Origin of the sequence: Streptomyces sp. NPDC017943 (assembly GCF_044328425.1) — a bacterium.
GTDB classification, from domain to species: Bacteria; Actinomycetota; Actinomycetes; order Streptomycetales; family Streptomycetaceae; genus Streptomyces; species Streptomyces djakartensis_A.
In genome coordinates, this window is the sequence record NZ_JBIRHH010000002.1 from 1 (window position 1) to 115,343 (window position 115,343).

Sequence of the window (115,343 nt, forward strand, 5' to 3'; positions counted from 1 at the left end):
ACCAGCCCGTAGGACAGGGCCAGGTTCCCGGAGATGTTGCGGTACACACCCGGCGGGAACGCCGTCGCCGCCGGAGCCACCTCGTAGGAGACCGCGAAGTCCTCCGTCGTCTCCCCGAAGTTCCAGCCCGCCCGGAACGCCGCGATGTTCGCCGCCGCGATAGCGGGCTTCTTCGCGAACTTCGACCGCAAGAACCGCTCCGTGCCCTCCGTGGGCCGGTGATACATCCAGCTCAGCAGCCCCAGCGCGAACATGTTCTTGCTGCGCTCGGCCTCCTTGCGGCTCAGATCGAACTCCCGCAAAGCCTCCACCGTCAACGTCGTCAACGGCACCGGATGCACGCTGTAGCCGTCCAGCGACCCGTCCTCCAGCGGCGAGGACGCGTAGCCGACCTTCTGCATCGCCCGCTTGGTGAACTCGTCGGTGTTCACGATGATCTCCGCGCCCCGCGGCAGATCCCCCAGGTTCGCCTTCAACGCGGCCGGGTTCATCGCCACCAGCACGTTCGGCGCATCACCGGGCGTGAGAATGTCGTGATCGGCGAAATGCAACTGGAACGACGACACACCCGGCAGCGTCCCGGCAGGCGCCCGGATCTCCGCCGGGAAGTTCGGCAACGTCGACAGATCATTGCCGAACGACGCCGTCTCCGACGTGAAACGGTCACCGGTGAGCTGCATGCCGTCACCCGAGTCACCCGCGAACCTGATGACCACCCGATCCAGACGACGGACGTGCTTGCCGCCCGTCCCTGCCGTCCCGGGGGAGTTGGCTACCACGGACATTCTGTGTCGCTCCTGTCGGGGCTGGGGGCTGGTCCGCCGGCGCGGGCGGACGCTGCGGCGGATGCGCGTCGCGGTGCGGGTCGTGCACCTCGCCGGAAGCTACGCGGCACGGGTGGAGGACGGCTCGCGCGCCGGTCCGACGGGATGCCCCGGCCGCCCCTGCGGCACTCCACCGTCCCGCGAACCCCCGTCGAGGCTTGACCGGGACGCTTTGGGTATCAGCTCCGGTGACGGAAGGGCATGGGCCCTCGCGGGGCGACGGACCGCCCGCCGGTGCCCGCATCCCCCGAGGGCACCGGCGGGCCCCTTGCCGTGGGCCGGCCGGCACAGACGAAGGGATACACACTGTGAACAGCACGTGGTTCCGGCGCTTCACCACTGCGGGGAACGGGCCGCGGCTCGTGTGCTTTCCCCACGCGGGGGGTTCGGCGACGGCGTTCAGGACCCTGGCCCAGGCGCTGCCCGCGGAACTCGACGTGATGTGCGTGCAGTATCCGGGCCGTCAGGACCGGCACCGCGAGGTGCCCTTCACCGATCTGACCGTGCTCGCAGAAGCGGTGGCCGAGGAGCTCGCCCGAGTGCTGACCGCGGACCCGGGGCGGCCCTACGCGCTGTTCGGCCACAGCATGGGCTCGCTGGTGGCGTTCGAGACGGCCCGGCTGCTCGCCCGGGGCCCGCTGCCGGGGCCGCAGCGGCTGTTCCTGTCCGGTCGGGGCGCACCGGACGCGCACAGCACGGCCCACTTCGGGCACTACGACGACGAGGACGTGCTCGCCGAGGTGCGCAGGCTGGGCGGCACCGACCAGTCGATGCTGGACGACCCGGACATGATGGAGATGGTGCTGCCGGCGCTGCGCGCCGACTACCGGTCGCTCGGCGCGTACACCTGGCGCGCGGCCGAGCCGCTGACCGCCCCGCTGACCGTGCTGGTCGGGGACAGCGATCCGGTGGTGACGGTGGAGCAGGCGGAGACCTGGCGGGCGCACAGCCGCGGGGACGTGGCGGTGAAGGTCTTCCCCGGCGGTCACTTCTACCTCTACGACCGGCCCGGCGACGTGGCGGCGGTCGTCACCGAGGAACTCCTCACCGGGGCGCCCGCCTCCTGACCGGCCGTCGGGGCCGGACGACCGCCCGGGGCGGCACGGACCTGGTCCGTGCCGCCCCGGGCGGCGTCGCGCGTCAGAGAACCGCGCCCTCCTTCGTGCGTCGGCGCAGCGCCGGGCGGCTGGAGCGGCCGAGGTCCTTGCACACGTCCGACAGTGCGAGGACGGTGCGGGCCGTGAACAGCTTGCGGATGGACACCTCCTGGTTCAGCTCCGCCCGGATCAGCCCGACCAGCCGGATCGCCCGCAGCGAATTGCCACCGAGGTCGAAGAAGTCCTCGTCGATGCCGACCCGGTCCACGTCCAGCACCTCGGCGAAGGCCCGGGCGAGGATCCGTTCGGTCTCGTTGCGCGGGGCGCGGCGGGTGTCGTCGTCGGAGGCGGGCCGGGGCAGCGCGGCCCGGTCCACCCGCCCGCCCGCGGTGAGCGGCAGGCGGTCCAGGACGGTGAACGCCGACGGCACCAGGGATTCCGGCAGCCGTGCGGCGGCGAACCGGCGCAGGTCGTCGGCGGACACGGCCGTGCCGGGCAGGGGCACCACACAGGCCGCCAGGCGCTGCAGCCCGCTGCCGTCGTCCGTGACGGCCACGACGGCCTGCGCCACATCGGCGTGTTCGGACAGCGCCTGCTCGACCTCGGCCGGTTCGACGCGCACCCCGCGCACGTCCGCGGCGGTGCCGGCGTGACCGACGTGGACGAGCCGGCCGTCGGCCGTCGGCCGCACCCGCTCCCCGGTGCGGTACATGCGCGTCCCGGGCGGGCCGTAGGGGCAGGGCACGAAGCGTTCCGCGGTCGCCGCCGGCCGCCCGGGGTAGCCGCGGGCCACACCGGGACCGGCCACGTACAGGTCACCGGCCACGTCGACGGGGACCGGGGTCAGGCCGGGGCCGAGCACGTACAGGGCCGTGTGGTCCCCGGCACGGCCGATCGTGTCCGACGCGGGGACGGCTTCGCCGGGGGGCAGGTGCCGGACGGCGGCGGGGCCCGTCGTCTCCGCCCCGCCGTGCCCGGTGACGACCGTCAGCCCGGGGCAGGCCTCGCGGATCCGGCGCAGCGCGGCCGCGGGGACGCGGTCGCCGCCCGTCCACACCTCCCGCAGTCCGGTCAGACGCTCGGGGTGTGCGGCCGCGAGCTCGGTGAGGCGGGCGGCGGGCAGCCACAGTGTGGTGATGCCGTGGGCCGCCTGCAGTCCGGTCAACGCGTCGCTGTCCAGGTCCCCTTCGGGGGCCACGACGACCCGGCCGCCGTTCAGCAGGGGCGTCCACAGCTCCAGGGCGAGCGCGTCGCAGGCGTGCGGCGCGTGCCACAGGACGGTGCCGCGGCCGGCGTCCCGGCAGCGGTGGTCCGTGACGAACCGCTCGACGGCGCGGTGGGTCACCGCGACGGGCCTCGCGGCACCGTCCGGGCCGGTGCCGTGCAGCACGGCCACCACGCTGTCGGGGTGGAGCCGGGCGGCGTCGGGGACGGTGGAGCCGGCCTCGCCGGCGCCGTCGGTGGTCAGGTCCTCCAGGACCAGCACCGGCAGGTCCGGGCGGGCCGGGAGCGTGCCGGCCGTGGCGGTGCCGGTGAGCAGCAGGTGTGCCGGTGTGGCGTCGGCCGCGGCCGCCGGGTCGAGAGCCAGCGCGGCTGCGCCTGCCTTCGCCACCGCCAGCAGGGCGACGGCCAGGTCCACCGACCGGGGCAGCGCCACCGCGACGATCGTCTCGGGGCCGACGTCCCGGTGGCGCAGCGCCGTGGCCAGCCGGCCGGACCGCTCGTCCAGCCGACGGTAGGAGACCTGGGTGTCGCCACAGACCAGCGCGACGGCTTCGGGGGTGCGTTCGGCCTGCCGGGCGAACAGGTGCGGGACGGTCAGGCCCGGCAGCGGCGCCCCGGACGAGTCGGGTGCCGCGAGCGCCCGGTCCGGTTCCTCGCCGCCGGTCACGTCCAGCGTGCCGACCGGCCGGGCGCCGGCGTCCAGCGCGGCCCGGACGAAGGAGATCAGTTCCTCGCCGATGAAGCGCAGTTCGGCGCGGTCGTACAGGCCGGTGGGGGCGTCGAGCCGGAGGAACAGGTCGCTGCCGGGGCTGCCGTCGGTGTAGACGCCGATGGACAGCTCCTCGAAGGTGCCGGTCGTCGCGCCCGAGTAGCGGGCCGGGCTGTCGCCGAAGTGCAGTTGTTCCGCGAACTCGACGACGTTCACGACGGCGCCGAAGCTGCCCCGGCCGCTGAGGGCGGTGCCGCTCGCGCGCTGGATGTCGGAGTAGTGGCAGGCGGTGTGGTCGAAGACCTCGTACGTCTCGTCGACGAGGGACTCGGCGATCTCGGTGAACGTCGCACCGAGCGGGACCTTCACCCGTACCGGCACCACGTTCACGGCCAGGCCGGGCGTCCGGCTCGCCACGCCGACGCGGTTGCCGACGGCGAGGGACAGCAGGAACTGCGGGCGCTCGCAGCGGTGGCGCAGGTACACGGCCGCGGCGGCGGTCAGCATCTGCGACAGCCACACGCCCATGGACTGCGCCGCCTCGGTCCACCGGTCGGCCTCGGCACGCGGGACGGTCAGGGTACGGCTCACCATGCCGATGGCGTCGGCCACCTCCGCCCAGCGGTCGGCGCTGCCCAGCGGCTGGGACAGGGCGGTGCGGCGCTCCTCGGACAGCGCCAGGCGGGGCACCTGGGCGGGCGGGGGCGCGTCCTTGAGGTAGTCGCCCCAGAAGGTCATGTCCTCGGTGAACTTCGGCGAGGCGAGGTAGTGCACCGCCTCGTCGGCGAAGGAGGCGGTGTCCCACGGGTGCGGCAGCTCGGGCACCCGCTCGCCGCGTGCCAGGGCCGTGTAGACCTCGGCGAGGCGCCGGGAGAGCAGTCCGCCGGCGCCGAACCCGTCGGACACGAGGTGGTGGTAGGCGATCACCAGCAGGGAACGGTCGCCGGCGAGCCGGACCACGCCCAGCCGGAACAGCAGGTCGCGTCCGAGGTCGAACGGCCGGCGCACCAGGTCGGCCAGGGCCGCGCGGGCGGCCTGCTCGGGGTCCGCCTCGGCGGTCAGGTCCCAGAAGAACGGCCGCCAGTCGCCGAGTTCGCGGGGGACCAGGCGCAGTCCGCTCCCGTCGTCGACGAAGGTGACGCGCAGAACCTCCGCCTCCCCCATCACGTGCAGGAAGGCGGCCTCCATGACGGCCGCGTCCAGCGCGCCGTGCACGTCCCACATGGTCAGCGCGTGGTTCGGCGTGTCGGGAGCCATCTCCTGCGCTCGCCACATGCCTCTGTGCGCGGACGACGCACCGAACGAAGGCACACGAATCAACCCCTCAGCAAAATGGCCCGGTATTTCGGCACTGGTCGGATCACCTCCACCCTCCGGGAGGCGGATCGGCCGTTCAAGACACGTCGGTGCCCGGCGAGACGGTGGGACCGCGGCTCTTGCCGTGTCCCGCCGGCGGGACGCGCTACGCCGCGAGCGAGGACAGGATGTGTCCGGCGATGCGCCGCGGCGAGGGATGCCGCAGCACCAGGTTCGCCCTCAGCTTCAGTCCGGTCGAGGCGGTGAGGCGCTTGCTCAGCTCGGCCGACAGCAGCGAGTCGAAGCCCAGCTCCTTGAACTCCTGGTCGGGGCCGACGAGGTCGGCCGAGGTGTGCCCGAGGACGACGGCGACCTTCTCCCGCACGTGCTCCAGCACCAGGGCGTGTGCGTCGGCTCCGGTCAGGGCCGCGATCCGCTCCGGCAGGGGAACGGCCTGCTCCTCGGGGGGCGGTGGCGGTGCGGCGGGCAGCTCGGCCTCGGGCGCCGCGGCGGGCGAGGAGCTGAGCCAGTAGCGCCGCCGCTGGAAGGCGTACGTCGGGAGGTCGACGCGGCGGCGCGTGGCGAACAGGGCGTCCCAGTCCACCCGTCCGCCGCGGACGTGGAGTCGGGCCAGCGACCCCAGCAGGGCCCGGACCTCGTCGCTCTCGCGCCGTGAGGACGACAGCACCAGTGCGTCGTCCAGGTCCTCCAGGGTCTCCTGCACGGGGACGGTGAGGACCGGGTGCGGGCCCATCTCGATGAACACCCGGAAGCCGTCGTCGGCCAGCCGCCGCACGGACGTCTCGAACAGGACCTTCTCACGCAGGTTGTCGTACCAGTACCGGGCGTTCAGCTTCGCCGTGTCGACGACCTCGCCGTACAGCGTCGAGCAGAAGGGCAGGTCCGAGGTTCTCGGCCGCACTCCGGCCAGTGCGCCGGTCACCTGGTCGCGGACCCGGGCCACGTGCGGGGAGTGCGAGGCGTAGTCGACGGGGATCCTGCGGGCCTGGGCGCCGTCGGCCTTCGTCTTCTCGACGAACTCGTCCAGCGCGTCCGGTTCGCCGGCCACGACGACGGAGCTCGGCCCGTTGACGACGGCGATGTTCACCCGATCGCCCCACGGGACCAGCCGCCGCTCCACGACATCGGCGGACTCGGCGACCGAGGCCATGCCGCCGTGGCCCTGCAAATCCACCAGGGCCTTGCTGCGCAACGCCACCACCCGGGCGGCGTCGCGCAGGGACAGCGCGCCGCTGACACAGGCGGCGGCGATCTCGCCCTGGCTGTGGCCGACCACCGCGGCCGGTTCGACGCCCCAGGACCGCCACAGGGCGGCCGTGGACACCATGACCGCGAACAGCGCCGGCTGCACCACGTCCACCCGGTCCAGGCCGGGCGCCCCGGCCTCGCCCCGTATGACGTCCCGCAGCGACCAGTCGACCCACTCGGCCAGGGCGTCCCCGCAGGCGTCGAGGGTCCGCGCGAAGACCGGGAAGGTCTCGTACAGCTGCCGGCCCATGCCGGCCCACTGCGAGCCCTGGCCGGGGAAGACGAACGCGACGCCGCCGAGTGCGGCGGTGCTGCCGGTCATCACCGCGGGCGACTCGGCGCCCCGGCTCAACGCGTCCAGCCCGCCGAGCAGTTCGTCCCGGCCGCGTCCGAGCACCACCGCGCGGTGCTCGAAGCGCGAGCGGCCCGACGCCAGCGACCAGCCGACGGCGGCGTCGGACTCGGCTCCCGCTTCGGCCCCGGCCCCGGCTCCGGTCCCGGCGTCAGCTACCGCGGCATCAACGGCGGCGACGCCATCGGCGGTGTCGGCCCCGGCGGTGAGGAAGTCGCGCAGTCTGGCCGCCTGGCCGCGCAGGGCCTCGGCGGTCTTGGCGGACAGCACCCAGGGCACCAGGCCGCCGGTGACGCCCGCGCCGGGCCGCTGCTCGGCGGACGGCTGCGCGGGCGGCGCCTCCTCCAGGACGACGTGGACGTTGGTGCCGCTGACGCCGAAGGAGGACACCCCGGCCCGCCGGGGGCCGTCCCGCCGGACCCACGGGCGGCCCTCCCCGAGCAGTTCGACCGCCCCGGAGGACCAGTCGACGTGGCGTGAGGGGGCGTCGACGTGGAGGGTCTTGGGCATGTACCCGTGCCGCATCGCCAGGACGGCCTTGATGACCCCGCCGACCCCGGCGGCGGCCTGGGCGTGGCCCATGTTCGATTTCAGCGAGCCCAGCCACAGCGGCCGGTCCGCCGGCCGGTCCCGGCCGTAGGCCGCCAGCAGCGCGGCCGCCTCGATCGGGTCGCCCAGGGTGGTGCCGGTGCCGTGCGCCTCGACGAGGTCCACCTCGCCGGGGGCGACGCCCGCGTTGGCCAGGGCCTGACGGATCACCTTCTCCTGCGCCCGGCCGTTGGGCGCGGTCAGCCCGTTGCTGGCACCGTCCTGGTTGACGGCGCTGCCGCGGACGACGGCCAGCACGGGGTGGCCGTTGCGGCGGGCGTCGGACAGCCGCTCCAGCAGCAGCACGCCCACGCCCTCGGCCCACCCGGTCCCGTCGGCCCCGTCCGCGAACGCCTTGCAGCGGCCCTCGGCGGACAGGGCGCCCTGGCGGGAGAACTCGACGAACATCGACGGTGTCGCCATCACCAGCGCGCCGCCGGCCAGCGCCAGGGAGCACTCCCCCGAGCGCAGCGACTGCACGGCCATGTGCAGGGCCACCAGCGACGAGGAGCAGGCGGTGTCCACCGACACGGCCGGACCCGTCAGCCCCAGTTCGTAGGCCACCCGGCCGGAGGCCACGCTGAGTGCGCTGCCGTACAGCAGGTAGCCCTCCAGTTCCTTGTGCCGGCCCTCCAGGAAGCGCCAGCCGTACTCGGAGGAGCTGACCCCGGAGAAGACGCCGACGTCGGTGCCGCGCACGTCGGCGGGGACGATCCCGGCCCGTTCGAACACCTCCCAGGAGGTCTCCAGCAGCAGCCGGTGGTGCGGGTCGACGGCCAGGGCCTCGCGCGGGCTGATGTTGAAGAAGTCGGCGTCGAAGTCCGCCACGTCCTTCAGGAAGCCGCCCTGCCGGGTGCGGGAGCTTCCGGTGGCGTCCGGGTCGGGGTCGTAGACGTCCCGCCAGCCGCGGTCGGCGGGGAAGTCGCCCACGACGTCCCGGCCGTCGCGCAGCACCTTCCACAGGTCCTCGGGCGAGGAGACGCCACCCGGGTAGCGGCAGGCCATGGCGACGACGGCGACGGGTTCGTCCCGGGCGGCCTTGAGGGCGTCGTTCTCGCGCCGGAGGCGGTCGCGTTCCTCCAGCAGGGTGCGCAGCGCCCGCTGGACCCGGTCCGCGCCGTCCGCCGTGCGTTCCGCGGAGTCGGTCATCTCACTTACCTCTTCTCGTCGAGAGCCAGGTCGACCAGTGCTTCCAGGTCCAGGTCGGACAGCCCCTCCAGCTCGGCGGACTCGTCCGTGCCGAGGTCCGTGCCGGAGGCCGTGCCGGAGCTCCTGCCGGAATCCGTGCCGGGCTCCGGTTCCGGGCGCAGCAGGCCGACGAGGTGCTCGCTCATCTCGCGCGGGGTCGGGTAGCTGAAGACCAGCGTGGTCGGCAGGCGCAGTCCGGTCCGCGACGCCAGGCGGTTGCACAGTTCGACCGAGGTCAGGGAGTCGAAGCCGAGCTGTGTGAAGGCCTGTTCGGCGTCGACGGACGCCCCGGAGGAGTGGCCGAGGACGAGGGCGACCTGTTCGCGCAGCCAGTCCAGGGCGGTGGTGTGCGCCTCGTCGGCCGGGAGGCCGGCCAGGAGGGCGGGCAGGCCGCGGGCGGTGTCGTCCCGGGCGCTCTCCGGCCGGCGGGGGCGGCGGGCGGAGGCGAGGTCGCGCAGCAGCGGCGGCAGGTCCGTGCCGGTCCTGCCGCGCAGGGCGGTGAGATCCAGCCGGGCCGGGACGAGGACCGTCCTGCCGCCCGCGAGGGCCGCGTCGAACAGGGCCAGTGCCTCGGACGTCGGCATGGCGGCGACGCCCATCCGCCGCAAGCGGGCCAGGTCCGCCTCCGCCAGCTCCCCGGTCATGCCGCTGCTCTGCTCCCACCAGCCCCACGCCAGGGAGGTGCCGGGCAGGCCGCCGTCCCTGCGCTGGGCCGCCAGGCCGTCGAGGAAGGCGTTGGCGGCGGCGTAGTTGGCCTGTCCGGCGGTGCCGAGGGTGCCGGCGAGCGCGGAGAACTGCACGAACGCCGACAGCGGGCGGTTCCTGGTCAGGTCGTGCAGGACCAGCGCGCCGCCGGCCTTGGCGTGCAGCACCCGCTGGAGGCTGCCGGGGGTGAGCGACTCCAGTGTGCCGTCGTCGAGGACCCCTGCCGCGTGCACGACCGCCGTCAGCGGCCGGTGCGGCGGCATGTCGGCGAGCAGGTCCGCGACGGCGCTCCGGTCGGCGACGTCGCAGGCGGCGACGCGGACCTCGGCGCCCAGTTCCTCCAGCTCCGCGACCAGTTCGGCGGCGCCGTCGGCGGCGGCACCGCGCCGGCCGGCCAGCACCAGGGAGCGCACGCCGTGCCCGGTGACGAGGTGCCGCGCAACGAGGAAGCCCACTCCCCCGGTGCCGCCGGTGACCAGAACGGTGCCGCCGCCGAAGCCACCGCCGACGTCGAGGACGAGTTTGCCGACGTGGCGGCCCTGGCTCATCTCGCGGAAGGTGCGGCGCGCGTCGCGGATGTCGCGGACGGACACCGGTGGCAGGTGCACGCGGCCGTCGGCGAACAGGTCCATGACGTCGCGGAACATCGCCTGGAGGGCGTCCGGTCCGGCCTCGTACAGGTCGAAGGCGTCGTAGGTGACGCCGGGGTGGTCGGCGGCCACCTGCCGCGGGTCGCGGATGTCGGTCTTGCCCATCTCGACGAAGTGGCCGCCCCGGGGCAGCAGCGTCAGCGAGGCGTCGACGAAGCTGTGCGCCAGGGAGTTCAGGACGACGTCCATGCCGCGGCCGTCCGTGGTGGCCAGGAACTTCGCGGCGAAGTCCAGGTCGCGGGAGGACGCCAGGTGCGCGTCGTCCAGGCCCGCCTCGCGCAGGGCGGGCCACTTGGCGGGACTGGCCGTCGCGTAGATCTCGGCGCCGGCGTGCCGGGCGAGCTGGACTGCGGCCATGCCGACGCCGCCGGCCGCCGCGTGGATCAGCACGCGCTGGCCCCTCTCGAGCCGGGCGATGTGGAAGAGGGCGTGGTAGGCGGTGAGGAAGGTGCTCGGCATGGACGCCGCCTCGGCGTGGCTCCAGCCGTCGGGGACGGCGGTGAGCAGGCGGTGGTCGGCGACGGCCACGCGGCCGAAGGCACCGCCGAAGATGCCGGTGACCCGGTCGCCCGGCGCGAAGGCGGTGACGTCGTCGGCGACCTCCAGCACGACACCGGAGCCCTCGCTGCCGATGCCGGCGTCCAGGGCGGTGCGCTCCACGAGGCCCAGGGCGATGGTGACGTCGCGGAAGTTGAGCCCGGCGGCCTGGACGGCGATGCGGACCTGCCCGTTCCGCAGGGGCGCCTCGGCCTCCGGGCACGGTACCCAGGTGAGGTTCTCCAGCGTGCCCTTGTCCGGGATGCCCAGCCGGTGGGGGCCGTCGCCGGGGGCGTCGAGGCGCTGTTCGGCGGGTGTGGCCGGGGCGAGGCGGGGGGTGAGGAACTCACCGCCGCGCAGCGCCAGTTGTTCCTCGCCGAGGGCGAGCGCGTCGGGCAGCGCCGCCCAGGAGGTCTCCTCGTCGTCGAGGTCCACCAGCCGGAGCCTGCCGGGGTGCTCGGTCTGGGCGGAGCGGAGCAGGCCCCACACGGACGCGCCGGCGAGGCTTTCCAGGCGCTGTCCCGTGCCGGTGTCCACGGCCAGGCGGGTGAGCACCACCAGCGTGGACGCGGCGAGCGCCTCCTCGGCGAGGAACCGCTGGACCTGCCGCAGGACGTGCGCGGTGCAGGCGCCGACCGCGGCGAGCGGATCGGCGGGACCGGTGGTGTCGTCCGGGCACAGCAGGAGGTGCGTGGGGGCGTCGCGCGCGGGGACCTCGTCCAGACCGGCGTAGGCCACGGCCCGGTCGCCGCCCGCGCGCAGGAGCCGGGTGGCCGGGCCGGGGTGCGTGCCGATCACGCCCCACCGCGCGGGACGGGCGGCGGGATCGCCCGGCGGGACCGGCCGCCAGCGCACCTCGTACAGCGGCGGTTCCTGCCCGCCGAGCGCCGAGCGCACCTGTTCGGCGCCGGCCGGGCGGAACGTCAGGGAGGCGACGGAGGCGATCGTGCGGCCGTCCTCGTCGGCGACCGTCAGCGCCACCGTGTCCTCGCCGACGGGGGTGAGCCGGACCCGTACGGTCGGCCCGCACGTGCCGGTGAGGCGAGCGCCGGCCCAGGCGAAGGGCATCCGGCCCTGGTCGCCCGTCACCTCGATGACACCGCCGGCCACCGACGCGTGCAGCACGGTGTCCAGCAGCGCCGGGTGCAGGGCGTGGGCGCCCGCCGGGGCGCTGTCCGGCAGGGTCGCCAGGGCGTGGAGGTCGTCGCCGTGCCGCCACACCTCCCGCAGGCCGCGGAAGGCGGGCCCGTAGTCGAACCCGGCGTCGGCGAAGGTGTCGTAGAGGCCGTCCACGGTGACGGGGGTGGCACCGGGCGGGGGCCCGGCGGTGAGCGGCCGGGCGGTGCCGGCGGCCGCCGGGGTGCTCGGGCTGTCCGGGGCGAGGCCGCCTTGGGCGTGGCGGGTCCAGCCGCCGGTGGTGGCGGCGTGCTCGCCGGGGCGTGCGTACACCTCGAGCGTGCGGCGGCCCGAGGCGTCCGGCGCGCCGACCACGACGCGTACCTGCACGCCGCCCGTCTCGGGCAGGATCAGCGGCACCGCCAGGGTGAGGTCCTCCAGTACGGCGCACCCGACGTGCCGGCCCGCCGTCAGGGCCAGGTCGAGGTAGGCCGTGGCGGGGACGACGACCGCGCCGAACACGGTGTGCCCGGACAGCCAGTCGTGGGTCTTCAGCGACCACAGGGCCGTGAAGTGGACCTCGTCGCTGCCGGGGTGGTCCAGTACGGCGCCCAGCAGCGGGTGGCCGGGGGCCGCCAGTCCGGCCGAGGTGAGGTCCGCGGGTCCCGTTCCGGCCGTGAGGTCCAGCCAGTACCGCTGCCGCTGGAAGGCGTAGGTGGGCAGGTCCACCCGGCGACGCGGCCCGAAGAGGGCGGCCCAGTCCACGGGCACGCCGTGCACGTGCAGTTCGGCCAGTGCGCCGGTCAGCGCCCGGGCCGGCTCGCGGTCCCGGCGGGACGCCGGGACGACCAGCGCGTCGACGCCGGTGCTCGCGAAGGCGTCCTTCGTGAGGCCCGTGAGGGTGGCGCCGGGGCCGACCTCGACGAAGACGTCCGCGCCGGCGGCGCGCGCGTGCTCCACCGCCTCGTGGAAGCGCACGGGTGCGCGGACGTGGCGTACCCAGTGCGCGGCGGACGTCAGTTCCCCGGCGGTGGCCTCGCGGCCCAGCAGGGTCGACACGACGGGGATCGCCGGCTCGGCGGAGGGCAGTGCGCCGATCGCAGCCGCGAAGTCGTCCAGGACCGGGTCCATGAGCGGGGAGTGGAAGGCGTGGGCGACCGGGAGGAGCTTGGCCGATCCGCCGTCGGCCAGGATCCGGTCGCGCAGGGCGAGGACCTGCTCGCGCAGGCCCGAGAAGACGACCGACTCGGGGCCGTTGACGGCGGCGAGGCCCACCCGGTCGTACGCGGCGAGCAGAGCGGCCGCCCGGGCCTCGTCGAGGCGTGCGGCGAGCATGGCGCCCGGTGCGGTGACCGTCTGCATGGCGCGTCCGCGGGCGGCGACCAGGCGGGTGGCGTCGTCCAGGCCGAGCGCTCCGGCGACGTGGGCGGCGGCGATCTCGCCGACGGAGTGGCCGATCAGATGGTCAGGCGCCGGACCGTAGTGGGTGAGCAGCCGGTGGAGGGCGACCTGGAGGGCGAACAGCGCGGGCTGCGCGACGTCCGTCCGCTCGCGCAGCCCGGGGTCGGGGTCGGCGGCGAGGAGCACGGGTCGGAGGGCGAAGGGGAGGTGGGCGTCGAAGCGCGCGCACACCTCGTCGAGCGCCTCGGCGAAGACGGGGAACGCCTCCTTCAGCGGACCCGCCACGCCGGCCCACTGCGCGCCCTGCCCGGGGAACAGGTGTACGCGGGCGCCGGGTTCACCGGCGACGCCGCGCACCACCGCGGCCGACTCCCCGCCCTCGGCCAGGGCCGTCAGGCCGGCGAGCAGGTCCTGCCGGTCGTGGCCGAGTACCACGGCCCGGTGTTCGAGGCCGGCCCGGCCGGACACCAGCGACCAGCCGGTGTCGGCGGGGTCCGGATCGGCGCCGGCGGTGAAGTCGCGCAGTCTGCGCGCCTGGGCCCGCAGTGCCTGCTCCGAGCGGGCGGACAGGACCCACGGCACGACGGCGCCGGGCAGCCCCCCGGTGGCGGGGGACGCCGTCTCCTCCTGCGGGGCCTCCTCGAGGATCACGTGGGCGTTGGTGCCGCTCACACCGAAGGCGGACACGCCCGCGCGGCGGGGCCGGCCCGGTGCGCCGGGCCAGTCGCGGGCCTCGGTGAGCAGGCGCACCGCTCCGGCCGACCAGTCCACGTGCGTGGAGGGACGGTCGATGTGCAGGGTGGGGGGCATGACGCCGTGCCGCAGCGCCATGATCATCTTGATGAGGCCGCCGACGCCTGCGGCCGCCTGGGCGTGGCCGATGTTGGACTTCAGCGACCCCAGCCACAGCGGTTCGTCCGGGTTCCGTTCCCGGCCGTAGGTGGCCAGCAGTGCCTGGGCCTCGATGGGGTCGCCCAGGGTGGTGCCGGTGCCGTGCGCCTCGACGACGTCGACGTCGGCCGCCTGGATCCGGGCGTTGGCGAGCGCCGCCCTGATCACGCGCTGCTGCGCGGGGCCGTTGGGGGCGGTCAGGCCGTTGGAGGCGCCGTCCTGGTTGACCGCCGAGCCGCGGACGACCGCCCAGATGCGGCGGCCGTTGCGCCGTGCGTCGGAGAGCCGTTCCAGGACGAGCACGCCGACGCCCTCGGAGAAGCCCGCGCCGTCGGCGGCGTCCGCGAAGGCCTTGCAGCGGCCGTCGGCCGCCAGGCCGCGCTGCCGGGTCATCTCCCGCATCACCTGCGTGGTCGCCATGACGGTGACGCCGCCGGCCAGGGCCAGGCCGCACTCGCCCTGCCGCAGCGACTGCACCGCCTGGTGCACCGCCACCAGGGACGAGGAGCAGGCCGTCTCGGTCGACACCGCCGGCCCCTCCAGGCCGAGGGCGTACGACACGCGCCCGGACGCCACGGACAGCAGCGAGCCGATCTGCGCGTAGCCGGCGATGGCGTCGGGGGTGTTCAGGTGGTTGCCGTAGCCGAAGTAGGCCAGGCCCGCGAAGACGCCGGTGTCGCTGCCGCGCAGGGAGTGCGGGTCGATGCCGGCGCGTTCCAGGGACTCCCAGGAGGTCTCCAGCAGCAGTCGCTGCTGGGGGTCGGCGGCCAGCGCCTCGCGGGGGCTGATGCCGAAGAAGTCGGCGTCGAAGTCGCCCGCGTCGTACAGGAAGCCGCCCTGGCGGGTGGAGCTGCTGTTGGGCCGGCCGGGGTCGGGGTCGTACAGGTTCTCCACGTCCCAATTGCGGTCCTGCGGGAAGTCGGAGACGGCGTCGGTGCCGGTGCGCACCAGGTCCCACAGGTCCTCGGGGGTGCTCGCGCCGCCCGGGAAGCGGCAGGCGACGCCGACCACGGCGATGGGTTCGGCCGCGGCGTCGGTCAGCTCCCGCAGGCGCTTGCGGGTCTCGATCAGTTCGATCGACGTCCGCTTGAGGTAGTCGAGAACGTCGGCGTTGTCGTCGGTCGTCATGGCTCTCCCTAGCCGAGTTCCTGGTCCAGCAGCGCGAGCAGTTCGCCCGCCGAGGCCGAACTGATCCGGTCGGTGATGCCGGCCGGTGCCGCGGCGCCCGCCAGTGAGCGGACGCGGCCCTGCAGTTCGCCCAGGAGCGTGGAGATGGTGCTCCGCTCCTCGGCGTCGAGTTCGAGGAAGGCGTCCTGGAGCCGGGCCCCGAGGCCCTCGATCTCCTGGGCCAGGTGGGCGGCCGGGGTCTGTGCCGCCGCGGGGTCGACGGGTGAGATCTGCTCGGTCAGGAACCGGGCGAGGGCGCCGGGGTTGGGGTGGTCGAACACGAGCGTGGCGGGCAGTTTCAGGCCGGTCGCCGCGGCCAGCTTGTTGCGCAGCTCCAGCGCGGTGAGCGAGTCGATGCCCAGTTCCCTGAAGGCCACCGCGGGGCCGATCCGCGTCGGGTCGGCGTGTCCGAGGACGGCGGCGGTCCGGGTGCGGACGGCGTCCAGCAGTGCTGCTTCGGCGTCGGCGGGCGGCAGCGACGCCAGGGCCGGGGCGAGTGGTCCGTCGGCGCCCGCCGCTTCGTCCCGCGGGGCGGCGGGCGTGCCGGTGAGGCCGCGCAGCAGCGGCGAGCCGAGGTGGCCGGTCCGGGCCGCCAGGTCCAGCCGTGCGGGTACGAGGACCGGCTCGCCGTGGGCCCGTAGGGCCGCGTCGAACAGGGCGAGGCCCTCCTGCGAGGACATCGGCAGCACGCCCTGGCGGTGCAGGCGCCCCAGGTCGGTGTCGTCGAGGTCGGCGCTCATCTCGCTGCGCTGCGCCCAGAAGCCCCAGCACAGCGCCGTCGCGGGCAGGTCGTCGGCGCGGCGGGCCTGGGCGAGGCCGTTGAGGAAGGCGTTGGCGGCGGCGTAGTTGGCCTGTCCGGCGGTGCCGAGGACGCTCGCGACCGAGGAGAACAGCACGAACGCGGACAGCGGCAGCTCCCGCGTCAGTTCGTGCAGGTTCCAGGCGCCGCGCACCTTCGGGGCGAGGACGGCGTCCAGCCGTGCGCCGGTCAGCGTCTCGACGACTCCGTCGTCCAGCACGCCGGCGCAGTGGACGACGGCGGTCAGCGGGTGCTCGGCGGGCACGGCGGCCAGCAGCGCGGCGACGGAGTCGCGGCTGGTGACGTCGCACGCGGCGATGTCGACCTGTGCGCCCGCGCCGGTCAGTTCGGCCGCGAGTGCGGCCGCCTGCGGTGCGGCCGGTCCCCGTCTGCTGGTCAGCAGCAGGCGGCGCACGCCGTGCCGCTCCACGAGGTGGCGGGCGAGCAGGGCGCCCAGGCCGCTGGTGCCGCCCGTGATCAGCACGGTCCCGGTGCCGAGGGCGGGCGCCTCGCCCGGGCGGTGGCCGTTGTCGGCGCGGGCCAGCCGGGGGGCGGCCGGGGCGCCTGCACGGAGGGTGAGTTGCTCCTCCCCGGTCGCCGTCAGCGCGGGCAGCAGGGCCCGGGACGCGGCGTGGTCGTCGCTGTCCACGAGCGTGAACCGGCCCGGGTTCTCGGTCTGCGCGCTGCGTACGAGTCCCCAGACGGCGGCCGCCGCCGGGTCGGGGCGCGGCGTGGCCGCGTCGGCGAACGCCCCCCGGGTGACGAGGACCAGCCGCGAGGCGGCGAAGCGGTCGTCGGTCAGCCACTGCCGGATCCAGTCGAGCACCTGGTGCAGGACGCGTTCGACGGCGGCGGGGGTGTCGGCGGTGCCGGGTGCCGTGCGGTCCACGGCGGCGATCACGACCGGGGGCACGGGACCGGCGGCGGCGAGGTCGCCGGGGCCGCCGAAGACGGCCGCGTCCGGCGCCGGGAGGGCGGGGCCGCCCAGTACGGCGTACGGGGTGCCGGCCGGTCCGGGCGGGGCGGGCACGGGCGCGAAGTCCGTGCGGAAGAGGGCGTCGTGGTGGTCGAAGCCCAGTGCCGTGAGCCGCCCGGCGTCGGCCGGACGCAGGGTCAGTGCGGTGATGCCGCCGACCGGGGCGCCGCGGTCGTCGGCGAGGGTCACGGACACCGTGTCGTCCCCCGCCGGTGCGAGCCGCACGCGCAGCGCGCCCGGCCGGGCGGAGCCGAGCCGGATGCCGGTGGCGCGGTGGGGCAGCCGGCCCTCGGACAGGCGGGTGCCGGCGCGCAGGTCCAGGCCGGCCGGGAGGAGCGCGGCGTGCAGCAGCGCCGGGTGGATGCGGAAGAGGTCCTGCCCGGTGGCGACGGCGGGCAGCTCGGCCCGTGCGAAAAGGGTGTCGCCCTGGCGCCACAGCTCCGTCAGGCCGCCGAACACGGGGCCGTGGCCGAAGCCGAGGGCGGTCAGGCGGGCGTGGACCTCGTCCGCGGGTACCGGGGAGGCGCCCGGCGGGGGCCAGGCGGTGAGGGGGTTGTCGCCGGGGGCCGAGGAGCCGCCGGCGGGATCCTCCGGGCCCGCCGTACCGACGGCGTTGCGTGTCCATGCGCTCTCGCCCCGGCCGCGTGAGTGCACGCTGACGCTGCCGGAGTCGTCGAGCACGACGCGGAGCTCCCGCTCGGCCGTGCGGGACAGCACCAGCGGTGTCTCCAGGGTGAGTTCGCCGACGGTGTCGTAGCCGGCCCGGTGCGCGGCCCAGGCCGCGAGCTCCACCACGACGGAGGCGGGCACCAGGTGGGTGCCGTGGACGAGGTGCTCCGCGAGCCAGGGCCGGCGCTCGAGCGACAGGCGCCCGGCGCCGGCCACTCCCCCGCGCCCGGCGCCGGCCACTCCGGCGTGCCCGGTGCCGGCGGGCAGGTCGACGACGGCGTCGAGCAGCGGGTGGTCCGAGGTGGCGTCGTGGGTGGCGTCCCGAGGGGTGTCCAGCCAGTAGCGCTGCCGCTGGAAGGCGTACGTGGGCAGCTCGGCCCAGCGGCCGTCCCGGTCGGGGAACGCCGCCTGCCACGCCACGTCGGCGCCCGCGACGAACGCCTCCGCGGCCGACCGGTGGAGCCGGGCGAGGCCGCCCTCGTCCCGGCGCAGGGAGCCGACCACGCATCCGGTGGCGCCGGGGGTGGTGTCGAACAGTTCCTGGATGGTCAGCACGAGCAGCGGGTGGGGGCTGAGTTCGACGACCGCGCTGTCCGGTTCCCGCTCGACCAGGCGCGCCATGGCGGCCGCGAACTGCACCGGCTCGCGCAGGTTGCGGTACCAGTAGGCCTCGTCCAGCGCCGTGGGGTCGATCAGGTCGCCGGTGACCGTGGAGTAGATCCGGACCGGTGTGGGCGCGGGGGTGATCCGGCCCAGCTGGTCGGGGAGCTGCTCGGCGAAGCGGTCCATCAGCGGGGAGTGGCCGGGCACGCTGGATTTGATCAGCCGTGCGCGGGCGCCCTCCGCCCGGCAGGCCTCGACCAGTTCCTCGACGGCCCCGTTCTCGCCGGAGACGGTCGTGGAGCGGGGCCCGTTCACCGCGGCGATGCCGATGCGGGAGGACTTCAGGCCGGCCAGGAGTTCCCGCACGCGCTGTTCGGGCAGCAGGATGCCGGCCATGCCGCCCTGGCCGGCGACGGTGGCCAGCAGCCGCGAGCGCAGGGCGACGATCCTCGCCGCGTCGTCGAGGGTGAGGGCCCCGGCGATGTGGGCGGCGGCGATCTCGCCCTGGGAGTGGCCGATCACCACGTCGGGGGTGACCCCCAGCGACTGCCACACGCGGGCCAGCGACACCATCACGGCGAACAGCACGGGCTGGACGACGTCGATGTCCTCCAGGTCGGCGGAGTCGGGTCCGCCGCACACGGTGTCGACGAGGGACCAGGACACGTACGGCGCGAGCGCCTCGGCGCAGACGCGCAGTTGCTCGGCGAAGACGGGGGAGGTCCGCCACAGCTCCCGGCCCATCGCGGTCCACTGCGCGCCCTGGCCGGGGAAGACGAACACCGTCGCGCCGACGGGCCGGGCGAGGCCGGACACCGCGGCGGCGGAGTCGGGTTCCTCGCCGTCGGCCACGGCGGCCAGCGCGGCGAGCAGTGCGTCACGGTCGGCGCCCACGATCACCTGCCGGTGCTCGAACAGCGAACGTGTCGTCACCAGCGCGTGACCCACGTCGAGCGGGTGCAGGGCGGGGTCGGCGGTGACGTGGTCGTGCAGTCGCCGCGCCTGCTCGCGCAGCGCCTGGGCGGATCGCGCCGACAGCACCCAGGGCACGGCCGGCGGCTCGGCGGCGGATCCGGGGGGCGCAGGGGTGCCGGCCGCACGGACGGGCTCGGGTGCCTGCTCCAGGATCAGATGCGCGTTGGTGCCGCTGATGCCGAAGGACGACACGCCCGCGCGCCGGGGCCGGTCCGCCGGCGTGGTCCACGGGCGGGCCTCGGTGAGCAGTTCCACCGCCCCGGCCGACCAGTCCACGTGCGTGGAGGGCCGGTCGACGTGCAGGGTGCGGGGCAGGACCCCGTGGCGCATCGCCATGGTCATCTTGATGATGCCGCCGACGCCGGCCGCCGCCTGTGTGTGGCCGATGTTGGACTTCAGCGAACCCAGCCACAGCGGGTGGTGCGGGTCGCGTTCCCGGCCGTAGGTGGCCAGCAGCGCCTCCGCCTCCAGCGGGTCGCCCAGCCGGGTGCCGGTGCCGTGCGCCTCGACCGCGTCCACGTCGGGGGCGGTCAGGCCGGCGTCGGCGAGGGCCGCCCGGACGACGCGCTGCTGCGCCAGGCCGTTGGGGGCGGTCAGGCCGTTGGAGGCGCCGTCCTGGTTGACCGCGGAGCCCCGGACGACCGCCCAGACGCGGCGGCCGTTGCGCAGCGCGTCGGAGAGCCGCTCCAGGACCAGCACGCCCGCGCCCTCGGAGAAGCCGGTGCCGTCGGCCGCGTCGGCGAACGCCTTGCACCGCCCGTCGGCCGACACGCCGCGCTGCCGGGACAGTTCGACGAACATCCCCGGGGTCGGCAGCGTCGACACACCCCCGGCGAGCGCCAGCGTGCACTCCCCCGACCGCAGCGAGCGCACGGCCTGGTGGACGGCGACGAGCGACGAGGAGCAGGCGGTGTCGACCGACACCGCCGGGCCCTCCAGCCCCAGGACGTAGGCCACCCGGCCCGAGACCACGCTGAGGTGCGTCCCGGTGAGGGTGAAGCCCTCCACCTCGCCGGCCGCGCCACCGCCCATGCGGGGGCCGTAGTCGACGCCGTAGACGCCGGTGAAGACCCCGGTCGAGGAACCGCGCAGGGCCGCCGGGTCGATGCCGGCCCGCTCCAGTGCCTCCCAGGAGGTCTCCAGCATCAGGCGCTGCTGGGGGTCCATCGCCAGCGCCTCGCGGGGGCTGATGCCGAAGAACTCCGCGTCGAAGTCGGGGAGTTCGTGCAGGAACCCGCCCGAGCGCGTGGAGGTCTTCCCGCGGGCCCCGGGGTCCGGGTCGTACAGCGCCTCGGTGTCCCAGCCGCGGTCGGAGGGGAAGTCGCCCATCGCGTCCACACCGCCGGACACCAGGTCCCACAGGTCCTCCGCGGAGGTCACCCCTCCGGGGAAGCGACACCCCACCCCCACGACCGCGACGGGCTCGTGCGCGGACTCCTCCAGCTCGCGCACGCGTTCGCGCAGTCGCTGCGCGTCGCCGACGGCGCGACGCAGATAGGACCGGAGCTTGTCGACATCCTCCACCAGGGCCTCCCCCTTGTCGGTTGCTGGGACGATCGGTGCTGCTACACGTATCCGCGGTCGATCAATGCGTAGAGATCGTCATCACTGCGGCCCTCCGGGTGTTCCTCGTGCGCCGGGCGCTGTGCCGGGGCGGCCGGCTGCGCGGGCCCGGGCTGTTGCGCGGGCCGTGGCTGCGGCGGTTCGGGCCGTGCCGGTGTCCGGAGGGAGAACAGGTGGCGGGCCAGCTCGCGCGGTGTGGGGTGGGTGAACGCGACGGTGGCCGGCAGCCGTACCCCGCAGGCCGCGGTGAGCCGGTTGCGCAGCGCCACGGCCATCGAGGAGTCGAAGCCCAGGGCCTTGAAGGTCTCGCTCCCCCGCGCCGCGAGATCGGCCTGCGTCAGCGGCGTCTCCGGGTCCTTGGCGGTCAGCAGTGCGGCCGTCTCGGCGCACACCAGCGCACGGACGGAGGTCTCCGAGGTCAGGTCCGGCCCTCCGGCGGGCGCGCCGGGCGCACCGGGGGTGGCGGTGGCGTCCGGCGCGGTCAGCCAGTACCGCTGCCGCTGGAAGGGGTAGGTGGGCAGGGCGACCCGGCGCGGGCGGGCCGCGTCGAACACCGTCCGCCAGCTCACCGGCACACCGCGCACGTGCAGTTCGGCCGCCGACGTGAGGACCTTGGCGGTGCCGCCGTCGTGCTTGCTCAGGGTGTGCACCACCAGGGGCGGGCGTTCCAGCGTGTCGGCGGTCTCCTCCATCGCCACCTGGAGCACGGGGTGCGGACTGACCTCCACGTACACCCCGCCGCGTTCGCGCATCAGGGCGGAGACGACCTCGCCGAACCGTACGGTCGAGCGCAGGTTGTCGTACCAGTACGCCTTGTCCAGCCGGCGGGTGTCGACGCGCCCCGCGGTGACCGTGGAGTGGAACTCCACCGGCGTCGGCCGCGGCGTGACGTGCGCGGCGGCGGCCAGCACCTCGTCGCGGATGCGCTCGACCTGGTGGGAGTGGGAGGCGTACCCGACCTTCATGCGGCGCACCCGCACGCCGTCGGCGGCGGCCTCGGCGGCGAACTCCTCCAGAGCCGGGAGGTCCCCGGAGACGACCACGGAGGCCGGCCCGTTGACGGTGGCCACGGACAGCCGCCCGGGCCACCGACTCAGCCGCCGGCCGACCTCGGCCAGGGGCGCGGCGACCGCGCTCATGCCGCCCAGGCCCGCCAGCGCGCCCAGGGTGCGGCTGCGCAGGGCGACCAGCCGGGCGGCGTCCTCCAGGTCGAGCGCGCCGGACGCGCAGGCGGCGGCGATCTCGCCCTGCGAGTGGCCCACCACCGTGTCGGGGACCACGTCCAGGGACCGCCACACCCGGGTCAGGGACACCATCATCGCGAACAGCGCCGGCTGCACCACGGTGTCCCGGCCCTCCAGCGGGGGCGCCGTCGGCGCGCCGGTGACCAGGTCCAGCAGCGACCAGTCGAGCCACGGCTCCAGCGCCCGGGCGCACTCGTCGATCGAGCGGGCGAAGACCGGCGATTCGGCGTACAGCTGCCGTCCCATGCCCAGCCATTGCGAGCCCTGGCCGGGGAAGACGAAGACGACCGGCCCGGTCGGGCCGTCGGCCACGCCGCGTACGGTGCGGGCGGCGGGTGCCGGTGCCGGGTCTCTGCCGTCGGCCAGCCGGGCGAGGCCGGACAGGGCCTCGTCGCGGCCGGATACGAGCAGCACGGCCCGATGGGCGAATGGCGTGCGTGTGATCAGCAGGGAGTGCCCGACGTCGGCCGCCGTCAGGGACGGGTCGCCCGCCACACGGTCGCGCAGCCGGGCCGCCTGCCGGCGCAGGGCCGCCTCGGAGCGGGCCGACAGCACCCAGGGCACCACGAGGGGGACGGCGCCCTCCGCACCGGGCGTCTCAACCGGACCGGTGGCCTCGGCCGGCGTGGCGGAGAACTCGGCCGGCGTGGCGGGGGGCTCGGCCGGCGCGGCGGGGGCCTGTTCGAGCAGGACGTGGGCGGTGGTGCCGCCCATGCCGACCGAGGTGACGCCCGCGCGCCGCGGCCGCTCGGGGGTGCCCGGCCAGGGGCGCGCGGTGCGCAGGACCTCGAAGTCGTCGTGGAAGTCGGGGACTTCGGGGTTCGGCGTGTCGAATCCCGGGTGCGGGACCAGGTGGGCGCGGTCCAGGCAGAGCGCGGCCTTCACGAAGCCGACGAGACCGGCGGCGGGCTCCAGGTGACCGACGTTCGCCTTCACCGAGCCGATCACCAGGGGGCGGTCGCGACCGGTGCGCCGCACGACCTGACGCAGACCGGCCAGCTCGGCCGGGTCGCCGCGCCGGGTGCCGGTGCCGTGCGCCTCGACGTAGTCGACGTCGTCGAAGTCGACGTTCGCACTGCGCAGGGCGGACAGCACGGCCGCCGCCTGCCCGGCGGGGCTGGGGTCGGGCATCCGGGAGGAGGCGCCGCCGCTGCCGACGCCCCAGCCGCGCACCACGGCGTAGACGTGGTCGCCGTCGGCGAGGGCCCGGTCCAGGCGCTTGAGCACGACGAACGCGCCGCCCTCGCCGCGCACGAAGCCGTTGGCCCGCGCGTCGAAGGGGTGGCAGCGCCCGTCGGGCGACAGTGCGCCCAGGTTGGCCAGGCCCAGCCCCGCCTCCGGGTCGGCGATGAGGTGCACGCCGCCGGCGAGCGCCGTGTCGACCGCGCCGCTGCGGATCCGTTCGCAGGTCAGTGCCAGGGACACGAGCGAGGAGGACTGGCCGGAGTCCGCGCACAGGCTCATGCCGCGCAGGTCGAACAGGTGGGAAATGCGGTTGGCGATCAGCGCGCCGCCGGAGCCGAGGACGGCGTAGTGGTCGTCCCGGTCGCTGCCGGTCAGCTTGCGCAGCAGGTCGTAGCCGGACGGGCCGGAGCCGATCACGACGTCGATCTCACGGCCCGCGAGCGCCGACGCGGGGACGCCCGCGTTCTCCACGGCCTCCCAGGCCAGTTCCAGGCCGAGGCGCTGCACGGGGTCCATGGCGGCCGCCTCCGCCGCGGACGTGCCGAAGAACTCGGCGTCGAAGCCGTCGACGGCGTCCAGGAACGACCCGGCCTCGACGAGGGCGGCGTCCGGGTGGGGTGTACGGCCGGGGAGGACCTCCCGGTGGCCGGGGAAGGTCCCGATGGTCGACCCGCCGTCGAGCAGCAGGTGCCAGAAGTCCTCGATGTCGCGCACTCCCGGGAAGCGGCACGACATCCCGATGACGGCGATGTCGGTGGCTGCGCCACTCATACGATGTCCTTCCGTTCCCTCGGTGTGGGGTGCTGCGGGGCGCTCATCGCCGGCGGGTCAGCACGTCGCGCAACTGGTCCGGCGCGTCCATGAAGTCGTAGTGGCCGCCGTCGACGGAGACGAACTCGACGCTGTCGGCGTAGTGGCGCCAGCCCTGGAGCCGGTCGAGGCCGACGTCGGGGTCGTCGCGCCAGTGCAGGACGACGACGGGGCAGGGCACGGGAACCGGCTCGGTGCGCCGGTAGGCGGCCGCGGCAGCGTGGTCGCGCAGCAGCACCATCAGGCCCAGGTCGATCATGTCCGGCCGCGGCTCGATGCCCCGGCCGCGCAGGAACGTCTCCACCTCGGCGCGCAGTCCGGCCTCGGTCAGCGACAGCATCCGGTCGCCGGCGGCGTCGTGCGGCGCGGGCTGGCCGGAGACGAACAGGCAGGCGGGCGCGGGCAGTCCGGCGGCGGCGAGCTTCAGGACGGTCTCGTAGGCGGGCAGCGCGCCCGCGCAGTGCCCGAAGAGCGCGTACGGCTGGTGCAGATACGGTCGCAGCGCCTCGGCGAGGCCGGCGGCGAGGTTGTCGTAGGTGCCGTAGTGCGGGTGGGCCAGCCGGTTCTCGCGGCCGGGGAACTGCACCGGGCAGAACTCGGCGTCCCCGAGCGTGGCCGGCCAGGCGCTGAAGGCGGAGGCCCCGGACCCGGCGAAGGGCAGGCCGAAGATCCGGGCGGGGTGGCCGGGGGCCGGCGGCCGGACGAACCACGGCGAGGCGACGGTGGTGGGGCCGGGGGTCATGGCGTGTGCCGTTTCTGGGCGGTGATGGGCAGGTGGGTCATTCCGGCGATGAAGTACGACCGCAGGTGCTGCGGTTCGCCGGCGAGCTCGATCGAGCCGAAGAGCCGGAGCAGTTCCTCGAAGAAGACGCGCAGGGTGAGCCGGGCGAGCGGCGCCCCGATGCAGAAGTGCGGCCCGAAGCCGAAGGCGGCCTGGCGCTTGGCGTTGGCGCGGGTGATGTCGAAGGTGTGCGGATCGGGGAACTGGGCGGGGTCCCGGTTGGCGGAGCCGATCCAGGCGACGACCGCCCCGCGGGCCGGGATCGTGCCCCCGGCGATCTCGACGTCGTCGACCGCGTACCGCATGAAGTTGCACGCGGCAGAGGTCCAGCGCAGCCCCTCCTCGACGAGGTTGGGGATCAGCGTCGGGTCGGCCTGGGCCTTGTCGAACTGCTCGGGCCGTTCGATGAGGGCGTGCACCGTCCCGGAGACGGTGTGCGGGGTGGTGACGTTGGCGCCCAGCAGGATGCTGTAGCCGTCGAGGGCGATCTCCTCGTCGGACAGGGGCGCGCCGCCGGGGCGGACGTTCATCAGGTGGTGCAGGAGGCTGTCGTCCTCGAAGCCGGACGCGCGCCGCGTGCGGACCCACTCGCGGACGTAGGTGACGAGTTCGTGGTGGGCGATGGCGAGGGTTGCGGCCTCGCCGCCGGTCAGGAAGTGCGGGTCGGAGGGGGCCGTCACCATCGCGGTGAGCTGGACGAGTTCGGCCCAGTCCCGCTCGGGGATGCCGAGCAGCGGACCGGTGACCATGGCGGGCAGGAGCAGGGCCTGCTCGGCCAGGTCGAAGGGCTCGCCGTCCAGGGCCGGTTCCAGGAAGCGGACGATCGTGCCCCGGATGGAGTCCTCCCAGGACCGCACCGCCCGCGCGGTGAGCTTGGAACCGAGCGGGCGGCGGACCTCGGTGTGCCGCGGCGGGTCGGTGGAGGTCAGCAGCACACCGGCCGCGACGTCGTCCGTGCCCAGGTGGGTGGGGACCGTACCGCGCTCGGAGGTGAAGGCACGGTGGTCGCCGAGGACGCGGCAGACGTCCTCGAAGCGGGTCACCGACCAGAACTCCCGTCCGTCGGGCAGGACTTGGTGGTGCAGCGGGGCTCTGTCGCGCAGGACGTCCCAGACGGGGTGCGGGTCGCCCTCGGTGTACAGGTCCAGGTCGAACAGGTCGACGTGGTCGAGGTCGATCTCGCGTGCGGGGCCCGGCGTCAGTCTCACGTCCCCGCCCTCCCCTGCTCGATCAGCTCGGCGACCCGGGTGGGGGTGCCCGCGAGGTAGAAGTCGCGTACGGAGAGCCGGACGCCGTGGTCCTGCGTCACCCGCTCGATGATCTTGATGCCGGTGAGCGAGTTCCCGCCCAGGGCGAAGAAGTCGTCCTGGGCCCCCACCTCGCGGCCACCCAGGCATTCCCCCCACAGTGCTGCGATTTCCTGCACCAGGGAAACCGGGGCATTCGAAGACGCGGCTTGCTGCTCCATTGCCATTTCCTTCCTCCGCCGAACTCTTTTCCGCTGTCCCGCCGGCGAGACGAAATCCGGGACGGGCCGGGTGAATGGCCGGATCGAGTGTCGCCCAGCCGCGGGGCCGTTCCCACCGGGCCGGTGCCCCGCCGGTTCGCTGCGGCCGGTGGGGTTGAGGACGCCGCGGCGCACCCGCAGGCTGACACCCCCGGACCGGTCGCACCCAGAGAAATGTCCCGCCGGCGGGACCGGACGGACGGAAAGTGCCGAGGCACCTCGCGGCGTACCGGAAACCCGCTGGACACGCGGTGGAAAAGCAGCGGGACAGCAGCGGGAAAGAAGCGGGACAGCAAGGGACACGCAGGGAAAAGCGACGGACCGGCGACGGAAACCGCGGGCGGAAGCCTGCCCGCGGACAACGCGAAAAGGGGGCGGACGACGTGGAGAACACCGGCATGGACGCGGACGTGGTCATCGCGGGCGCGGGGCCGACCGGCCTGATGCTCGCCTGTGAACTGCGCCTGGCAGGGGCTGACGTGGTGGTGGCCGAGCAGCTCGCGCAGCGCACGGGTGAGTCGCGTGCCGGCGGCATCCACTCGCGCACCTTGGAGGTGCTCGACCAACGCGGCGTGCTGGACCGCTTCCTGGCCGAGGGCGCACTGCAGCCGGTGGGCCACTTCTCGGGGCTCTACGTGGACTTCGACGAGTCCGAGTCCCGCCACCCGTATCCACTGATGATCCTCCAGTCCGCCGTCGAACGGCTGCTGGAGGAGTGGGCGGGCGAGCTGGGTGTGCGCATGCGCTGGTCCTCCCCGGTCTCCGGCGTGCGCCAGGACGACGGCGGTGTGACGGTCCGCCTGGGCGGCCAGGACGCGCCCGGCACCACCGTGCGCGCCCGCTACCTGGTGGGGTGCGACGGCGGGCGCAGCACCGTACGCAAGCTGGCCGGTATCGACTTCCCCGGCACCGAGCCGACGATGACCGCGCTGATCGGCGACGTCGAACTCCCCGAGCTGCCCGAGGACTACGTGTGGGTGCGGCGCCGGCCGGCCGGCGACTACTCGGCGATCGCCTTCGAGCCCGGCTGGTACCGGGTGATCACCTCCGAGTACGACCGCGGGCCCGGCCGCGACGAGCCGGTGACGTTCGAGCAGTTGCGGCAGTCGCTGATCAGGGTGGCGGGCACCGACTTCGGTATGCGCAACCCCCGTTGGGTCTCCCGTTTCACCGACGCCGCCCGGCAGGCGGCCCGCTACCGCTCGGGCCGGGTGCTGCTCGCGGGCGACGCGGCGCACATCCACTTCCCCGCCGGCGGCCAGGGGCTGAACACGGGCGTGCAGGACGCGGTGAACCTCGGCTGGAAACTGGGGGCGGTGTTGCGCGGCCAGGCGCCGGAGAGCCTGCTGGACAGCTACCACGCCGAGCGCCACCCGGTCGGCGAACGCGTGCTGCACAACACCCGTGCCCAGTCGGCGCTGGTGCGTCCCGGCGCCCAGACGGACGCGCTGCGGGAGGTGTTCGGCGCGCTCATGGTCTTCGACGACGTCAACCGGCATCTGCGTCACCTGCTCAACGCGCTCGACATCCGCTACCCGGCCGGCGGTGACCACCCGCTGGAGGGCCGCCGGGTCCCGGACGCCGACCTCGCCGCCGGCGACGGGCCGTCCCGCGTCCACGGGCTGCTGCACGCCGCCCGGCCCGTCCTGCTCGACCTGCGCGGCAGCACCGAGGTGGCGGCGGTCGTCAAGGGGTGGGCCGACCGCGTGGACCTGGTGGAGGCGCGCAGCGAGGAGACGCACTGGACCGTCCCGGGCATCGGGGAGATCGACGCGCCGGACGCCCTCCTGATACGCCCCGACGGCCACGTCGCCTGGGCAGCGGGTCCCGATCGCGAACCGGACCCGTCCGCGCTGCGTACGGCTCTGGCCACCTGGTTCGGCCCGTCCCTGCGCGGCTGAACAGCGTACGCATGGCGTACCTGCGGAGTACTTCCGGCGTACGTCACCCACATGACTCGGAAGGCGCCCTGTGGGGCCTCGTCGCAGCTCACGCGCTTGCACCTGGCACCACGGCGGTGCCACCATGACGTCATGGACCTCTCGCCGTACGTCGACACCCTCCGCCGTGAGCTCGCGGTGGCCGCCGAGGCCGGCGGGGAGGAGGCCCGGGAGCTGGCCATGCGGCTCGCCGCGCCCCTGGAGTCGGCAGCCCGGCTGGCCATGCTCGGCGTGCTGTCCGCCGCGATGGACGAGGTGACCCGCGAACTCGCCCCCGGCTCCGTGGACGTGCGGCTGCGCGGACTCGATCCGGACTTCGTGGTGACTCCGCCGCCCGCGGACGTGCCCGCGGATCCGGCCGCGTCGCCGGCCGTTCCGCCTGTGGGCGACGAGGGAGGCACCGCCCGTATCAACCTCCGCCTGCCCGCCCACCTCAAGGCCCGCGCCGAGGAGGCGGCGTCCCGCGAGGGCCTGTCGGTCAACGCCTGGCTTGTGCGTGCCGTGTCGGCCGCGGTGGACGGTGGCGTGCGGCCGCGCACGGCGGACCGGTCACGCACCGTCGGGCAGAGCTTCACGGGCTGGGTGCGCTGAGCGCGTCCGCAGCCCGCCACGTCACCCACCCCCACCAGACGGGACGGCCATGCCCACCTTCGACACCCTCGAGGCGATCTCCGTCACCGCGCGCGTGGAGGCCGGGTCGATCCAGTTCGCCGCGGGGCTGCGCGCCGACACGGTCGTCGAGGTGCGGCCCCGTGATCCGGAGAAGGACCTGGACGTCCGCACGGCCGCCCAGACGGAAGTCGTCCTGGTGGACGGCCTGCTGACGGTCCGCACTCCCAAGTCCGGCCTGTTCGGCCGTACCGGCACCGTGGACGTGACCGTCGCACTGCCGGTGGGTTCGCACATCGACCTGACCGGCGCCTGGACCCAGGTGTTCGGCGAGGGCCGGCTCGGCGAGGTGAAGGTGAGGACCTCCTCCGGCGACGTCCGTCTGGACGCCACCGGCGCGCTGACCGTCACGGCCTCCCACGGCTCGGTCACCGTCGAACGTGTCGAAGGGGCGGCCGGGATCAGCACCAGCTCGGGCAGTGTGCGCGCGGGGCTGCTGGACGGTCCCGCCGTCGTGAAGAACGCCCACGGCACGACCACCGTCGGTGCCGCCACCGGCGAGCTGCGCGTCAGCGGCGCACACGGCGACATCGACATCGCCCGCGCCGAGGACTCGGTGACCGCGACCACCGCGCACGGCACCGTCCGCCTGGGCGAGGTGGCGCGCGGCACCGTCCGGCTGGAGACGGGCACCGGCGCCATCGAGGTGGGCGTCCGGGCGGGCACGGCGGCCTGGCTCGACGCGCGCTCCGGCTCCGGGCAGGTGCGCAACACCCTCACCGCCTCCGGGGCGCCGGACGGCTGCGAGGACACGGTCACGATCCGCGCGCGCTCCCGCCACGGCACCATCGACGTGCACCGCGCCCGGCCCTGACCGCGGCCGGGCCGGGCCGCTCAGGGCGCGGTCCGGGTCCAGGTGACCGGCAGGGCGTGGACTCCGTAGATGTTCATGTCGGTCCTCAGCGGCACCTCCCGTGCCGGGACGGCGAGTTGCAGCGTCGGGAAGCGGCGCAGCAGTCCGGCGAAGCCGGCGTGCATCTCGATGCGGCCCAGTTGCCGGCCCAGGCACTGGTGGACGCCGTGGCCGAAGGCCAGGTGCCCGCGGGCCTTGCGGCGCACGTCGAGGGTGTCGGGGTTCTCGAAGCGGCGGGGGTCGCGATTGGCGGCCAGCAGGGAGACCACGACGGTGGCTCCGGCGCCGACGGTCTCACCGCCGAGCTCGATGTCCTCGGTGGCGTAGCGGTAGAAGATGTCGGCGACGGACAGGTAGCGCATGAGTTCCTCGACGGCGTCGGGCATCAAGTCCGGCTCCGCGCGCAGGGCGGCGGCCTGGTCCGGGTGCTCCAGCAGCGCGAAGGTGCCCAGCGCGAGCTGGTTGACGGTGGTCTCGTGGCCGGCGAGCAGCAACAGGAAGGCGCAGCCGGTCAGTTCCTCGACGGTGAGGTCGTCCTGGCGGGCCAGGTCGGACAGGATGTCGTCGCCGGGGTCGGCGCGCTTGCGCACGACCAGGTCGGCGAGGTACCCGGTCAGGGCGCCGTACGCGGCCATCTTCGCGTCGAGCTCCTGGTCGCGGACGAGGAACGCGGCGGTGTTGCTCTGGAAGGTGGCCCGGTCCGCGTAGGGGACGCCGAGCAGTTCGCAGATGACCAGCGAGGGCACCGGCAGCGCGAACTGCTCGACCAGGTCGACCGGCGGGGTCCGTCGCGCCAGGGTCTCCAGCTGCCGCTCGGCGATGTCGGTGATGTGCTCTCGCAGCTCCTTCATCCGCCGGGCGGTGAAGGCACCGGTGAGCCTGCGCCGCAGCCGGGTGTGGTCCGGCGGGTCCATGGCGATGAACATGCCCGGGATCTGCGGGGAGGGTTCGGTGGGCACGGGCATGCCGGGGACCTCGTAGGGCACGTGCAGCACGCCGAGGTCCTGGCGGGAGCTGAACCGGTTGTCGGCCAGGAGCCGGCGGGCCTCGTCGTAGCCGGTGACCAGCCAGCCCTCGTGGCCGTCGGGGAAGCGCAGCGGGCTGACCGGCCGGGCCGCGCGCAGCCGGGTGAGGGCGCGGGGCGGGTCGAAGGGACCCGCGTCCCGCTCCATGGGCAGGCCGTCGGGAACGGGAACCGTCTGGCTCATCGGGTTTCCTCTCGCAGCACGGCAGGGTCACCGGCCGGAGCCGGTGACTCCACCATGGCACACCCGTGATGCCATACCGAGCCATTCTGGCCCCACAGCTCTCCGTGCGACGGCCGCGCGCGCGGGGTCGCCGCGCGTGAAGCAGCAGGCCGAACGGGGATCCGGCCCGCCCGGCGACATGTCCTGATGTCGCCGGGGGCTCCGTGCGTCCGGTCAGGGGCCCGCCGGGGCGCTGACACGGCGCTCGGCCGCACACTGCGCCTCGATCACGTCCAGGACCTGCGGGCCCAGGTCGACCAGGTACATGTGGTCTCCCGGCAGCTCCGCGTAGGTGAAGGCGGCCGTGGTGGCCGCCTGCCACCGGCGGGCCTCCTGTGCGGAGACCAGGCCGTCGTGGTCACCGCGCAGCGCGGTGATCGGCACGGACAGCGGCTCGTCGCTGCCGGGCACGTACGCCTCGTGCATCTCGCAGTCGGCCTGGAGCGTGGGCAGGATCAGTTCCCGCATCTCGGGGTGGTCCAGGGCCTCGTGGCGGAAGCCCGCGAACTCCTCGACGCGGGCGAGGAACTCGTCGCCCCGCAGTCCGGCCGCGCGCCGTTCGCGCTGCGTCCACGGGTCCGGCGAGCCGCTGACGACCAGCCGCTCGACGGGCACACCACGTGCGGTCAGCAGGTGGGCCAGCTCGTAGGCGAGCACCGCGCCCAGACTGTGCCCGAACAGCACGGCCGGTGTCCCCTCGCCCAGGTCGGCGACCACACCGTCGATCTCGCCGCGGGCCGCCTCGACGACGTTGCGGTACGGCGTCTCCAGCAACCGCCGCTCCCGTCCCGGCAGTTCCACCGAGGTGACCCGCCAGCGGCCGGCCGCCAGGGCCTGCCACGGGTGGAAGAACGACGGCCCCGCGCCCGCGAACGGCACGCACAGCAGCGCGGTCCCGTCCCCGTGGCCCGCGGACACTCCGGGTTCCCTCACTCCGACCAACTCCCGTCACTCTTGTGTTCGCTCATTGAAGGGGGGTGTAGGCGGCCCGTCGCTACGCCAGCTTGGGGTGCAGGACCTCGAACATCTCCGCCACGGGTCCGGGCATGTGCATCTCGTGGTGGGTGACCGCCACGTCGTGCACCTCCAAGGTGCCCTGCACGTGGGGGCGCCACAGGTGCGCGTACGAGGTGTCCTCGAGGGTGGCGTTGAAATACACCACGTCGCCGCGGTAGACGGGCGACTCGAAGTCCATCATCAGGGCCGTGTTGTTGGCCAGGATCCTCGACATGGTGTCCAGCAGCTGCCGGCGGTTGCCCGTGCGGATGTACTGGCTGAAGTCGTCCTCCAGCTCCGCCCGGAAATCCTCGGAGTCCTTGCCGGCGTGCACCTGCTCGAAGCCGTGCCCGCCCGGCTGGGCGTCCAGGACGGCCACCAGGGCGACCTGATGGCCGCGCCGGTCCAGGGCGTCGGCCACGGCCTGGACGACGGAGCCGCCGTAGGACCAGCCGATCAGGTTGAACGGGCCCTCCGGCTGGATCTCGAGGATCCGGGCGACGTAGTCCTCGACCATCTCCTGCACGGAGCCGGCCGGCTCCTCCACGCCGTCGCTCCCGCGGGACTGCAGCGCGTAGGCGGGCCGGTCCTGAAGGTGCAGCACGAAGCTGTAGTACGCCCAGCCCAGGCCGCCGCCCCCGTGGAAGAACCACACCGGCTTCTTGCCCGTGCCGGGGTCGTCGTTCAGCGGCAGGACCACCGCGAAGGAGTCGGCGCCGTCGTCGGGGATGCCGCCGGCCAGCATCAGCGCGGCCAGTTCGGCCACCGTGGGGTAGCGGATGATCGTCCGGATGGGGATGTCGATGTCGAACCGGTCGCGGATGCGGACGCTGAGCCGGGTGGCCAGCAGCGAGTGCCCGCCCAGGGCGAAGAAGCCGTCGTCGACGCCGACCCGGTCGAGGCCGAGCAGTTCGGCGAACAGGTCGCACAGCGCGCGCTCGTAGGCGTTGCGCGGTGGCCGTCCGGCGGCGGTCACCGACGTGTCCTCGGTGGGCAGGGCCCGCTTGTCGAGCTTGCCGTTGGAGGTCAGCGGGACGTCCGCCAGCGGGATCACCGTGGAGGGCACCATGTAGTCGGGCAGGCGGGTGCGCAGGTACCGCGTCAGCTCCTCGCCGGTCACGGCGGCCCCGGACTCGGGCACGGCATAGCCGACCAGGCGCTTGTCGCCGTCGGGGAGTTCGCGGACCACGACCACCGCCTGCGCCACGTCCGGGTGGGCGGCCAGCGCGTGCTCGATCTCGCCCGGCTCGATGCGGAAGCCGCGGATCTTCACCTGGGAGTCGGCCCGGCCGACGTAGCGCACGTGGCCGTCGCGGCCCCGGCGCACCAGGTCGCCGCTGCGGTACATCCGCTCCCCCGGCTCGCCGAAGGGGCAGGCCACGAACCGTCCGGCGGTCAGGCCCGGCCGGCCGTGGTACCCGCGGGCCAGTCCGTAGCCGGCCACGTACAGTTCGCCGGTCACGCCGGCGGGCACCGGGCGCAGGTGGGCGTCCAGCACGTACGCGCGCAGGCCCGGCACGGCCGGGCCGATCACGCCCGCCCCGTGGCGCGCGGCGCAGTGCTCGTCCAGGTCGAAGCGGGTGACGTGCACGGTGGTCTCGGTGATGCCGTACATGTTGACCAGCACCGGCGCGTCGGAGGCGTGGCGCGTGTACCAGTCGGTGAGGCGGCCGACGTCCAGGGCCTCGCCGCCGAACACCACGTAGCGCAGCGCCAGGTCCCGGCCGGGGGTGTCGGCGTCGGCCTGGGCGAGCTGGTGGAAGGCCGAGGGAGTCTGGTTGAGGACCGTGACCCGCTCGCGGGCGAGGAGGTCCAGGAACTCGGCCGGGGAGCGGGAGACGTCGTAGGGCACCACGACCAGGCGTCCGCCGTGCAGCAGCGGCCCCCACAGCTCCCACACCGAGAAGTCGAAGGCGTAGGAGTGGAACAGGGTCCACACGTCGTCGGCGCCGAAGCCGAAGTCGCGAGTGGCGGTGAACAGCCCGACGACGTTGCGGTGCGGGACCGGCACACCCTTGGGGCGGCCGGTGGAGCCGGAGGTGTAGATGACGTACGCCGGGTGCGCGGGGCGCAGGGCGGTGCGGCGCTCGGCGTCGGCGAGGTCGGCGGCGGACTCGCCGTCGAAGGCCCCGGCGTCGTCGAGGTGGACCAGGGGGAGGTCGTGGGCGAAGTCCTGTGCGGCGTCGGTGCCGTCGGTGGTGAGCAGCAGGACGGGGGCCGCGTCCGCGACGATGTGGGCGATGCGGTCGGCCGGGGAGTCCGGGTCGATCGGCAGGTAGGCGCCGCCCGCCTTGAGCACCGCCAGCAGCGCGACGACCAGCTGCGCGGAGCGCTCCAGGCAGACCCCGACCAGGGACTCCGGGCCCACGCCCCGGGCGAGCAGGTGCCGGGCGAGCCGGTTGGCGCGGGCGTTCAGCTCCCCGTAGGTGAGGGCGGTGTCCTCGAAGACGACGGCCGTCTCACCGGGGCGCTGTGCGGCCTGGCGCTCGAACAGCTCGACCAGGGTGACCTCTTCCACCGGGTCGCCGTCGGCGTGGACCTCGACCAGCAGCCGCTCGCGCTCGGCCGCGTCGAGCACGTCGACGTCGCCGACGCGCAGGTCCGGGTCGGCGGCGAACTGCCGCAGCACCCGCACCAGCCGGGCGGAGATCTCCTCGGCGGTGCTCCGGTCGAACAATTCGGTGGCGTACTGCAGGTCCCCGCGCAGCGCGCCCGCGGCGTCGACGGCGAGGAAGAACGTCAGGTCGACCATGGCGGTCGCGGGGATGGCCTGCTCGAAGCGCATCTCCAGGCCGGGCAGGGCGAGGTCGGGCTTGTCGTAGCTCTGCCAAGAGAAGATCACCTGGAACAGGGGCTGGTAGGCGGCGGAGCGCTCGGGGTTGATCGTCTCGACCACCACGTCGAACGGCACGTCCTGGTGCTCGTAGGCGTTCAGCGCCTTGTCGCGCACCTGCGCCAGCAGGTCGGTGAAGCGCGGGTTGCCGGACAGGTCGGTGCGCAGGACCTGGGTGTTGACGAAGCATCCGATCATGTCGGTCAGCGCCTCGTCGGTGCGTCCGGCGATGGGCGAGCCGATCGTCACGTCCTCGCCGCCGCCGAGCTTGCCGAGCAGCACCGCCAGCGCGGACTGCACGACCATCGACAGGCTCATCCCGCGCTCGTCGGCGAGCCGCTGGAGCCCGGCCGCCACCTCGCGCGGCGCCTCGATGGCGACCGTGTCGCCGTCCGTGCCGGCCTCCGCGGGCCGCGGGCGGTCCAGGGGCAGGTCGAGGGGCTGCGGCACACCCGCCAGTTCCTTGCGCCAGTACTCGATCTGCGCCGCAGCGAGACTGCCCGGGTCGCTCACGTCCCCGAGGACCTCCCGCTGCCACAGCGCGTAGTCCTTGTACTGGAGCGGCAGCGGCTCCCAGGCCGGGGCCCGGCCGTCCCGGCGCGCGGTGTAGGCCGCCACCAGGTCCCGCATGAGCGGGGCGCTGGAGCTGCCGTCGGAGGCGATGTGGTGGATGACCAGGACGAGGACGTGTTCCGTCGGCGAGCGGCGCAACAGGGCGGCCCGGAAGGGCAGTTCGGACGTCAGATCGAAGCGGTGCGCGACGGCTTCCTCGATCCGGGCGGTCAGTTCCGCGGCGGTGACCTCGCTCACCGGCACCCGCAGGGGTGCCTCGTCCGTCGGGTGGATCCGGGCGTACGGCTCACCGGTGTCGTCGGTGCCGTAGGTGGTGCGCAGGATCTCGTGCCGCCCGACCACGTCGTGGAGCGCCGCGACCAGGGCGTCCTGGTCCAGGATGCCGGTCAGCCGGAACGCCGCCGATATGTTGTAGGTCGCCGCTCCCCGCTCGAGTCTGTGCAGCAGCCACATGCGGCGTTGGGCAAAGGACAGCGGAATCATCGCTTCACTCCTTGGTGAACATCTGGCGCATACTGGGGCGACGGGGAGCGGCCGATGCCTCCGACCACGCGGCGAGCGCGGCGACCGTCGGCTGGTCGAAGACCTGGCGGATGGGTATCTCGATGCCCAGCTCCGCGCGGACCCGGCTGATCAGGCGGGTGGCGAGCAGCGAGTGCCCGCCGAGCGCGAAGAAGCCGTCGTCCAGGCCCACTCGGGTCACGTCGAGCACCTCGGCGAACAGCTCGGCCAGGGCCTTCTCGCGCGGGGTGCGGGGCTCGCGGTAGGGGGCGGAGGTGAACTCGGGCTCGGGCAGCGCGGTGCGGTCCAGTTTGCCGTTGGGCATCGACGGCAGCCGGTCGAGCAGCACCAGCGCGGAGGGCACCATGAAGTCCGGCAGCCGCTCGGAGACGGCGTCGCGCAGCCGCTGTGCGGTGGTGGCCCGTCCCGAGGGGACGACGTAGGCGACGAGCCGCTTGCCGGAGCCGGTGCCCCGGGCCACGACGGCGGCCTGGGCGACGTTTGGGAGCGCGGTGAAGGCCGCCTCGACCTCGCCGGGCTCGACCCGGAAGCCGCGGATCTTGACCTGGGTGTCGGCGCGGCCGGCGTACTCCAGCAGGCCGTCGGCGTTCCACCGGGCCAGGTCGCCGGTGCGGTACATGCGCGATCCGGGCGGTCCGTAGGGGTCGGCGACGAAGCGTTCGGCGGTGGGGGCGGCGCGGTCGTGGTAGCCGCGGCCCACGCTGCCGCCGACGTACAACTCGCCGACGGTGCCCTGCGGCAGCGGGCCGAGGTGCGGCCCGAGGACGTAGGCGCGCATGTTGCCCAGCGGCGTGCCCACGGGGGCGTTGCCCGGTCCGGTGCCGTCGGTGAGGGTGCAGGTGGTGGCGTAGAACGACTCGCTCTGCCCGTAGGCGTTGACCACGCGCACCCCGGGGAAGGCCTTGCGCACCTGCTCGACGAGCGCCAGCGGCAGGGCCTCGCCGGCGAAGACGAGCGTCTCCACGCGGGTGCGGTCCGCGATCCGGTCGACGAGTTCGGCGAAGGCGGAGGGCACGGTGGAGACGACGGCGCCGCTCCAGGCCGCGCGCTCCCCCAGCGCCAGTACGTCGCGGACCAGTTCGACGACGCCGCCGGTGGCGAGCGTGGTGAAGATCTCGAACGCCGAGACGTCGAAGGCGACCGAGGTGCCGGCCAGCATCCGCTTGCCCGGTCCGAGTCCCACACGCGAGGCGAGGCGCAGCACGCCGTTGACGACGTTGGCGTGGGTGATGGCGACGCCCTTGGGTGTGCCGGTGGAGCCGGAGGTGTACATCACGTAGGCCAGTTGCTGCGGGTGGACCCGCGGCAGCGGCCCGGTGGGCCCCCGGGTGAGGTCGAGGGTGTCCAGGAGCAGGTCGGGGGTGTGGTGCGGCGGCAGGGTCGCGGCCGTCGCGGTATCGGTCAGGACCAGGTGGGGCCGTGCCTGGCCGAGGATGTCGCGCAGGCGGGCGCCCGGGTAGCGGGGGTCGGCCGGCAGGTACGCGCCGCCGGCCCTCAGCACGGCGAGCAGGGCGACCACCAGGTCCGCCGACCGGGGCAGGGACACCGCCACCAGGGACTCCGGGCCCGCGCCCCGGCGGACGAGTTCGGCGGCCAGGCGGCCGGCGCGGGTGTCGATCTCCCGGTAGGTGAGCGTCACGCCCTCGGCGGCCACGGCGACCTCGTCGGGGGTGCGTTCGGCCTGGGCCCGCACGAGCGCGTCGACGGTGGTGTCGGGGGTGGGAGCGGCGGTGTCGTTGACCGTGGTGAGCAGCCGGTGGCGTTCGGCGGGGTCGAGGATCTCCAGCTCGGCGGCGCGCAGGCCGGGGGTGGTGGTGAGCTGCTCCAGGACCCGGACCAGGCGGGTGGCGCAGGTCTGCGCCGTCGCGCGGTCCAGGACGCCCTCTGCGTACTGCAGGGACAGCCGGAGGTGCGGTTCGACCAGCGCCATGAGGGTCAGCGGGTAGTGGGTGCCGGTGTCGGCGCTCATGCCGGTGAGGGTGATCCCGGCGGTGGCGTCGAGCGCGGCGCCGAGGCCCTCCTGGTCGACCGGGTAGGACTCGAAGACGACCAGTGTGTCGAACAGCGACTGCAGGCCGGTCGCCTGCTGGATCTCGGTGAGGCCGTGGTGGTGGTGTTCCAGCAGGGCCGCCTGGCGGTCCTGGAGCCGGGTGAGGATGTCGGCGAGGGTGTCGCCGGGGGCGTGGCGGACGCGGACCGGCAGGGTGTTGATGAACAACCCCACCATCGACTCCACGTCTGTCACGGCGGGCGGGCGTCCGGACACGGTGGCGCCGAGGACCACGTCCTGGCGGCCGGTGAGACGGCCGAGCAGCAGCGCCCAGGCGCCCTGGATCAGGGTGTTGACGGTGACGCCCAGCGCCGCGGCGCTGCGGCCGATGCCGTGGGCCAGCTCCGGCGGCAGCGCGAGCTCGACGCGGCCGAGTCCGGCGTCGCGCGCGTCGCGGGCGCCGGGGAAGAGCAGGGTGGGCTCGTCGAGGCCCTCCAGCTCGGCCGCCCAGGCCCGGGCCGACTCCTGGTGGTCCTGGCGGGCGCGCCAGGTCAGGAAGTCGCCGTAGCCGCGCGCGGCCGGCAGGGCGCCCCGGTCGCCGTTGTGGGCGTAGAGCAGCAGCAGGTCCCGCATCAGCAGGGGCGTGGACCAACCGTCGAACAGCACGTGGTGGGCGGTCATCACCAGTTCGCTGCGGTCGGGGCCGAGGACGGCGAGGGACAGCCGGAACAGCGGTGGGGCGTCCCGGTCGAAGCGGGCGGCCCGGTCCTCGGCGAGGAACCGTTCGAACGCCTCGGTGGGTGTGCTCTCCCCGGCGGTGGTCAGGTCGAGGTGCCGCCAGGGCAGGGTCACCTCCTGCGGGATCACCTGCACCACCTCGCCGTCGGCCCGGTCGGCGTAGGCGGCGCGCAGGTTGGGGTGCCGGTCGAGCAGCGCCTGCCCGGCGCGGCGCATCCGCTCGGCGTCGACGGCGCCGCCGAGGTGGAAGACCATCTGCATGTGGTAGGCGTCGAACGACGACGGTCCGGCGAGCAGGGTGTGGAACAGCATCCCCGACTGGGCCGGGGTCACCGGCCACACGTGGCTCAGCGGGCCGAAGCGGGCCTCCCAGGTGTCGATCTCCTCCTGGCTCACCTCGGTCAGGGGCGCGTCGCTGGGGGTCAGCCCGCCGGCGCCGGGGCTGCCGGTGTGCCGGGCGAGCGCGGTGAGGGCCTCGACCCAGTGTCCGGCCAGTTCGGTGACCTCCTCGCGGGAGAGCACACCGGTCGGGAAGCCGAACCAGGCCTGCAGTTCGTCGCCCTCGGGGCCGGCGGTGGCGACCGCGTTGATCTCCAGCGCGGACAGCACCGGCATGTCCGGGTCCGGTGCGGCGATCAGCTCCCCGTGGGTGGTGTCCGGGGTCCAGCCCAGGCCGCGCAGGTGCTCGGGGATGTCCGCGGCGGAGGACCTGCCGAGGTAGTTGAAGCCGATCTGGGGCGGGCGCATGCCGCCGAGGGCGGCGGCGGTGTCGGCGTTCAGGTGGCGCAGCAGGCCGTAGCCGAGGCCGTTGCCGGGCAGGGCGCGCAGTTGCTCCTTGACGGCCTTGACGGCCCGTCCGGCCGCGGGGCCGCCGGCGAAGGCGTCCGCCACGTCGATGCCGGACAGGTCCAGGCGGACCGGGTACATGGCGGTGAACCAGCCGACCGTGCCGGACAGGTCGGCGCCGGGCACCAGTTGCTCCTCCCGGCCGTGCCCCTCCAGCCGGACGAGCGCGGTGGAGCCGGGCTCGCCGCGCGTGCGGCGCCGGCGCAGCAGGGCCAGCGCCAGGGCGGCCAGCAGCCCGTCGTCGGCGCCGCCGTGGAAGAGCGCGGGCACCGTGTCGAGCAGTGTGCGGGTGACGTCGGCGGGGATCCGGACGCGGACGGTGTCGACGGTGGCGGCGACATCGCGGGCGGGGTCGAGTGCGCGTGCGCCGAGCGGCGCCTCCTCCCCGCTCAATATGGCCTGCCACAGGGGCAGTTCGGCCTCCCGTGCGGGGGTGGCCGCCTCGTCGGCCAGCGCGTGCGCCCAGCGGCGCAGTGACGTGCCCGGCACGGCCTGCCGCTCGGGCAGGCCGTCGCGGACCCGCTGCCAGGCGGACACCAGGTCCGGCAGCAGGATCCGCCACGACACCCCGTCGACGACGAGGTGGTGCAGCACGATCAGCAGCCGGTCCGCTTCGGTGGCGGAGGTGAACCGCACGAACTGCGCCATGACGCCCGTGTCGGGGTCCAGCCGGCCGGCCGCCGCGTCCAGTTCGGCCTGCACGTCGGCGCCCTCGTGGGGGACCTCGCGCAGCAGGGGTTCGGCGTCGACGCTGCCGGGCGGGGCCATGTGCAGGCCCGGCCCGGTGCGCTCCAGGCGGGACCGGAGGACGTCGTGGCGGTCGAGCACGGCCTGGAGGGTGGCGGTCAGCCCGGCGCGGTCGATGCCCTCGGGCAGGACCAGCAGCGCCGACATGCAGAACCGGCCGATGCCGCCGCCCAGTTCGAGGACGTGCGCCGCGGTCGGCGGCAGCGGGCAGCGGCCGGTGCCGCCGCCGGGCAGCTCGGCCAGGCGCACCGGCTCGTCCTGCCGGCGGCCCTCGACGAGTTCCGCGAGGCGGAGGACCGTGCGGTGCTCGAAGATCTCCCGCGTGCTGACCACGACGCCGCGGGTCCTGGCCCGTGCGACGACCTGGATGGAGCGGATGCTGTCGCCGCCGCTGGTGAAGAAGTCGTCGTCGACGCCGACGCGTTCGGTGCCGAGCACGTCGGCGTACACCTCGGCCAGGATCCGCTCGGCCGGGGTGCGCGGTGCGCGGTACTCGCCGCCGGTGAACCGCGGTTCGGGCAGAGCCGCCCGGTCCACCTTGCCGCCGGCGGTCAGCGGCAGCCGGTCCAGCACGACGAGCAGGGCGGGCACCATGTAGTCGGGCAGCCGCGCGGCGGCGAACCGCCGCAGGTCGGCCACGTCCGGCAGGGAGGCGGGTGCCGCGTCGTCCGGTCCGGGACCGGCGGGGGCGACGTAGCCGACGAGCCGGGCGGTGCCGGCGGGGTCGCGGTGCACGGTGATCGCGGCGTGGCCGACCGCCGGGTGCCGGGTCAGGACCGTCTCGATCTCGCTCGGCTCGACGCGGATGCCGTTGACCTTCGTCTGGGCGTCGGCGCGGCCCGCGTAGACGAGCCGCCCCTCGCCGTCCCACCGTGCGAGGTCGCCGGTGCGGTACATGCGGGCGCCGGGCTCGCCGAACGGGCAGGGGACGAACCGCTCGGCGGTGGCACGGGGGGCGCGGTGGTAGCCGCGGGCGAGCCGCCCGGCGACGTACAGCTCGCCGGTCACGCCGGGCGGCACCGGGGCGAGGTCCGGTCCGAGGACGTGGGCGCGCATGTTGGCCAGGGGCCGTCCGACGGGGACGGGGCCGGGGGCGTCCGGCTGCTCGGGCAGGGTGTGGGTGGTGGCGTAGAAGCTCTCGGTCTGACCGTAGGCGTTGACGATGCGCACGCCGGGCAGGGCGTCGCGCACGGCGCGGGCGAGGTCGGCGGTGAGGGCCTCGCCGGCCAGGACGACGGTCCGCACGTCGAGGCCGCGGCCGGGGCCGGCGGGGAGCTGGTCGAGCAGGGCGGCGAACACGGTGGGCACGGCGCTGACGGTGGTGCCCGACCAGGAGCCGCGTTCGGCGAGTTCGAGGACGTCGCGGACGACCTCGACGGTGGCGCCGGTGGTGAGGGCGGTGAAGATCTCGAACACGGACACGTCGAAGGCGACCGACGTCGCGGCGAGCATCCGCGAGCCCGCCGCCACGCCGACGGTGCGGGACAGGTCGCGTACGCCGTTGACGACGGCGCCGTGCGGCACGGCGACGCCCTTGGGCGTGCCGGTCGAGCCGGAGGTGAACATCACGTAGGCCAGGTCGTCGGCCGAGAGCCGCACGTGGGGCGCGCCCGGGCCGGGGGTGTCGAGGTCCACCTCCTCCAGGCGCAGCACCGGTGCCGCGCAGCCGGCCACGGTGGCCGCCGCGTCGCCGCCGGTGAGCACCAGCGCCGGACGGGCGGCGTCCAGGAGCCGGCCGGTCCGTGCGGACGGGTGGGCGGGGTCGACCGGCAGGTGGGCGCCGCCGGCCCGGAGCACGGCCAGCACCGCGACCACCAGGTCGGCGCAGCGCGGCAGCGCCACGGCGACCAGCACGCCGCGCCCGACGCCGTGCTCGCGCAGCACCGCGGCGAGCCGGTCCGCACGCCGGTGCAGTGCGCGGTAGGTCAGCGAGGTGTCACCGCACACCACCGCGGTCGCGTCGGGGGTGCGGGCGGCCTGGGCGGCCACCAGCTCCACCACCGTCCCGGCCGGCAGGGGGGCCGCCGTGTCGTTGACCCGGGCCAGCAGTGCGCGTTCCTCGCCGGTGCGCACGTCCACGGAGGCCAGCGGGGTGGCGGGGTCGGCGACGACCTGCCGCAGCAGGCGCACGAAACGGTCCGCGATCGCCTCGGCCGTGCCGTGGTCGAACAGGTCGGCCGCGTACTCCAGCCGCCCGTACGCGCCGCCGTCCGCCTGCGGGACGACGTTGACGAACAGGTCGAACTTGGCGGTGCCGGTGTCCGCGGCCACGGGCGTGACCCGCAGCCCGGGCATCTCGATGGGCGGCCACACGAACTGCCAGGCCAGCATGATCTGGAACAGCGGCTGGTAGGAGGTCGCCCGTTCGGGGCCCAGCAGTTCCACCAGACGCTCGAAGGGGACGTCCTGGTGGTCGTAGGCGGCCAGGGCCTTGTCCCGGACCTGTTCGAGCAGTTCGCCGAAGGAGGGGTTGCCCGACAGGTCGGCGCGCAGCACCCAGGTGTTGACGAAGAACCCGATCAGGTCGTCGAGTTGTTCGTCGGCGCGGCCTTCGATGGGGCTGCCGATGGTGAGGTCCGTGCCGCCGCCCAGCTTGTGCAGCAGCACGGCCAGTGCGGCCTGGGCGGCCATGGGCGGCGTGGCGCCGCGCTCGGCGGCGAGACGGCCCAGCCCGTCCAGCAGTTCGGGTTCCAGTGCGAAGGAGACGTGCCCGCCGCGGTGGCCGGACAGGGTCGGGCGCGGCCGGTCCAGGGGCAGCTGGACGGGTTGCGGCACCCCGTCGAGTTCGCGGCGCCAGTAGTCGATCTGCGTCGCGGCGACCGACTCCGGGTCCGTCTCGTCGCCGAGCACCTCGCGCTGCCACAGCGTGTAGTCCTTGTACTGCACCGGCAGCGGCTCCCACTGCGGGGCGCGGCCGGACCGGCGGGCGGTGTAGGCCGACACCAGCCCGTGCAGGAACGGCGCCATGGACGCGCCGTCGACGGCGATGTGGTGGAACACGAACGCGACGACGTGCTCCTGCGGGGACACCCGCAGGACGGTGGTGCGCAGCGGCAGCTCCCTCTCCAGGTCGAAGCCCTCCGCCAGCACCTCGCTCAGCGCGGCGTCCAGCGCCGATGCGGTGACATCGGCCACCCGGAAGTCGACGGCCGCCTCCTGCGGGGGCAGGATCCGCTGTTCGGGCGTGCCGTCGGCGTTCTCCGCGACGAGGGTGCGCAGCGTCTCGTGGCGGGTGACGACGTCGGTGACGGCCGCGGCCAGGGCCGCCGTGTCCAGCGGCCCTTCCAGACGCAGCACGAAGGGGATGGTGTAGGTCGCGGACGGGCCTTGCAGACGGTGGAGGAACCACAGCCGGCGTTGGGCGAACGACAGCGGAATCATCGGCGCGCACTCTCCTGCACGGTCATCTGGCGCAGCTGGGGGCGGTTCTTCTTGGGCGGCCGGGAGCCGTCCGCGGTCAGTTCTTCGATGCGCTCGGCCAGTTGGGCGACCGTCGGGTTGCGGAAGACCATCGTGACCTTGGAGTCGACGCCGAACCGGTTGCGGATGCGCCCGCTGAGCCGGGTGGCCAGCAGGGAGTGGCCGCCGTGGCCGAAGAAGTCGTCGTCGATGCCGATGTCCTCCTTGCCGAGCAGGTCGGCGAACAGGGCGCACAGGGCTTCCTCGGTGGCGTTGCGCGGGCCGCGGCCGGGCTCGGCCCGGCCCTGGTCGGGGGCGGGCAGCGCGTTGCGGTCGAGTTTTCCGCTCGGATTGACCGGGAGCGCGGCGAGCGGCACGATCGCCGACGGCACCATGTAGTCCGGCAGGCGCCGGCGCAGCAGTTCCGCCAGGGGCGCGAGGTCGAGCCCGGCCGGGTCGGCCTTGCCGGCCGGCACCACGTAGGCGACCAGCCGCTGGTCGCCGGGACGGTCCTCGCGGGCCAGGGCGACCGCCTGGGCCACGGCGGGGTGGTCGGCCAGGACGTGCTCGATCTCGCCCAGCTCGATGCGGAAGCCGCGGATCTTGACCTGGAAGTCGGTGCGCCCGATGTACTCCAGCCGGCCGTCCTCGCGCCAGCGCACCAGGTCGCCGGTGCGGTACATCCGTGCGCCCGGTGCGCCGAAGGGGCAGGCCACGAACCGTCCGGCGGTGAGGTCGGGGCGGCCCTGGTAGCCGCGGGCCACGCCGTCGCCGGCGATGTACAGCTCGCCCTGCACCCCGCGCGGGGCGGGCCGCAGGTGGGCGTCGAGCACGTACAGCCGGGTGTTGCCGAGGGGGGTGCCGATGGAGGGGGCCGGGGCGTCCGCCTCGACGGGCGCGGCGGTGGACCAGATCGTCGTCTCGGTCGGGCCGTAGACGTTGGTCACCTCCTCGGCCTGGGCGGCCAGGGTCCGGGCGAGTCGCGGCGGCAGTGCCTCCCCTCCGACGAGGACGCGCAGGCCGGTGGCGCCGTCGGGTTCCTCCAGCAGCAGGATCTGCCAGAACGCCGGGGTGGCCTGGACGACGGTGACCCGGTGACGGCGCATCAGCTCCCGCAGGGCCGAGGGGTGGGAGACGGTGTCCTTGCCGGCGAGGACGACCGCCGCCCCGGAGATCAGGGGCAGGTACAGCTCCAGTCCGGCGATGTCGAAGGACACGGTCGTCACCGCGAGCAGCCGGTCGGAGCCGGTCAGCGGGAGGCGCCGCCGCATGGTGGCCAGGAAGTTGGCCAGCCCCCGGTGGGTGACGGACACGCCCTTGGGCCGGCCCGTCGAGCCCGAGGTGTAGATGACGTAGGCCGCGGCGTCCGGGTGGACGGTCACCGCCGGCGCGGTGGCCGGGTGGCCCGAGCAGTCGGCCTCGGCGAGGGTGTCGGCGTCCAGGACGAGGGTGGGGCGGGCGTCCTCCAGGATGTGCTCGATGCGCGCACGCGGGTGCCCGGGGTCGATCGGGACGTAGGTGGCGCCTGCCTCGAGCACCGCCAGCAGCGCCACGACGAGCTGCGCCGAGCGCGGCAGCCGCACGGCCACCAGCGACTCGGGTCCGACGCCGTGGTCGATCAGCCAGTGGGCCAGCCGGCCGGCGCGCTCGGTGAGCTCGGCGTAGGTGAGGCTGGTGTCCTCGGCGGCGACGGCGAGGGCCTGCGGGGTGGCCTCGGCCTGCCGGTGCACGGCCTGGACCAGGCCGCCCTCCTCGAGAGCCGGTTCGGCGGTGTCGTTCACCTGGTGCAGCAGCCAGTGCCGCTCCGCCTCCCCCAGGACGTCGAGGTCCCCGAGGCGGGTGGCCGGGTCGGCCAGGAGTCGGTCCAGGATCCGGACGAGCCGGGCTGCGATCTCCTCGGCGGCCGCACGGTCGTAGAGGTTGTTCTGGTAGTCCAGGGACAGCCGCAGGTAGGGGTCGGAGGAGTTGAGCGTGAGCGGGTAGTGGGAGCCGGCGAAGGGGCGGATGCCGTCGATGGTGAAGCCTGCCGAGGTGTTGGCCTCGACCATGCCCTCGCGGTCGATCGGGTAGTTCTCGAAGACGATCAGTGTGTCGAACAGGGCGGGCAGTCCCACGCTGCGCTGGATGTCGGCCAGCCCGTAGTGGTGGTGGTCGAGCAGCGCGGTCTGGCGGTCCTGAAGGTCGGTGATGACCTCGCCCATGGTCAGGGCCGGGTCGCAGACCACGCGGGTGGGCAGGGTGTTGATGAACAGGCCCACCATCTCGTCGGAGCCGGCCAGGTCGGCGGGGCGGCCGTTGACGGCGGCGCCGAAGACCACGTCGTGCCGGCCGGTGAGCTGCGACAGCAGGATCGCCCACGCGCCCTGCAGCAGGGTGTTCAGGGTGACGCCCAGGCCGGCGGCGCGGCGGGCGAGGTCGCGTCCCTTGTCGACGGACAGCGGCACCTCGACCCGGCCCAGGGCGGACGCCGTGCCCTTCAGGGCGGCGTCGGGGGCGACGAGGGTGGGCTGGTCGAAGCCGTCCAGCTCGGCCTGCCACCGTTCCCGGGAGGCGGTCTGGTCCTGGGTGGCGAGCCAGGCCAGGTAGTCGCCGTAGTTGCGGACGGGTGTCAGTTCCCGGCTGCCGGAGTACAGGCGGATCAGGTCGGTGATCACCATGGGCGAGGACCAGCCGTCGAACAGGGTGTGGTGTGCGGTGACGACGAGCTTGGCCCGCTGCGGCCCGCAGGTCAGCAGCGCCAGGCGGATCAGTGGCGGGCGGGCCGGGTCGAGCTGGTCGGCCCGGTCCTCGGCCAGGGTCCGGTCGAGTGCCTCCTCCTGCTCGGCCTCGCTCGTCCCGGTCAGGTCCAGGTGCCGCCAGGGCAGGTCGACGTGGTCCGGCACGACCTGCACCGGTTCGCCCTCGTCGGTGGTGAGGAACGCGGCGCGCAGGTTGGGGTGCCGCCGCAGGAGGGCTTCCCCGGCGGCCCGCATGCGCAGGGGGTCGACGTGCCCGGACAGGTGCAGCGCGAACTGCATGTGGTAGACGTCGAAGGACCCCTCGGCGAGGGCGGCCTGGAACTGGATGCCGGACTGCCCGGGTGCCTGCGGCCAGATGTCGGTCAGCCGGCCGTAGCGCTCCTCCCACGCCTCGATCTCGTGCTGCCGGACCGGGACCAGCGGCGCGTCGGCGGGGGTGAGCCCGCCGATGCCGGGGCGCGCGGCGTAGGCGGCCATGCCCCGCAGCACGTCGGTCCACAGCTCGGCCAGCCGGGTGGTGCGCTCGCGGGACAGGACGCCGGTGGGGAACATGAAGGCCGTCCGCAGCCGGGGTCCGTCGGGGGTGTCGGTGGCGACGGAGTTGACCTCCAGGGTGGACAGCGCCGGCAGGTCGGGGTCGGGCAGGGCGATCAGTTCGGCCGACCAGGACGCCGGTCCCCATCCCTCGGCGCGCAGGTGCTCGGGCACGTCGGAGTCGGAGATGCGGCCGAGGTAGTTGAACCCGATCTGCGGGGCCGGCAGGTCGGCGAGCTGCTCGCCGGTCTCCTGGTTCAGCCAGCGCAGCAGCCCGTAGCCGAGGCCCTTGCCGGGGACCGCGCGCAGTTGCTCCTTGACCAGCTTGACGGCCTGTCCGGCGGCGGCGCCGCCTGCCAGCACCTCGGCGAGGTCCACCTCGCGCACGTCGACGCGGGCGGGGTACATGCTGGTGAACCAGCCGACGGTGCGGGAGAGGTCGGCGCCGGGAACGGCGTCCTCCTCACGGCCGTGGCCCTCCAGGCGGACCAGGGTCGAGGTGTCCGCGCCGCGCCAGCGGTGCACCGCCAGGGCGAGGGCGGCGAGCAGCACGTCGGTGCCGGTGCCGCGGAACGCCGTGGGCAGGGTGGTCAGCACCGCCTCGGTGAGGTCGGCCGGCAGGTCCACCCGGACGGTGTCGACCGTGGACCACACGTCCGACGCCGGGTCGAAGGGCCGGGTGCCCAGCGGCGGGTCGGACTGCTCCAGCACGTCCTGCCAGTGGGCCAGTTCCGCCTCGCGCCGCGGGGAGTACGCCTCGTCCTCCAGCGCCGACGCCCAGCGCCGGGCCGAGGTGCCGGTCTCCGGCAGTTCGGGCGCCCTGCCGGAGCGGACCTGCTGCCAGGCCTCGGCGAGGTCCGACATGAGGATGCGCCAGGAGACGCCGTCCACGACCAGGTGGTGCAGCACCATCAGGAGCCGGCCCCGGCCGCTTCCGGGGGCGAACCAGACGAAGTCCGCCATGGTGCCGGTCTCGGGGGCCAGGCGCCCGACGGCGGCGTGCAGTTCGGCGCGGGCCGCCTCGAGTGCGGCCGGCCCCTCGAGTCCTCCGGCGCAGTCGACCCGCCGGATCAGGTCCGCGGCGCGGACGGTGCCGGGCTCCCCCACCTCCAGGCGGGGCTCGTCCCCGGGCACCAGCCGGGCCCGCAGCAGGTCGTGCCGGTCGAGTACGGCGTCGAGGGTCGCGGCGAGACCGTCGGCGTCGATGCCGTCGGGCAGGTCCAGCATCATCGACATGGCGAAGCGGTCGGAGCCGCCGCCGTGCCGGAACACCTCGCGGGCCACCGGCGGGAGCGGCACGGGGCCGACGGCGCCTCCGTCGAGTTCGGCGAGCACAGGTGTCCGGTCGCGGCGGTCGGCGGCCACTTCGGCCAGCCGGGCGGCGGTGCGGTACTCGAAGATCTCCCGGGTGGTCAGGTCCAGGCCCTTGGCGCGGGCGCGGGCCACCACCTGGAGGGAGCGCAGGCTGTCCCCGCCGACGGCGAAGAAGTCGTCGTCGGCGCCGACCCGGTCCACGCCGAGGACGTCCGCGTAGGCGGCGGTGATGATCTTCTCGGCCTCGGTGCGGGGCTCGCGGTAGGTCTCACCGAGGAACTCCGGCTCGGGCAGCGCCGAGCGGTCGAGTTTGCCGGTGGGCCCCAGCGGCAGGGCGCCCAGGGCGACGAACGCCGAGGGCACCATGTAGTCGGGCAGCCGGGCCGCGGTGAATGTGCGCAGTTCGGCGGCGGAGGCGCCGGCCTGCACGTCGACGTCGCCGATGCCGCCGGATCCGTCGTCGCCGACGGCCCCCTCGCCGGTGTGCACCACGTACGCCACGAGCTGCCTGCCGCCCGCGGGCAGCTCACGGCCGATCACCACGGCCTCGCTGATGCCGGGGTGTGCGGTGACGACCGCCTCGACCTCGGCCGTCTCGATGCGGAAGCCGCGCACCTTCACCTGGCCGTCGCCGCGCCCGACGCACTCCAGCCGGCCGTGGGCGTTCCAGCGGGCCAGGTCACCGGTGCGGTACATCCGTTCGCCGGCCGGGCCGAAGGGGGCGGGCACATAGCGTTCGGCGGTCAGGCCCGGGCGGCCCTGGTAGCCGCGGCCCACGCAGGCCCCGGCCACGTACAGCTCGCCCACCACGCCCTGCGGCACGGGGGCCAGGCCCGGGCCGAGGACGTAGGCGCGCATGTTGCCCAGCGGGGTGCCGATGGGGGCGACGTCGCCGTCCGTCCACTCCGCTCCGGGGGGCCGGGAGCAGGTGGTGGCGTAGAACGTCTCGCTCTGGCCGTAGGAGTTGACGATCCGCGCCCCGGGCAGGGCGTCGCGGAGCTGCCTCACCAGCCGGGCGGGCAGCACGTCGCCGGCGAGGACGACGGTGCGCACGTCGGGCGCCTTGTCGAGGTGGCCGGCCAACTCGCCGAGCACCGACGGCACACCGCTGAGGATGTGGCCGTCGATGCCGTCGCGTTCGCCGAGCGCGAGGGCGTCGGGCAGGAGCTCGGCCGTGCCGCCGGTGGTGAGGGTGGTGAGCAGCTCGAACACCGACACGTCGAAGTTGACCGAGGTGCCGGCCGGCATCCGCCAGCCGGGCGGGGTGTCCAGGACGCGCACCAGTTCCCGCAGGCCGTTGACGACGTTGCGGTGGGTGATCGCCGCGCCCTTGGGGGTGCCGGTGGAGCCGGAGGTGTACATCACGTACGCCAGGTTGTCCGGGGTCAGCGGCGCGGTGCGGTCGGTGTCGCGCGGTGACCGGGCGGGTGTCCGCCAGGCGGCCCGGTCGTCGACGTCGACGGGTGTGAGGCCGGTCTGCGGCAGGTCGCGCCAGGTGGCGGTGTCGCTGACCGCGAAGCGGGGACGGGCCTCGCCGAGCACGGTCCGTGCCCGTGTGCCGAGGTACCGCGGGTCCATCGGGACGTATCCGGCGCCGGACTTGAGGATGCCGAGCAGTCCGGCGACGAGGTCCTCGGTGCGCGGCAGGGCCAGCAACACCAGGTCCTCGGGGCCGGCTCCGCGCTCGATCAGCTCCCAGGCGACGGCGTCGGCCCGCCGGTCCAGCTCGCGGTAGGTCAGGGTCCGGCCGTCGCACACCAGGGCCGGGGCCTCGGGGGTGGCGGCGGCCTGCTGCTCGAACAGCTCGGGGATCGTCGCCTCGGGCAGGCGGGCGGTGGCGCCGGCGGCCCGGGCGAGCCACTGGTCGCGTTCGGCGGTGTCCAGGACGTCGACGGTGGCGACGGCGCGGTCGGGGCCGGCCACGAGCCGGTCCAGGACGCGGACGAACCGCTCGGCGATGCCGCGGGCGGTGTCCCGGTCGAACAGGCCGGTGGCGTACTCCAGTCGGCAGTCCGCCCCGCCCGCCCCGTCGGGCAGCAGGTCGAAGAAGAGGTCGAACTTGGCGGTGCCGGTCTCCAGCCGCTCGACGTGCACGGCCAGGCCGGGCAGGTGCAGCGGCGGCACGGGCGGCTGCCAGGAGAGCATGACCTGGAAGAACGGGTTGTAGGCGGTGGAGCGGTCGGGGTTGAGCAGCTCCACCAGCCGCTCGAAGGGCATGTCCTGGTTGTCGTAGGCGGCCAGGGACCGTTCCCGCACCCGGCGCAGCAGGTCGCGGAAGGTGGGCTCGCCCGACAGGTCGACGCGCAGCACCCAGGTGTTGACGAAGAACCCGACCAGGTCGCGCAGGTCCTCGTCGGTGCGGTCGGTGATCGGCGCGCCGATGGACACGTCGTCGCCGCAGCCCAGGTGCTGCAGAAGCACCGCGAGGGCCCCGTGCATGACCATCGACACCGTGGTGTCCAGCTCCGCGGCCAGCTTCTCCACGTTCTCCAGCAGGCCGGGATCGAGGCGGAAGGGGATGCGGTCGCCCTCGGGGCTCATCACCCGGGGGCGGGGGCGGTCGGTGGGCAGCGGGAGCGGCTGCGGCAGGTCGGCCAGGGTCTCGCGCCAGTAGTGCAGTTGACGCGCGGCGAGGCTCTCGGGGTCGGACTCCTCACCCAGCAGGTCGAGTTGCCACAGCGTGTAGTCCGCGTACTGCACCGGCAGCGGCTCCCAGGCCGGGGCCCGGCCCTGTCTGCGGGCCGCGTAGGCGGTGGTGAGGTCGCCGAACAGAGGCCCGAAGGACTCGCCGTCCACGGCGATGTGGTGCGCGACGACGACGAGGGTGTGGTCGTGCGGCGCGCTGCGCAGCAGGCGGGCGCGCAGGGGCGGGTCGGCGGCCAGGTCGAAGGTCTCGGTGGCCACCTGCTCCACGGCCGCCGCCCGCTCGTCGCCGGTGACGTGGAGGACGGGCAGGACGAACGGCCGCTCCCCGGGGGGCAGGACCCGCTGGTGGGGCACGCCGTCGTCGCCCTCGACGATCACGGTGCGCAGGACCTCGTGCCGCCCGACGACGTCGTCGAGCGCCGCGGCGAGGGCGTCCACGTCCAGCTCGCCGGTCAGCCGCAGGGCGAACGCGCCGTTGTAGGTGGGCGAGGGGCCTTCGAACCGGTCCACGAACCACAGCCGGCGCTGCGCGAACGACAACGGGATCATTGTGTCTCCAAAATCGGCGAACCAGTAAGCGGGGTCGTCGCTCAGCTGTCGAGGAGGGTCAGGAGTTCGTCGTTGTAGAAGTCGTCGATGGAGATGGCCCCGGACAGCGTGGAGAAGTACCGGTCGATGTGGTCCTGGTGCCCGACCAGCTTGCGGAGCATCTCCGTGCGGCCCTCGGGTTTGAGCTCGGCCACGTTCAGCGCGCCCTGGTAGTGGTTGAGGGCCTCGTTGCCCAGCTCGTTCTCGTAGCGCCTGAGCGCCGTCGCGAGCGCGGCGTCCTCGTGCAGCCGGTCGCCGACCAGGGTCGTGAGGGACTGCGCCTGGACGAAGGCCTCGGTGATGCCGCGGGCGGTGATGGAGTCCTTGTGGTTCACCGCGTCGCCCACCAGCACCCAGCCCGGTCCGTAGGCCTTGCGGAAGTAGTTCTCCTGGTGGCCCGTGCCGTACAGCTGTTCCTCGCGCCTGCCGGACTGCATCCGCTCGTACAGCTGGGGGGCGGTGGTGCGGAAGGCGTCGAGGTAGGCGGGCTCGGCGTTCCTGCGGACCTGGTGGTAGTCGGCCTGCGGGAAGTACGCCATGAGCAGGGTGAGGTCGTCGTTGGTGGGCAGCACGCCGATCCAGCGGCCCGGCCGCTCGTACAGCTCGAAGTCGGCCGGGACGCCCGACCAGTAGCTGTAGTAGGTGGTGGTCATGCGCGGGTGCTCGACGACGTTCTCGGCGCCGGCCTTGCGGGCCACCAGCGAGCGCATGCCGTCGGCACCGACGACCAGGCGCGCGCGCTCGGTGGTCTCGGTGCCGCCGGGCGTGGTGCAGCGCACCCCGACGACCCGGTCGCCCTCCCACACCAGGTCCTTGACCGCGCAGCCCTGGCGGAAGTCGACGCCGGAGGCGACGGCGCCCTCGGCGAGGATCGGGTCCAGGACGTAGCGGCGCGGCGCGTACGTGGTCCTCAGGCCGTCGATCGGCAGGGAGAAGCCCTCGATGCGCACGTCGGGGCCCTGGTAGATCTGGTGGGTGATCGGCTGGGCGCCCGAGGCGCGCACGCGGTCGAGCAGCCCCCACCGGTCGAGCAGTGCCACGCCCTGCATGTGCAGGTAGTGCGAGGAGAGCGTGTCCTGCGGGAAGCGCGCTTTCTCCAGCAGCAGCACGCGGTAGCCCTGCCGCGCGAACAGCATGGCGGTCGGCGATCCCGCACAACGGGCACCGATGACAATGACGTCGTACATGGCGCGCCTCTCTTGCCGGTGGTTCCCGGCACGGAACGGCTACGGCGCGGTGGCCGCGGCCTGGGATTCGATGTAGGCGGAGATGGACGCCACCGTCGGGTTGAGGAACATCTGGTCCATCGGCACCTCCACGCCCAGTTCCTCGATGTAGGCGCCCTGGATCCGCACCATGACCAGGGAGTCGCCGCCGAGGGCGAAGAAGTCGTCGTCGGGCCGGATGTCGTCGCGCTGGAACTCCCGGCGCCAGATGGCGCCCACGCGGTCGGCAGTCATCGCTGTCCTCTCGGTTGTCGTTCGCGGCCGCCGGCTAGGCCGCCGTGCCGCTCTCGGCGCGGGGCGGGCGGCAGAGCTCGGCCAGGGCGGCGCGGTCGACCTTCCCGTGCGGGCTGAGCGGGAGCCGCGCGATGGTCAGGAAGCGGGCGGGGACCATGTTCCGCGGCAGCGTGCGCAGCAGCCGCGCGCGTACGTCGTCGGCGTCGAGACCGTCGCCGGCGGGGACGAGGAACGCGGTCAGCTCGGCGTCTCCGGCGCTGTCGCGGGTGACCGCCACGGCGGCCTCGCGCACGCCGTCCAGCCGGGCGAGGGCGCGTTCGACGTCGGTGGGGTCGATGCGCATGCCGCGCACCTTGACCTGGGCGTCGATCCGGCCCAGGACGACGAGGTCGCCCGCCTCGGTCACGTAGCCGCGGTCGCCGGTGCGGTAGATCGCGACCTGCTCGCCGCCGGCCTCGACGGTGGTGAACCTCCCGTTCTCGGGACCGGCGTTGAGGTATCCCGCGCCGACACCGGCGCCGGCGATGCAGATCTCGCCCCGCTCCCCCGGCGCGACGTGGCGGAGGTCCTCGTCCAGGAGGTGGATGTCGGTGTTGTAGGCGGGCCGGCCGACCGGCGGGACGTCCTGCTCGCCGGGCCGGTGGGCGGCCAGGTCGTAGGAGGTCGCCACGTCGGTGCACTCGGCGACGCCGTACTGGTGCAGCAGCGTGCAGGTGTTGTCCTCGCGCCGTGCCCAGTCGGCGAGCCGTTCGGCCTTGAGCGCCTCACCGCCGAACAGGACGTGGTCGAGACCGGCCAGGGCGTGGCCGCCGCGGGCCTTCTCCCAGTCCACCAGCACGTACAGGGTGCTGGAGGCGCAGTGCACCACGCGGATGTCGTGCTCGCTCAGCAGGCGGTAGGCCATCATGGCGTCGAAGTTGCGGCTGGCCGGCAGGTACTGGGTGGCGCCGCAGAACAGCGGGGTCATCAGGGCGCGCTGGGACAGGTCGAAGCCGAAGGCGCTGACCACGAGGTTGTGCGATCCGCTGTGCAGGCCGTACTCCAGTTGCAGCCAGTTCATGAGGTTGAACCAGCCCTCGTGGCGCACGGCCGTCAGCTTCGGTGTCCCGGTGGAGCCGGAGGTGAAGACGGCGTAGCACACGTCGTCGCCGGTGACGTCGGTGCCGGGCGCGGTGGCCGGCAGGTCCGCCAGCCGGCCGGCGAGCTGTGCGAGGTCGACGCTGTCCACGTCCGCGGAGCTGACCATCGCCGTGGTCGCCGGGGAGGTGACGATCAGGGCGAGGCCGGGGACCTGGCCGAGCAGCAGGTGCAGGCGGGCCGGCGGGTAGGCCGGGTCGAACGGCACGTAGGCGGCGCCCGCCTTCAGCGTGCCGAGGATGGCGACGAGCATGTCGGGCGAGTAGTCGAGGCAGACGCCGACCTTGGCGCCGCGGCCGTGTCCGCGGGCGCTGAGGAAGTGCGCGAAACGGTTCGCCTCCGCATCCAGCTGCGCGTATGTCAGCTGCCGGCCGGCGTGCACGACGGCGACGGCGTCGGGGGTGGCGGCCGCGTGTTCCTCGAACCGCCGGTGGACGACGGGCGCGGAGGGCAGGGCGACCCGCTTTCCCTGAAGGATCATCAACTGGCTCCGTTGTGAGGGGTGTCCGGTCGGACGCTCCGCCGGGCGCGCGGGCTCGGGCGGTGGTGCCGCTGGGCGGTGGTGGCGCTAGGCGGTGCGCCGTTCGGCGGCGGGGAGGTCGGCGCTCTCGAGCATCCGGGCCGCCCACTGGGCGACGGGCAGGCCGTGCGCGGCAGCCGCCTTGGCGCAGTGGTCGAGCTGGGCCGCGGACAGCTCGATGGTCAGGGTGGTGACCTTCTGCCGCCGCTTGCCGGCCGCCGCACCGGCCAGCCGCGGCACCTCCCGCTGTTCGTCGGCGCCGCCCTCGGACGCCTCGGCGGTGCCGTTCTGCACGGCCAGGCCCGCGCGGACCGCCCGGCGCAGTTCGTTGCGCGACCACTTCTGCTGCTCGGCCTTGCGCAGCCAGTAGTCCTGTTCCGGCGGCGACAGGCGGGTCACCTCGGCGTGGTGGGCGAAGCTGAGGCCGTCGCGCCTGCGGTGGTGCTCGAAGCGCCGGGCCACCCACGCGTAGTTGCGCAGGGTCTGGTAGTCCAGCCCGGTCCGCTCGATGGCCTCCTTGTACCGCCGCCAGCCGTAGGTGGTCTCCCCGTAGATCAGCCAGTCGGCGAGCCACCACGCGGAGGAGTTCACCAGCTCGCGCAGATTGCTGCCGATGCGCTCCCAGGACCGCTCCGGCAGGTTCTCCGGGAAGATCATCCCCGTCGTGCGCACCGTGGCCTGGGACCCCACGAAGGGCAGCACCACATCGCGCTGCGCGGGCTCACCACGACCCGCCGCAGATCTCGCGCTCGGGGGTTTCACAGCGCTGCTCACCACCTTGTTCTCCTTACTCAGAGTGCTTGCTGGAACGTGCGGGGCCGACGGCGCGGCGCTCAGTCGGCCGCCATGGCCTCCCGCAGGCTCCTGGGGCGCAGGTCGGTCCAGTTCTGCTCGACGTACTCCAGGCACTCGGGCCTGGCCGCCTCGCCGAAGACCACCCGCCAGCCGGCGGGCACGTCGGCGAACGCCGGCCACAGCGAGTGCTGCTCCTCGTCGTTGACCACGACGTAGAAGCGGCCGTTGTCGTCGTCGAAGGGGTTCGTGCTCACCTGGGCACCGTCCTTGGTCGTCAGGGTGTGACTGGGGTCGGGATGTCGCCGGGCCGGTGCGGGACGGCACCGGGCGGGGCCGCGGCCGGTCTGTCCGGTCGACGGGACACTGCCTGTCCGGTCGACGGGACACCGGGCGTCGGGGGCGGCCTCGGCGTTGCCACGTCACCGTAGGGACTCGGCCGCCGGCGCTTCAAGGGCGGACAGGCCCCTGTGCGAACGGCTGCCACGACCGGCTCGACAGCCGCTCGATCGCCTGTACTTCACCCCGGCCCGTGTGCCAGCATTCCGCCCTGTCGCCCGTACAACGACCCGGGCCGGCGGCCGCACGACACGGCTGCCGGGGCGTTCCCGGGCGCGATCGCACGACTGCGGACCGGCCCCGCGCGCACGGTCCCGTCACTGGTTCGGGCAGCCGTAAGCGGCCCCGACGGCCCGGGCCGCGGGCGCGGTCGTCGCAGCGCTGAGCCCTCCGCCGCGGCGCACGCCACGGCCGGGGCCGTGACGCCACCCGGCACGAGCGGCACGCCCGCCCGCGCCGCCGCGCCGGCCAGCTTCCACACGCACACAGCCGTCCGCCGTTCCGCTGTGCCGCACCCGCCCGGAAACGCCGCGACGGCGGAGCCGCCCCGGGCGGCCGGCGACGCGGCGCAGGGCGAGCCACCCGCCCGGGGTGCACCCGGGCCACGGACGACCTCGGTCGATGACGCACCACGCACACAACGGGGAGTGGGGAACATGACGATACGGACGAGGCCGAGAGCCGGCCTGGCCGCTCTGGCGGCCGTGCTGATCACGGCCACGGCGCTGACGGGCACCGCCCGGGCGGCCCGGGACACGCGTGCCGGGGGCGCCGGGCACGAGGGGACCCGGCAGGCCATCGAGGCGGCCGTCCGGGCCGGGGTCCCCGGTGTCGCCGCCGAGGCACGGGACGCCGACGGTGTCTGGCGCACGGCGGTGGGCGTCGGCGACCTGCGCACGGGCGAGGCCCGCGGCGCCCGGGACCGTTTCCGCGTCGGCAGCATCACCAACACCTTCGTGGCGACGGTTTTGCTGCAGATGGCGGCGGAGGGGAAGCTGTCGCTGGACGACACCGTCGAGCGCCATCTGCCCGGCGTGGTCACGGGCAACGGCAACGACGGCCGCACCATCACCGTGCGCCGGCTCCTCAACCACACCAGCGGCCTGTTCGACTACCTCTCCGAGCCGGCCTACTACCGCACGTACGTCCTGGGCGACGGCTTCCTGAAGCACCGGTACGAGCCCCTGACGGCCGGGCAGCGCCTGGACGTGGCGCTGGCCCACCCGCCGCAGTTCGCCCCCGGCGCCCGGCACGCCTTCTCCCACACCAACGACCTGCTGGCGGCGCTGATCGTCCAGAAGGTCGGCGGCACCTCCTACGAGAACGAGGTGCGCCGGCGCATCATCGAGCCGCTGGGGCTGAAGGCGACCTCCCACCCCGGCGCGGGCACCGGCCTGCCCCGGCCGAGCGGGCGCGGATACTCCAAGCTGTTCTTCGACACGCAGCCGGACCGGATCGACGACGTCACCGAGTTCCACGGCTCGCAGGTCTGGGGCGACGGCGACATCGTCTCCAGCAGCCGCGACCTGAACCGCTTCTTCCGGGCGCTGATGCGGGGCAGGCTGCTGCCGCCGCGGCAGCTCGCGGAGCTGAAGACGACCGTGGTCAACCCCGATCTGCCCATCTCCTCCTACGGGCTGGGCATCGAGCGGCTCGAGATGGGCTGCGGCGAGACGCTCTGGTACCACGACGGGGGCACGGTCGGCTCCCTCACGTTCGTCGCCACCACGGAGGACGGCCGTCACCAGCTCACCTTCAACTACAACGGCGACTGGGAGGTCTCCCAGCTGCTGCCCACCCTGAACGCCGAGTTCTGCGCCACCCCGTCCGGCTGACGCCGTGACACATCCCCCTCGACGTGTGAACGACCTGCCTGCCCCCAGGAGGGCTCATGACCGTGCGAGCAGCCGTCGCCGGAGCCGGCGGATATGCGGGAGGCGAACTGCTGCGCCTGCTGCTGGCCCACCCCGGCGTGGAGATCGGCGCGCTGACCGGCCACTCCGGCGCGGGCCGGCGGCTGGGTGAGACGCAGCCGCATCTGGTCCCGCTGGCGGGGCGGGAGGTGCTGCCCACCACCGCCGAGACCCTCGCCGGACACGACGTCGTCTTCCTCGCCCTGCCGCACGGCCGGTCGGCGCAGATCGCGCGCCGGCTCGGCGACGACACCCTCGTCGTCGACTGCGCCGCGGACTTCCGCCTGGCGGACCCCGCCGACTGGGAGACCTTCTACGGCACCCCGCACGCGGGCACCTGGCCCTACGGACTGCCCGAACTGCCCGGCGCCCGGGCGGCGCTGGCCGGTTCCCGGCGCATCGCCGTACCGGGCTGCTACCCCACCGCGGTGCTGCTGGCGCTGTTCCCCGCGTTCGCGGCCGGCCTGGCCGAACCCGAGGCGGTGGTGGTCGCGGCGTCCGGCACGTCGGGGGCCGGACGGGCACCCGCGGCGGACCTGATGGGCAGCGAGGTCATGGGCGCCATGCGGCCCTACGGCGTGGGCGGCGGCCACCGGCACACACCGGAGATGGCGCAGCACCTGGCTGCCGTGGCGGGCCACCGGGTCGCCGTCTCCTTCACACCGACCCTGGCGCCCATGTCCCGCGGCATCCTCGCCACCTGCTCCGCCGCCGCGCGGCCCGGGGTGGACGCGCAGGACGTGCGGGCGGCGTACGGCAAGTCGCTGGCCGACGAGCCGTTCGTGCGGCTGCTGCCCGAGGGGCAGTGGCCGAGCACCGCGGCGGTGTACGGGTCCAACACCGCGCAGGTCCAGGTGGCCCTCGACCCGGCCGCCGGGCGGATCATCGCGATCAGCGCCCTCGACAACCTGACCAAGGGCACCGCGGGCGGGGCCGTGCAGAGCATGAACATCGCCCTGGGCCTGCCCGAGCATCTGGGACTGTCCACGATCGGAGTCGCACCGTGAGCGTCACCGCAGCACGAGGTTTCACCGCGGCGGGCGTCGCCGCCGGCATCAAACCCGACGGCGCCCTCGACACGGCTCTCGTCGTCGGCACGGGGCCGCGGCGCGCGGCAGCGGGCGTGTTCACCTCCAACCGCGTGCAGGCGGCGCCGGTCCGGTGGTCCCGGCAGGTTCTCGCCGACGGCTCGCTGCGCGCGGTCGTGCTCAACTCCGGCGGCGCCAACGCCTGCACCGGCCCACAGGGCTTCCACGACACGTGTGCCACCGCGGAGCGGGCCGCCGAGCGGCTCGGCCTGGACGCCTGCGACGTGGCGGTCTGCTCCACCGGTCTGATCGGCGTGCCGCTGCCCATGGACCGGCTGCTGCCCGGCGTCGACGAGGCCGCCCTCCGGTTGTCGGTGTCCGGCGGCGAGGACGCGGCCCGGGCCGTCATGACCACCGACACCGTGCCCAAGACGGCCGCCCTGACCCGGGACGGCTGGACGGTGGGCGGCATGGCCAAGGGCGCCGGGATGCTCGCCCCGGGACTGGCCACCATGCTGGCCGTGATCACCACGGACGCCGACGTCGAGGCCGGTGTGCTCGACCGGGCGCTGCGGGAGGCCGTCCGGGTCACGTTCGACCGGGTCGACTCCGACGGCTGCATGTCCACCAACGACACCGTGCTCCTGCTGGCGTCCGGCGCCTCCGGCGTCACTCCCGCGTACGAGGTGTTCGCGCGGGCCGTGCGGGAGGTGTGCGCAGATCTGGCCGCCCGGCTCGTCGGCGACGCCGAGGGCGCGAGCAAGGAGATCCGCGTCGAGGTCGTCGGCGCCGCCGACGAGGACGACGCGGTCGAGGCGGGCCGCTCCGTGGCCCGCAGCAACCTCCTCAAGTGCGCCGTGCACGGCGAGGATCCCAACTGGGGCCGCGTCCTGTCCGCCGTCGGCACCACCTCGGCCGCCTTCGACCCGGACCGGCTGAGCGTCGCCGTCAACGACGTGTGGGTCTGCAGACACGGCGGGGTCGGCGAGGACCGCGCGCTGGTCGACATGAGCGGCCGCACCGTCCGCATCACCGTGGACCTCGCCGCCGGTCCGCACGGCGCCGTCATCTGGACCAACGACCTCACCGCCGCCTACGTCCACGAGAACAGCGAGTACTCCTCATGAGCGCTTCACCGCCCGCGCAACCGGTCCCCTCCTTCGTCGAGGCGCTGCCGTTCATGGCGCGCCATCGCGGCAAGACGGTCGTCATCAAGTTCGGCGGCCACGCCATGGTCGACGACGACCTGAAGACGGCCTTCGCCATGGACGTGCTGTACCTGCTGCACGCGGGGCTGCGCCCGGTCGTGGTGCACGGCGGCGGCCCGCAGATCAGCGCGCAACTCGGCCGCCTGGGGCTGGAGTCCCGGTTCGAGAGCGGGCTGCGGGTCACCACCGAGGAGACCATGGACGTCGTGCGCATGGTGCTCGCCGGGCAGGTGCAGCGCGAACTGGTCGGCCTGCTCAACGCGCACGGCCCGCACGCGGTGGGCCTCACGGGTGAGGACGCCCGTCTGATGACCGCCGTCAAGCGCTACGCGGACAAGGACGGCACGCCCGTCGACATCGGCCGCGTCGGCGAGGTCGCCCGGGTGGACGCCGGGATCGTGCGGGACCTGATCGAGCACGGCCGCATCCCGGTCATCTCCTCCATCGCCCGGCCCGAGGACGACAAGGACGCCGCCGAGGGCGGGGTGTTCAACGTCAACGCCGACACCGCCGCCGCGGCGGTCGCGGCCGCCCTCGGTGCCGAGATGCTGCTGATCCTCACCGACGTCGAGGGGCTGTACCGGAACTGGCCGCACAGCGACGAGGTGATCGGCCGGCTGACCGCCGGTGAACTGGCCGCGCTGCTGCCGGGGCTGGCCTCCGGGATGATCCCCAAGATGGAGGGCTGCCTGCACGCGGTGAACAACGGGGTGGGCAGCGCCCGCGTCGTCGACGGCCGGGTCGAACACGCCCTGCTCCTCCAGCTGTTCACCGGTGGCACCGGCACCGTCGTCGTCCCCGGCGACGTCGGTGCCCAGGGGGCGACGGCATGAGCGGCGGCGCGGATCCGGGCGGGGCCAACGCGGCGCTGACCCGCCGCTGGCGGGGCGCCCTCATGGACAACTTCGGCACCCCCCGGCTGCCGCTCGTCCAGGGCCGGGGCACTTGGGTGCGGGACGCGGAGGGCCGGGAGTACCTCGACTTCGTCGGCGGCATCGCGGTCAACGCGCTCGGCCACGCGCACCCCGCGGTCGTCCGGGCCGTGGGCGAGCAGATCGCCTCACTCGGGCATGTGTCGAACCTGTTCATCGCCGAGCCGACCGTGCGCCTGGCCGAACGCCTGCTGCGGCTGGCCGGGCGCGAGGGGCGGGTGTACTTCTCCAACTCGGGCGCCGAGGCCAACGAGGCGGCCTTCAAGATCGGCCGGCTGACGGGCCGCCCGCACCTGGTCGCCGCCACCGGCGGATTCCACGGCCGCACGATGGGCGCGCTGGCCCTGACCGGCCAGGAGGCCAAGCGGCGGCCGTTCCGGCCCCTGCCGGGCGACGTCACACACGTGCCGTACGGGGACGCCGACGCGCTGCGCGCCGCCGTCGGCACCCGCACCGCGCTGGCGGTGCTGGAGCCCGTCCAGGGGGAGAACGGTGTGATCGTGCCGCCGCCGGGCTATCTGCGGGCCGCACGCGAGATCACCGCGGCGAGCGGCACCCTGCTCGTGCTGGACGAGATCCAGACCGGCGTCGGCCGTACCGGGCGCTGGTTCGCGGCCGAGGCCGAGGGCGTCGAGGCGGACGTCGTCACCCTGGCCAAGGGCCTGGGCGGCGGGCTGCCGATCGGCGCGACGCTCGCCTTCGGCGCGGCGGCGGCCTTGCTGACGCCCGGCACGCACGGCTCCACCTTCGGCGGCAACCCCGTGGTGTGCGCGGCGGCCCTGGCGGTCCTGGACACCATCGAGGAGGCCGGCCTCCTGGAGGCCGTGACCCGCGCCGGCGAGCGGTTGCGCCGGGGCCTGCGGCTGCCGGCCCATCCACTGGTGCGGGAGATCCGCGGTGCGGGCCTGCTGCTGGGTGTCGTGCTCGGTGACGAGGTCGCGGCGCGGGTGCAGCGCGCGGCGCAGGACCGGGGGCTGTTGGTGAACGCGGTGGCACCGGACGTCATCCGGCTCGCCCCGCCGCTGACCGTGACCGACGGCGAGGTGGACGTGTTCGTCGACGGCTTGCGGGCAGCGCTGTCCGACGTTCTCGAGGAGACCCCGACCGCGGCTTGAGGGCGGTCCGAACGGCATCCGAGCCGGGCGCGGTCCCGCAGGCCGGGGCCGTGCCCGGCACGTCGCCGTCCGGGCCCCGCACCGGCGTTGTGCAGGGCCGATGAGGGGAAAGGCACCGGTGCAGCGCCCCATGCCACACAGACATCCGGGTGTGCAACCGTTCGAGTGCCGCTCCAGCCAAGGAGGCGAGAATTCTGGCCAGTCGAATGCACCTTCCCCTGGAGGCATGATGACGCGTCAGGCCGGTCGGACCGCCCCGCAGCCGCACAGCGGCCAGGCAGCCGCCCTCCCGCCCCGGCAGCCGCGAACGGCGGCGGCCGGGCCGCGCGGGGGCCAGGTGCTGACGACCAAGGTGGGCCTGCAGATGCCGTCGCGCATGGCCTTCGAGGAGTGGGAGCGGGCCGGACGCCAGCTCGCCGACGTCCTCGACTCGTCCTCGTGGTGGCTGGGCGACTGGCTGGTCTACGGCAAGGACCACTACACCGACCGCTACCAGCGCGGCATCCGCACCGCCGGCCTGTCGTACCAGACCCTGCGCAACTACGCCTGGGTGTCCCGCAGGTTCGAGCTCGGCCGGCGCCGGGCCGCCCTGAGCTTCCAGCACCACGCGGAGCTGGCCTCCCTGACGGTCGAGGAGCAGGACCGGTGGCTGGACCGCGCCGAGCGGGAGGAGTGGACCACCCGGCAGTTGCGCACCGCCGTCCGCGCCGAGCGCCACGGCGGTGGGCGGCCGGAGGGGTCCGCCGAGCCGATCCGGCGCCTGGAGGTGCGCGGCAGCCGGCTCCAGCGCTGGCACGCCGCCGCCGAGCAGCTCGGCGTCGACTTCGAGCAGTGGGTGACGACCGCGCTGGACAGCGCCGCCGCCAGCACCCTCGAGGACCTCGGCGTCCTCGAGGAGCGCGTGGAGCGTGCCGGACCCCCGGGCGTGCAGGTCCTGCGCGCGCCGGCCGCCGGCGGCTCCGCCGACGGGCGTGCCGGGCGGACCCGGCCGGTGGCCGTCGGCGCCTGAGCCCCGGGCGTCCGGGACCGCGGCGCGTCACGGCAGCCGGCTCATCAGCTCGGCGGTCTGCCGCTTGTAGGTGCACCCGCTCTGCCCGAACGACTCCCGTACCCGCTCCCGCACGTCGCCCGGCTGCTCCTGGCTGAGTTTGAACATGCCGTCGGCGCCGGTCACCGTGAAGCGGAAGGCCCCCACGGCGGGTACGATCTTGCGGAAGTAGCCGAGCGAGCCGGTCATGTCCCAGCCGTCGCCGAACGCCCCCTCGAAGGCGCGCACCGTGGACTCCACCACGCCCAGCGTCTCCTCCGTCGTCGTGATCTTCTCCACCGTGCCGCGGACGTGCACCGCGGTGAAGTTCCAGGTGGGGGCGGCCAGCGTCTTCCGGTACACCGTCGGTGAGACGTAGGAGTGCGGGCCGGTGAACGTCAGCAGCAGCACGCCGCCTTCGTCCAGCGCCGCCCAGTGCGGATTGGCCCGGTTCATGTGGCCGAGCAGCGTGGCGCCCCGCAGGTCGCCGGACCAGTCGGCCGACGTCTCGGGGTCGAAGATGACGGGCAGGTGCGTGGCGAACGGGCCGTCGCCCGCGCCGCCGTTGGACACGGCGAGTGCCAGGGGATTTCCACGGACCAGGTCCACCATCCAGGAACTGCCCGGTTCGCGGTAGAAGTCGGGAACGAACATCCGGAGCCACCCTTTCCTCAAGGCTTCTTCCGTCGGATTTCGAGAATCCGGGCCGACCGTAACGATGTCCCGCCGGCAGGACAACGCTTCCGGAAGTGCCGTCGCTCCAGCGAGACTCGAGCCGTCCTCCAGTTGCCTTCGAGATGTCGTCCGAGCCACACTGCACAGCGATGCCTCGGGCCGCCGGCCGAGTTTTCCAGACGCAATCGGGAGAATTTTCTATGGGCATAACGGGTAGCCGTGACCAAGAGATCTACGACCTGGTCGGAATCGGGTTCGGCCCGTCCAACCTGTCACTCGCGATCGCCCTGGAGGAGCATGGGGCGAGCGCTCCGCAACAGCCCGTCCGATTCCAATTCTTCGAACGCCAGCCGTCATTCGGCTGGCACCGGAACATGCTGCTGCCGTCGACGACGATGCAGATCTCGTTCCTCAAGGATCTGGCGACCTTCCGGAACCCGCTGTCCCGGTTCAGTTTCGTCTCCTATCTGCACGCCAAGAACCGGCTCGTGCAGTTCGTCAACAACCAGGACTTCTATCCGACCCGCCAGGAATTCCACCAGTACCTGGAGTGGGCGGCCGACGCATTTCGCGACCGGGTGGGCTACGGCACCGAGGTCACCTCGGTCCGGCCGGTCACCGACGGGTCGGCACCGCCCGAACTGCTGCGCGTCGAGGTGCGCACCGGTGACGGCACGACCCGCACGGTCACCGCGCGCAACGTGGTCGTCTCCACGGGCCTGGTGCCGCGGCTGCCCCAGGGCGTGACGGCCGACGACCGGGTCTGGCACAGCTCGGAGTTCCTCCGCAGGTTCCGCGCGCACGACCCGCGGGACCTCGGGAGCGTGGCGGTGGTCGGTGCCGGTCAGAGCGCGGCCGAGATCACCCGGTTCCTCCACGACGAGCTGCCGCACGCCGAGGTCCACGCGATCATCCCCTCGTACGGCTACTCCGTCGCCGACGACACCCCCTTCGCCAACCAGGTGTTCGACCCCGGCGCGGTGGACGCGTACTACTTCGGCACCGAGCAGGGCCGCGAGGCGTTCTGGCGCTACCACCGCAACACCAACTACTCGGTGGTCGACGCCGACGTCATCCGGGCCCTGTACCAGCGGGTGTACGACGAGGAGGTGCGCGGTGTGCGGCGGTTGCACGTCCGCAACCTGACCCGGGTGTCGGAGGTGAAGCGGCGGGACAACGAGACACGGGTGACGCTGTGCTCGGTGCTGGACGAGCACACCGAGGAACTCGCCGTGGACGCCCTGGTGTTCGCCAGCGGGTACGACGGCCTGGATCCGGCCCGGCTGCTCGGTGACTTCGACCGGCACTTTCTGCGCGACGCGTCCGGCCGGCACCGGGTGGAGCGCGACTACCGCCTCGTCTCGTCCACGGCTCTGGCGTGCGGCGTCTATCTGCAGGGCGGGACCGAGCACACCCACGGCCTGTCGTCGGCGCTGCTGTCGAACATCGCGGTGCGCAGCGGGGAGATCGCCGATTCGGTCGTCCTGCGGCGCGCGGAGCGGGAACTGGGGCACAGCCAGCCACTGGAGGAAGCGTCCCCGGTCGCGTGAGGCGGACGCCGGCGTCGTGCGCCGCGGCCCCGGTGCTGGTCACAGCGCCGGGGCCACGCTCGACACCGGCGGGCGCCGGTCCGCGCACCCGGGGCGTCCCGCGTGGGCCCGTGTCAACTCATCGACATGTCGGCCGAGTTCACCGCTGTGTCGCACCGCCGTCGCCGCCGGGCGGATGCTCGGTGCCGTACACCGCCAGGAACGCGGTCAGACCGCACACGCCGGCGCCCGGACCGAGGGCGGCCAGCGGCACGTCCCGTCCGAGCCGGCGCACCAGCGTGCGGTGCGTCCGCAGGGCGGCGGCGGCCAGTTCGCCCGCCGGGTCACGGTCCCGGCCGGTGCCCTGCCCGGTCATCGCCAGCGCCTCCGCCCGCGCCCTGGAGGCGATCTCGTCCGTGCCCGGCTGCGCTGCCCGGTGTGCTCCGACGTCCGGCATGGCTGCCTCCTCGCTGTCCGCTGTGCTCGGTCCGGGTACGCGCCCGCTCCCGTGGCCGGGATGGGTCGGTGCGCGCGGTTCAGTCCAGGTCGTCGCGGGTCACCCGGCGGTGCGCGATGCGCCAGCGGCTGCCGGTGCGCACCAGGACGTCCTCCACGACGCACACCGCCAGCACGCGGGAAGCCCCGCCGGGCGCGGTGACGTACGTCAGGGCCGAGCAGCGGGTGCGCAGCGACCCGTCGGCCCGGGGCCGTACGTCGAGCCTGCCGACGAAGTGGTCCAGGCGTCCGCCGGCCCGTCGCTGCCGTTGCGCCCCGGCGCGCGCCCAGCGGCGGAGCTCGGCCCGTGCGGGCGCCGGGCCGGGACGGCCGGGCAATTCGAGGACGGCGTCCTCGGTGAAGGTGTCCGCCCAGCGCTCGGTGTCGTGCGTGTCGAGGATCCGCATCTCCCGGTGGTAGAAGTGCTGCGCCTGCGCGTACAGGGCGGCGAAGTGCCGCTCGGGGAAGGTGGCGGTGTCTGTCAGCTCGACGGTCATGGCGTGCTGCCTCCACGTGGGTCCCGGCTCCGGCCGTCGTCACCCCTGCCGGGTCAGGCGTTCGGCGTGCTGCCTGGCCAGGTGGAGGGTCGCGGTGGAGTTGCGTCCGAGGGCCTCGCGCACGTGGCGGCGGGCCTGTGCGAGGTCCGCGCCCCGGCCCAGGACCCGTTCCACGGCCTCCTCGCGCAGCACGACGCTGTGCTGGGCGACGGCCGTCACCCCGTCCGCGTCGGGGACGATGTTCCACTCCCCCGTGTGCGCTGCCATCAGGGCGGGCGTCGCGGTCTGCTTGTAGACGATGCGCCCGGCGTGCGGGAAGCAGATGCGCACCGACTCGGTGGTGTGGGCGGACCCGTCCGCGGTCAGGGTGTCCATCGACATGAGCTGCACCCCGGGGACGTCCTCGGTCACCTCCAGCCGTCGCACGTGCGGCACCAGCGCGGGCCACTGGTCGACCCGGTGGAGGAAGTCGTAGACGTGCTCGGCCGGCGCCTCGATGCGTACGGCGTCCTCGAAGGACAGCACGAGGTCGTCCAGGAGCCGCCACCGCTCGGCGAGCGAGCCGATGCTCGCCATCTGCGCCTCGGCGTTGGCGGCGAGACGCCGCTCCACCCAGGCCGCGTCGCCGGGGGCGTGCACGGTGTAGTCGTGGCGCAGCGTCAGCAGGCTGGACTGGTCCGGCCGTTCCTCGACGATCCACAGCCCGTTCATCGCCGTCACCGGGAGCTGGGGGTGGGTCTGCCGGAATTCCACGCTCCGCGTCCCGGGGTCCAGGGCGCGCTCGGAGATCCAGGACCTGACCCGGCCTTCGGCCGTCGCCCACATCCGCAGCCGTTCGGCGGCGCCGTCGAACTCCAGCCGCTCCACGTGCACGTTCTCGGGGAAGAACAACGGCCACTGCCGCGCGTCCGCGATCAGCCCGTAGACGACGCCGGCCGGGGCGTCCACCCGGGCCGAGTGGGAGGTGCGGTGCATCTGGTCAGCCGCCACCTTCGGTACCTCTTCTCTTCGTGTCCGTCGAGTACTTCGGCAGTGGGGGCGGGGGTCAGGACGCGACCGGTCCGCCGTGCGCGCCGGGGATGGGGGCCGTGGCGGGGACGGGGTGCCGGGCTTCAGGACCCAGCGGGGCCAGCGCCCGGTCCAGCGCGGGCCGGGTGAGGTCCTCGCCGCGTGCCGCGACGTAGCCGTCGGGGCGTACCAGCAGCCAGGAGCCGGGTGCGAGGCCGAGCGCGGACCGCAGCCGGGCGTCGGGGTCGGCCAGCGGGGCGGGTCCGTCGGTGCGGGTGCCGGTCACCGTCCGCACCGACAGCCACGCGCCGTACCGGACGGCCGCGTCGAGGCTCACGGCGGTGGTCCCGCCGCCCGCTCCGGGGCCCCCCGCGACGTGCAGCAGCGTCCAGCGCGGGTCGCGCAGTTCCTCGTGCAGCGCCCGGCAGCCCGGCGAGGAGGGGTGGTGCACTGCGGCCTCGGTGATCCGCCGGCCGGGCGCGGGCCCGGGGGCCGGGACGGTCGCGGAGACCGCCGCGTTGCCCGTGCCCGTCAGGTGCCGGCGCCGAGCGGCGGTGGTCAGAGGGGAGCCGGGGTACGCGATGCGCAGGCCGGACATGCCGCCCAGGACCTTGCGCTGGACGGCGCGGCGCAGCGCGGGCACGGAGCGCACGACGCCGAGGACGAGCGGCAGCGCGGCCGACGCGAACAAATTCTTCAGCTGGACGAGGAAGGTCGCGGTCCGGGTGGAACCCAGCAGGGCCTCACCGATCGGCACGCGTTCCTCGCTGTAGGTGTCGAGCAGGCCGCGACCGGCGTGGCCGCGATCGACCTGGGCGAGCTTCCAGGCGAGGTTGTACGCCTCCTGCACGCCGGTGTTCATGCCCTGCCCGGAAGCCGGACTGTGCACGTGGGCGGCGTCGCCCGCGACGAACACGCGGCCGTCGTGCATCCGCCGGACCATGCGCTGCTGGAAGGTGAACACGGACGTCCACTCGGGCTCACCGACCCGGACCGCGCGTCCGAGGCCCTTGGACAGCTTCGCCGCGAGGTGCGCGGTGCCGCCCTCGGGCACGGGTGCGGTGTCCAGCAGCCGCCAGTGCCCGTCGCGGGCGTAGGGCACCATCATCAGGGCGTGCCCGCCGGTGTGGGTCCAGTAGATGGTGTCGGGCGGCAGGTCGCTCACCACGGGCGCGTCGGCGAGCATCCACGTCTCGCTGGACTCGCCCAGCAGTTCCAGGCCGAGCTGTCTGCGCACGGTGCTGTGGCCGCCGTCGCAGCCGACCAGCCAGGAGGTCCGCACGCTCTCGTGCGTGCCGTCGGCCCGGCGCAGCCGGACGCTCACCCCGTCACCGTCCTGCTCGAAGCCGGTGAGCCGCACGCCCCACTCGACGGCGACGCCGAGGCGGGCCAGGGCCCGGCGCAGGACGGCCTCGGTGTCGGTCTGCGGGACGATCAGCGTGTACGGGTAGGACGTCGGCATCGTCGTGTAGTCGGCCTCCAGGCGCACCAGGCGCCGTCCGCCGGAGTACATCGTGAAGGCGCGGTTGCGCCGCCCCCGCGCCAGCAGGTCGTCGACCAGGCCCATCTGCGCGAACGTCTCCAGGGTCCGGGGGTGCACGGCCACGGCCCGGCTGGTCGGCGCGGGCCCGGGCGCGGCGTCGACGAGCCGCACCGTCACGCCCCTGCGGGCGAGTTCGTGCGCGGCGGTCAGGCCGACGGGACCCGCGCCGACGACGACGGCCCGCGGCCGGTCGCGGCCGGGCATCAGGCACTCTCCTCGACGATCTCGTACAGGGCCGGGTCGGGTGTGGCCAGCGGGCCCAGGCCCTGGACCAGGGACTGGAACTCCTCGCTGCGCACGGCCCTGCGGTGGGCCCCGGCGTCCTTCCACACGGCGAGTTCGAGGAAGACGTTGGGCTCACCGGCGTGACGCAGCGTCAGATGGCTGACGTAGCCGGGCTGGGCGGACATGTAGGAGGTGAGCCGTCCCTTGACGGCGAGGAAGGCGTCGATGTCGCCGTGCACGGTCAGCTTGTTGACGAAGGTCACCATGGTCTGCTCCTCGGGAGGGGGTGGGCGACGGCCGGGTCAGCAGGCGGCCTGCTGCGCGAGCCTGCGGCGCACCAGGCGCCGGGCGGGCTTGCCGTTGGGGGTGCGGGGCACGGCGTCCAGCGCCTCGGTCAGCCGGATCCGCTCGAAGTGGGCGAGGTGCTCGTTGGCGCGGGCGGTGATCGAGTCGAGGACGTCGAGGACCTCGTGGGTGTCGCCGGATCCGGGGGTGTCGCCGGATCCCGGGGTGTCGCGCAGCACGATGCCCGCCCAGACGAGCCCGCCGTGGGTGTCGTCGGGCCAGTCGGCGACCAGGCAGTCGGCGACCCGCGGATCGGTGGCGAGGATCTCCTCGATCCGGCTGGGCGAGACGATCTCGTTGTCGTACTTGAAGATGTCGTCGGCCCGGTCGACCAGCCGCAGCGCTCCGTCGCCGTCGATGTAGCCGATGTCGCCGGTGGAGAACCAGCCGTCCGCGTCGGTGCGGGCGGGGGTGTCCTCACCGAGGTAGCCGGCCATCAGCTGCGGGCCTTTGACCTGGACCTCCCCGGTCGACCAGACGTCGACCGGGCGGCGGGTGGCCGGGTCGACCAGTCGGCACCGGGTGCCGGGCACCGGGACGCCGACCGCTCCGGGCCGGTCCAGGCCGGGCCGCTGGCAGTGGGTGAGCGGGGACAGTTCGGCCATGCCGTAGCCCTGGATCACCGGTACCCGCAGCAGGTCGCGCAGTGTGGTGGCGGCGTCGGGGCGCAGCCGTGAGCCGCCGGAGAGGACGGCGGTGAGCCGGGAGCCGCCCCGGGCAGGCGGCGGCGTGCCGGGCAGGCGGTCGTCGGCTGCCAGGCGGTGCAGTCGTGCGGGCAGCCCGTAGTAGTGGGTGGCGCCGGTGCCCGCGGCCACGGCGAGCGAGACCAGCGGGTCGGGATCGGTGCACAGCACCTGGCAGGCGCCCGCGGACAGGGCCGAGTTGAGGTGCATCACGTGGTACAGCGGCAGGTGGTTCACGGTGACCGAGTCGCTGCCCAGCAGGTGGGCGAGCGCGGTCTGCCGCGCGTTGGCGACCACGTTGCGGTGGGTGAGCCGCACTCCTCTGGGGCGGCCGGTGGTCCCCGTGGTGAACTGCACGCAGGCGACGTCGTCCAGGTCGGCGGGCGGCCGGCCGCCGGTGGCGGGCGCCTCCTCGAGGGCGGTGTGCAACGCCACGCAGCCGGGTGGCACCAGTGCCGCCGGGGAATCGGTCACGGCGATGGTGGCGAGCGAGGGCAGCAGGCGCCGCATCTTCGCCAGCGAGCCCGCGGTCGCCGCCGGGACCAGCGCCAGCTCGGCACCGGAGGCGGCGCACACGTGCCGCAGTCCGTCCTCCCCCATCAGCGGGTTGACCAGGACCACCGTCGCGCCGGCGCCGATCACGCCGTGGTAGGCGGCGGCGAAGACGGGGTCGAGGACGTTGGCGACGGCGACCCGGGCGCCGGGGCGGCCGCCGGTGGCCTGCGCCACGAACGCGGCGATCCGCTCGGCCCGGACGGCCAGTTCGCCGAAGGTCAGGGCCTCGTGGGCGGTGCGCAGGGCGAGTCGGTGCGGATGGCGCTCGGCTGCCGTGCGCAGCAGCCCGTCCACCGGAAGCTCGGGGTAGGTGAAGTCGGGCACGGCTCGTTCTCCTCCGGGGCTCGGCGGGGGCGGCGCGTGCACCGCTCGGCACCACTCACGGTCTGCCGAAGCACTTGAGGAATGTTCGAAGAGTGCTCGATCTGTGCCGGGGCCGGCGGGGCCGGCGGCCGACCGGGACCACGGCTCCCGCCGGCGGCCCGCCCCACCCGACGCCGAACCCGGGCCCGTCCCGCGGATCCGGCGTCCCCGAGGCCCGCACCGCGGGCCGGGCCGCGCCCGGGTCAGGCGGCGAACAGGTTGAAGGTGGAGGTGCGGCGCTCTCCGCAGACCTGGTCGAGTGCCGGGTCGACGGTGAGCATCGCCTGGTGCAGCCGTTGCAGCTGCGGCGAGGGCTCGACGCCCAGTTCCTCGATCAGCCGGCCGCGCAGCCGCCGGTAGACGTCCAGCGCGGTGGCCTGCCGGCCCGAGCGGTACAGCGCCACCATGGCCTGCGAGTGCAGGCCCTCGTGCTGCGGGTGACGGGCCACCAGGTCCGTCAGCTCCGCGATGAGTTCGGCGTGCCGGCCGAGCCGGAGGTCGGCGTCGATACGGCGCTCCACGGTGCCCAGGCGGCTCTCCTCGAGCCGCAGCACCTCGATCTCCAGGATCGGCCCCACGCGGACGTCCACCAGCGCCGGTCCCTGCCACATGGCCAGCGCGTCCCGGAACAGCCCGGCGGCCCGGGCGTCGTCGCCCTCCTCGAACGCGCTCTGACCGGCGGTCGCCAGTTGCTCGTAGCGGTGCACGTCGACGCTCTCGGGCGGGATCTGGAGCAGGTACCCGCCGTGCCGGGTGGCCAGCACCTCCTTGGCGGTGCCGGGGGCGTCCGGGCCCATGGCGGTACCGAGGCGGCGGCGCAGCTGAAGGATGTACGTCTGCATGGTCGTCATGGCGCTCTGGGGCATGTCGGTGCCCCAGATCTCCTCCATGAGCGTGGGCACGGTCATGACCCGGCCCGGGTAGAAGGCGAGCAGGGCGAGGAGCTGCCTCGGTTTGCCCGCGGTCGGGACGATCGAGATCCCGTTGACGTCGGCGCTCAATGGACCCAGAACCTGTATCTCCACAGTTTCCTCCCCGTACCGGTTGAGTGGGTGGTTCCACTCGTGGCTGGAAGCCGTCGGCCGTGTAGCACGCTAGCTCGGTTCGGGGCGCGCGCCCCGTAATCTCCACCCGCGTTCGAGCGACCTTCCACAGGTGGCCTTCCGACCTGGGGCCGGCCCGTTCGAACGCCGGGCGCGGCTCCGGGTCACCTCTCACACCGGTACGGCCACGGGCTCGGGCAGGGGCACCAGCCGCGGCGCGGCGCGGCCCCAGGGGAAGCCGTGGTGGAGCTGGAGGACGGGCGGCGCCCCGGGGCCGGCCAGGACGGCCACGGCGGCCACCACGTCGGGCACCGGCTCCAGCTCCACGAAGCGCCACCAGCGTTCGTGGTCGTTGCCGGGCGGCCGGAATCCGGTCACCCCGCGGTCCTCGGCGAGCGTGAAGGAGAACGAGTCGAAGGGCAGCCCGAGACCCAGTCCGCGTGCCTTGGAGTACGCCTCCTTCAGGGTCCACAGCCGCAGTGCCCTCCGGTCGCGCGGCCGGCCCGGCGCGGCCCGGGCCACCCAGTGGCGTTCCTCCGCGGCGAAGGTCTCCACGATGGTGTCCAGGCCCTTGTCGCCGCGGTCGAGCCGCTCCACGTCGACGCCGATACGGTGGCGCCGCACCACGCCGACCAGGTTGTGGCCCTGGGAGTGGGAGAGGTTGAAGTCCAGTTCGCGTCCTCCCCGGGGCAGTCCCTCCGGCGGCTTCTGCAGGAACGGCCGGCCGCGCGAGGAGCGCCAGATCACCGCCTCGGGCTCCGGCACCCCGCTCTCCAGGGCCAGCACCCGCCGTACGAGGGTGTGGGCGACGAGGTACTGGCGCCGGTCCCGTTCGAAGAGAAACCTTCCTGCAATCTCCTGCTCGTGCTCGTCCAGCCAGTGCGTGGCCAGGGTGGCCGCGATGCCCGGCGCCAGTTCCTCGTTCGGGCAGAACCACAGCTTCACCGTCTCGTCCGGCGGCCCCGGGAGGCCGGGGGGGTGCTGCGACGCCGTGGGCGTGGGGGTCATCCGGTGCGCTCCCCCGCGTCCAGCCACAGGGCTCGCCGCAGGAACACCGACGGCGGGGGCAGCGCCGGCCCACCCGCCGCCGGGCCCTCCAGCGCGGCCCAGTCGGGGTCGACGCCGCTCAGCCACAGCCGGGTGAGCTGTTCGATCCGCCCGCTGCGCCAGAGCGCGGCGAGGTAGTCACGGGTCTCGGGGGCCTGACCCAGGTGCAGTGGGTCGGCGCCGTCGCGCAGATCGGCATGGCGCAGGCCCCCGCCGGCCTTGCCAACGTCGGCGAACGCCCTCAGCGCGGCGAGCAGTTCGGGCACATCGGCGGCCAGGACGGCGATCCGGCAGGGCAGGGCGGCCCGCCCGGCCCGCAGGTGCCGCGCGACCTGGGCGAGCAGCGGGGCGCCGGCGTCCTGCCCGGGTGCCTCCAGCCAGTCGGCCAGCCGGGCGGCGCCGGCCACGAGGTGTGCGGGGGTGGGCGCGGACAGCAGGACGAGCTGCTCCGTGCCGTCCGCCTCCGCCGGTGCCGGGGCGGGCGGGGGCAAGAACTCCTCGACGACCGCCCCGGCGACGAGCCCGTCGCCGTCGTCCACCTCGACCGTGGCGGCACGCGGCAGGTCGCGCCCGTGCTCGTCCCGGGCCCGCTGCCACGGCACGGGCTCCTCCCCCGGCCCGGCCGGGGCGATCACCCCGTGCCGCGCCTGGAGCACGGCGGCGGTCAGACCCGCGATGCCCAGGGCCGCGCCGGCGTCACCGACGTCCCGGGCGAGCGTGGCGCGGGTGACGCGCGGCCGGAAGCCACCGGCCCCGCGGGGGATGTCGTCACCCACGGGGTGGCGGGAGGCGGCGGGCCGGTAGGCGCTGTAGGTGTCGCGGACGACGGCGTGCACCCGGTCCCCGTCACGCAGCGCCCGGTCGAGCCGCTTGAGCACCACGGCGCCCACTCCTTCCCCGGCGCCGTCACCGGCCCGCGAGGGGTGCAGCAGCAGTTCGACGCCGCCGGCGACGGCCGCCGCGCACTCACCGCGCTCCAGCGACGCGACGGCCAGGTGGACGGCGGTGAGGGCCGAGCAGGCGCCGGTGTCGACCGCCTGCCCCGGCCCGCTCAGCCCCAGCATCGCCGCGAGTCTGCCGGGCGGGCTCCCGTGGGAACCGCGGGGCATCTCGCGCAGACCGCGCCCCCGGCCCTCGGCGGCGAGCAGCGCGTAGTCCGCGGAGCCGACGCCGGCGAAGAAGCCGACGGCGCGCGGCACGCCGCCCGGACCGGTCAGGGCGTCCAGCCGGGCCCCGGTGCAGCCGGCGTCCTCCAGAGCCAGCCAGGCGCTCTCCAGCAGCAGCCGGGCCTGGGGGTCGAGCAGGGCGCCCTCGCGGGGCGTGAGGCCGAAGAACGCGGCGTCGAACTGCTCGACGCCGTCCAGGAAGTGGCCGCGCCGTCCCGCAGCGAGCACGGACGGGCCGGGTCGGTCGGGGGGCGCGCCGCGGGCGGTGTCGCGGCCGGCGCACAGGTTCTCGAACAGGGCGTGCGGGTCGTCGGCCAGGGGATAGCGTCCGGCGAGGCCGACGACGGCGTACCGGCCGTCCGTGGCAGGTGGGCCGGGGGGCGCCGGTACGTTGGCGCGCGGCCGCTCGGGCGGCTTCCGGGCCGCCGCGAGCGCCGGGGTCGCCGCGCCGGCCAGCAGTCGAGTGGCCTGCGCGCGGTCCAGCGTGCCGGCCTTGAAGCGGGTGAGTATCTCGCGTTCGTCCATGGGTGTTCTGTCCGTTCAGGGCCCGGGGCGCAGCAGGCCGAGCGCGTCGTCGACGGAGATCCGGTCCTCGCGCACGGCGTCGAGGAGCGCTTCGAGACCCATGACGCCGCCTCGCGGGGCTGCTTCGGGCAGGGCTGCCGGGGCGGGCAGGACGGCTGGCGCGGGCCGGCGGGTCGCGGTGCCCGCGGCCGTGGCGGAGACGACGTGCGCGGCCAGGGCGGCCAGGTCCGGGTGGTCGTAGAGGGTGACGGCGCGCTCGTGCAGGCCGTAGATGTCGTTGATCGTGGACACGAACTGCGCGCCCACGATGGAGTCCACACCCAGGACGTTGAAGGGGGCACCGGGGTCGATGTCCCAGGGGTCGCAGCACAGGATGCGGGCGAGTTCCTCGCGCAGCACGTCCAGCACCGCTCCTGCGGCGGGCACGGGTGCCCTCGCCGGGGCGGGCACGGATGCCGTCGCCATGGCGGGCGCGGCCGGGTGGGTGACGGGCTCCTCGAAGGGCGCGTCACCGGGCAGCCCTCGCTCCCGGGCGACGTGCCGGGCCAGTTCGAGCAGCGTGGGGTGGTCGAAGAGCGCGTCCGGTTTGACCGCCGTGCCGTAGCGGGCGTTGACGGTGGCGACGAACTCGACGGTGAGCAGCGAGTCCAGGCCGAGCGACCTGAAGGTCTGCGTGACGTCGATCCGTTCACTCCTCAGACGCAGCACGGTGGCGAGCATGACCACGAGGTCCTGCATCAGATCGGTGGACACCTCGCCGGGGGATGTGGCGCTGTGGTCGGGCATGACTTGACTCCAGGGGTCCGTCCGTCCCGGCCGGCCGACGACGGAAACAGGGAAGAGGGGAGTGGGGCCGCGGACGGTTGCCGCGCGAGGTGCGGCGCGGGTGCCTGTCCGGTCCGCGAGGAAGGGATGCCGCCCGCCGCTCAGGCGACCGGGGTGAGCTGGGCGGCCAGCGCCGAGGCGCGGACGTCGTAGCGGCCGGTGTCCCCGGCCGGGACCAGGGCCGTCAGCAGCGGATCCCACAACGCCGCGACTCTGCGGCGCAGTTCGGGACGCGAGAGCCCGGTGCCGGACAGCACGCCGATGCCGCACACCGCCGCCGACGTCAGTGCCTCGGGACCGTCCGGGCGGAGGTGTTCGTGCAGATGGCCGGCCTCGCGGGCGAGGCCGACGAGCTGGAGCACCTCGGTGATCCAGACCTGGTGGAAGTCGGTGACGGGCGGTTGCCGCCCGCTGCGTTCGCTGGTGATGCGGAAGCTGGCGCGGATCACCGGATCCTCGTGGAGCACCCAGGCCAGCCAGTGCGTCAGGTCGATCAGCGCCTGCACCGGCGCCGCCCCGGCCTCCTGCCGGCCCTGGACGAAGTCGCGCAGCAGGATCCGGCCCTGCTCCTGGACGGCGTCGGCCAGTCCTTCCTTGGAGGCGAAGTGGAAGTACAGCGCCCCCTTGGTCAGTCCGGCCTCCTGGGCGATCTGCCCCAGTGTGGCGCTGGCGTAGCCGTTGCGGTCGAACGCGTGCGCACCTGCCCGGACGAGCCTGTGCCGCGTCCGTCGTGACCTGGCCTGCATCGCGGGCCCCTCTCCTCGACTGCGGAGCTGATGGCGGCCGGCTGCGGGGTCAGCCGACCCGGCTGAGCCGCTCGCCGCCGGCCGGAGCGAGCAGGGCCGACTCGGGCCCGGCCATGAGGATCGAGCGCTGCATCCGGCGCAGCCCGGCGGAGGGTTCGAGGCCCAACTCCCGCACCAGGGCGGTGCGCAGCCGGGCATAGACGTCGAGAGCCTCGCTGCGGCGGCCGGAGCGGTGCAGCGCCAGCATGAGCTGCCCGTGCAGGGTCTCGTGGGTGCGGTAGCGGCTGACCAGGACGGTCAGCTCGCCGAGCAGTTCACGGTGGCGGCCCAGCCGCAGGTCGGCCTCGATGCGCTGGTCGAGGGCGCACAGCCGGGTCTCCTCCAGCCGCCGGGTCTCCATCTCCAGCTGCGCGCCGGTGTGCACGTCGGCGAGCGCGGAGCCGGTCCACAGCGACAGCGCGTCGCGCAACTGCCGGGCCGCGCCGGTGAAGTCGCCCGCGTCCATGGCCCGGTACCCGGTGCCGGCCAGCCGCTCGAACTCGCGGACGTCGCTGGCACCGCCCCGGGTGTGGAGGAGGTAGCCCCCCGGCGAGGTGACGAGCACGTCCTTGGCGGTGCGCGCCGGGGCTCCTTCCGCGTCACGGGCGACAGCGGCCGAGATCATCTCGCGCAGCTGCAGTACGTAGGTCTGCAGGGTGGTGCGCGCACTGCGCGGGGGCTGCCCGCCCCACAGTTCCTCGATCAGCGTGGCGACGGGCACCACCTGGTCGGCGTGCAGGGCGAGCAGCGCCAGCACCTGGCGCGGTTTGGGTGCCGTCGGGGTGACCGAGACCCCGTTCTCCCTGACGTCGAGTGCGCCCAGTACTGCGATGTCCATGTCGTCTCCCCTGTCCCGCTACCGGGCTCCCAGTAAAAAACGGGGCGGATGGTTTGTCAATACCAAACCATCCGCGCTGTTTTTTTCCTTCGAGCCGCTCCACCGGCACTCGACAGCCGCTTGAGCTGGCCTTCTCCGAGCGAGGCGAGCGGTCAGCGCGTGCACGGACACCGCTGCGGAGCTGCACGTACGCACGAAGATCCGAATAGCAGACCGTCTGGACTGTTTCAGGAGACGTCTCGACCGTGCCCCGTCAGCCGGGGCAGGAGGACGTCCCACAGCCGTGTCACCGTCTCGGGCGACAACCACGCCCGGTCGGTGCCGCCCAGCACCTCGAGGCCGACGGTGGCGGCCACGACGGCGACGACGGCGTCGCCGGCCGAGACCCCTTCGCCGAGATGGCCGTCCTCCTCGGCCTGGCGCAGCACGTGCTCCACCCAGCGCTGCCATTCGAGCCGCAGCACCGGCTCCCGCCCCCCGAGCGGATCGTCGGAGAGCCCGAACCCGGCCCGTACGACGACGTCGTGCCCGATCCGGTCCATCAACCGGTGGGTGCCCTCGACCAGCGTCTGGAGCGGGCCGACGTCCCGGGCTCCGGCGTCCCGCACGATCTGCCGCACGGTGTCGAGCGCCTGCGCCATGACGGCCTGCGTCAGCGCCTGCTTGTTCGGGAAGTGGAAGTGCAGGGCGCCGTTGCTCACCCCCGCTTGCCGGCTGATCGTCGTCAGCGAGGCGCGCGCGAAGCCCTCCTGCGCGAACACTTCGGCTCCGGCACGGATCAGAGCCTGGCGGGTACGGGCCGCTCGCTCCTGCTTGACCATCAATCGTCTCCTGCCTCCGGTGCACGGGTGGCGCTCCGGGGCGGAGGGCCTGCCGTGCACCGCGTCGTTCGTCGGTTCACTGCGGCGGGTTGCCGTGCTTGCGGGAGGGCAGGTCGGCGTGCTTGGCCCGCAGCATCGCAAGGGCGCCGACGAGGACCCCGCGGGTCTCCGCGGGGTCGATGACGTCGTCGACCAGGCCGCGTTCGGCCGCGTAGTAGGGGTGCATCAGCTCGGACTTGTACTCCTTGACCACCTTCTGTCGCACGGCCTCGGGGTCGTCCGCCTCGGCGATCCGGCGCCGGAAGATGACGTTGGCCGCGCCCTCGGCGCCCATGACCGCGATCTCGTTCGTCGGCCAGGCGTAGGTGAGGTCGGCGCCGATGGACTGGCTGTCCATGACGATGTAGGCGCCACCGTAGGCCTTGCGCAGGATCAGCGAGACCCGGGGCACGGTGGCGTTGCAGTAGGCGTACAGCAGCTTCGCGCCGTGCCGGATGATCCCGCCGTGCTCCTGGCCCACGCCGGGCAGGAAGCCGGGGACGTCCACCAGCGTCACGAGCGGGACGTTGAAGGAGTCGCACCACTGCACGAAGCGGGCCGCCTTCTCGGAGGCCTCGATGTCCAGCACCCCGGCCAGCGCCTGCGGCTGGTTGGCGACGATGCCGACCACCTGCCCGTCCAGCCGCGCCAGCGCGCAGATGATGTTGCGCGCCCAGCGCTCGTGGACCTCCAGGTACTCGCCGTCGTCGACGATCTCCTCGATCACCGTGCACATGTCGTAGGGCTGATGACCGTCGGCCGGCACCAGCCGCGTCAGCGCCTCGCACCGGCGGTCCGCGGGGTCCGCGCAGGGCACCGGCGGCGGGGCGGTCCGGTTGTTCTGCGGGAGCAGGGAGAGGAGGTAGCGGACCTCGGCGATGCAGGTCTCTTCGTCGTCGTAGGCGAAGTGGCAGACGCCGGAGGTCTCGGCGTGGACGTCGGCGCCGCCCAGGCCGTTCTGGGTGATCTCCTCGCCGGTGACCGCCTTGACCACGTCGGGGCCGGTGATGAACATCTGCGAGGTGTCGCGGACCATGAAGACGAAGTCCGTCAGGGCGGGGCTGTAGGCCGCACCGCCTGCGCACGGACCGAGCATGACGCTGATCTGCGGGATGACACCCGAGGCCTTGGTGTTGCGCTGGAAGATGCCGCCGTAGCCGGCCAGCGCCGAGACGCCCTCCTGGATACGGGCGCCCGCGCCGTCGTTCAGCGAGACCAGGGGCGCACCGGCCGCGATGGCCATGTCCATGATCTTGTGGATCTTCGTGGCGTGGGCCTCGCCCAGCGCGCCGCCGAAGATACGGAAGTCGTGCGCGTAGACGAAGACCGTGCGGCCCTCGACCGCGCCCCAGCCGGTGATCACACCGTCGGTGTAGGGCTTCTTCGTCTCCAGCCCGAAGCCCGTCGCCCGGTGCCGGCGCAGCTGCTCGACCTCACGGAAGGACTCCGGGTCCAGGAGAAGTTCGATGCGCTCGCGCGCGGTCAGCTTGCCCTTGGCGTGCTGCGCCTCGGTCGCCTTCTCGCTCGGTCCGGCCACCGCCTGCGCACGGATCTCGTGCAGTTCAGCCACGCGTCCGCGCGCGTCGGCCGGCCCTGGCCTGCTCGGTACGGGGGCAGTCCTCGTCACCATGTCTGGTCCCTCCCCGGGACAGGCCGAAGCGGCCCCCGCCCGGCTCTCGGAAATCTTAACAAACCGAATGCGCGGTTTCTATATGGCGGTCGTTGCGCCGAGCAGGTCACGGCGTCCGTGCCGGACAGCCGGGCGCCGCGCGGCCCGCCGACCGCGCCCAGCGGACACCCGCACCGCTCACGAGTTGCACCCCCGCCCCCGCCAACACCCCCGCGACGTGGGACGACGCCACAGTCGGACCAGTCGGCCCGACCTGGCCCACTCGTCGGCACCCCACGCGAAGCGGCACCTCGATCCACCCCCTCGACCACCCCTCCCCCGGGGCTGACGACAAGGCTGAACCAGGGCGCTCAAGGACGGCTCCGGACCCGCTCGAGAGCCGGCCTCCCGGTCCGTTCACATCGGACCGCTGGCCGAAAACATGCGGCAGGTGAACCGGCCGCCACTCCCTCCGCCCAACTCGGCTCCGTGAAACCCCTGTTCACGGAGCCATGACCCCTGCGCGGCCCGCGGAAGGGTACTCAACGAGAACAAGCCGTTCACCGGACTCCCTAGCCGGAATGCTTCGTACCGCTAGAAACTAAACCGGGTGGTATGTATCTTCGCAGACCTGAGCGGCCCTCCACAGCAACGTCACACTCATGCGGCCCACGGGGAGAAGACATGTCCGCGAGCACGTTCCACGTCGCACACCCGGCACCCGGCACCCGAAGCGGCGAGGGCGACGGCACGACGCCGGTGTGCGTCTTCGTCCCGCGCTTCCCGTCCCTGACCACCACCGTGCCGAAGGAACTCGTGCACCGCGCCAGCGTCTGCGAGGTCATGCTCACCGACTGGGCGCGCGTCGACGACGAGCACTTCACCCTCGCCGCCCAGTGGCCGCGCGGGCACAGCTTCTTCATGAAGGTGGACGGCTGCCACGACCCGCTGATCGCCGCCGAAACCATCCGCCAGGCCGGTATTCTTCTGGCGCACGCCGAGTTCGGCGTCCCGCTCGGCCACCACTTCCTGGTGAGCGACCTGAGCGTCCACGTCGATCCCGAGCACCTGCGCGTCGAGCGGACCCCCGCCACGCTGGAGCTCCAGGTCACCTGCACGGAGGTGAAGCGGCGCGGCGACAAACTGCTGGGCTTCCGCATCTCCGTGCAGATCCGCCGCGACGGCCGGCTCGCCGCCACCGGCGGCGGCTCGCTCACCTGCATCACGCCCCGGGTCTACCAGCGGCTGCGCGCCGGCCGCCTGGGTGCGGACGGCATGCCGCAGGTCATCCAGCTCACCGCGCCGGAGGCCCCGCAGGTCGTGGGGCGCACCTCCCCCACGGACGTCGTGCTCTCCCCGATCGGGGAGGCGAACCGCTGGCAGCTGCGCGTGGACACCCGCCACCCCGTGCTGTTCGACCACATGGTCGACCACGTGCCCGGCATGGTGCTGATGGAGGCGGCCCGCCAGGCGGCCACCGCCACCCTGGGCCGCACCGCTCTTCCCCTGGACGTCATCAGCGAGTTCACCCGCTACGTCGAACTGGACGCCCCCTGCACCGTCGAGGCGCAGCACCTGCGCACCTCGGAGGACGGGGAGTCGGTGCTGGTGACCGCCCATCAGGGCGGTGAGCAGGTGTTCCGCTGCACGGTCCGCTTCCCGGCCACCGACTGAGCGGCCCGGCCGCGCGACTCGCCCGGGTCGCACCGCGCGCTCGCCGGTGCGTCCGGGCGGCTCATCGTTCCGGGTTCGCCCTCCCTCACCCGGGAACGGGGGCGAAGGCCTCCAGGTGGTCACGGGCCCACGCGCGGAACGTCGTCGCCGGGCGCCCGAGCAGCGCGGCGAGCGCCCCGTCCACCCGGGCCTTGGCACCCGCGCGCTGGCGTTCCGCGCTGGCCAGCAAAGCCTCGACCACCGGCCGCGGATAGCGCAGGGCCAGCCCGGCCCGGGCCTGTTGCGGGCTGAGTTCCTCGAACCTGAGCGGCACGCCGAGCAGCCGGCCGAGCTGGCGCGCCTGCTCCACCGGCGCGATGGCCTCGGGGCCGGTGAGCGTGTAGGCGCGCCCCTCGTGCCCCTCCTCGGTGAGGACGCGCACCGCGGCCCCGGCGATGTCCCGGGGATCCACACACGGACTGGCGGACCTCCCGTTCAGCGCGCGTACGACGCCCTCGCCGCGCACCGACGCCGCCCAGGACAGGCAGTTGGACATGAACGCCCGCGGCCGCAGCAGCGTCCACTCCAGACCGCAACCGCGCAGGGCCTCCTCACTGGCCCGCTGCCAGCGAGTGATCAGGTCCTGGGCGCGGTCGTCGAGCACGGCCGCGGCCGAGAGCTTCACCACCCGCTGCACGCCGGCGTCGCGCGCCGCCCGGAGGAAGCGCTCGTCGTGCCGCCCCTCGACCGCGGCGGTGACGAGGAAGGCCGTCCGGACCCCCGTCAGCGCCCGCTCCAGCGAGCGGGTGTCCGTGTAGTCCCCGGCGACCGTCTCGATCCGGCGGCCCGCGGCGGCGACGCGCCCGGGTTCCCTCGCCATGGCCCGCACGTCCGTCCCGGCCGGCAGGCGGCGCAGCAGCTCCCGCCCCACCGTGCCCGTGGCCCCCGTCACCAGGATCACCGCGAGTCCCCCCTCGTCGCGTACGTCCTCGTCGCGTCGGTGCACGGCTTTGCGGAGTCTTTCCACCTGGTGACGTCCAGGGGGCTGCGCGAAGCCGCTTCGGCTGTAATATACATACTGGACGGTTTTTTCTCAGGGGTCTCCGGGCTCATCGAATGGAGGAGGCCGAAGTGGCGAAGCAGGACCGGGCGATCCGGACACGGCAGACGATCCTGTCGGCGGCGGCGAAGGTCTTCGAGGAGCGCGGCTACCAGGCGGCGACGATCAGCGAGATCATCACCATGGCGGGGGTCACGAAGGGGGCGCTGTACTTCCACTTCCCCTCCAAGGAGCACCTGGCCGAAGGGGTGCTGACCGAGCAGGACCAGACCCTGCCCGTCCCCGACCGCCCCTTCAAGGTCCAGCAGCTCGTGGACACGGTGGTGCTGCACGCGCACCGTCTCCAGACCGACCCGATGGTGCGCGCCGGGGTGCGTCTCACCCTCGACCAGCAGGCGCAGGGACTGGACCGCAGCGGCCCCTTCGTGCGCTGGAGCGAGGTGGGCAACGAACTGCTGGAGAAGGCCCAGGCGCAGGGCGAGTTGCTCGACCACGTCAACCCGGGCGAGACCGCCGACGTCCTGGTGGGGTCCTTCGCCGGCATACAGGCCATGTCCCAGGCGGTGTGCGAGTACCAGGACCTGCCCGGCCGGGTCAGCTCCCTGCTGCGGCACGTCCTGCCCAGCGCGGTGATCCCCTCCGTGCTGGCCTCCGTGGACATCACCGAGGACCGCGGCGCCCGGGTGCACGCGGAGCTGCTGGCCCGCGCCGCCCGGCAGGAGAGCGCAGCCGTCGGCTGACGGCCGGGGCCGGCCCGTCGGCCCCCGGTCCGCGCTCCGCGGCTCGCCCGTCCGGCCCGGCGGCCGCAGCCCGGGGGCGATGCGGCGCGCCACCGCCCGCCCCCGGCCCCGGCGCGTCGGCGCGGAGAGCGTATGGCCCGGCACCCGGCGGTGCCCTTCAGCCGAGGGCCGGGGCGAGCGCACCGGTCCCCGCCGCGCGTCCTGCCGTCCCCGTGGCGATGCCGAAGTAGGCGGTCAGGGCGGACCGCAGGGCGCCACCGCCCGCCGCCCAGGCGATGTAGCCGTCGGGCCGCACCAGGAGCGCCTCGCAGGGCAGCCCCGGAGCCGGCTCCGCGTGCACCACGCGCAGCATCCCGGCCCATCCGCGCGCCTGCCCGGCGTAGGTGTCACCGGCCGCGCCCAGGAGCAGCAGCAGCGGCCGGCCCGCGATCAGCAGGTCGATCACATCCGTCCGCCCCTGCCGGGTGGTCAGGCCCACGTTGTGCAGGAACCTTCCTTCCCACGGTGAGGCATCCCGGGCCCGCGCCGGCAGCACGGTGTCCTGCGCACTGACCATCGACGCCAGCGCGCCGCCCGCCCCCTGCCCGCCCAGGAGCTCGCCGAACAGGGCCCGCAGCGGGTCGAGTTCGGCAGCGGGACGCATCAGGGCGAGCTGCGCGCGCGTATGGTCGATGACCCGCTGGGCGGCGGGCCGGCGCTCCCGGTCGTAGCTGTCCAGCAGCCCCTCGCCGGCCTTGCCGCGCACCGTCAGCGCCAGCTTCCAGCCGAGGTCGACCGCGTCCAGCAGGCCGGTGCTCAGCCCTTGCCCGCCGATCGGGAAATGCACGTGCGCCGCGTCGCCCGCCAGCAGGATCCGTCCCTTGCGGTAGGAGCGGGACAGCCGCGCGAAGTCGCTGAACCTGCTCAGCCACTTCGGCGCCCGCATCGGCACGTCCCGCGCGACGATCCGGGACACCTCGCCGCGCAACTCCTGCAGGGTCGGTGGCCGGTGCCGCTCGTCGTGGGCACCGGCGCAGTCCAGGGTCCGCAGCCGCGTCCCGCCGTCCGGGAGGTGCTTGGCGACGATCCAGCCGCGCCGGGTGCGCCGCCACCCCTCCTCCAGTTGTCCGGGCTCCTCCAGCAGGACGTCACCCGCCAGCGCGGACACCGTCGCCGGATACGTCCGGCAGGCGAATCCGGCCTGCTCGCGGACGACGCTGCGTGCCCCGTCCGCTCCGACCAGGTACTCCGCCGTGCACGTCACCGCGCCGTCCGGGCCGTCGGCCGTCACGCGCACGCCGTCCGGGCCCTGCCGCAGCCCGGTCACCCGGTGCCCGCGCAGGATGAGGGCCCCCGCGGCCCGCGCACGTTCCTCGAAGTGGTGCTCCAGCTCCTGCTGCGTCCGCTTCAGCACGGGCTCCGGCTCGGCCGCCGGTGCCGAGATGCCCAGCCCCGCCATCCCCGCGAAGTGGAAGGCGCTCGTCGCCGGTTCCGCGCCGTCGTCGGAGTGCGAGAGCCCTTCCAAGTAGCCGCGCCGGACGAGGCACTGGACCGTCCGGGCGTGCAGGGTCGTCGCCCTGGGCCGCCCGGACACCGCGGTGCCGGCCTCCACGACCACGGTGGACACCCCGTAGCCCGCCAGTTCGCACGCCAGCACCATCCCCACCGGCCCGCCGCCGGCGATCACCACCTGCGCCTGTATGCAGTCCGCCATTTCCAGATCTCCCCCTGTCGTCGACGGAACCTGAACGCGTGAAGCGACCACCCCGGGGCTCCGGCCCAGGGGTGAACGTCCATCCCGCTCAGTCGCACGAGCACCGCGAAATATACCGGTCGGCCGGTTCTTTGTAACGCCTACGGACCACGGAACTACGCAGAGATGCGAAGCGCCGGACATCCGACCGACGCGGCGTCCGACGAAGGTCCGCAGGTAGGGGCGGGCATAACACCGCGTTATCGCCAAGTGCTGCTACCGCCGTTCAACGATCCTCCGTGATTCTGGGCCACGTCCACGACGAACCGGTGCCCCACGAGGGCGAGTTCGTCATGGCGGCCCCCCGAGTGGGGGCCGACGACCCCCACACCCGCACGCCCACCCGGCGTGTCCACTGAATCGAGGAACCTTGCGCATATCAAGGCTCATGCCCGCCTTTGCCGCCGCAGCGGTCAGCGTCCTCGCACTCCTCTCCCCGAACGCCGCCGCGGCACAGGCCCCGGTGCCTGCGGTCACCAAGGCCCCGCAGCCCATCATCGGTGGCTCCTACGCGAGCAGCGGCCCCTGGGCCGCGCGGCTGTTCTCGAACGGCAGGGAGACCTGTTCGGCGACGATCATCGCCCCGACGTGGATCCTCACCGCCAAGCACTGTGTCACCGGCGGCGGGCTGTCGTTCCGCATCGGCAGCCTGGACCAGCACAGCGGCGGCACCGTGGCCAACGGCGTCCAGACCTACACCCACAGTGCGGACCTGGCGCTCGTCCGCCTCGACCGTTCCGTGTCGGCGACCTACGCACGACTGGGTCAGCCCGGCACCGTGCGGGTGGGCCAGAGCGTGCAGGTGTACGGCTGGGGCGCCACCTCCCAGTGCGGCTCCGAGGCCACCTGCCAGTCGCGCTACCTCAAGGTCGCCAACGTCACGGTCACCGGCGGCTGCTCGGACGCCTACGGCGGTTCCGCCATCTGCGCCCGCCGGGGCGACGGCATCACCGCCGGCGGCGACTCGGGCGGCCCGATGATGGCGAACGGGGTCCAGGTCGGGGTGGCCTCCACCAGCGACCGCCAGACGACCACCGCCTACACCAACGTGACGGCGTACCGCTCCTGGATCCAGTCGGTCGCGGGCGTCTGAGCCGTACCGCCCCGCCTGTTCTGCGCATCGGGTCCCGCATCACGTCGTGGTGCGGGACCCGTCCTCGTTCCCGGGCGGGGGGCGGTTATATTCGAGCCCGCATTCGACATCCGACCTACAGGGCTGGCGTGCACACAGCAGAGGAACGTACCGAGGACGCTGAAGCGGTCACCGGGGCGGCCGAGGTCAAGGCCTTGGAGGAGCGGCTCTGGTCGGGGTTGCTCGTGCTGCTGGGAGCGGTCGTCCTGCTCAACGTGGTGCTCCTCGTGGGCCGTGGCCGGCTGGATGCGCCGGCCGTGCAGGCCTGGCGCACGGTCGCCCTCGCCGTCACCGTGCAGGCGATGCCCTTCCTGCTGCTGGGGACGGCCCTGTCCGGCGCCATCAACGCCTTCGTGCCGGCCCGGGCGTTCAGCCGTCTGCTGCCGAAGCGGCCCGCGCTCGCCGTGCCGGTCGCCGCGAGCGCCGGCGTGGTGCTGCCCGGCTGCGAGTGCGCCTCGGTGCCGGTCGCGAACAGTCTGATCGGCCGGGGTGTCGCCCCGGCCGCCGCGTTCGCGTTCCTGCTCTCGGCCCCCGCCGTCAATCCGGTGGTGCTCACCGCCACGGCGATCGCCTTCCCCGGCAACCCCGCCATGGTGCTGGCCCGGCTGCTCGCCTCGCTCGCGACCGCCGCCGCCATGGGCTGGCTGTGGCTGCGGTTCGGCCGGGACTCGTGGCTGCGGCCCCGCGTGCGGCACACCGGGCACCGGCCGGGGCACAGCCGCTGGACGGAGTTCCGCCACGGCTTCCAGCACGACTTCCTGCACGCCGGCGGCTTCCTGGTGCTGGGCGCGATGGCGGCGGCCACCTTCAACGTGACGGTCCCGCGCTCGGTACTCGAGGCGTTCTCCGGGTCCCCCTGGCTGTCCGTGCTCTTCCTGGCCGGGCTCGCGGTCGTGCTGTCGGTGTGCTCCGAGGCCGACGCGTTCGTCGCGGCGTCGCTCACCGGCTTCTCCCCCGTCGCCCGACTGGCGTTCATGGTGGTCGGTCCCATGGTGGACCTGAAGCTCTTCGCGTTGCAGGCGGGTACGTTCGGCCGGGCCTTCGCCATCCGCTTCTGCGCGGTCACCACGGTGGTGGCGATCGCGAGCAGCCTCCTGATCGGAGCGGTGCTGCTGTGAGACGTCTCTTCCAGGTGCTGCTGCTCGTCCTGAGCGGCCTCGGCCTGCTGCACGCCTCGCTGCTCACCGACCTCTACCTCAGATACGTCAAGGAGGGGATGCGGCCGTTCCTGATCGCCTCCGGTTGCCTGCTTCTCCTGCTGGGAGCGGCGGAAGCGGTGTCGTACCCGAGGCGGCGCAGGGACGCCGGGGCGGGCGAGGAGCCCGCGGAGGCCGGCGGTCACGACCACTCCGGTGTGCCCCGTGTCGCCTGGCTGCTGCTCCTGCCGGCACTGAGCCTGCTCTTCCACGCCCCGCCGGCCCTCGGCGCGTACACCGCCGCCCGGGAGTCCCCGCGGGCGGTGCAGGAGCGGAACGACTTCGATCCCCTGCCCGCGGTCTCCCCGGTCCCCCTGACCCTCACGGAGTTCACCAGCCGTGTGCAGCAGGACCGCGCTCAGGGCATCAAGGGGCGCACAGTCCGGATGACGGGGTTCGTCACCCCGGCCGGCGAAGGCGGTGACTGGTACCTGACCCGGCTCGTCCTCAACTGCTGTGCCGCGGACGCCCAGACCGTGAAGGTGCGCATCCACGGGGCTCCGGAGCTGCCCGCCGACACGTGGGTGGACGTCACGGGGACCTGGCACCCCGGCGGGACCCTGGGCACGAAGTCCGCCCCGGTCGCGCTGGACGCCCACGCCGTCCGGAGGGTCCCCCGGCCCGCCAACGCCTACACCGACGCACTGCCGCTGCCGGCCACCAGGTGACCCGCCTCCGGCGAACGGGCTAGAGATCGCGACCGCATCCGGATCGGCGGGTATGACGGAAGGGGTTCGAGGGCGCCGTCGGCGGGGCGGCGCGGTGACGGAACGAGGACGTATGAGCGAGGTCCCCGGATCGGGACGGTTCGAGGGGGCGGCCGGCCCGCCCCTGGCAGGGCGGGTCGCCGTCGTGACCGGAGCGGCCCGAGGCGTGGGCGAGGCCCTCGCGCGGCGTCTGTCGGACGCCGGGATGCGGGTCGCGCTGATAGGGCGCGAGGAGGCCACCCTCCGCCAAGCGGCCGACGCTCTGCCCGGCCGGAGCCTGTGCGTCGAGACCGACGTCACCGACCGGGACGCCCTCGATCACGCCGCCCGCGAGGTCCGCGACCGGCTGGGGCCGGCGAGCGTCGTGGTGGCCAACGCGGGCATCGCCACCGGCGGGCCCTTCCTGCACACACCGGCCGACCTGTGGCAGCGGGTCATCGACGTCAATCTCACGGGATCGGCGAACACGGCCCGTGCCTTCCTCCCCCAACTGATGGAGACGCGCGGCTACTTCCTGCAGATCGCGTCCACCGCCGCCTTCGGCTCGTCCCCGTTGATGAGCGCCTACTGCGCCTCCAAGGCCGGGGTGGAGTCGTTCGCCCTGGCGCTGCGCGGCGAGGTGGAGCCGGACGGGGTCGGTGTCGGCATCGCCTACCTGCACTGGACCGGCACCGACATGATCCACGGCATCGACGATCACCCCGTACTGCAGGCGTTGCGCCGCAACCAGCCCCGCTTCGCGCGCAAGGTGCACAGCACCGACGAGGTCTCCCGGTGGCTGACCTCCGGCATCACCCGGCGCGCCCGCCACGTCTACGCACCCCCGTGGCTGCGCTGGTGCCAGCCCCTGCGGCCGGCCTTCCCTGCCCTTGTCTCCCTCCTGGCCCGCCAGGAACTGCGCCGGCAGCCCCCGAGCCGGCTCGCCGGACAGACCGGAGTCCTGGGCGCGGGCGGCCGGGCCGACGTCGACGCCTACCGGTCGGCCACCCGCCCCTCTCCGCCCGAGCGACCCTGACCGGCCGGGATGCCCCGGCCGGGCGGGGCTCTGCGCCGGGGCGGCCACCGGCCGGACCAGACGGCCGCCCCGTGACCGCACGCGCAGGGCCGGGGCTCGCCGGCTGGCGAGGGTCCGCCGCAGCACCGTCGCAACCGTGAGCCGCAAGCCCCTGCACGACGAGGTCAGGTGGTGCACCCGCCGCCCCGGCCGCACCCTGTCTGGTCGCCGTCCTCCAGCTACGGCGGTGCCCGCCGCGCCCCGGCGGGGGCAGCGCGGCGGGCGTCGGTCGGCGGTGGCTACTGGACGATCTTGAGCAGCTTGTTCGGGGTGCCCTGCGAGGGGTTGGAGATCTTGTCGGGGACGGCGCCGTCGGTGAGCGCCTTGGCGACCTGGTCCGGCGTGGCGTCCTGGTGGCCCGCCAGGTAGACGGCGGCGGCGCCCACCACGTGCGGTGTGGCCATGGACGTACCCGAGATGGTCTTGGTGCCCTCGTCGCTGTCGTTCCACGCGGAGGTGATGTCCGAGCCGGGGGCGTAGAGGTCCACGGCCGAGCCGGAGTTGGAGAAGTCGGACTGCTTGTCGTCCTTGGTGGAGGAGGCCACCGTGATGGCTTCCGCCACGCGGGCCGGGGAGCCCTGGCCGGCGTCGGAGGACTCGTTTCCGGCGGCGACGCCGAAGGTGACACCGGCCGCGATGGCCTTCTTGACCGCTTCGTCGAGGGCCGGGTCCGCGCCACCGCCGAGGCTCATGTTCGCCACGGACGGGCCCCGGTGGTTCTTGGCGACCCAGTCGATACCTGCGATGACCTGCTCGGTCGTCCCGGAACCGTTGTCGTCGAGCACCCGGACCGCGACGATCTCGGCCTTCTTGGCGACGCCGTGGGCCGTGCCGGCGATGGTGCCGGCGACATGGGTGCCGTGTCCGTTGCCGTCATCGGCGTCGTTGTCGTTGTCCACGGCGTCGTAGCCCGAAGTGGCGCGTCCCGCGAGGTCCTTGTGTGTGATGCGCACGCCGGTGTCGATGACGTACGCGGTCACGCCCTCACCCGCGCCGTCGGGGTAGGTGTACTTGCTGTCCCCGGCCGTGTCCGCCTGGTCCAGGCGGTCGAGGCCCCAGGAGGGCGGGTTGTCCTGGGTGGCGTCGATGCTGAACTTCTTGACCTGTACGACCTTGGCGACCGCGGGGTCGGCGGCGAGGCGCTCGGCCTCGGCCGTCGAGAGGCCGCCGGCGGAGAAGCCGTTGACGGCGGTCGTGTACGTGCGTCGCAGCGTGCCGCCGTACTCCTCGGCGAGGGAGGACTTGTCCGCCTTTTCGTCCAGCGTGACGATGAAGGTGCCGGGCACGGCACCCTCGGCGCCGATACCGTACACGGTGCCCTCGGCGGGAGTGGGTTCGGGTGCCGACTGGGCGTGTGCCGTGCCGAGGGTCGTCAGGGTGATGACGACGGCCGTGGCGGTGAGGAGCTGCATTCTGCGTGTGAATGCGCGAGATGCCATGTGAGGGTTCTCCTCGTCAGGGGGTGTGGGGGGTGTGGGAGTTCGGACCGCACCTGCATCCGGCCCGCCTCGAACCTGACTGATTGATGTGCGCAGATCAAGGCTTTACGGCGGATCAGTGCCGTAACAGCAGGTCAGCTGGGCGTGAATCGGCCACCCATGGCGCACACCCGTTCCTCACACACCCGCCCTGCATGCGGGCGTCGTGTCGAGAATGTGTGCCCATGTGTCCGGTGCCGACGTGACCGCATGAAATCCGGGTAGACACCGCCGATTTCCCAGCAAGCGATTGCCGGACGGCAGCTCCGGCGAACCTGGAATTGGTGCAGACCGCACGGCGCGGAAAGAATCAGGCTGATTCAAAGCCCCTTCGAGAATGGGGCGTTGATGAATGCGGATTCAACAGTTGTGCGTTGTAGCAGGTGAATGAGGACGTGCGGCGGCTGCTCTCAGGAAGAGCCGGCACGCCACCGCTGTCCGGGGCCCCGTCCTGCCCGCTCCAGCGACAGCCCGGCCCCTGACCCGCCGTCGGGGGTGACGGCCGTGTCGAAGGCGATGGCGGGGCGGATCAGGCCGCTGCCGTCCACGACGAACACGAGGTTGCGGCCGTTGCGGCCCTCCACCGAGTCGCACGTCCAGATGCCGACGCCTCGGTAGGTGTCTCCACGGCTGTCCAGGCAGTAGCCGGGGTCGGCGGCCGATTGCAGCACCCCGCGGTCCGCGTCGACGCGCCAGCGCTGGGTGCGTGCGGCGGAGCAGGGGGCCGTGACCACGTCGGTGCCGTTGCCGAAGCCACCGCCGACGTCCAGGCACAACCCCGACGCCACGTTCACGACTTGGGTGAAGGTGCCGGAGGGCGGGTGGGTGGAGGGGGCCTCCGGTCGCGGACTCGGCGTCCTCGTCGGCGACTTGCGCGGCGTCGGGGACGCAGACCTGCGCACCGGAGAGGGAGAGGAAGAGGGCGAGCGCGAGGTCGAGGGGGAAAGCGAGGACACCGACGGCGTCGCCGACACGGTGGCCGTCACCGTCACCGCCACCGGGGGCGCGTCCGTCCGAGCCCGCGCCGAACTCACCCGGTCCTGTGCCGGAGATCCGTCCTGCACCACCAGGAACGCCACCACGCACAGCGTGGCCGTCCCGATCGCCGCGGAGACCAGTGCGGTGCGCCGGCGGTCCGGAGTCACGGCTCCTCCGTGCTCCTCCACACCGGAGTTCGCTCCCGTGGCCGCTCCCCCGGCCTGGCTCCGTCCCGTGACGGCGTCCGGTGCCGCCCGCCGACCGGTCGTGTACGCCGCCCCGCCCCACGGCAGCAGTCCTTCCGCCAGGGCCGCGCGCGGTGCGTCGCGCAGGGTGGACAGTTCTTCGTGGGCCGTCGTGCAGTGGGGACAGCGCGTCATGTGCGCATGCAGGTCCGCGCTGGCGCGAGGGCTGTCCGGGCGCACGGACTCCTCGATGAGGCGGCCGAAGTCGGGGCAGTCCGGGTCGTCGGAGGCGGCCAGACGCGCCCGCAGGCAGACTTGGGCCAGCCTGCGCAGTGCGCGGTCCGTGCCGTGGGCGACGTCCTCGCGGGTCAGGCCGAGCAACACGGCGGTGACGCCCGGCTGTTCCCGCTCCACGAGCCCGTACCAGATCAGGCCCTGGTCCCGGGCCGGCAGGGACTGGAAGGCGGCGAGCATCGGGGGCAGGGGGCCGGAGCCGCCGACCGTGTTCAGGAGGAGCAGCAGGCCCGCGTCGAGACCGGCCGCCCGCGCGTCCTCCGCCCAGGTCCCGGCCGTACGGGTGACCAGGAGGAGGAGTCGGTGGCGCCAGGGCAGCCCGGGGTCGATGCCGCGGGCGACCTGACGCGCCGCCAGCGCAAAGGCCTGCGCGGCCAGTTGGCGGGCCGTGGACTCGTTGGGGGTGCACAGCCGGGCGTAGGCGAGCACAGGGTGATGATGGCGGGCGCGCAGTTCGCGCAGCGCCGGATACGCCGTCGCCGTGTCGGCGCGCAGCAGCTCGGTCAGCCGCGCGTCGGGCACACCCCCGAGCGTCCCCTGACCGGGCTCGGCAGCGCCGCCCGTTCCGTCGTCGGCCCCAGCCATCGCGCAGCCTCCCGGCACCCTTGCGAACCGCGCGGAGAACGGACCTACCGGCGGGTATGACGGCTCATAGTGGAGGAAGAGCGGCCGCGGGAAAAGAGTTTCCGTGGGTAACGCGGAGGCCTCCGGTGCGGGTGGGAGGCCCTCTCTCGGTCTTACGTCACAACTCGGGCACCGGTACCGGTTTTTCCGGCGCGGGGAGGCGACCGCCGCGCCGCGGACCACGCCCGCTCGATCCACTTTGTCCTGATCATGGAAAAAGTGTCGCGAGTGGATGCGAAAGGGGTTACGCCTTCGATCCGGGGCCGCTACCTTCCCTTGCGACCGGTCATGCGCATGCAATGGCTCGACGGCGCGACGGCGCGCGCCTGTGCTCCCCACGGCAGTCCTGACATCGGCCTGCCGTCACCCCACCCCACGGGAGACGTCTGTGCGCTCAAAAGTGGTCAGACCCGGACTCGTCCGTTCGCTCGTGACGGCCTTGGCGTGTGCCGTCGGTTGCCTCGTCCCCGGTGCGGCGGTCGCCGCCCCCGAAGGGCCCGGAGCGGCACCCCGCGCTGCGGCAGAGGAGTTCCAGCAGGTCACGCTCGCCAAGGGTGTGGCCGAGACGGGCGAGCCGATGACGCTCGCCGTCCTGCCGGACCGCTCGGTGCTGCACACCTCCAGGGACGGCACCGTCCGGCTCACGGACGCGGCCGGCACCACGAGAGTGGCCGGCAAGCTGGAGGTGTACAGCCATGACGAGGAGGGCCTCCAAGGTGTCGCCGTGGACCCGGGCTTCGCGTCCAACCGGTTCGTCTACCTCTACTACGCGCCGAAGCTGAGCACCCCGGGCGGGGACGCCCCCTCCGACGGGTCGGCGGCGGACTTCGCACCTTTCGACGGCGTCAATCGGCTGTCGCGGTTCGTGCTCGGCAGCACCGGCACCCTCGACCTGGCGAGCGAGAAGAAGATCCTCGACGTCCCCGCGTCCCGGGGCATCTGCTGCCATGTCGGCGGGGACATCGACTTCGACGCACAGGGCAACCTCTACCTGTCGACGGGCGACGACACCAACCCCTTCGCCTCGGACGGCTTCACGCCGATCGACGAGCGCGCCTCGCGCAACCCCGCCTACGACGCCCAGCGTTCGGCGGGCAACACCAACGACCTGCGGGGCAAGGTGCTGCGCATCAAGGTCGCCGCCGACGGGTCCTACACCGTGCCGCCAGGCAACCTCTTCCCCGCCGGCACGGCCAGGACGCGGCCCGAGATCTACGCGATGGGGTTCCGCAACCCCTTCCGGATGAGCGTCGACAAGGCGACCGGAGTGGTCCACCTCGGTGACTACGGACCCGACTCGGGTACCGCCAGCGCCTCCCGCGGCCCGGCCGGGCAGGTCGAGTTCAACCGCATCACGAAGGCGGGCAACTATGGCTGGCCGTACTGCACCGGCGCGAACGACGCCTATGTGGACCACGACTTCGCGAGCGGCAGCGCGGGCGCCAGGTTCGACTGCGCCGCGCCGAAGAACACCTCGCCGCGCAACACCGGGCTCACCGACCTGCCGCCCGCCCAGCCCGCCTGGATCCCCTACGACGGCGGCTCCGTACCGGAGTTCGGCACCGGCTCCGAATCGCCCATGGGCGGCCCCGTCTACCGCTACGACGCCGCCTCCACCTCCCCGGTCAAGTTCCCCCAGGAGTACGACGGCGACTTCTTCGCCGGTGAGTTCGGCCGCCGCTGGATCAAGCGGATCGAGACCGGCGGCGACGGCGCCGTGCAGTCCGTCAACGCCTTCCCCTGGACCGGCACCCAGGTGATGGACATGGCCTTCGGACCGGACGGCGCCCTGTACGTCCTCGACTACGGCACCGGCTACTTCAACGGTGACGCGAACTCCGCGCTCTACCGCATCGAGCACGTCGCCGACGGCCACGCCCCGGTGGCCCAGGCCAAGGCCGGCGTCACCTCCGGCAAGGCCCCTCTGACGGTCTCGTTCTCCTCCGCCGGGAGTTCCGACGCCGACGGTGACGCCCTGAGTCACGCGTGGACCTTCGGCGACGGCGCCACCTCCACCGCCGCCGACCCCACGCACACGTACACCGCGAACGGCCGGTACACGGCCACACTGAAGGTGACGGACACGACCGGCAAGTCCGCGACCGCGTCGGTGCAGATCACCGTGGGCAACACCGCCCCGACGGTCCGGCTCGACCTACCCGCCGACGGCAGCATCTACGACTTCGGCGCCGCGATCCCCTTCAAGGTGACGGTCACCGATCCCGAGGACGGCGCGATCGACTGCACCAAGGTCAAGGTGACGTTCATCGTCGGTCACGACAGTCACGGCCACCCCCAGACCTCGGCGACCGGCTGCTCGGGCACCCTGCGGACCCTGGCGGACGGCGAGCACGATCCCAACGCCAACATCTTCGGTGTCGTCGACGCCGAGTACACGGACAGGGGCGCGAACGGCCAGCCCGCGCTGACCACCCACGACCAGCACGTCACCCAGCCCAGCCACCGGCAGGCCGAACACTACGGCGACTCCTCGGGCGTGCAGGTGGTCAGTCACACCCCGGCGCACGGGGGCAGGACGGTCGGCCACATCGACAACGGCGACTGGATCTCCTTCGAGCCCTACGCCCTCGCCGGCGCCACGCGGTTCACCGCCCGTGTCTCGTCGGCCGGCTCCGGCGGCACCATCGAGGTCCGCGCCGGGTCCCCCACCGGCACCCTGCTCGGCACGGCGAGCGTGCCGGTGACCGGCGGGTGGGAGACGTTCCAGGACGTGACCGCCGCACTGACCGGCCAGCCCGCCGGGACCACCGAGCTCCACCTCGTCTTCAAGGGCGGCGCCGGTTCGCTGTTCGACGTCGACGAGTTCGCCTTCACCACCGCCGGCTCCGACCGCGCGGGCGAGGTGAAGGGTGTGGGCGGCAAGTGCCTCGACGTCGACAACGCCCAGAGCGCCGACGGGACCAAGGTGCAACTGTGGACCTGCAACACCAGCACCGCCCAGCGCTGGACCCTGCCCGGCGACGGCACCCTGCGCGCCCTCGGCAAGTGCCTGGACATCTCCGGAGCAGCCACCGCCGACGGCACCAGGATCCAGCTGTGGACCTGCAACGGCACCGGCGCCCAGCAATGGACCCCCCACACCGACGGCACCCTGCGCAACCCCCCGTCCGGCAAATGCCTCGACGCCTCCGGCGGCACCTGGAACGACGGCACACCCGTCCACCTGTGGACCTGCCACACCGGCCCCAACCAGAAGTGGACCCTTCCGTAGAAAGGAGGCGATCCCCATGCGCTCCCCCATCAAGCCGCTGCTCGGTCTCCTCACCGGCGCCGCACTGTGCCTGACCTCCCCGTCCGTCGTCGCCCTGCCGGCGTCCGGCGACGATCCCCGCGCCACCGCCCCGCCCGTGTCGGCCGCCCACCCGGCGGCCGCCACGCCGGCCGCCACGCCGGCCGCCGACCCCGCCTACAAGGTCCTGGTGTTCTCCAAGACCGCGGGCTTCCGGCACTCCTCCATCGACGACGGCACAGCGGCGCTGCGGGACCTCGGCGCGGCGAACAACTTCACCGTCGACGCCACCGAGGACGCCGGGGCCTTCACCACCGGCAACCTCGCCCAGTACAAGGCGGTCGCGTTCCTGTCGACCACGGGCGACGTGCTCAACGCCGGCCAGCAGAGCGCGTTCGAGAGCTACGTCAAGGGCGGTGGCGGGTACGTCGGCATCCACGCCGCGGCCGACACCGAGTACGACTGGCCCTTCTACGCGGGGCTGGCCGGCGCGCTCTTCCACTCCCACCCCGCCGTCCAGTCCGCCACCGTCGAGGTCGAGGACCGGGCCCATGACGCCACCGCCCACCTCGGCGGCACCTGGCGACGCACCGACGAGTGGTACAACTACCGCACCAATCCGCGGGACTCGGCGCATGTGCTGGCCTCGCTCGACGAGTCGAGCTATTCCGGCGGCACCATGCAGGGCGACCACCCGATCGCCTGGTGCAAGGACTACCAGGGAGGCCGCGCCTTCTACACCGGCGGCGGCCACACCGACGAGGCGTACGCCGAGCCGGCGTTCCGCCGCCATCTGCTCGGCGGTGTCCGCTGGGCCGCCGGAATGACCGAGGCCGACTGCCGTCCCGAGACCGGCTACACCTCCCTGTTCGACGGTTCGGGCACCACGGGCTGGAAGCAGGCCGGGCCCGGCGGCTTCACGCTCGCCGACGGCACCCTCACCTCGCACGGCGGGCTCGGCATGCTGTGGCACTCCCGCGAGATCAGCGGGGACTACTCCCTGAAGCTCGACTGGCGCGCCGACGGCGACGACAACTCCGGCGTCTTCATCGGCTTCCCCGCGTCGGACGACCCGTGGTCGGCGGTGGACAACGGCTACGAGATCCAGATCGACGCCACCGACGAGGCGGCACGCACCACCGGAGCGGTCTACGGATTCAAGTCCGCGGACCTGCCGGCACGCGACGCGGCGCTGAACCCGCCCGGCGAGTGGAACACCTACGAGCTGCGGGTCACCGGTGAGCGGCTGGAGATCTTCCTCAACGGCCGCAAGATCAACGACTTCACCAACACCGACCCCGCGCGCAGCCTCCGGCAGGGGCACATCGGCCTGCAGAACCACGGGGACGGGGACTCGGTGTCGTTCCGGAACATCCGCGTCAAGCAGGGCGGCGGCACCCAGCCCGGTCCCCGCGCGGGCGAGGTGAGAGGTGTGGGCGGCAAGTGCCTCGACGTCGACAACGCCCAGAGCGCCGACGGGACCAAGGTGCAACTGTGGACCTGCAACACCAGCACCGCCCAGCGCTGGACCCTGCCCGGCGACGGCACCCTGCGCGCCCTCGGCAAGTGCCTGGACATCTCCGGAGCAGCCACCGCCGACGGCACCAGGATCCAGCTGTGGACCTGCAACGGCACCGGCGCCCAGCAATGGACCCCCCACACCGACGGCACCCTGCGCAACCCCCCGTCCGGCAAATGCCTCGACGCCTCCGGCGGCACCTGGAACGACGGCACACCCGTCCACCTGTGGACCTGCCACACCGGCCCCAACCAGAAGTGGACCCTCCCCTGACGCCCCCGGAAGGGCATCCCGGGACCTCGTAGGATGCCCTTCATGAACCCGGCCCCCGCTCCCCGGCACGGCACGCCCGTCGTGCGCCGGGCCGTCGCCCGCGACGCCAAGCGGCTCACCCGGCTCGTGCGCGGCTCGCGTGCCTACGAGGGCCACTACGCGGCAATGGTCGCGGGCTACCGCGTGGGAGCCGACTACATCGAGACCCATGAGGTGTTCGTGGCCGTCGACGCCGACGACCCGGCCGGCCGGGTGCTGGGCTTCTACGCGCTGCTCCTGGTGCCGCCCGAGCTGGACCTGCTCTTCGTCGACAACGGGGCGCAGGGCCGGGGCATCGGGCGGCTGCTCGTCGCGCACATGAAGGCACAGGCGCGGGCGGCGGGACTGGACCGCGTACGGGTGGTGTCGCACCCTCCGGCGGAGGGCTTCTACCTCAGCAGCGGGGCGCGGCCCACCGGAACCGTCCCGGCGAACCCGCCCGCCGTGCCCTGGGACCGGCCGGAACTGCAGTTCCCGATCTGAGTCAGCCGCCCCGGCGCACCCGGGCGGCCCTGCGGGCCTCCGCGAGCTTGCGGGCCTCACTGCTCCTGCGGGACGGCCTGCCGCCGGAGCCGCCGCTGGCGTCCTTGGCGGTGCCCAGGCCGCGGAACGGAGCGTTGTGGTTCTTGGGGCGCGGTGCGGCCGGTCCGCCGTCGAGGGGCCGGCCCGAGGGGGTTCTGGCGCCGGTGATCCGGCTCAGCTCCGCCTCGCCGGACCGTACCTTCGTGACCTTCGGAGTGACGTCCGCGTCCGTCATGACCTGGCTCGTCTCCCGGCGCTGCCCCGGCAGGACGAGGGTCACGACGGTGCCGGAGCGGCCCGCCCGCGCCGTGCGTCCGGCGCGGTGCAGGTAGTCCTTCGGGTCGGTGGCCGGGTCGACGTTGACCACGAGATCCAGGTCGTCGACGTGCAGGCCGCGTGCGGCGACGTTCGTCGCCACCAGTGAGGTGACCTGGCCTTCCTTGAACTGCGCCAGGGTCCGGGTGCGCTGCGGCTGGGACTTCCCGCTGTGCAGGGCGGCCGCGGCCACGCCACTGGCCCGCAGGTGCCGCGTGAGCAGGTCGACGCCGTGCTTGGTGTCCAGGAACAGCAGCACACGGCCGTCCCGGGCGGCGATCTCGGTGGCCACGGCGTACCGGTCGGGCCCGTGCACGACGAGGAGGTGGTGCTCGATCGCCGGGACGGAACCGGACGAGGGGTCCACCGCGTGCACGGCGGGGTCGCGCAGGCGGCGACGCACCAGGTCGTCGACGTCCCGGTCCAGGGTGGCGGAGAACAGCATGGTCTGCCCGCCGGAGGGCACCTGGTCCAAAATCTCGTCCACCTGCGGCAGGAACCCCAGGTCACACATCTGGTCGGCCTCGTCCAGGACCACGATGCGCACACGTCCCAGTCGGCAGCCCTTGCGGGCGACGAGGTCGTGCAGCCGGCCCGGCGTGGCGACGACGATCTCGGCCCCCTCCCGCAGGGCGGCGGCCTGACGCCCGATGGAGACTCCCCCGACCACGGTGGCGAGCCGCAGCCGCAGCGCCTCGGCGTAGGGCGTGAGCGCCTCGGCGACCTGCTGCGCCAGTTCCCTGGTGGGGACCAGCACGAGCGCCGGCGGCTCCTTGGGCTGTGCGCGCCGCCCGGCCGTACGGGTCAGCAGGGCCAGACCGAAGGCGAGCGTCTTGCCGGATCCCGTGCGTCCCCGGCCCAGGACGTCCCGGCCCGCGAGGGCGTCCGGCAGCGCGGCGGCCTGGATGGGGTAGGGCACGGCCACACCCTGCTCGTCGAGCGTCCGCAGGATCGGGGCGGGGAGGCCGAAGCGGGCGAAGGACGTCACCGCGGGAGCCTCGCTGGGCGCGACGGACCGGTCGTCGTGCGGCCGGACCGCGCTGCGTGCTGAATCGCTCAAGGAGAGCCTTCCTCGGGGAGGGACCGTACCCGGGAAGGCGCGGCAGGGGGTGCGATCACCGGCCGGGACACCGAGCGGAGCGGTGGACGGCGACGCGGCAAACAGCCGACGGTAGCACGGCGAGCGGCACGGCCCGTGTCCGGCCGGTGGGGGCGGGCGGTGTCAGCCCGGGCGCCCCGTGTCCTCGTCGTTGCCGCTCCCCGGCTCCGCCATCCGCCGGTGGGCCGCGGCCTTGACCCCGTCGGGCAGCACCTTTCCGGCCAGCCCTTGCACCTTGGTCTTCAGGGACCCGGTCACGACCTTCGTGTCACCCCGCACGATGGCCTCGAAGGCCTGCTCGGCGACCTGGGCGGGGTCGTCCTTCTTCATGGTGCCGATCACGGTGTCGTCCGCCATGCCCGCCCGCTCGAAGAAGTCGGTGTCCGTCGGCCCGGGCATGAACGAGGTGACCGTGACACCCGTGTCCTTCACCTCCTCCGCGAGCGCCTGGGCGAAGGACTGCACGAACGACTTGGAGGCGTTGTAGACGGGCTGGAAGGCGCCGGGCATCGTCGAGGCGACGGACGAGGTGAAGGCGAGCCGGCCCGCGTCGCGCGTCACCATGGCCCGCAGCAGCGGCTTGGCCAGCCGCACGGTCGCGGTGACGTTGAGATCGATCACTTCCTGATCGTCGGCGAGGTCGGTGTCGACGAAGGCGCCACCGCGGCCCACGCCCGCGTTGAGGACGGCGACGTCGACGGTCAGCCCGTCGAGTGCGTCCAGCAGCGCGTACCGCCCTTCGGCCGTCCGGAGGTCGGCGCGCACCGCCCGCACCTCCGCGCCCGACTCCCGCAGGGTCCCCGCAGCGGGTTCCAGTCGTTCGTCCTCGGCGTTCACCACCAGGTCGTAGCCGTGGGCCGCGAACTGCCGGGCCAGTTCGTAGCCGATCCCGCTGGACGCCCCGGTGATCAGGGCCAGTGGCCGTGTGTCAGTCATGGCGGACGAGTAGCCCGTACGGCGCGGTTGAAATCGCGCCGTGCCCGTGCTTCCCGTGGCGTGCGCGGCTCACCGCTGGCGGGTACGCCCGGAGGGGCGGTTCGACCGTCGGCGGACGGTGACGAAGGAGGCGAGGACGCCGAGTGCCCAGGCGATGAGGAGAGCACCCCACAGGGGCATGGTGACCAGCGGGATGAGCAGCCGGATCTGCACGTGCGAGCGGTTCTCGAAGATGAAGACCAGGGCGATCGCGGTGATCACGGCGAAGGGGACGAGGCGACGAGCGCCGGGGCCGGACGAGTGGGCCCGGTGGTCCGTGTCCTTGGTGGTCCGGGTCATGAGGTGCCTCTCGGTCGGGTGGCCCCCCTCCCAGCATCCCCATCCGGCACACGGCACGCCACCGAGGTCGGCTGCGGACGGGCGGCCGGCCCCGCGGCGCCCGGGATGATCCGGACGGCGGGTCTCAGTCCCAGACGAACGAGTACGTCGTCCGGGCGGTCCGGTCGACCCGTCGCAGCCGGTCGGCCACGGGCTCGCGCCGGTCCTCGGGCGTCAGCTCCAGCAGGCTGCGCAGGAGGTCACGTGTCCGGCGCAGGACCATCGGGGCTCCGGCGGCGGCATGGACCACGTCGTCGACGGCGAGCCGGACATAGTCGTCCCATCCGGGGACCGGGACACCCACCCGCGTCCGCCCGGTGGAGTCGTGGAACCGTCCCACGTCGAGGTCGCTGCCCGCGAGGCGGACCAGCAGACCCTCGATCCGGTCCAGGGCCTCGACGGCCGTCGCCGGGTCGTTGATCGCCGGGGACAGGGCGCGGAGGGCGATGTCGACGAGCAGTCTGAACGGCAGTCCCGGATCCTGGACGAAGGTCCGCTCCACCCCGGTGGTCAGGGCTGCGCGCACCGCGCTCTCCCCCGCGCCGGCCCCGGTGACCTCGGCGATCACCGTCCCCTCGGACAGGGTCGTGCCCGGGGCGACCTGGAACGCCACCGAGAAGTCGTGCGTGCGGGCCGCTTCGACGAGCGCGGACACATCGATCGTCTGCAGCACGGCGGACGGCCCCGCCCAGCGGATCGGCGTCCCCGAACCGGCCACGAGGGGCGGGGGCGCCGCGTCGGCGGCCCTCGTGAACGGGCGGGCGTAGAGGGTGTCGTACAGCCGATACGCCCGGACGGCGATCGCCGAGAGGGAGTGACCCAGCTGGATGGAGTCGAAGGCCCTCATCTGGAGGGTGCGCATCAGGGCGAGCGCCACCAGCGTGAGGATCATGGCCGCGCCCGGGACGAGAGCGGAGACCTTCCGCTGCGATCCGACGGCCAGGGCCGCGGTGATGCAGAAGACGAACACGCCGATCGTGAAGGCGAAGGTCCGCCACACCACCGGTTCGTGGCGGAACAGGCTGAGCCGGGGCGTGAACGTGCTCGCGGAGAACTGCACGACCAGGAACAGCACCGAGTAGATGATGCTGACCAGGCTGATGACCCCGAACCCCAGGGTGAACAGCACGCTGACCACACGGCCCACGTCCGCCCGGGGCCCGGCGGTGATCAGCGGGGCGAGCAGCCCCAGACCGGCGCCAACGAGCGCGCAGAACAGTTGCGACAGGTTTCTGCGGACCGGGGGTGTCAGCCTGCGGGGCGACAGGAGCCGGTGCTCGCGCGGCCGCGGCCGGGACCCTCCGGGAGAGATGCCTCCAGCGTGTTCGGGCATTCAGCCGTCCTCTGAGACGTCCAAGCATCGGAACATGCCCGGGCTGCTCAGGTGAGACCCGCCCGGCCGCGCGACCATGCCCATTGCAGCACCGGGAGCGCACGAGCGCATGCGGGCCGGTCCGGGGCGGGGACCCCGGACCGGTTCAGAGCCGCTTGGCGCTGCGCAGGGTCTTGGCGTAGTAGCCGTTGCCGTCGAGCCGGGACACGCCGCCGACGTCGCCGATGGTCGGCCCGTTGACCTCCTCCCGGCTCGACACGAAGATCAGGTGACCCTCGGTGTCGTGGCCGAGGACCATGCCGACGTGGTCCAGTCGCTGGCCGGTGCGGGTGTCCAGCTTGAAGAAGGCGAGGTCGCCCGGCTGGAGCTGGTCGATGGCGGCGGGCCGGTCCTTGGCGGAGATGCCGGTGAGCGGCAGGATGTCGACGCCCTGCTTGGAACGGGCCATCCCGTTGGCGGTACGGGGCAGGCCGTTGCCGGAGGTGTCGGAGGACATCAGGGGGTAGCGGGCCCGGTAGCCCAGCACCATGCGGATGAAGCCCGAGCAGTCGATGGACTTGGCCCGCATGGACTCCGGCTGTCCGACGACGCCGTCGCGGAAGGGGTAGGGCACCTGGAGGTAGTCGTAGAAGTCGGACTGCTCCAGTCTGAGGTCGCCGCCCTCGGCCCCGCTGGTGTTGAGCGGACCGAAGTTGGCGTCACCGGCGTAGACGGTGCCCCGCTCGTCCTTCTTCTCCGGTGCGCCCGCCACGTACTGGAAGGCGAACGCGAAGATGTCGTCCTCCTTGCTGTCCTTGTACTCGGCGTACCAGTCCTTGAACCACTTCTTCTCCTGGGCGCCCTTGGCCCAGGGCTCCGGCATCAGCCGCACCCAGTCCGTCGTGCTGACCTTCGATGCGGTGGAGGCCGGCTCCTGGAAGGTGCGGGCCGGGCCGGTCAGCGTCGCGGTGCGCGCGCCGTCCGTGAACACGGCCTCGATCTGCCCGTCGGACCCGCGCAGTACGGATCGCGCCGGGTTCTCCAGCCGGGACCAGGTCGCCTTGCCGGTCTCCTTGGTGCCGGTGCTGCGGCCGCCCTCCAGGACTCCGACGTTGCGCACCTCGGTGACGCCCTGGTCGTCCTGCTTGCGCAGCTCCAGCGTGAGGTAGCCGGAGGTGCCGACGAGCGCCAGCAGCACCGCGCCGGTGACGACGGGCCTCGACTTCTTCTTCCCTGCCATCGTTTGCTCCTCGGTTTTCAGACGGTCGGCATGACGCCGAGCAGCAGGCCGGCGGCGACGACGATGTAGGCCATGAGGGACACGGTGCCGGTGGCCAGCAGCGTGGCCCCCTTGGGCTGGCGCACCATCTGGTAGGCGATCAGGCCCGGCACGATGAAGCCGAGCGTCTGGTTGCCGTACATCAGCGGGAACTCGAGCGAGAGCACGATCATCACCGTGGCCTGGAGCAGCACGCCCAGCAGCACCACCGCGGCGAACAGCCGCTTGCCGTAGAGGATCACGAGCCGCTGCATGATCTTGGTGCCGCCGTAGGTCAGCGCGGTGACGCCCACGACCATCGCCGCGCGCTGGAGGTCTTCGATGAGGGTGAGCGCCAGCCAGCCGGGCGTGATCATGCCGCCGGGCGACAGGTTGGTCGTGAGATAGCACAGCAGCGAGAAGAACAGGCCTATGGCGATGCCCAGGGCGGCCATCTCGGGGGTCAGGGCGGCGGTGGTCAACGGGGTCTCCGGACGAAGGGGTGCGGTGGTCGTGGGCGGGTGGGCGGCGTGCGCGCCACCTCGTGCGCGGGGTCAGGCGCGCGGCTGGTGTCCCTCGCCGTCGTCCGGCCGCGGGCGCGGCCGGCGGCGGTGCGCGTCGGGGTGCGGCCCCTGCGGCCGGGCCGGCGCGCCGAACCAGCCGGAGCCCTGCGCGTCCTGCGCCCGTCCGCCGTCGGCGGCGCCGTGCGCGCCGGGGCCGTAGCTCCGCTCCGGGGTGGGGGGCGCGACCTGACCGTGGTGCTGCGCCGGAGGGTACGGCGACGCCGTCGGGCCGTGGCCCTGCGCGGCGCCGTACGCTCCGCCTCCTGCGGCGTGGCCGTCCCCGTACTGCCATGACGCCCCGTCGTGGGCGGGCGCGGACGGGGCACCGTGCCGACCCGCCGTCCCTGCGTATGTGTGCGCGGTGTCGCCGTACGACGCCGTCGGCTGCGCGGGGATGCGGATCACCGGGATCTCCTGGGTCTGCGACGCCTGGTACCGCTCCTCGTACGCGGTGGGATACGAGGCGAACGGGTCCAGGCGCTGTGCCTGCTGCGGGGCGCTGGCGACCGCCTCCGGGGCCTCCTCCACCGCGCTCTCGTCGGCCGGGAGTTCGGCCAGGTACTCCAGCAGTTCCTCGCCCTGCCCGTGGATGTTGCCGATGGCGACCAGGGAGGAGCCGTCGGACATCCGGCCGAGCAGGGTCGGCATGAACTCCTCGGCCGAGCGCCGCTCGCCGCCGAGGTCGACCGCGCGGTCGCGCCAGTCGGCGGGGATGGCGTCGATGGCGCTCTTGGCCGGGTGGCCGATGACGAAGACGTTGTCCGGCTGGAGGTCGGGGATGATCTCGCCCATCTGCCCGTTGCGCTCCACCCGGTCGGGGCGGCAGTTGATGACGACGTTCAGCGGGCGGCGGATCGCTCCGAGGTCGAGCAGCTGGTTGATGTTCATCAGCGTCGACTCCGGGTCGTTGGCCGCGAAGACGTTGGCGAAGGCGAGCCGCTTGCCGTCGGGCGCGACGTACCGTTCCACCGAGAGCACGCCCGGGTCCGGCGGGGCGTCGTACATGCCCTGGAGCGCGACCGTGCGCTCGACGCCGAGCAGGTCGGCCACGACCAGGGCGATCGCCACGTTCTCCTTGAAGGTGAACCAGCTGAAGCCGCGCAGCTCCTCGTCGGTGACCGTCTCCGGGTCGGCGTAGATCAACTCGCAGTTCCGGGCGTCGGCCTCCTCCTGGAGGATGTGGAAGCGCTCCTTCTCGGCCGTGACGCAGATGCCGTTCTCCGGCATCGAGCGGCACAGCGAGCGCGCGACGTCGTCCAGGGTCGGTCCCATCTCGGCGAGGTGGTCCTCGCGGACGTTGCACAGCACGCCGATCGTGGAGCGGATCAGCTTGCTCTGGTTGACCTCCTGGAGCGCCGGCATGACGGCCATGCACTCGATGACGAGCGCGTCGGGGCGGTAGGTGGCGGCCCGGCGGACGATGCCGATCTGCTCGACGACGTTGGCGATGCCGAACTTGCGGTAGACCGGCTCCTCCGTGGCGTCGGGGTGGATGAAGCGCGCCGCGGTGCCGGTCGTCTTGGCCACGGTGACCAGGTCACCGCCGCGCAGGGCGCCGGCGCACAGCCGGGTGATGGACGACTTGCCGCGGATGCCGTTGACCAGCACCCGCGAGAGGATGGTGTGCAGGGCGGCGTAGTGCCTGCGCTGTTCGACGACGCCTGCGACGAACAGGCAGATCCCGCCGGCGAGCAGGACGAAGTAGAGGTAGAGCACAGCCGGTCACCTTCCTCGGGCGTCGAGCCGGGGCTCGGCACTGCGGCGGGCCTGGTTCTGCCTGCGGGCCTGCAACTGCTGGCGGACCAGTTCGAGGCTGCGGACGACGGCCCCCACCTCGTCGTGATAGCGGGGGTAGAGCACGGTCTTGAGGTCGCCGTCGGCCAGCTTCTCGGCGCTGTCGGCGAGGGCGCGCAGGGGGCGGACGACGACCAGGTGGATCCAGCCCAGGCAGACCACGATCAGGGCGAGCCCGAGCATCCCGGCGAGCACGCTGCGGTCCTCGCGCTCGTACGGGGTGATCTCGAAGTGCTTGGCGTTCTGCCAGCTGACGACGGTCCAGCCGATGTCCGCGGCCACGCCGCCGCCGGAGAAGGGCGCGGCGGCGGCGACGGTGACGGCACGTCCTTCACGGATGAGCAGCCCGTTCTCCACGGGGCCCGCGCCGACCTTGACCCCGCCGGCCCGTACGAGGTCGGTGAGGGAGTCGCGCGGCAGGTCCTCGAAGGCGAGGAAGCCGTCGCTGGCGGCGAGGGTCCTGGCCTCGGCGTCGACGACCCGGACCTCGCCGAGTCCGGGCCGGGCGAGCAGCGAGTTGAGGAACTCCACCCGGATCTCGCCGACGAGCGTCAGGCCCTTGTGCTCGGGCAGGGGTGCCCCGGCCTGGACGACGGGCTTCTTGCCGCCTTCGCCGGTGACGCGGACGAGCGGGGCGTCCTGGCCCTTCGTCCCGGCGTCCGCGTCCCAGCCGCCGTGCGGCTCGGCTCCGGCGCGCGCGACGACGTCACCGCCGGGGTCGACGACGTACAGGGAGCCGTAGCGGGTGTGCTTGCGCACGGCGTCGTCGAGCACGTCGGTGGTGGCGTCGGGGTCGTCCGGGTCGATGAGGCGGGTCATGGAGGTGAGGTCGGCCTGGGCCTCGTTCAGGGCGCGGCGGACCCGGTCGGCGACGAGGTCGGTGCGGTCGCGCTGGTCGTTGACCATGGTGCTGGGCACGCTCACCGAGGCGTCCGTGCGGTTGAGCAGCAGGCCCACCGGCACGCACCACAGGAGCAGCAGGACGGCCGTGACGGCCAGCGACACCCGCAGTCCGAACCGGCCCCGGCGGCCCTTGCCGCCGGCGGCGGGACCGGTGCCGGTGCCGGTGCCGGTGCCGGACAGCTGTCCGCGCAGCCGTTCCAGGGCGGCGCCGACCCGGGCGGCCTCGCCCCAGCGGGGCACGGCGACGGGCCGGGTCAGGTCACCGCGGGCCAGGCGGCGGGACTCCAGGAACAGCGCGAGCAGGGGCCGCTGCACGGCCCGCCAGAGCAGGGCCGCGGCGAGCAGGCCGACGACCACGAGGACGCCGGCCGCGACCAGCCCGTACAGTTCCCGCTCCTGCCCGACGGCCTGTTCCTGCACGACGGGCAGCATGGCCACCACGGTCAGTCCGAGTCCCGCGCCGACGCTGCGGCGCTGCTCGGGGTCGGCGGAGGCGAGGGAGGCGTAACCGGCCGTGGCGACCCGGCCGTTGTAGGAGTCGCCCAGCAGGGTGCCGCTGACGCCGGGGTACCCGTGGGAGCCGGGCTCGCGGGCGCTGACAGGGTTCTGCTCGGTCCTGGCGGCGGCCTGCTCCGACAGCCGGCTCATCTGCTTCTGCAGGAAGGTCAGCTCGTCGCGTTCGGCGTCCGAGTTGAGCGCCTCGGCCTGCTCGAAGCCTTCCGTGGCGAGGACTTCGCCGCCGCGGGCGACGACGGCCATCGAGCGGAACGGGCCCAGGTTGATGGCGGGCACGGACAGGCTGTTGGAGGCGACGAGCAGCTGCTGCGGTCCGTCCTTCCGGTCCAGCAGGGCCATGGTCATCAGCCGTACGTCGCCGGTCTCCAGCCGCACCATGCGCGGGGTCAGGGCGTGCCGGCCGGTGAGGACCTCCTTGTCCAGCCAGCCCAGAGGAATCGTTTCACCTCTGGCTGCCAGGACCTTGCCGCTCTCCAGGTCCAGCACGGTGGTGCCGGTCCACTTCTGGTAGGTCCGGCTCAGGTCGGACAGCACGCGCTCGGGATCGGCGGGCTTGCCGTCGTTCAGCACGGCCGCGGTGCGGTCCAGGTCGGTGACCCGCTCGTCGATGGACGCGCGCAGGGCGATCGCGCCGTCCTCCGCGAAGTGCTGCTGCGAGTTCAGCACCGCCTTGGGCACGGCGGGCTCACCGGCCGGGCCGAGCACCTTGGCGGTCAGCCCGGCCAGGGCGATGATCAGCAGGCACAGCAACGCGATCGGCGGGCGTACGCCGCCCAGCAGCGGCATGTCCGCGCGTCTGCGCAAGCGCCTCCGGCCGCCCCGTCCGGGACGCGGCGCGCCTTGGGTTGAAGTCACCGGTGGTTTCCTTCGCCTCTTCACTACTCGGGCGCTCGCGGGAGCCACCGCTGACGCGGAGGGTGAGACGCCGTCGCCTTAAATGACCTTCGACACGCGCGAGGGTTGGGTTCCTCGCTCAACATCCGCCTGTGTCGCTGGTCACGTCCCCAGGGAGAGCTGCCGGAGACCGTCGCCGCCGGGGGCGCCCCGGTTGTAGAGGAAACCGCGGGTGCGGTCGGCCGCCAGCCGGTAGCGGGCGAGCCGCTCCTCGGACAGGTCACCCGGGTCGTCCAGGGCCGCCTGCACGTCCACCACCCGGTGGTCGGCGACCGCACCCTCGGGTGCCTTCTCCCCCGCCTCCAGCTCCGGCGGGATGTCGACCAGCGTGGTCCGGTAGCGGGCGCTGACGTTCCAGCCGTCGGCCGTCTCCTTGAACTCGAACCAGCCGATCGCGCCCTCCTCGGTGAGGCCGGTCGGCGAGGAGTGCCGGGCCACCTGGTTGCCGAGGCTGTAGGCGATCCAGGTGCCGTTGACCTTCTGGATGGGCTGCACCACGTGGGAGTGGTGGCCGATCACCAGGTCGACCCCGGTCTCCTTGGTGATCCGCTCGGCGAGCTCCAGCTGCGGCACACTCGGTTCGTTGTAGTGCTCCAGGCCCCAGTGGACCGTGAGGATGACGACCTCGGCGCCCTTCTGCCGGGCCCGGCTCTCGGCCTTCGCGATGGCGTCGGTGCTCAGCCGGTTGAAGGCCCAGCGCTCCTTCTCGGGCGTGGGGTTGAGGAAGGACTCCCAGGAAAAGGCGAGGTGGGCGACCTTGACGCCGTTGACGTCGCGGATGTTGATCTGCTTCGCTTCCTCGGGCGTGCGCGCGGACCCGGTGTGGCCGAGGCCCACCTCGTCCATCGCGTCCAGGGTGCGCTTCACGGCCTTGAGGCCGTGGTCGTAGGTGTGATTGGAGGCCGTCGAGCAGGTGTCGTACCCCACGTCCTTGAGGGACGTGAGGATCTGCGGCGGAACGAGGAACTCGGGGTACCCCTCGAAGGGGCCCTTCGGAGTGCCGACCGGCGTCTCCATGTGACAGATGGCCAGATCGGCCTTGCTGACGACCGGCTTCACCCCGGCCATCAGCGGTCCGAAGTCCAGCCCCGCCCGGCCCTTGCCGGTCCTCTCGGCGTCCTTGGCCGCCTGTTCGACCAGCTCGGGGTGGATGAGCACATCGCCGGCGGCGGCGACGGTGAAGGAGCGGCCGCCCGGCTTCACCTGGGCCCCGGACGGCTCGGAGGTGCAGGAGGCGACGAGGCCTGCCAAAGCACCCAGAACCGCCACCGAGCGACCTATACGGAGAGACTTACGGAATGTCACCGCGACATACTCACACGTCACGCACACCCCAATCGATCTCTACCATCACAAGAACATCACGTTTCGCTCGCATTTTCGCCCCGGTGGTTTTGATCCTGACGTTGGGAGCATGCGACTCCGCTTCGTCCGACCGCGCGGAACCCTCGGCTCCGCGCGCTCGGGAGCTCGTCGACCTCCGCAGCCGGATCCTGGACTACACCGCCGGGTTCGAGCCCGGCGCCGCCTACACGCCGCCCGGGGACGACGAGCGTGCCCGGCTCGCGGAGGGCGTGGGGCGCCTGCTCGACGGGGACGCCGCGGCGGCGCAGCGCCTGCTCGCCCCGCTCGGCCTCGCCGTCACCCGTCTCACCGACACCGACTCCGGGCGCCGCTACGACGAGATCGCCGCCGCCCGGTCCGCCGGGGACGCCGCGAGCTGGGGCCGCCTGTACGTGACCGCGGACTCGGCGCTGCGCTGGAACGTGCAGGTACCGCACCCCGTGTCCGACCGGGCCACCGAGGAGCTGGGCGTCCGGCTGCTGGAGGAGGAGCCGTCCGGTGCGCTGGTCCTGGCCGGTGCGCACCGCCGGGCCGGCCGCGCGGGTGAGGCGGACGTCGCGCACAGCGAGGACAGCGCCTTCCACACGGTCGTCGACGAGTTGCAGAAGCGCGGCGTGCCGGGCCTCCAGTTGCACGGCTTCGCGCAGACCTCCGATCGCCCGTACGAGGCCATCGTCTCCGGGGGCGCGGCCCAGAAGGCGTCCGGCGAGGCCTCGGCACTGGCGGACCGGCTGGAGGCGGACGGTCTGCGGGTGTGCCGCGGCTGGTCGGCACGGTGTCCGCTGGAGGGCACCCGGAACGTCCAGGGCCGCTCGGCCGAACGCCGCCACGCCCCCTTCCTGCACGTGGAGCTGTCACCCGACGCCCGCGACGACGGCCCGGACGCCGACGAGACGGCCCGGGCACTCGCCGACCTGCTGAGCACGTGGTCCCGGGACTGAGGCCGGCGGAGCCGGGCCTTCGCCGTCCCCGCACCGCCGACAGCGGTCGAGGCGGCTTCCCCGGCCGGGCCGGGTCGCAGTGAGTGGCGGTGGGCCGCGCCGGGGGTGAAGCTTGATGTGACGCTCTCGCCACCAGGACCGCACGGGGCGCCGGCGCACCGGGGTGACTCGATGCGCGCGATGGGGGAACCGGAAGAGAAGCCCCGACCCACGAGCGGCAACCGGGTGCCCGGACGCCCGGCTCCCTCACCGGAAGAGAGACCACGATGGCGCACGAAGACGACGGCGGGCAGGCCGTGCCGAACACGCCGGGCCTGCGCACCGACGACGGCGGCGTCACGCGCCGCCGTCCGCTGCGCGAGCGGCACGTCGAGGAGACGGTCGAGCTCGCGGTGCCGGTCCGTACGGCCTACAACCAGTGGACGCAGTTCAAGACCTTCCCGCGCTTCTCGGCCGTGGTGCGCGACGTCGAGCAGCTCCGGCCCACCGTCACGGCGTGGACCCTCGGCTACGGTCCCCTGCGCCACCGCTTCGCGGTCGAGATCGTGGAGCAGGACCCCGACTCCTACCTGGCCTGGCGGGGGCTGGAGCAGCACCCCACCCATCAGGGCGAGGTCGAGTTCAGGCCGACGGAGTCCGGCGGCACCGCGCTCACGGTCCGGATGTTCCTCGACCCCCCGGGGGCCGCGCGGGTCCTCGGACGGTCCCCCCGGGTGGCCGGCGTGGCCGCCCGGCTGGTGCGCGGGGAACTGCGGCGCTTCAAGGACTTCATCGAGGGACTGGGCCAGGAAGGCGGCGCCTGGCGCGGCACCATCCGCAACGGCCGCGTCCAGCACGACACCCCGGAACCGCCCCGGAGCCGTGTCGCCCAGTGGCCCGTCGGCTGACCCGCGTACCGGACACGGCGAGAGAAAGGCGCACAGCGATGCAGAACCCGCCCGGTGAGGAGCGCGAGACCTCCCTCTCCGTGACACCGCCGAAGAAGTGGGCGGCCGGAGTTCCCGCGGTCGTGCACGCACTGGAGTACTCCCTGGAGCAGACCTCCCCGCGCAAGACCGGGGTGGACCTGCTGACCATGAACCAGGTGGGCGGGATCGACTGCCCCGGCTGCGCGTGGGCGGACCCCGCCCCGGGCCGGCGCCATCGCAACGAGTACTGCGAGAACGGCGCGAAGCACATCAACGACGAGGCCACCAGGCGCCGGATCACCGCCGACTTCTTCCGCGAGCACAGCGTGAGCGATCTGGCCGCCCGGTCCGACAAATGGCTCAACCAGCAGGGCCGGCTCACCGAGCCGATGATCAAGCGGCCCGGGTCGGACCACTACGAGCCCATCGGCTGGAGCGACGCCCTGGGGGTCCTCGCGCAGGAGCTGCGGGGACTGGACTCGCCCGACGAGGCCGTCTTCTACACCTCCGGCCGCGCCAGCAACGAGGCGGCGTTCGTCTTCCAGCTCTTCGCCCGGGCCTTCGGCACCAACAACCTGCCCGACTGCAGCAACATGTGCCACGAGTCCAGCGGCTTCGCCCTGAGCGAGACCCTGGGCGTCGGCAAGGGCACCGTGAGCCTGGAGGACCTCCACCACGCGGACCTGATCTTCCTGGTCGGCCAGAACCCGGGCAGCAACCACCCGCGGCAGCTCAGCGCCCTGGAGGAGGCCAAGCGCAACGGCGGCCGCATCGTGGCGGTGAACCCGCTGCCGGAAGCGGGACTGCGGCGCTTCAAGAACCCGCAGAAGCCCAGCGGGATCGTCGGACGCGGCACGCAGATCGCCGACGCCTTCCTGCACATCAAGCCGGGTGGCGACCTCGCCCTGTTCCAGGCCCTGAACCTGCTGCTGCTGGAGGCGGAGGACGCCCGTCCCGGCACGGTCCTCGACCACGACTTCATCAAGGCCCACACCGCGGGCTTCGAGGAGTTCGCCCGGCACGCCCGGAACGTCGACTGGGACGACGTGCACGCGGCGACGGGACTGACCCGTGAGGAGATCGAGAAGGTCCGCGACGAGGTCCTGAGGAGCGAACGCGTCATCGTCTGCTGGGCGATGGGCATCACCCAGCACAAGCACGGCGTGCCCACCATCCGGGAGATCGTCAACTTCCTCCTGCTGCGCGGCAACCTGGGACGTGCCGGAACCGGTGCGTGCCCGGTGCGCGGCCACAGCAACGTCCAGGGCGACCGCACCATGGGCATCTGGGAGCAGATGCCGGACACCTTCCTGGACGCCCTGCAGCAGGAGTTCGGCTTCGACCCGCCGCGCGCGCACGGCCTGGACTCGGTGAACTCGATCAAGGCGATGCTCCAGGGCCGCGTCAAGGTCTTCCTCGCCCTGGCCGGCAACTTCGTGCGCGCCGCGCCCGACAGCGAGGTCACCGAGAAGGCGATGCGCTCGTGCCGGCTGACCGCCCACATCTCCACCAAGCTGAACCGCTCGCACACCGTCTGCGGCGACACCGCACTGATCCTGCCGACCCTGGGACGCACCGAGCGCGACGTCCAAGCCGACGGCGAGCAGTTCGTCACCGTGGAGAACTCCATGAGCGAGGTGCACACGTCGCAGGGACGGCTCGAACCGGCCTCACGCATGCTGCTGAGCGAGGTCGCCATCCTGTGCCGGCTCGCCCGGCTGACCCTCGACGGCACGGCGGACATCCCCTGGGCCAAGTTCGAGGGCGACTACCACACCATTCGGGACAGCATCTCCCGGATCGTGCCGGGCTTCCACGACTTCAACGCCCGGGTGACCCGCCCGGGAGGCTTCCAGCTGCCCAACCCGGTCAACGAGGGCGTGTTCAAGACCAAGGTCGACAAGGCCCTGTTCACCTGCAACGAGCCGGTGGTCCCCCGGGCCCCCGAAGGGCACCTGCTGCTCCAGACGCTGCGCTCGCACGACCAGTGGAACACCGTCCCCTACACCGACAACGACCGGTACCGCGGCATCCACGGCAGTCGCCACGTCGTCCTCGTCAACCCGGCCGACCTGCGTGAACTGGGTCTCGCCCAGGGCGACAAGGTGGACCTGGTGAGCGTCTGGGAGGACGGCTCCGAGCGCCGGGCCGAGAACTTCGAGGTCGTGCCCTACCCGGCCGCCAAGGGCTCGGCCGCCGCCTACTACCCGGAGACGAACGTCCTGGTGCCGCTCGACAGTGTCGCCGACATCAGCAACCAGCCCACGTCGAAGGGCATCGTGGTCCGCCTCGAACCGGCGAGCGACCGGAGCAGGTCCGCACCGGTCTGACCCGAGTCCGGCATCCGGGCGTTCGCCGTCACGGAACGGTGCCCTGCACGGTGGTGCGGGTGTTGCGCAGGGCCAGGAAGCAACGCCCCCCGAGGGCCCACCGGTCGACGGCGGCCCACCCGGCGGCACGTGCTGCGTCGTGCAGGGCGGCGGCGCCCAGGCGCGCCCACGGGAAGGGCCGGCCGTGCCGGCCCCGGGCGTCCTCGATCCGCACCAGCAGCCGTTCGTCGACGTCCCGGCCGAGCGCTTCGGCGAGGAGGAGCCCGCCGGGAGCCGTGACCCGGCCGATCCGGGCCAGCAGCGTGACCGGGTCGCCGGCGATCCCCGCGTTGCCGTCCAGGAGCAGGGCCGTGGACCACCGTCCCTCTCCGGGCACGCGCTCGAAGACGGAACGCCGTACGGCCGCGCCGCCCAGCCGGCGGGTGCGGGCCACGGCGGCGGGGCTCACGTCGATGCCGAGTGCCGGTACGCCCCGCCCGGCGAGAGCGGCCACGAGCCGCCCGGGCCCGCAGCCGACGTCCAGGACGGGACCTCGGCAGCGGCGCAGGACGCTCAGGTCCGCCGCGTCCGGTGGTGCGCACCAGCGTTCGACGTCCAGCGGCAGCAGGCGCTCCCGGCCGGCGGCGGCGTCGGTGAGGGAGCGCAGGAAGAGCGGGCCCCGGCCGGCGCGGAGGGCGGCGTCGTAGGGGTCGTCGATCCACGGCCGGCGCTGTGCCGGGGGGACGGTGCTCAGCGCCCTCGGGGGTGCCTGCCCGGCGCGGGGAGCCGGACGTCCGGGGCGCAGGGGCGGGGCGTCCGGGCCGGTCACCGGACGGCCCGGGGCAGCGCGCGCAGCGCCGCGGCGAAGTGCGAGTCCGGGGAACAGAGGGTGGCGACGTGACGGGCGTCCTCGGCGGTGTCGACGTCCCGCAGCACGGGCAGGTCCCGTACGACGAGGCCGGCGTCGAGGAGACGTCGCCGCTGGCGGGCCCCGGTGTGGGGCGTGGACATGGGCACTCCCCTGACCAGGTGATCGGCCCGCGCCGGCGTCCTGAGCCCCAGGGCCCAGAAGCCGCCGTCGGCCGCCGGTCCGAACCAGGCGTCGGTGCTGTCCCAGGTGATGCGGGTGAGCAGGTCGGACGTCAGCTGGGGTGTGTCCATACCCACCAGGACCGCCGGACCGGACCGGCATCCGCTGAACGCGGCGGCGATCCGCTCGTCCAGAGGTCCGCGGGCCTGCGGGACGACGTCGAAACCGGCCGGCAGCCACGGTCCCGGCGCGCCGTCGAGAACGAGCACCCGGCGCGCCGCGGGGACGCCGGCGAGCGTGCGCAAGGTGTCGGCCAGCGCCGCCTCGGCCAACGCGGCGGCCTGTGCGGGGCTGAACGCCGGGGTGAGCCGTGTCTTGACGCGGCCCGGCAGGGGCTCCTTGGCGATCACCAGCAGGGTCGGCGGATTCACCGTGCGCCTCCCCCGTCGCGCGCCGTGACCGCCGCAGGGTCTTCGTCCAGGACGCGGCGCATGTCCCGGACGGCCTGCCAGGTGCCGCGCCAGGTTCCGGTGACCTTGGAGCGCCCGGTGCGCGGGTGGTACGGGACGTCCGTCTCCCGCACGCGCCAGCCGGCGTCGGCCGCGCGGACCACCATCTGGAGGGGGTATCCGGAGCGCCGGTCGGTCAGGTCCAGCGCCAGCAGGTCGCGGCGGCGGGCCGCGCGCAGGGGGCCCAGGTCGTGCAGGGGCAGGCCGGTGCGGCGGCGGATCAGGCGGGCGAGCTCGGCGTTGGCCAGGCGGGCGTGCGGGGGCCAGGCGCGGAAGGTGGTGGGGCGCCGCCGTCCGAGGACCAGGTCGGCGCTGCCCGCGGTCAGCGGGGCGACGAGCTCGGGCAGCAGGGCCGGGTCGAGGGAGGCGTCGCAGTCGCAGAAGCAGACGATGTCGGCCGTGGCCGCGGCCAGCCCGGCGTGGCAGGCGGCGCCGAACCCGCGGAGTGGTTCGCCGACCACGTGCGCTCCGTGGGCCCGGGCGGTCTCGGCGGAGCGGTCGGTACTGCCGTT

The 115,343-nt window shown here is 73.7% G+C and carries 72 protein-coding genes and 1 pseudogene (1 of these 73 running past the window's edge); 23 read left to right on the forward strand and 50 right to left on the reverse strand.

Annotated elements, in window-relative coordinates:
* A partial coding sequence (locus tag ACH4C6_RS05135) for a 2-oxoacid:acceptor oxidoreductase family protein (RefSeq protein WP_398107137.1) occupies nt 1-785 on the reverse strand: 785 nt, incomplete at its 3' end.
* 347 nt (nt 786-1,132) lie between these two features.
* Between ACH4C6_RS05135 and ACH4C6_RS05140 the strand changes: the two genes are divergently transcribed.
* Complete coding sequence (locus ACH4C6_RS05140) at nt 1,133-1,891, forward strand: thioesterase II family protein (protein ID WP_398107138.1); 759 nt, start codon at nt 1,133-1,135, stop codon at nt 1,889-1,891.
* A gap of 73 nt (nt 1,892-1,964) precedes the next feature.
* Here the strand turns inward: ACH4C6_RS05140 and ACH4C6_RS05145 are convergent, their stop codons facing one another.
* From ACH4C6_RS05145 to ACH4C6_RS05180, 8 genes and pseudogenes are all read right to left on the reverse strand, one after another.
* Nucleotides 1,965-5,165: an AMP-binding protein gene (locus ACH4C6_RS05145; protein WP_398107139.1), complete on the reverse strand. Its 3,201-nt coding sequence runs from the start codon at nt 5,163-5,165 to the stop codon at nt 1,965-1,967.
* A gap of 151 nt (nt 5,166-5,316) precedes the next feature.
* A pseudogene (locus ACH4C6_RS05150) lies at nt 5,317-8,394 on the reverse strand (type I polyketide synthase); the annotation flags it as partial.
* 119 nt (nt 8,395-8,513) lie between these two features.
* A complete protein-coding gene (locus ACH4C6_RS05155; RefSeq protein WP_398107140.1) occupies nt 8,514-14,975 on the reverse strand; it encodes a type I polyketide synthase in 6,462 nt (2,153 codons plus the stop codon).
* Between the two features lie 8 nt (nt 14,976-14,983).
* A complete protein-coding gene (locus ACH4C6_RS05160; RefSeq protein ID WP_398107911.1) occupies nt 14,984-20,563 on the reverse strand; it encodes an SDR family NAD(P)-dependent oxidoreductase in 5,580 nt (1,859 codons plus the stop codon).
* Nucleotides 20,564-20,601: 38 nt separating this feature from the next.
* A complete protein-coding gene (locus tag ACH4C6_RS05165) occupies nt 20,602-23,799 on the reverse strand; it encodes a type I polyketide synthase (protein ID WP_398107141.1) in 3,198 nt (1,065 codons plus the stop codon).
* 43 nt (nt 23,800-23,842) lie between these two features.
* On the reverse strand, nt 23,843-24,580 hold the full coding sequence (locus ACH4C6_RS05170) for a thioesterase II family protein (RefSeq protein WP_398107142.1): 738 nt from the start codon (nt 24,578-24,580) through the stop codon (nt 23,843-23,845).
* Nucleotides 24,577-25,827: a cytochrome P450 gene (locus ACH4C6_RS05175; protein WP_398107143.1), complete on the reverse strand. Its 1,251-nt coding sequence runs from the start codon at nt 25,825-25,827 to the stop codon at nt 24,577-24,579. The genes ACH4C6_RS05170 and ACH4C6_RS05175 overlap by 4 nt, the downstream gene beginning before the upstream one ends.
* Nucleotides 25,824-26,045: a phosphopantetheine-binding protein gene (locus ACH4C6_RS05180; RefSeq protein WP_398107144.1), complete on the reverse strand. Its 222-nt coding sequence runs from the start codon at nt 26,043-26,045 to the stop codon at nt 25,824-25,826. Before ACH4C6_RS05180 ends, ACH4C6_RS05175 begins: the two co-directional genes overlap by 4 nt.
* Before the next feature lie 479 nt (nt 26,046-26,524).
* Between ACH4C6_RS05180 and ACH4C6_RS05185 the strand changes: the two genes are divergently transcribed.
* The 3 genes from ACH4C6_RS05185 (at nt 26,525) to ACH4C6_RS05195 (ending at nt 29,549) form a co-directional block, all read left to right on the forward strand.
* Nucleotides 26,525-28,027: an FAD-dependent monooxygenase gene (locus ACH4C6_RS05185; RefSeq protein WP_398107912.1), complete on the forward strand. Its 1,503-nt coding sequence runs from the start codon at nt 26,525-26,527 to the stop codon at nt 28,025-28,027.
* Between the two features lie 132 nt (nt 28,028-28,159).
* Nucleotides 28,160-28,657 carry a toxin-antitoxin system HicB family antitoxin gene (locus ACH4C6_RS05190; protein ID WP_398107145.1) on the forward strand — a complete coding sequence of 166 codons (498 nt, stop codon included), beginning with the start codon at nt 28,160-28,162 and terminating at the stop codon, nt 28,655-28,657.
* A 49-nt stretch (nt 28,658-28,706) separates the two neighbouring features.
* Complete coding sequence (locus ACH4C6_RS05195; RefSeq protein ID WP_398107146.1) at nt 28,707-29,549, forward strand: DUF4097 family beta strand repeat-containing protein; 843 nt, start codon at nt 28,707-28,709, stop codon at nt 29,547-29,549.
* A gap of 20 nt (nt 29,550-29,569) precedes the next feature.
* Here ACH4C6_RS05195 and ACH4C6_RS05200 read toward each other — a convergent pair whose 3' ends face one another.
* From ACH4C6_RS05200 to ACH4C6_RS05245, 10 genes are all read right to left on the reverse strand, one after another.
* Complete coding sequence (locus tag ACH4C6_RS05200) at nt 29,570-30,796, reverse strand: cytochrome P450 (RefSeq protein ID WP_398107147.1); 1,227 nt, start codon at nt 30,794-30,796, stop codon at nt 29,570-29,572.
* A 213-nt stretch (nt 30,797-31,009) separates the two neighbouring features.
* Nucleotides 31,010-31,753, reverse strand: a complete 744-nt coding sequence (locus tag ACH4C6_RS05205; RefSeq protein WP_398107148.1) for a thioesterase II family protein — start codon at nt 31,751-31,753, stop codon at nt 31,010-31,012.
* Between the two features lie 76 nt (nt 31,754-31,829).
* The gene (locus tag ACH4C6_RS05210) at nt 31,830-35,720 is read right to left on the reverse strand and encodes an amino acid adenylation domain-containing protein (protein WP_398107149.1); all 3,891 of its coding nucleotides are present in this window, start codon (nt 35,718-35,720) and stop codon (nt 31,830-31,832) included.
* Between the two features lie 4 nt (nt 35,721-35,724).
* Complete coding sequence (locus tag ACH4C6_RS05215) at nt 35,725-43,461, reverse strand: amino acid adenylation domain-containing protein (protein ID WP_398107150.1); 7,737 nt, start codon at nt 43,459-43,461, stop codon at nt 35,725-35,727.
* Nucleotides 43,458-51,260 carry an amino acid adenylation domain-containing protein gene (locus ACH4C6_RS05220; protein WP_398107151.1) on the reverse strand — a complete coding sequence of 2,601 codons (7,803 nt, stop codon included), beginning with the start codon at nt 51,258-51,260 and terminating at the stop codon, nt 43,458-43,460. Before ACH4C6_RS05220 ends, ACH4C6_RS05215 begins: the two co-directional genes overlap by 4 nt.
* A gap of 41 nt (nt 51,261-51,301) precedes the next feature.
* Nucleotides 51,302-52,486, reverse strand: coding sequence for an NAD(P)/FAD-dependent oxidoreductase (locus ACH4C6_RS05225; protein WP_398107152.1), 1,185 nt, complete (start codon nt 52,484-52,486; stop codon nt 51,302-51,304).
* 39 nt (nt 52,487-52,525) lie between these two features.
* A complete protein-coding gene (locus ACH4C6_RS05230) occupies nt 52,526-52,759 on the reverse strand; it encodes an acyl carrier protein (protein ID WP_398107153.1) in 234 nt (77 codons plus the stop codon).
* 34 nt (nt 52,760-52,793) lie between these two features.
* Nucleotides 52,794-54,377 carry an amino acid adenylation domain-containing protein gene (locus ACH4C6_RS05235; RefSeq protein WP_398107154.1) on the reverse strand — a complete coding sequence of 528 codons (1,584 nt, stop codon included), beginning with the start codon at nt 54,375-54,377 and terminating at the stop codon, nt 52,794-52,796.
* Between the two features lie 87 nt (nt 54,378-54,464).
* Nucleotides 54,465-55,190 (reverse strand): LmbU family transcriptional regulator, encoded by a 726-nt coding sequence (locus tag ACH4C6_RS05240; RefSeq protein WP_398107155.1) that lies wholly within the window; start codon nt 55,188-55,190, stop codon nt 54,465-54,467.
* Nucleotides 55,191-55,249: 59 nt separating this feature from the next.
* Nucleotides 55,250-55,465, reverse strand: coding sequence for an MbtH family protein (locus ACH4C6_RS05245; protein WP_398107156.1), 216 nt, complete (start codon nt 55,463-55,465; stop codon nt 55,250-55,252).
* Between the two features lie 738 nt (nt 55,466-56,203).
* On the opposite strand from ACH4C6_RS05245, the gene ACH4C6_RS05250 reads away from it, so the two are divergent.
* The 6 genes from ACH4C6_RS05250 (at nt 56,204) to ACH4C6_RS05275 (ending at nt 62,752) form a co-directional block, all read left to right on the forward strand.
* On the forward strand, nt 56,204-57,382 hold the full coding sequence (locus ACH4C6_RS05250) for a serine hydrolase domain-containing protein (RefSeq protein WP_398107157.1): 1,179 nt from the start codon (nt 56,204-56,206) through the stop codon (nt 57,380-57,382).
* 56 nt (nt 57,383-57,438) lie between these two features.
* Complete coding sequence (gene argC, locus ACH4C6_RS05255) at nt 57,439-58,467, forward strand: N-acetyl-gamma-glutamyl-phosphate reductase (protein WP_398107158.1); 1,029 nt, start codon at nt 57,439-57,441, stop codon at nt 58,465-58,467.
* Nucleotides 58,464-59,615 (forward strand): bifunctional glutamate N-acetyltransferase/amino-acid acetyltransferase ArgJ, encoded by a 1,152-nt coding sequence (gene argJ, locus ACH4C6_RS05260; protein ID WP_398107159.1) that lies wholly within the window; start codon nt 58,464-58,466, stop codon nt 59,613-59,615. Before argC ends, argJ begins: the two co-directional genes overlap by 4 nt.
* Nucleotides 59,612-60,529, forward strand: coding sequence for an acetylglutamate kinase (gene argB, locus ACH4C6_RS05265; RefSeq protein WP_398107160.1), 918 nt, complete (start codon nt 59,612-59,614; stop codon nt 60,527-60,529). The genes argJ and argB overlap by 4 nt, the downstream gene beginning before the upstream one ends.
* The gene (locus tag ACH4C6_RS05270; RefSeq protein ID WP_398107161.1) at nt 60,526-61,743 is read left to right on the forward strand and encodes an acetylornithine transaminase; all 1,218 of its coding nucleotides are present in this window, start codon (nt 60,526-60,528) and stop codon (nt 61,741-61,743) included. The genes argB and ACH4C6_RS05270 overlap by 4 nt, the downstream gene beginning before the upstream one ends.
* Before the next feature lie 226 nt (nt 61,744-61,969).
* Complete coding sequence (locus tag ACH4C6_RS05275) at nt 61,970-62,752, forward strand: LmbU family transcriptional regulator (RefSeq protein ID WP_398107162.1); 783 nt, start codon at nt 61,970-61,972, stop codon at nt 62,750-62,752.
* A 27-nt stretch (nt 62,753-62,779) separates the two neighbouring features.
* On the opposite strand, the gene ACH4C6_RS05280 is transcribed toward ACH4C6_RS05275, so the two are convergent.
* The gene (locus ACH4C6_RS05280; RefSeq protein ID WP_398107163.1) at nt 62,780-63,424 is read right to left on the reverse strand and encodes an FMN-binding negative transcriptional regulator; all 645 of its coding nucleotides are present in this window, start codon (nt 63,422-63,424) and stop codon (nt 62,780-62,782) included.
* Between the two features lie 221 nt (nt 63,425-63,645).
* Between ACH4C6_RS05280 and ACH4C6_RS05285 the strand changes: the two genes are divergently transcribed.
* Nucleotides 63,646-64,995 carry a lysine N(6)-hydroxylase/L-ornithine N(5)-oxygenase family protein gene (locus ACH4C6_RS05285; RefSeq protein WP_398107164.1) on the forward strand — a complete coding sequence of 450 codons (1,350 nt, stop codon included), beginning with the start codon at nt 63,646-63,648 and terminating at the stop codon, nt 64,993-64,995.
* Nucleotides 64,996-65,134: 139 nt separating this feature from the next.
* On the opposite strand, the gene ACH4C6_RS05290 is transcribed toward ACH4C6_RS05285, so the two are convergent.
* The 14 genes from ACH4C6_RS05290 to ACH4C6_RS05355 all read right to left on the reverse strand — a co-directional run bounded on the left by ACH4C6_RS05290 (nt 65,135) and on the right by ACH4C6_RS05355 (nt 79,407).
* Entirely contained in the window at nt 65,135-65,431 is a 297-nt protein-coding gene (locus ACH4C6_RS05290) for a hypothetical protein (protein ID WP_398107165.1), read from the reverse strand.
* 79 nt (nt 65,432-65,510) lie between these two features.
* A complete protein-coding gene (locus tag ACH4C6_RS05295; protein WP_398107166.1) occupies nt 65,511-65,966 on the reverse strand; it encodes a nuclear transport factor 2 family protein in 456 nt (151 codons plus the stop codon).
* Nucleotides 65,967-66,005: 39 nt separating this feature from the next.
* A complete protein-coding gene (locus ACH4C6_RS05300; protein ID WP_398107167.1) occupies nt 66,006-66,956 on the reverse strand; it encodes an aromatase/cyclase in 951 nt (316 codons plus the stop codon).
* Nucleotides 66,957-67,011: 55 nt separating this feature from the next.
* Nucleotides 67,012-68,721, reverse strand: a complete 1,710-nt coding sequence (locus tag ACH4C6_RS05305) for an FAD-dependent oxidoreductase (RefSeq protein WP_398107168.1) — start codon at nt 68,719-68,721, stop codon at nt 67,012-67,014.
* On the reverse strand, nt 68,721-69,008 hold the full coding sequence (locus ACH4C6_RS05310) for an antibiotic biosynthesis monooxygenase family protein (protein ID WP_398107169.1): 288 nt from the start codon (nt 69,006-69,008) through the stop codon (nt 68,721-68,723). The genes ACH4C6_RS05305 and ACH4C6_RS05310 overlap by 1 nt, the downstream gene beginning before the upstream one ends.
* 36 nt (nt 69,009-69,044) lie before the next feature.
* On the reverse strand, nt 69,045-70,649 hold the full coding sequence (locus tag ACH4C6_RS05315; RefSeq protein ID WP_398107170.1) for a class I adenylate-forming enzyme family protein: 1,605 nt from the start codon (nt 70,647-70,649) through the stop codon (nt 69,045-69,047).
* Between the two features lie 242 nt (nt 70,650-70,891).
* Entirely contained in the window at nt 70,892-71,713 is an 822-nt protein-coding gene (locus ACH4C6_RS05320) for a BTAD domain-containing putative transcriptional regulator (protein WP_398107171.1), read from the reverse strand.
* Nucleotides 71,714-71,902: 189 nt separating this feature from the next.
* Nucleotides 71,903-72,739 (reverse strand): 4'-phosphopantetheinyl transferase family protein, encoded by an 837-nt coding sequence (locus ACH4C6_RS05325; RefSeq protein ID WP_398107172.1) that lies wholly within the window; start codon nt 72,737-72,739, stop codon nt 71,903-71,905.
* Entirely contained in the window at nt 72,736-74,469 is a 1,734-nt protein-coding gene (locus tag ACH4C6_RS05330; RefSeq protein ID WP_398107173.1) for a polyketide synthase, read from the reverse strand. Before ACH4C6_RS05330 ends, ACH4C6_RS05325 begins: the two co-directional genes overlap by 4 nt.
* Before the next feature lie 15 nt (nt 74,470-74,484).
* Complete coding sequence (locus tag ACH4C6_RS05335) at nt 74,485-75,255, reverse strand: acyl carrier protein (RefSeq protein WP_398107174.1); 771 nt, start codon at nt 75,253-75,255, stop codon at nt 74,485-74,487.
* Nucleotides 75,256-75,395: 140 nt separating this feature from the next.
* Complete coding sequence (locus tag ACH4C6_RS05340; RefSeq protein WP_398107175.1) at nt 75,396-76,040, reverse strand: ScbR family autoregulator-binding transcription factor; 645 nt, start codon at nt 76,038-76,040, stop codon at nt 75,396-75,398.
* 49 nt (nt 76,041-76,089) lie between these two features.
* Nucleotides 76,090-76,917, reverse strand: a complete 828-nt coding sequence (locus ACH4C6_RS05345) for a BTAD domain-containing putative transcriptional regulator (RefSeq protein WP_369193150.1) — start codon at nt 76,915-76,917, stop codon at nt 76,090-76,092.
* Between the two features lie 227 nt (nt 76,918-77,144).
* Nucleotides 77,145-77,738, reverse strand: coding sequence for a ScbR family autoregulator-binding transcription factor (locus ACH4C6_RS05350; RefSeq protein ID WP_398107176.1), 594 nt, complete (start codon nt 77,736-77,738; stop codon nt 77,145-77,147).
* Nucleotides 77,739-77,814: 76 nt separating this feature from the next.
* Nucleotides 77,815-79,407, reverse strand: coding sequence for an acyl-CoA carboxylase subunit beta (locus ACH4C6_RS05355; RefSeq protein WP_398107177.1), 1,593 nt, complete (start codon nt 79,405-79,407; stop codon nt 77,815-77,817).
* 663 nt (nt 79,408-80,070) lie between these two features.
* On the opposite strand from ACH4C6_RS05355, the gene ACH4C6_RS05360 reads away from it, so the two are divergent.
* Nucleotides 80,071-81,060 carry a ScbA/BarX family gamma-butyrolactone biosynthesis protein gene (locus ACH4C6_RS05360; RefSeq protein WP_398107178.1) on the forward strand — a complete coding sequence of 330 codons (990 nt, stop codon included), beginning with the start codon at nt 80,071-80,073 and terminating at the stop codon, nt 81,058-81,060.
* An 85-nt stretch (nt 81,061-81,145) separates the two neighbouring features.
* Here the strand turns inward: ACH4C6_RS05360 and ACH4C6_RS05365 are convergent, their stop codons facing one another.
* Nucleotides 81,146-82,000, reverse strand: coding sequence for an NAD(P)H-binding protein (locus tag ACH4C6_RS05365; protein WP_398107913.1), 855 nt, complete (start codon nt 81,998-82,000; stop codon nt 81,146-81,148).
* A 170-nt stretch (nt 82,001-82,170) separates the two neighbouring features.
* Here ACH4C6_RS05365 and ACH4C6_RS05370 point away from each other — a divergent pair, with 170 nt between their 5' ends.
* The gene (locus ACH4C6_RS05370; protein WP_398107179.1) at nt 82,171-82,839 is read left to right on the forward strand and encodes a ScbR family autoregulator-binding transcription factor; all 669 of its coding nucleotides are present in this window, start codon (nt 82,171-82,173) and stop codon (nt 82,837-82,839) included.
* Between the two features lie 157 nt (nt 82,840-82,996).
* On the opposite strand, the gene ACH4C6_RS05375 is transcribed toward ACH4C6_RS05370, so the two are convergent.
* Nucleotides 82,997-84,532 carry an FAD-dependent monooxygenase gene (locus tag ACH4C6_RS05375; RefSeq protein ID WP_398107180.1) on the reverse strand — a complete coding sequence of 512 codons (1,536 nt, stop codon included), beginning with the start codon at nt 84,530-84,532 and terminating at the stop codon, nt 82,997-82,999.
* Nucleotides 84,533-84,941: 409 nt separating this feature from the next.
* On the opposite strand from ACH4C6_RS05375, the gene ACH4C6_RS05380 reads away from it, so the two are divergent.
* The 4 genes from ACH4C6_RS05380 (at nt 84,942) to ACH4C6_RS05395 (ending at nt 88,621) form a co-directional block, all read left to right on the forward strand.
* Nucleotides 84,942-85,664 carry a S1 family peptidase gene (locus ACH4C6_RS05380; RefSeq protein WP_398107181.1) on the forward strand — a complete coding sequence of 241 codons (723 nt, stop codon included), beginning with the start codon at nt 84,942-84,944 and terminating at the stop codon, nt 85,662-85,664.
* A gap of 224 nt (nt 85,665-85,888) precedes the next feature.
* Entirely contained in the window at nt 85,889-86,821 is a 933-nt protein-coding gene (locus ACH4C6_RS05385) for a permease (RefSeq protein WP_398107914.1), read from the forward strand.
* Nucleotides 86,818-87,567 (forward strand): TIGR03943 family putative permease subunit, encoded by a 750-nt coding sequence (locus tag ACH4C6_RS05390; RefSeq protein ID WP_398107182.1) that lies wholly within the window; start codon nt 86,818-86,820, stop codon nt 87,565-87,567. Before ACH4C6_RS05385 ends, ACH4C6_RS05390 begins: the two co-directional genes overlap by 4 nt.
* Nucleotides 87,568-87,679: 112 nt before the next feature.
* The gene (locus tag ACH4C6_RS05395) at nt 87,680-88,621 is read left to right on the forward strand and encodes an SDR family oxidoreductase (RefSeq protein WP_398107183.1); all 942 of its coding nucleotides are present in this window, start codon (nt 87,680-87,682) and stop codon (nt 88,619-88,621) included.
* 278 nt (nt 88,622-88,899) lie between these two features.
* Here the strand turns inward: ACH4C6_RS05395 and ACH4C6_RS05400 are convergent, their stop codons facing one another.
* Both ACH4C6_RS05400 and ACH4C6_RS05405 read right to left on the reverse strand, forming a co-directional pair.
* Nucleotides 88,900-90,099 (reverse strand): S8 family serine peptidase, encoded by a 1,200-nt coding sequence (locus tag ACH4C6_RS05400; protein WP_398107184.1) that lies wholly within the window; start codon nt 90,097-90,099, stop codon nt 88,900-88,902.
* Nucleotides 90,100-90,548: 449 nt separating this feature from the next.
* The gene (locus ACH4C6_RS05405) at nt 90,549-92,180 is read right to left on the reverse strand and encodes a ricin-type beta-trefoil lectin domain protein (protein WP_398107185.1); all 1,632 of its coding nucleotides are present in this window, start codon (nt 92,178-92,180) and stop codon (nt 90,549-90,551) included.
* 469 nt (nt 92,181-92,649) lie between these two features.
* Between ACH4C6_RS05405 and ACH4C6_RS05410 the strand changes: the two genes are divergently transcribed.
* Genes ACH4C6_RS05410 through ACH4C6_RS05420 form a run of 3 tightly spaced genes read left to right on the forward strand, consistent with a single transcriptional unit; the run spans nt 92,650 to nt 97,783 of the window.
* A complete protein-coding gene (locus ACH4C6_RS05410; protein WP_398107186.1) occupies nt 92,650-95,451 on the forward strand; it encodes a PQQ-dependent sugar dehydrogenase in 2,802 nt (933 codons plus the stop codon).
* Between the two features lie 16 nt (nt 95,452-95,467).
* Nucleotides 95,468-97,261 (forward strand): ThuA domain-containing protein, encoded by a 1,794-nt coding sequence (locus ACH4C6_RS05415; RefSeq protein WP_398107187.1) that lies wholly within the window; start codon nt 95,468-95,470, stop codon nt 97,259-97,261.
* 33 nt (nt 97,262-97,294) lie between these two features.
* Entirely contained in the window at nt 97,295-97,783 is a 489-nt protein-coding gene (locus tag ACH4C6_RS05420) for a GNAT family N-acetyltransferase (protein WP_398107188.1), read from the forward strand.
* A gap of 1 nt (nt 97,784) precedes the next feature.
* Here ACH4C6_RS05420 and ACH4C6_RS05425 read toward each other — a convergent pair whose 3' ends face one another.
* The 9 genes from ACH4C6_RS05425 to ACH4C6_RS05465 all read right to left on the reverse strand — a co-directional run bounded on the left by ACH4C6_RS05425 (nt 97,785) and on the right by ACH4C6_RS05465 (nt 109,059).
* The gene (locus tag ACH4C6_RS05425; protein ID WP_398107915.1) at nt 97,785-99,125 is read right to left on the reverse strand and encodes a DEAD/DEAH box helicase; all 1,341 of its coding nucleotides are present in this window, start codon (nt 99,123-99,125) and stop codon (nt 97,785-97,787) included.
* Nucleotides 99,126-99,359: 234 nt separating this feature from the next.
* Nucleotides 99,360-100,172: an SDR family NAD(P)-dependent oxidoreductase gene (locus ACH4C6_RS05430; RefSeq protein ID WP_398107189.1), complete on the reverse strand. Its 813-nt coding sequence runs from the start codon at nt 100,170-100,172 to the stop codon at nt 99,360-99,362.
* A 69-nt stretch (nt 100,173-100,241) separates the two neighbouring features.
* Nucleotides 100,242-100,511: a hypothetical protein gene (locus ACH4C6_RS05435; RefSeq protein ID WP_398107190.1), complete on the reverse strand. Its 270-nt coding sequence runs from the start codon at nt 100,509-100,511 to the stop codon at nt 100,242-100,244.
* Between the two features lie 124 nt (nt 100,512-100,635).
* On the reverse strand, nt 100,636-101,883 hold the full coding sequence (locus ACH4C6_RS05440; RefSeq protein ID WP_398107191.1) for a DUF2254 domain-containing protein: 1,248 nt from the start codon (nt 101,881-101,883) through the stop codon (nt 100,636-100,638).
* 145 nt (nt 101,884-102,028) lie between these two features.
* Nucleotides 102,029-103,102, reverse strand: a complete 1,074-nt coding sequence (locus tag ACH4C6_RS05445; RefSeq protein ID WP_398107192.1) for an NlpC/P60 family protein — start codon at nt 103,100-103,102, stop codon at nt 102,029-102,031.
* A 17-nt stretch (nt 103,103-103,119) separates the two neighbouring features.
* The gene (locus tag ACH4C6_RS05450) at nt 103,120-103,602 is read right to left on the reverse strand and encodes a poly-gamma-glutamate biosynthesis protein PgsC/CapC (RefSeq protein WP_369193132.1); all 483 of its coding nucleotides are present in this window, start codon (nt 103,600-103,602) and stop codon (nt 103,120-103,122) included.
* 72 nt (nt 103,603-103,674) lie between these two features.
* Complete coding sequence (gene pgsB, locus ACH4C6_RS05455; RefSeq protein ID WP_398107193.1) at nt 103,675-105,399, reverse strand: poly-gamma-glutamate synthase PgsB; 1,725 nt, start codon at nt 105,397-105,399, stop codon at nt 103,675-103,677.
* 6 nt (nt 105,400-105,405) lie between these two features.
* The gene (locus tag ACH4C6_RS05460; RefSeq protein WP_398107916.1) at nt 105,406-107,682 is read right to left on the reverse strand and encodes a HAMP domain-containing protein; all 2,277 of its coding nucleotides are present in this window, start codon (nt 107,680-107,682) and stop codon (nt 105,406-105,408) included.
* Nucleotides 107,683-107,892: 210 nt separating this feature from the next.
* Nucleotides 107,893-109,059, reverse strand: coding sequence for a CapA family protein (locus ACH4C6_RS05465; protein ID WP_398107194.1), 1,167 nt, complete (start codon nt 109,057-109,059; stop codon nt 107,893-107,895).
* Nucleotides 109,060-109,088: 29 nt separating this feature from the next.
* On the opposite strand from ACH4C6_RS05465, the gene ACH4C6_RS05470 reads away from it, so the two are divergent.
* The 3 genes from ACH4C6_RS05470 to ACH4C6_RS05480 all read left to right on the forward strand — a co-directional run bounded on the left by ACH4C6_RS05470 (nt 109,089) and on the right by ACH4C6_RS05480 (nt 113,313).
* Nucleotides 109,089-110,075 carry a hypothetical protein gene (locus tag ACH4C6_RS05470; protein WP_398107195.1) on the forward strand — a complete coding sequence of 329 codons (987 nt, stop codon included), beginning with the start codon at nt 109,089-109,091 and terminating at the stop codon, nt 110,073-110,075.
* Nucleotides 110,076-110,341: 266 nt separating this feature from the next.
* Nucleotides 110,342-110,962, forward strand: a complete 621-nt coding sequence (locus tag ACH4C6_RS05475) for an SRPBCC family protein (RefSeq protein WP_398107196.1) — start codon at nt 110,342-110,344, stop codon at nt 110,960-110,962.
* Between the two features lie 38 nt (nt 110,963-111,000).
* Nucleotides 111,001-113,313: an FdhF/YdeP family oxidoreductase gene (locus ACH4C6_RS05480; RefSeq protein WP_398107197.1), complete on the forward strand. Its 2,313-nt coding sequence runs from the start codon at nt 111,001-111,003 to the stop codon at nt 113,311-113,313.
* Nucleotides 113,314-113,341: 28 nt separating this feature from the next.
* Here the strand turns inward: ACH4C6_RS05480 and ACH4C6_RS05485 are convergent, their stop codons facing one another.
* The 3 genes in view from ACH4C6_RS05485 to ACH4C6_RS05495 are tightly spaced (each overlapping or abutting the next) and all read right to left on the reverse strand, a layout consistent with a single transcriptional unit that may run on beyond the window.
* A complete protein-coding gene (locus ACH4C6_RS05485; RefSeq protein WP_398107198.1) occupies nt 113,342-114,121 on the reverse strand; it encodes a class I SAM-dependent methyltransferase in 780 nt (259 codons plus the stop codon).
* A complete protein-coding gene (locus tag ACH4C6_RS05490) occupies nt 114,118-114,753 on the reverse strand; it encodes a DUF2064 domain-containing protein (protein ID WP_398107199.1) in 636 nt (211 codons plus the stop codon). The genes ACH4C6_RS05485 and ACH4C6_RS05490 overlap by 4 nt, the downstream gene beginning before the upstream one ends.
* Nucleotides 114,750-115,343: the 3' portion of a glycosyltransferase family 2 protein gene (locus ACH4C6_RS05495; RefSeq protein ID WP_398107917.1), read on the reverse strand. It continues 123 nt past the right edge of the window; the window shows 594 of its 717 coding nt (coding positions 124-717); its start codon lies beyond the right edge, outside the window; the stop codon is at nt 114,750-114,752. Before ACH4C6_RS05495 ends, ACH4C6_RS05490 begins: the two co-directional genes overlap by 4 nt.

Bases quoted from the DNA above. Each gene is read 5' to 3' on its own strand.
- ACH4C6_RS05290 (WP_398107165.1), bottom strand. From the start codon at position 65,431: ATGCCGGACGTCGGAGCACACCGGGCAGCGCAGCCGGGCACGGACGAG.
- ACH4C6_RS05475 (WP_398107196.1), top strand. From the start codon at position 110,342: ATGGCGCACGAAGACGACGGCGGGCAGGCCGTGCCGAACACGCCGGGC.
- ACH4C6_RS05310 (WP_398107169.1), bottom strand. From the start codon at position 69,008: ATGGTGACCTTCGTCAACAAGCTGACCGTGCACGGCGACATCGACGCC.
- ACH4C6_RS05155 (WP_398107140.1), bottom strand. From the start codon at position 14,975: ATGACGACCGACGACAACGCCGACGTTCTCGACTACCTCAAGCGGACG.
- ACH4C6_RS05360 (WP_398107178.1), top strand. From the start codon at position 80,071: ATGTCCGCGAGCACGTTCCACGTCGCACACCCGGCACCCGGCACCCGA.
- ACH4C6_RS05285 (WP_398107164.1), top strand. From the start codon at position 63,646: ATGGGCATAACGGGTAGCCGTGACCAAGAGATCTACGACCTGGTCGGA.
- ACH4C6_RS05335 (WP_398107174.1), bottom strand. From the start codon at position 75,255: ATGCCCGACCACAGCGCCACATCCCCCGGCGAGGTGTCCACCGATCTG.
- ACH4C6_RS05470 (WP_398107195.1), top strand. From the start codon at position 109,089: ATGTCACCGCGACATACTCACACGTCACGCACACCCCAATCGATCTCT.
- ACH4C6_RS05220 (WP_398107151.1), bottom strand. From the start codon at position 51,260: ATGATCCCGTTGTCGTTCGCGCAGCGCCGGCTGTGGTTCGTGGACCGG.
- ACH4C6_RS05340 (WP_398107175.1), bottom strand. From the start codon at position 76,040: ATGCAGGCCAGGTCACGACGGACGCGGCACAGGCTCGTCCGGGCAGGT.
- ACH4C6_RS05435 (WP_398107190.1), bottom strand. From the start codon at position 100,511: ATGACCCGGACCACCAAGGACACGGACCACCGGGCCCACTCGTCCGGC.
- ACH4C6_RS05400 (WP_398107184.1), bottom strand. From the start codon at position 90,099: ATGGCATCTCGCGCATTCACACGCAGAATGCAGCTCCTCACCGCCACG.
- ACH4C6_RS05445 (WP_398107192.1), bottom strand. From the start codon at position 103,102: ATGGCAGGGAAGAAGAAGTCGAGGCCCGTCGTCACCGGCGCGGTGCTG.
- ACH4C6_RS05415 (WP_398107187.1), top strand. From the start codon at position 95,468: ATGCGCTCCCCCATCAAGCCGCTGCTCGGTCTCCTCACCGGCGCCGCA.
- ACH4C6_RS05190 (WP_398107145.1), top strand. From the start codon at position 28,160: ATGGACCTCTCGCCGTACGTCGACACCCTCCGCCGTGAGCTCGCGGTG.
- ACH4C6_RS05270 (WP_398107161.1), top strand. From the start codon at position 60,526: ATGAGCGGCGGCGCGGATCCGGGCGGGGCCAACGCGGCGCTGACCCGC.
- ACH4C6_RS05165 (WP_398107141.1), bottom strand. From the start codon at position 23,799: ATGAGTGGCGCAGCCACCGACATCGCCGTCATCGGGATGTCGTGCCGC.
- ACH4C6_RS05195 (WP_398107146.1), top strand. From the start codon at position 28,707: ATGCCCACCTTCGACACCCTCGAGGCGATCTCCGTCACCGCGCGCGTG.
- ACH4C6_RS05170 (WP_398107142.1), bottom strand. From the start codon at position 24,580: ATGACCCCCGGCCCCACCACCGTCGCCTCGCCGTGGTTCGTCCGGCCG.
- ACH4C6_RS05280 (WP_398107163.1), bottom strand. From the start codon at position 63,424: ATGTTCGTTCCCGACTTCTACCGCGAACCGGGCAGTTCCTGGATGGTG.
- argB (WP_398107160.1), top strand. From the start codon at position 59,612: ATGAGCGCTTCACCGCCCGCGCAACCGGTCCCCTCCTTCGTCGAGGCG.
- ACH4C6_RS05430 (WP_398107189.1), bottom strand. From the start codon at position 100,172: ATGACTGACACACGGCCACTGGCCCTGATCACCGGGGCGTCCAGCGGG.
- ACH4C6_RS05295 (WP_398107166.1), bottom strand. From the start codon at position 65,966: ATGACCGTCGAGCTGACAGACACCGCCACCTTCCCCGAGCGGCACTTC.
- ACH4C6_RS05230 (WP_398107153.1), bottom strand. From the start codon at position 52,759: ATGACTGCCGACCGCGTGGGCGCCATCTGGCGCCGGGAGTTCCAGCGC.
- ACH4C6_RS05420 (WP_398107188.1), top strand. From the start codon at position 97,295: ATGCCCTTCATGAACCCGGCCCCCGCTCCCCGGCACGGCACGCCCGTC.
- ACH4C6_RS05215 (WP_398107150.1), bottom strand. From the start codon at position 43,461: ATGATTCCGCTGTCGTTCGCCCAACGCCGGCTGTGGTTCCTCCACCGT.
- ACH4C6_RS05345 (WP_369193150.1), bottom strand. From the start codon at position 76,917: ATGGACATCGCAGTACTGGGCGCACTCGACGTCAGGGAGAACGGGGTC.
- ACH4C6_RS05395 (WP_398107183.1), top strand. From the start codon at position 87,680: ATGAGCGAGGTCCCCGGATCGGGACGGTTCGAGGGGGCGGCCGGCCCG.
- argC (WP_398107158.1), top strand. From the start codon at position 57,439: ATGACCGTGCGAGCAGCCGTCGCCGGAGCCGGCGGATATGCGGGAGGC.
- ACH4C6_RS05275 (WP_398107162.1), top strand. From the start codon at position 61,970: ATGATGACGCGTCAGGCCGGTCGGACCGCCCCGCAGCCGCACAGCGGC.
- ACH4C6_RS05325 (WP_398107172.1), bottom strand. From the start codon at position 72,739: ATGACCCCCACGCCCACGGCGTCGCAGCACCCCCCCGGCCTCCCGGGG.
- ACH4C6_RS05355 (WP_398107177.1), bottom strand. From the start codon at position 79,407: ATGGTGACGAGGACTGCCCCCGTACCGAGCAGGCCAGGGCCGGCCGAC.
- ACH4C6_RS05405 (WP_398107185.1), bottom strand. From the start codon at position 92,180: ATGGCTGGGGCCGACGACGGAACGGGCGGCGCTGCCGAGCCCGGTCAG.
- ACH4C6_RS05225 (WP_398107152.1), bottom strand. From the start codon at position 52,486: ATGTACGACGTCATTGTCATCGGTGCCCGTTGTGCGGGATCGCCGACC.
- ACH4C6_RS05440 (WP_398107191.1), bottom strand. From the start codon at position 101,883: ATGCCCGAACACGCTGGAGGCATCTCTCCCGGAGGGTCCCGGCCGCGG.
- ACH4C6_RS05235 (WP_398107154.1), bottom strand. From the start codon at position 54,377: ATGATCCTTCAGGGAAAGCGGGTCGCCCTGCCCTCCGCGCCCGTCGTC.
- ACH4C6_RS05185 (WP_398107912.1), top strand. From the start codon at position 26,525: ATGGACGCGGACGTGGTCATCGCGGGCGCGGGGCCGACCGGCCTGATG.
- ACH4C6_RS05460 (WP_398107916.1), bottom strand. From the start codon at position 107,682: ATGCCGCTGCTGGGCGGCGTACGCCCGCCGATCGCGTTGCTGTGCCTG.
- ACH4C6_RS05375 (WP_398107180.1), bottom strand. From the start codon at position 84,532: ATGGCGGACTGCATACAGGCGCAGGTGGTGATCGCCGGCGGCGGGCCG.
- ACH4C6_RS05250 (WP_398107157.1), top strand. From the start codon at position 56,204: ATGACGATACGGACGAGGCCGAGAGCCGGCCTGGCCGCTCTGGCGGCC.
- ACH4C6_RS05480 (WP_398107197.1), top strand. From the start codon at position 111,001: ATGCAGAACCCGCCCGGTGAGGAGCGCGAGACCTCCCTCTCCGTGACA.
- ACH4C6_RS05350 (WP_398107176.1), bottom strand. From the start codon at position 77,738: ATGGTCAAGCAGGAGCGAGCGGCCCGTACCCGCCAGGCTCTGATCCGT.
- ACH4C6_RS05210 (WP_398107149.1), bottom strand. From the start codon at position 35,720: ATGATTCCGCTGTCCTTTGCCCAACGCCGCATGTGGCTGCTGCACAGA.
- ACH4C6_RS05200 (WP_398107147.1), bottom strand. From the start codon at position 30,796: ATGAGCCAGACGGTTCCCGTTCCCGACGGCCTGCCCATGGAGCGGGAC.
- ACH4C6_RS05305 (WP_398107168.1), bottom strand. From the start codon at position 68,721: ATGCCCGGCCGCGACCGGCCGCGGGCCGTCGTCGTCGGCGCGGGTCCC.
- ACH4C6_RS05330 (WP_398107173.1), bottom strand. From the start codon at position 74,469: ATGGACGAACGCGAGATACTCACCCGCTTCAAGGCCGGCACGCTGGAC.